This window comes from uncultured Pseudokineococcus sp. (genome assembly GCF_947499845.1).
In the GTDB taxonomy this organism is placed as follows: domain Bacteria; phylum Actinomycetota; class Actinomycetes; order Actinomycetales; family Quadrisphaeraceae; genus Pseudokineococcus.
The window spans coordinates 230,686-323,574 of sequence record NZ_CANMPM010000004.1; the positions used below are offsets into that span (position 1 = coordinate 230,686).

Annotated in this window: 78 protein-coding genes, 4 tRNA genes and 1 pseudogene (1 of these 83 only partly in view); 36 read left to right on the top strand and 47 right to left on the bottom strand. The window is 77.5% G+C overall.

Annotation, left to right across the window (positions count from 1 at the left end; translation table 11 throughout):
• On the bottom strand, window positions 1-713 hold the 5' portion of the coding sequence (locus Q0789_RS06055) for a cation:proton antiporter (protein ID WP_298803142.1). It extends 553 nt beyond the left edge of the window; 713 of the gene's 1,266 nt are visible here — the first part of the coding sequence; it begins with the start codon at window positions 711-713; its stop codon lies off the left edge, out of view.
• 165 nt (window positions 714-878) lie between these two features.
• Here Q0789_RS06055 and Q0789_RS06060 point away from each other — a divergent pair, with 165 nt between their 5' ends.
• Both Q0789_RS06060 and Q0789_RS06065 read left to right on the top strand, forming a co-directional pair.
• Window positions 879-1,253, top strand: a complete 375-nt coding sequence (locus Q0789_RS06060) for a hypothetical protein (RefSeq protein ID WP_298803144.1) — start codon at window positions 879-881, stop codon at window positions 1,251-1,253.
• Window positions 1,254-1,418: 165 nt separating this feature from the next.
• A complete protein-coding gene (locus tag Q0789_RS06065; protein ID WP_298803146.1) occupies window positions 1,419-2,297 on the top strand; it encodes a fructosamine kinase family protein in 879 nt (292 codons plus the stop codon).
• 95 nt (window positions 2,298-2,392) lie between these two features.
• Here Q0789_RS06065 and Q0789_RS06070 read toward each other — a convergent pair whose 3' ends face one another.
• From Q0789_RS06070 to Q0789_RS06080, 3 genes are read right to left on the bottom strand one after another with little or no spacing between them, the layout of a single operon-like run.
• Complete coding sequence (locus Q0789_RS06070; protein ID WP_298803148.1) at window positions 2,393-3,556, bottom strand: putative manganese transporter; 1,164 nt, start codon at window positions 3,554-3,556, stop codon at window positions 2,393-2,395.
• A 6-nt stretch (window positions 3,557-3,562) separates the two neighbouring features.
• Entirely contained in the window at window positions 3,563-4,627 is a 1,065-nt protein-coding gene (locus Q0789_RS06075) for an NAD-dependent epimerase/dehydratase family protein (RefSeq protein ID WP_298803150.1), read from the bottom strand.
• 8 nt (window positions 4,628-4,635) lie between these two features.
• Window positions 4,636-4,833 carry a DUF2795 domain-containing protein gene (locus tag Q0789_RS06080; protein WP_171204368.1) on the bottom strand — a complete coding sequence of 66 codons (198 nt, stop codon included), beginning with the start codon at window positions 4,831-4,833 and terminating at the stop codon, window positions 4,636-4,638.
• A 187-nt stretch (window positions 4,834-5,020) separates the two neighbouring features.
• On the opposite strand from Q0789_RS06080, the gene Q0789_RS06085 reads away from it, so the two are divergent.
• The 5 genes from Q0789_RS06085 (at window position 5,021) to Q0789_RS06105 (ending at window position 11,221) form a co-directional block, all read left to right on the top strand.
• On the top strand, window positions 5,021-5,941 hold the full coding sequence (locus Q0789_RS06085; protein ID WP_298803153.1) for a glycosyltransferase: 921 nt from the start codon (window positions 5,021-5,023) through the stop codon (window positions 5,939-5,941).
• Window positions 5,942-6,005: 64 nt separating this feature from the next.
• Complete coding sequence (locus tag Q0789_RS06090; protein ID WP_298803156.1) at window positions 6,006-6,950, top strand: siderophore-interacting protein; 945 nt, start codon at window positions 6,006-6,008, stop codon at window positions 6,948-6,950.
• Between the two features lie 107 nt (window positions 6,951-7,057).
• Window positions 7,058-7,339, top strand: a complete 282-nt coding sequence (locus tag Q0789_RS06095; RefSeq protein WP_298803158.1) for a YrhK family protein — start codon at window positions 7,058-7,060, stop codon at window positions 7,337-7,339.
• A 248-nt stretch (window positions 7,340-7,587) separates the two neighbouring features.
• Entirely contained in the window at window positions 7,588-9,054 is a 1,467-nt protein-coding gene (locus Q0789_RS06100) for an HNH endonuclease signature motif containing protein (protein WP_298803161.1), read from the top strand.
• 79 nt (window positions 9,055-9,133) lie between these two features.
• Complete coding sequence (locus tag Q0789_RS06105) at window positions 9,134-11,221, top strand: AAA family ATPase (protein ID WP_298803163.1); 2,088 nt, start codon at window positions 9,134-9,136, stop codon at window positions 11,219-11,221.
• A 72-nt stretch (window positions 11,222-11,293) separates the two neighbouring features.
• On the opposite strand, the gene Q0789_RS06110 is transcribed toward Q0789_RS06105, so the two are convergent.
• The 3 genes from Q0789_RS06110 to Q0789_RS06120 are packed head-to-tail and all read right to left on the bottom strand — an operon-like array spanning window position 11,294 to window position 16,729.
• The gene (locus tag Q0789_RS06110) at window positions 11,294-14,374 is read right to left on the bottom strand and encodes a bifunctional [glutamine synthetase] adenylyltransferase/[glutamine synthetase]-adenylyl-L-tyrosine phosphorylase (RefSeq protein ID WP_298803165.1); all 3,081 of its coding nucleotides are present in this window, start codon (window positions 14,372-14,374) and stop codon (window positions 11,294-11,296) included.
• On the bottom strand, window positions 14,371-15,324 hold the full coding sequence (locus Q0789_RS06115) for a type 1 glutamine amidotransferase (RefSeq protein WP_298803167.1): 954 nt from the start codon (window positions 15,322-15,324) through the stop codon (window positions 14,371-14,373). Before Q0789_RS06115 ends, Q0789_RS06110 begins: the two co-directional genes overlap by 4 nt.
• A gap of 34 nt (window positions 15,325-15,358) precedes the next feature.
• Window positions 15,359-16,729 (bottom strand): glutamine synthetase family protein, encoded by a 1,371-nt coding sequence (locus Q0789_RS06120; protein WP_298803169.1) that lies wholly within the window; start codon window positions 16,727-16,729, stop codon window positions 15,359-15,361.
• Between the two features lie 362 nt (window positions 16,730-17,091).
• On the opposite strand from Q0789_RS06120, the gene Q0789_RS06125 reads away from it, so the two are divergent.
• The 3 genes from Q0789_RS06125 (at window position 17,092) to panB (ending at window position 21,497) form a co-directional block, all read left to right on the top strand.
• Window positions 17,092-18,732 carry an MFS transporter gene (locus Q0789_RS06125; RefSeq protein WP_298803171.1) on the top strand — a complete coding sequence of 547 codons (1,641 nt, stop codon included), beginning with the start codon at window positions 17,092-17,094 and terminating at the stop codon, window positions 18,730-18,732.
• An 81-nt stretch (window positions 18,733-18,813) separates the two neighbouring features.
• The gene (locus tag Q0789_RS06130; protein WP_298803173.1) at window positions 18,814-20,625 is read left to right on the top strand and encodes an NAD+ synthase; all 1,812 of its coding nucleotides are present in this window, start codon (window positions 18,814-18,816) and stop codon (window positions 20,623-20,625) included.
• A complete protein-coding gene (gene panB, locus Q0789_RS06135) occupies window positions 20,622-21,497 on the top strand; it encodes a 3-methyl-2-oxobutanoate hydroxymethyltransferase (protein ID WP_298803175.1) in 876 nt (291 codons plus the stop codon). Before Q0789_RS06130 ends, panB begins: the two co-directional genes overlap by 4 nt.
• Before the next feature lie 95 nt (window positions 21,498-21,592).
• Here panB and Q0789_RS06140 read toward each other — a convergent pair whose 3' ends face one another.
• The 12 genes from Q0789_RS06140 to Q0789_RS06195 all read right to left on the bottom strand — a co-directional run bounded on the left by Q0789_RS06140 (window position 21,593) and on the right by Q0789_RS06195 (window position 33,366).
• On the bottom strand, window positions 21,593-22,375 hold the full coding sequence (locus Q0789_RS06140; protein ID WP_298803177.1) for a class F sortase: 783 nt from the start codon (window positions 22,373-22,375) through the stop codon (window positions 21,593-21,595).
• On the bottom strand, window positions 22,362-23,636 hold the full coding sequence (locus Q0789_RS06145) for a hypothetical protein (protein ID WP_298803179.1): 1,275 nt from the start codon (window positions 23,634-23,636) through the stop codon (window positions 22,362-22,364). The genes Q0789_RS06140 and Q0789_RS06145 overlap by 14 nt, the downstream gene beginning before the upstream one ends.
• 191 nt (window positions 23,637-23,827) lie before the next feature.
• A complete protein-coding gene (gene pdxS / locus Q0789_RS06150; protein ID WP_298803182.1) occupies window positions 23,828-24,784 on the bottom strand; it encodes a pyridoxal 5'-phosphate synthase lyase subunit PdxS in 957 nt (318 codons plus the stop codon).
• Window positions 24,785-24,985: 201 nt separating this feature from the next.
• The gene (locus Q0789_RS06155) at window positions 24,986-25,699 is read right to left on the bottom strand and encodes a hypothetical protein (RefSeq protein WP_298803185.1); all 714 of its coding nucleotides are present in this window, start codon (window positions 25,697-25,699) and stop codon (window positions 24,986-24,988) included.
• Window positions 25,700-25,710: 11 nt separating this feature from the next.
• A complete protein-coding gene (locus Q0789_RS06160) occupies window positions 25,711-26,904 on the bottom strand; it encodes a glycosyltransferase family 4 protein (RefSeq protein WP_298803186.1) in 1,194 nt (397 codons plus the stop codon).
• Complete coding sequence (locus tag Q0789_RS06165; RefSeq protein ID WP_298803188.1) at window positions 26,901-27,902, bottom strand: phosphatidylinositol mannoside acyltransferase; 1,002 nt, start codon at window positions 27,900-27,902, stop codon at window positions 26,901-26,903. Before Q0789_RS06165 ends, Q0789_RS06160 begins: the two co-directional genes overlap by 4 nt.
• Window positions 27,899-28,522 carry a phosphatidylinositol phosphate synthase gene (gene pgsA, locus Q0789_RS06170; protein WP_171203490.1) on the bottom strand — a complete coding sequence of 208 codons (624 nt, stop codon included), beginning with the start codon at window positions 28,520-28,522 and terminating at the stop codon, window positions 27,899-27,901. Before pgsA ends, Q0789_RS06165 begins: the two co-directional genes overlap by 4 nt.
• 112 nt (window positions 28,523-28,634) lie before the next feature.
• Window positions 28,635-29,249: an HIT domain-containing protein gene (locus Q0789_RS06175; protein ID WP_298803191.1), complete on the bottom strand. Its 615-nt coding sequence runs from the start codon at window positions 29,247-29,249 to the stop codon at window positions 28,635-28,637.
• Window positions 29,246-31,243 carry a threonine--tRNA ligase gene (gene thrS, locus Q0789_RS06180; RefSeq protein WP_366917662.1) on the bottom strand — a complete coding sequence of 666 codons (1,998 nt, stop codon included), beginning with the start codon at window positions 31,241-31,243 and terminating at the stop codon, window positions 29,246-29,248. Before thrS ends, Q0789_RS06175 begins: the two co-directional genes overlap by 4 nt.
• Before the next feature lie 215 nt (window positions 31,244-31,458).
• Window positions 31,459-32,406 (bottom strand): MOSC N-terminal beta barrel domain-containing protein, encoded by a 948-nt coding sequence (locus tag Q0789_RS06185; protein ID WP_298803195.1) that lies wholly within the window; start codon window positions 32,404-32,406, stop codon window positions 31,459-31,461.
• A gap of 78 nt (window positions 32,407-32,484) precedes the next feature.
• A tRNA-Val gene (locus tag Q0789_RS06190) sits at window positions 32,485-32,559 on the bottom strand.
• A 72-nt stretch (window positions 32,560-32,631) separates the two neighbouring features.
• A complete protein-coding gene (locus tag Q0789_RS06195; RefSeq protein WP_298803197.1) occupies window positions 32,632-33,366 on the bottom strand; it encodes a PGPGW domain-containing protein in 735 nt (244 codons plus the stop codon).
• Window positions 33,367-33,590: 224 nt separating this feature from the next.
• Between Q0789_RS06195 and Q0789_RS06200 the strand changes: the two genes are divergently transcribed.
• A complete protein-coding gene (locus Q0789_RS06200) occupies window positions 33,591-34,037 on the top strand; it encodes an SsgA family sporulation/cell division regulator (protein ID WP_298803198.1) in 447 nt (148 codons plus the stop codon).
• Window positions 34,038-34,199: 162 nt separating this feature from the next.
• Here Q0789_RS06200 and Q0789_RS06205 read toward each other — a convergent pair whose 3' ends face one another.
• Both Q0789_RS06205 and Q0789_RS06210 read right to left on the bottom strand, forming a co-directional pair.
• Window positions 34,200-35,243 (bottom strand): aminotransferase class IV, encoded by a 1,044-nt coding sequence (locus tag Q0789_RS06205; RefSeq protein ID WP_298803200.1) that lies wholly within the window; start codon window positions 35,241-35,243, stop codon window positions 34,200-34,202.
• A gap of 8 nt (window positions 35,244-35,251) precedes the next feature.
• Complete coding sequence (locus tag Q0789_RS06210) at window positions 35,252-36,439, bottom strand: chorismate-binding protein (protein WP_298803202.1); 1,188 nt, start codon at window positions 36,437-36,439, stop codon at window positions 35,252-35,254.
• 59 nt (window positions 36,440-36,498) lie between these two features.
• Between Q0789_RS06210 and Q0789_RS06215 the strand changes: the two genes are divergently transcribed.
• From Q0789_RS06215 to Q0789_RS06225, 3 genes are all read left to right on the top strand, one after another.
• Window positions 36,499-36,571 (top strand) — tRNA-Gly (locus tag Q0789_RS06215).
• A gap of 27 nt (window positions 36,572-36,598) precedes the next feature.
• Window positions 36,599-36,669: transfer RNA gene (locus tag Q0789_RS06220), tRNA-Cys, on the top strand.
• Window positions 36,670-36,714: 45 nt separating this feature from the next.
• Window positions 36,715-36,789: transfer RNA gene (locus tag Q0789_RS06225), tRNA-Val, on the top strand.
• A gap of 130 nt (window positions 36,790-36,919) precedes the next feature.
• Here the strand turns inward: Q0789_RS06225 and Q0789_RS06230 are convergent.
• A complete protein-coding gene (locus Q0789_RS06230; RefSeq protein WP_298803204.1) occupies window positions 36,920-37,879 on the bottom strand; it encodes a YihY/virulence factor BrkB family protein in 960 nt (319 codons plus the stop codon).
• Window positions 37,880-38,126: 247 nt separating this feature from the next.
• Here Q0789_RS06230 and glgX point away from each other — a divergent pair, with 247 nt between their 5' ends.
• The 3 genes from glgX to treZ all read left to right on the top strand — a co-directional run bounded on the left by glgX (window position 38,127) and on the right by treZ (window position 44,968).
• Window positions 38,127-40,442, top strand: a complete 2,316-nt coding sequence (gene glgX, locus Q0789_RS06235; protein ID WP_298803206.1) for a glycogen debranching protein GlgX — start codon at window positions 38,127-38,129, stop codon at window positions 40,440-40,442.
• Between the two features lie 125 nt (window positions 40,443-40,567).
• The gene (gene treY / locus Q0789_RS06240) at window positions 40,568-43,027 is read left to right on the top strand and encodes a malto-oligosyltrehalose synthase (RefSeq protein WP_366917663.1); all 2,460 of its coding nucleotides are present in this window, start codon (window positions 40,568-40,570) and stop codon (window positions 43,025-43,027) included.
• Between the two features lie 141 nt (window positions 43,028-43,168).
• Window positions 43,169-44,968 (top strand): malto-oligosyltrehalose trehalohydrolase, encoded by a 1,800-nt coding sequence (treZ, locus tag Q0789_RS06245; RefSeq protein ID WP_298803210.1) that lies wholly within the window; start codon window positions 43,169-43,171, stop codon window positions 44,966-44,968.
• 95 nt (window positions 44,969-45,063) lie between these two features.
• Here the strand turns inward: treZ and Q0789_RS06250 are convergent, their stop codons facing one another.
• Window positions 45,064-46,488: a hypothetical protein gene (locus tag Q0789_RS06250; protein WP_298803212.1), complete on the bottom strand. Its 1,425-nt coding sequence runs from the start codon at window positions 46,486-46,488 to the stop codon at window positions 45,064-45,066.
• Window positions 46,489-46,612: 124 nt separating this feature from the next.
• Window positions 46,613-47,644: a cell division protein ZapE gene (zapE, locus tag Q0789_RS06255; RefSeq protein ID WP_363325957.1), complete on the bottom strand. Its 1,032-nt coding sequence runs from the start codon at window positions 47,642-47,644 to the stop codon at window positions 46,613-46,615.
• Window positions 47,645-47,922: 278 nt separating this feature from the next.
• Between zapE and Q0789_RS06260 the strand changes: the two genes are divergently transcribed.
• From Q0789_RS06260 to Q0789_RS06270, 3 genes are read left to right on the top strand one after another with little or no spacing between them, the layout of a single operon-like run.
• On the top strand, window positions 47,923-48,831 hold the full coding sequence (locus tag Q0789_RS06260) for a sulfurtransferase (protein ID WP_298803216.1): 909 nt from the start codon (window positions 47,923-47,925) through the stop codon (window positions 48,829-48,831).
• Between the two features lie 29 nt (window positions 48,832-48,860).
• Window positions 48,861-49,313, top strand: a complete 453-nt coding sequence (locus Q0789_RS06265) for a SufE family protein (RefSeq protein ID WP_366917664.1) — start codon at window positions 48,861-48,863, stop codon at window positions 49,311-49,313.
• Window positions 49,314-49,344: 31 nt separating this feature from the next.
• On the top strand, window positions 49,345-50,169 hold the full coding sequence (locus Q0789_RS06270) for a dihydrofolate reductase family protein (protein ID WP_298803220.1): 825 nt from the start codon (window positions 49,345-49,347) through the stop codon (window positions 50,167-50,169).
• Window positions 50,170-50,412: 243 nt separating this feature from the next.
• Here the strand turns inward: Q0789_RS06270 and Q0789_RS06275 are convergent, their stop codons facing one another.
• Together Q0789_RS06275 and Q0789_RS06280 are read right to left on the bottom strand one after the other, a co-directional pair.
• Window positions 50,413-51,729, bottom strand: a complete 1,317-nt coding sequence (locus Q0789_RS06275) for an alpha/beta fold hydrolase (RefSeq protein WP_298803223.1) — start codon at window positions 51,727-51,729, stop codon at window positions 50,413-50,415.
• Between the two features lie 80 nt (window positions 51,730-51,809).
• On the bottom strand, window positions 51,810-52,205 hold the full coding sequence (locus tag Q0789_RS06280) for a hypothetical protein (RefSeq protein ID WP_298803225.1): 396 nt from the start codon (window positions 52,203-52,205) through the stop codon (window positions 51,810-51,812).
• Between the two features lie 330 nt (window positions 52,206-52,535).
• Between Q0789_RS06280 and Q0789_RS06285 the strand changes: the two genes are divergently transcribed.
• The 3 genes from Q0789_RS06285 to Q0789_RS06295 are packed head-to-tail and all read left to right on the top strand — an operon-like array spanning window position 52,536 to window position 54,470.
• The gene (locus tag Q0789_RS06285) at window positions 52,536-53,603 is read left to right on the top strand and encodes an ATP-dependent DNA ligase (protein ID WP_366917665.1); all 1,068 of its coding nucleotides are present in this window, start codon (window positions 52,536-52,538) and stop codon (window positions 53,601-53,603) included.
• 35 nt (window positions 53,604-53,638) lie between these two features.
• Window positions 53,639-54,175: a hypothetical protein gene (locus Q0789_RS06290; protein ID WP_298803230.1), complete on the top strand. Its 537-nt coding sequence runs from the start codon at window positions 53,639-53,641 to the stop codon at window positions 54,173-54,175.
• Between the two features lie 16 nt (window positions 54,176-54,191).
• Window positions 54,192-54,470, top strand: a complete 279-nt coding sequence (locus tag Q0789_RS06295; RefSeq protein ID WP_298803232.1) for a hypothetical protein — start codon at window positions 54,192-54,194, stop codon at window positions 54,468-54,470.
• 28 nt (window positions 54,471-54,498) lie between these two features.
• On the opposite strand, the gene Q0789_RS06300 is transcribed toward Q0789_RS06295, so the two are convergent.
• Window positions 54,499-54,771, bottom strand: a complete 273-nt coding sequence (locus Q0789_RS06300) for a hypothetical protein (RefSeq protein ID WP_298803234.1) — start codon at window positions 54,769-54,771, stop codon at window positions 54,499-54,501.
• Window positions 54,772-54,917: 146 nt separating this feature from the next.
• Here Q0789_RS06300 and msrB point away from each other — a divergent pair, with 146 nt between their 5' ends.
• Window positions 54,918-55,394 (top strand): peptide-methionine (R)-S-oxide reductase MsrB, encoded by a 477-nt coding sequence (gene msrB / locus Q0789_RS06305; protein ID WP_298803236.1) that lies wholly within the window; start codon window positions 54,918-54,920, stop codon window positions 55,392-55,394.
• 113 nt (window positions 55,395-55,507) lie between these two features.
• Complete coding sequence (locus Q0789_RS06310) at window positions 55,508-55,930, top strand: GNAT family N-acetyltransferase (RefSeq protein ID WP_363325955.1); 423 nt, start codon at window positions 55,508-55,510, stop codon at window positions 55,928-55,930.
• A 103-nt stretch (window positions 55,931-56,033) separates the two neighbouring features.
• Here Q0789_RS06310 and hemQ read toward each other — a convergent pair whose 3' ends face one another.
• From hemQ to hemE, 3 genes are all read right to left on the bottom strand, one after another.
• Window positions 56,034-56,696 (bottom strand): hydrogen peroxide-dependent heme synthase, encoded by a 663-nt coding sequence (hemQ, locus tag Q0789_RS06315; protein ID WP_363325954.1) that lies wholly within the window; start codon window positions 56,694-56,696, stop codon window positions 56,034-56,036.
• 80 nt (window positions 56,697-56,776) lie between these two features.
• Window positions 56,777-58,429 carry a protoporphyrinogen oxidase gene (hemG, locus tag Q0789_RS06320; protein ID WP_298803243.1) on the bottom strand — a complete coding sequence of 551 codons (1,653 nt, stop codon included), beginning with the start codon at window positions 58,427-58,429 and terminating at the stop codon, window positions 56,777-56,779.
• 8 nt (window positions 58,430-58,437) lie between these two features.
• Window positions 58,438-59,595, bottom strand: a complete 1,158-nt coding sequence (gene hemE, locus Q0789_RS06325; protein ID WP_298803245.1) for a uroporphyrinogen decarboxylase — start codon at window positions 59,593-59,595, stop codon at window positions 58,438-58,440.
• An 86-nt stretch (window positions 59,596-59,681) separates the two neighbouring features.
• Here hemE and Q0789_RS06330 point away from each other — a divergent pair, with 86 nt between their 5' ends.
• The 3 genes from Q0789_RS06330 to Q0789_RS06340 all read left to right on the top strand — a co-directional run bounded on the left by Q0789_RS06330 (window position 59,682) and on the right by Q0789_RS06340 (window position 62,778).
• On the top strand, window positions 59,682-60,296 hold the full coding sequence (locus tag Q0789_RS06330) for a DUF3000 domain-containing protein (RefSeq protein WP_298803247.1): 615 nt from the start codon (window positions 59,682-59,684) through the stop codon (window positions 60,294-60,296).
• Window positions 60,297-60,507: 211 nt separating this feature from the next.
• Window positions 60,508-61,230: a response regulator transcription factor gene (locus Q0789_RS06335; RefSeq protein ID WP_298803249.1), complete on the top strand. Its 723-nt coding sequence runs from the start codon at window positions 60,508-60,510 to the stop codon at window positions 61,228-61,230.
• Between the two features lie 210 nt (window positions 61,231-61,440).
• Window positions 61,441-62,778, top strand: coding sequence for an HRDC domain-containing protein (locus Q0789_RS06340; RefSeq protein ID WP_298803251.1), 1,338 nt, complete (start codon window positions 61,441-61,443; stop codon window positions 62,776-62,778).
• Here the strand turns inward: Q0789_RS06340 and Q0789_RS06345 are convergent.
• The 5 genes from Q0789_RS06345 to Q0789_RS06365 form a co-directional block, all read right to left on the bottom strand.
• Window positions 62,769-62,978, bottom strand: coding sequence for a hypothetical protein (locus Q0789_RS06345; RefSeq protein WP_298803253.1), 210 nt, complete (start codon window positions 62,976-62,978; stop codon window positions 62,769-62,771). The two genes, Q0789_RS06340 and Q0789_RS06345, sit on opposite strands and share 10 nt — an antisense overlap.
• Window positions 62,975-66,013, bottom strand: coding sequence for a DUF87 domain-containing protein (locus Q0789_RS06350; RefSeq protein ID WP_298803257.1), 3,039 nt, complete (start codon window positions 66,011-66,013; stop codon window positions 62,975-62,977). Before Q0789_RS06350 ends, Q0789_RS06345 begins: the two co-directional genes overlap by 4 nt.
• Window positions 66,014-66,021: 8 nt before the next feature.
• Window positions 66,022-68,415: a hypothetical protein gene (locus tag Q0789_RS06355; protein WP_298803259.1), complete on the bottom strand. Its 2,394-nt coding sequence runs from the start codon at window positions 68,413-68,415 to the stop codon at window positions 66,022-66,024.
• Between the two features lie 116 nt (window positions 68,416-68,531).
• Complete coding sequence (gene dxs, locus Q0789_RS06360) at window positions 68,532-70,568, bottom strand: 1-deoxy-D-xylulose-5-phosphate synthase (protein ID WP_366917666.1); 2,037 nt, start codon at window positions 70,566-70,568, stop codon at window positions 68,532-68,534.
• 212 nt (window positions 70,569-70,780) lie between these two features.
• Entirely contained in the window at window positions 70,781-71,164 is a 384-nt protein-coding gene (locus Q0789_RS06365) for a hypothetical protein (RefSeq protein ID WP_298803264.1), read from the bottom strand.
• 226 nt (window positions 71,165-71,390) lie between these two features.
• On the opposite strand from Q0789_RS06365, the gene Q0789_RS06370 reads away from it, so the two are divergent.
• A complete protein-coding gene (locus Q0789_RS06370) occupies window positions 71,391-72,293 on the top strand; it encodes an alpha/beta hydrolase (RefSeq protein WP_298803266.1) in 903 nt (300 codons plus the stop codon).
• Between the two features lie 118 nt (window positions 72,294-72,411).
• On the opposite strand, the gene Q0789_RS06375 is transcribed toward Q0789_RS06370, so the two are convergent.
• Window positions 72,412-72,762 carry a putative quinol monooxygenase gene (locus tag Q0789_RS06375; protein ID WP_298803269.1) on the bottom strand — a complete coding sequence of 117 codons (351 nt, stop codon included), beginning with the start codon at window positions 72,760-72,762 and terminating at the stop codon, window positions 72,412-72,414.
• A complete protein-coding gene (locus Q0789_RS06380; RefSeq protein WP_298803271.1) occupies window positions 72,755-75,607 on the bottom strand; it encodes an aconitate hydratase in 2,853 nt (950 codons plus the stop codon). The genes Q0789_RS06375 and Q0789_RS06380 overlap by 8 nt, the downstream gene beginning before the upstream one ends.
• A 256-nt stretch (window positions 75,608-75,863) precedes the next feature.
• Between Q0789_RS06380 and Q0789_RS06385 the strand changes: the two genes are divergently transcribed.
• Window positions 75,864-76,085, top strand: coding sequence for a hypothetical protein (locus Q0789_RS06385; protein WP_298803273.1), 222 nt, complete (start codon window positions 75,864-75,866; stop codon window positions 76,083-76,085).
• A gap of 61 nt (window positions 76,086-76,146) precedes the next feature.
• Here Q0789_RS06385 and Q0789_RS06390 read toward each other — a convergent pair whose 3' ends face one another.
• The gene (locus Q0789_RS06390) at window positions 76,147-77,577 is read right to left on the bottom strand and encodes a class I SAM-dependent RNA methyltransferase (RefSeq protein ID WP_298803275.1); all 1,431 of its coding nucleotides are present in this window, start codon (window positions 77,575-77,577) and stop codon (window positions 76,147-76,149) included.
• A complete protein-coding gene (locus Q0789_RS06395) occupies window positions 77,574-79,664 on the bottom strand; it encodes an APC family permease (RefSeq protein WP_298803277.1) in 2,091 nt (696 codons plus the stop codon). The genes Q0789_RS06390 and Q0789_RS06395 overlap by 4 nt, the downstream gene beginning before the upstream one ends.
• A 100-nt stretch (window positions 79,665-79,764) precedes the next feature.
• On the opposite strand from Q0789_RS06395, the gene Q0789_RS06400 reads away from it, so the two are divergent.
• Both Q0789_RS06400 and Q0789_RS06405 read left to right on the top strand, forming a co-directional pair.
• Entirely contained in the window at window positions 79,765-80,427 is a 663-nt protein-coding gene (locus Q0789_RS06400) for a TrkA family potassium uptake protein (RefSeq protein ID WP_171203403.1), read from the top strand.
• Window positions 80,428-80,504: 77 nt separating this feature from the next.
• Window positions 80,505-81,209: a TrkA family potassium uptake protein gene (locus Q0789_RS06405; RefSeq protein WP_171203402.1), complete on the top strand. Its 705-nt coding sequence runs from the start codon at window positions 80,505-80,507 to the stop codon at window positions 81,207-81,209.
• Window positions 81,210-81,213: 4 nt separating this feature from the next.
• On the opposite strand, the gene Q0789_RS06410 is transcribed toward Q0789_RS06405, so the two are convergent.
• The 4 genes and pseudogenes from Q0789_RS06410 to dut all read right to left on the bottom strand — a co-directional run.
• Window positions 81,214-81,987: a DUF3159 domain-containing protein gene (locus tag Q0789_RS06410; protein WP_298803280.1), complete on the bottom strand. Its 774-nt coding sequence runs from the start codon at window positions 81,985-81,987 to the stop codon at window positions 81,214-81,216.
• The gene (locus tag Q0789_RS06415) at window positions 81,984-82,478 is read right to left on the bottom strand and encodes an OB-fold nucleic acid binding domain-containing protein (protein WP_298803282.1); all 495 of its coding nucleotides are present in this window, start codon (window positions 82,476-82,478) and stop codon (window positions 81,984-81,986) included. The genes Q0789_RS06410 and Q0789_RS06415 overlap by 4 nt, the downstream gene beginning before the upstream one ends.
• Window positions 82,479-82,656: 178 nt before the next feature.
• Complete coding sequence (locus Q0789_RS06420) at window positions 82,657-83,535, bottom strand: DUF3710 domain-containing protein (RefSeq protein WP_298803284.1); 879 nt, start codon at window positions 83,533-83,535, stop codon at window positions 82,657-82,659.
• Between the two features lie 239 nt (window positions 83,536-83,774).
• Window positions 83,775-84,290, bottom strand: a pseudogene (dut, locus tag Q0789_RS06425) (dUTP diphosphatase); the annotation flags it as partial.
• A 114-nt stretch (window positions 84,291-84,404) separates the two neighbouring features.
• Between dut and Q0789_RS06430 the strand changes: the two are divergent.
• Window positions 84,405-84,962, top strand: a complete 558-nt coding sequence (locus tag Q0789_RS06430; RefSeq protein ID WP_298803288.1) for a DUF3093 domain-containing protein — start codon at window positions 84,405-84,407, stop codon at window positions 84,960-84,962.
• A gap of 154 nt (window positions 84,963-85,116) precedes the next feature.
• On the opposite strand, the gene Q0789_RS06435 is transcribed toward Q0789_RS06430, so the two are convergent.
• The gene (locus Q0789_RS06435; protein WP_298803317.1) at window positions 85,117-85,419 is read right to left on the bottom strand and encodes a DUF4193 domain-containing protein; all 303 of its coding nucleotides are present in this window, start codon (window positions 85,417-85,419) and stop codon (window positions 85,117-85,119) included.
• 494 nt (window positions 85,420-85,913) lie between these two features.
• Between Q0789_RS06435 and Q0789_RS06440 the strand changes: the two genes are divergently transcribed.
• Complete coding sequence (locus Q0789_RS06440) at window positions 85,914-86,129, top strand: hypothetical protein (RefSeq protein ID WP_298803290.1); 216 nt, start codon at window positions 85,914-85,916, stop codon at window positions 86,127-86,129.
• Window positions 86,130-86,192: 63 nt separating this feature from the next.
• On the opposite strand, the gene Q0789_RS06445 is transcribed toward Q0789_RS06440, so the two are convergent.
• On the bottom strand, window positions 86,193-87,035 hold the full coding sequence (locus Q0789_RS06445) for an inositol monophosphatase family protein (RefSeq protein ID WP_363325952.1): 843 nt from the start codon (window positions 87,033-87,035) through the stop codon (window positions 86,193-86,195).
• Between the two features lie 44 nt (window positions 87,036-87,079).
• On the bottom strand, window positions 87,080-88,288 hold the full coding sequence (locus Q0789_RS06450) for a ferrochelatase (protein ID WP_298803296.1): 1,209 nt from the start codon (window positions 88,286-88,288) through the stop codon (window positions 87,080-87,082).
• Window positions 88,289-88,510: 222 nt separating this feature from the next.
• On the opposite strand from Q0789_RS06450, the gene sepH reads away from it, so the two are divergent.
• Window positions 88,511-89,953 (top strand): septation protein SepH, encoded by a 1,443-nt coding sequence (gene sepH, locus Q0789_RS06455; RefSeq protein WP_298803298.1) that lies wholly within the window; start codon window positions 88,511-88,513, stop codon window positions 89,951-89,953.
• A 30-nt stretch (window positions 89,954-89,983) separates the two neighbouring features.
• Here sepH and Q0789_RS06460 read toward each other — a convergent pair whose 3' ends face one another.
• Window positions 89,984-90,634 carry a thymidine kinase gene (locus tag Q0789_RS06460; protein ID WP_171204093.1) on the bottom strand — a complete coding sequence of 217 codons (651 nt, stop codon included), beginning with the start codon at window positions 90,632-90,634 and terminating at the stop codon, window positions 89,984-89,986.
• A gap of 370 nt (window positions 90,635-91,004) precedes the next feature.
• Between Q0789_RS06460 and Q0789_RS06465 the strand changes: the two genes are divergently transcribed.
• On the top strand, window positions 91,005-92,889 hold a 1,885-nt coding region (locus tag Q0789_RS06465), incomplete at its 3' end, for an HNH endonuclease signature motif containing protein (protein WP_298803303.1).

Genomic DNA, 92,889 nt, shown 5'->3' on the forward strand with positions numbered 1-92,889 from the left:
TTGCCGTGGGTGGCCTGCCCCAGCCCGAGGACCAGCAGGCCGATCGCCACGGCCGTCAGCGGCTGGTAGTCGTGCGAGGCCGCGAAGAAGCGCGTCGCCTCGAGCTTGAGCGCCACGAGCGGGACGACGACGCCGATGGCCAGGCCGACGGCGAGCTCTCCTGCCAGCGTGCCGAGGTCGAGGTCCTCCGCGCCCGAGGCCACGGACAGCAGCACGAGGACGAAGGGCAGGGCGAGGCCGTCGTTGAGGCCGGACTCGACGTTGAGGAGGTGCCGCAGCCGCTGGGGCACCTTCTCGTTGCCGACGAGCGCCGCCGCGAACACCGGGTCCGTCGGGGCGAGGACGGCGCCGAGCAGGAGGGACTCGACCCACGAGAGGTCGGTGAGCAGGTGGGCCAGCACCGCCGTCACGCCGAGGGTGAGCGGCAGCCCGAGGACGAGCGCCCGCCCGGGCAGGCGCCACGCGGACCGCAGGTCCGACCAGCCCGCCCGCATCCCGTCGGAGAAGAGGACGGCGAAGAGCGCCAGCTCGGCGAGGGTCCCGACGACGTCGTCCTCCGGGGCCAGGGGCAGGACGTCGGTCACGCCGCTGCCGAGCAGGAAGCCCGCCGCGAGGAAGAGGACGGCCGTGGACAGCACGGTGCGTCGCGCCAGGTTGGAGAGCAGCACGGCCACGAGCAGGACGGCCGCGAAGGCGACGAGGAGGGCGGTCACGCCCGCCAGGCTGGCGCAGACCCGCCGACCCGGCCCGGTGGCGCCGTCGCGCCGACCCGGGCCGGTGGCGCCGTCGCGGCGGGCCGGCGTGGCGGCGCGGCGGCGCGGCGGCGCGGCGGCGGGTCCGGGTGGCGGCAGGCCCGTGCCCCGGGGCACGGTCGTGCGGTGGGTGGTGACGTGGGCGTGGACGGGGACCGGTCGGCGCGGGCGACGGCGGACGCCGACCGCGACCGCCTGCTCGCGCGCTACCGGGAGCTCGTCCTCGACGTCCTGCCGCGGCGGGGGCGGGCGGAGGGGTGGGCCGTGCAGGTCGACCACTGCGTGGGCCGTGTCGTGCTCGACAACACCCTCGGCGGTGCCTGGCGCACCGTGCTGCCGGCCGGGCGCGGCGCGGCCTACGCGCGCCTGGCGCCCGACGACCTGGCCCGCGCCGTCGTGCTGGCCGAGCGGATGGACGCCGAGGGCGCCGACCTCGTCGCCGAGCTCGACGCCCGCAGCCTCGCCTGGCGCGGCAAGCCCGCCAAGCGGCCCCCGCGCTGAGGGGGGCGAGGACGGCCGCGCCCCGCCGGCGGGTCCGGCACCTGGTCGACGGAGGTGACCGTGCACGGTCCCCCGCGTCGACCAGGTCCGTCGTCAGGAGCCGTGGGGGTCCGTCGCCTCGTCCTCCGGCGCGACGTGCGCCGCCGCCGTCCCCAGGATGGACCGATGGCCTCCCGCGAGACGACGCACGACGACCTCCCCACCGAGCTCGGCGAGGTGGTGGAGCGCCGCCGCCTCGGCGGCGGCGACATCGGCGCCTCGGAGGAGGTGCGGCTGGCCGACGGGCGGCGCCTCTTCGTCAAGCGCTACGCCCGTGAGGACGGCGCGGAGATGGTCGCCTCGGAGGCCGCGGGGCTGCGCTGGCTGGCCGGGGCCGACGGCGGGCCGCCCGTGCCCGAGGTCGTCGCGGCGCAGGGGCAGGTGCTGGCGCTCGAGCTGGTCGACGTCGCCGGGAGCGCGGCGTCCGACGACGAGGGCCTCGAGCGCTTCGGCCGCGAGCTGGCCGCGCTGCACGACGCGGGCGCCGACGCCTTCGGCGCCGTGCCCGGGGGCGCGTCGCCGCACCTGGGGTCGCTGCGGGTGCCCGTGGAGCCGACGTCGTCGTGGCCGGCCTTCTGGGCGCAGCAGCGGGTGCTGCCGCTGGCCCGGCTGGCGACCGACCGCGGGCGGCTCGCGCCGCGCGACCTCGCCGCCGTCGAGGGCGCCGCCGCCCGCGCCGAGGAGGTCATGGGCCCGCCGGAGCCGCCGAGCCGGTGCCACGGGGACCTGTGGTGGGGCAACGTCGTCCGCGCCCGGGACGGCCGCCGGTGGCTGCTCGACCCGTCCGCGCTCGGCGGGCACCGCGAGGCCGACCTCGCGCTCCTCGACCTCTTCGGCGGGCTCCCGCCCCGGCTCGTGGCCGCCTACGAGGAGGCCCACCCCCTCGCCGACGGGTGGGAGGGGCGGGTCGCGCTGCACCAGCTCGTGCCGCTCCTCGTCCACGCCGCGCTCTTCGGCGGCCCGTACGGGCCCGCGGCGGGCGAGGCGGCCCGCACCGGGCTCTGACGGCGACGGCGAGGAGAAGCGGAGGACGGGGAGGACGGGGAGGACGGGGAGGACGGGGAGGACGGGGAGGACGGGGAGGACGGGGAGGCCCGGCGTCAGCCGGTGACGAGGAGGGCGACGCCCCCGACGACGAGGGCCGGCACCACCGTGACGGCGCTCGCGAGGACCGCCGAGCGGCGTCGCAGCGCCAGCAGCGGGATGAGCGCGTCGCCGTCCTGGCTCACGGCGTTGGCCAGCAGCGTCGCGAAGGGCACCGCCCCCGTGAGGTAGAGCGACGTCAGGACGATCTGGACGGCGCAGCCGGGCACGAGCCCGACGAGGGCCCCGACGACGACGCCGGCGACGCCGACGAGCGGCAGCTGCGAGCCGTCGAAGCCGGTGGCGCCCGAGAGCACCTCCCAGCCGACGAAGACGGCGGCCACCCACCCGACGATGACGGACGTCTCGGCGGCGCCGCGGCGCAGCACCTCCGCCGGCGTGCGCACGTCGGCGGCCAGGCGCTCGCGCCCGCCGCGGCGGGCCAGCAGGACGGCGCCGCAGACGAGCGAGCCGAGGACGCCCAGGACGAGCAGCGGGTCGACGCCACCCAGGGCGGCCAGCGGCCCGGTGCGCGCCTGCGCCGCGACGGCGACGGCGGCCGGCACCGACAGCAGGACCACCGCCCAGAAGACCCGGTCCAGCGGCTCCAGCCGCTCGGCGGGTGCCGAAGCTCGGAGCGGGGGCGGCCCGGACGGCGGTGGTGACGCCGTCACGCCGACCGGGCCCGCGCGGAGGGCGAGCCGGCGCCAGGGGCCCCCGCTCGTCGTCGCCGCGGCCCGGCGCACGGCCGGCACGGCCCGCTCGGCGGCGAGGTCCTCCGGCGAGGGACCGAGGCCCACGGCGTCGACGACGTAGCCGGTGACGACGCCGGTCACGAGGAGCACCGCGTGGACGACGAGGGCCGTCACGGGCTCGCCCGCGATGATCACCCACGAGGAGTCGCCCATCGTCGCGACGAGGGCGGCGACGACCGTCCCGAAGGAGACGGACCCGCGCAGGAAGAGGGGGACGACGAGGATCGCCCCGGCGCAGCCGGGCGAGACGCCGAGCAGCGCGCCCACGGCCGGCGCCCAGCGCGCCCGGCGGGCGAGGAGGTCGAGCAGCCGGTCCCCGTGGCGCACCTGCAGCCACCCGAAGGCGGCCACGAGCACGGCCACGGGGACCCCGACCTGGAGGAACGCGTCCGCCAGGGCGGTGGCCAGCCGCTCGAGGAGGGGCACCGCCGGTCAGGCGCCCGCGGGCACCGCTCCGGCGGGCACGCCGCCGGCGCCGTCACGGGACCCCGCCGCGACGGGGCCCGTGCCGCCGTCCGCGAGGGCCTCGCGGAACCACGCGACGGTGCGGGCGAGCCCGTCCTCCCACGCGACCTCCGGCGCCCACCCGAGCGCCTCGGCCGCGAGGCGCGTGTCGGGGCGGCGGACCTGCGGGTCGTCGACCGGGCGCCCGACGAAGGCGAGCTCGGAGGGGGACCCGGTGGCGGCGATGACGTCCTCGGCGATGCGCCGCACGGTCAGCTCGTGCGGGTTGCCGATGTTCAGCGGCCCGGCGTGGCCGGAGGAGGCGAGCAGCAGGATGCCGCGGACGAGGTCGTCGACGTAGCAGACCGAGCGTGTCTGCAGGCCGTCGCCCGCCACCGTGACGGGCTCCCCGGCGAGCGCCTGCCGCACGAAGGTGGGGATGGCCCGACCGTCGTGGGGCCGCATCCGCGGGCCGAAGGTGTTGAAGATCCGCACGATGCCCGTGTCGACGCCGTGAGAGGTGCGGTACGCCGTCGTCAGCGCCTCGGCGTAGCGCTTGGCCTCGTCGTAGACGCCGCGCGGGCCGACGGGGTTGACGTGGCCCCAGTACTCCTCGGGCTGCGGGTGCACCTGCGGGTCGCCGTAGACCTCGGAGGTGGACGCCAGCACGAAGCGGGCGCCCTTGTCCTTCGCGAGCCCGAGGGCGTGCATCGTGCCGATCGAGCCGACCTTGAGCGTCTCGATGGGCAGCTTGAGGTAGTCCACCGGCGAGGCCGGCGACGCGAAGTGCAGGACGAGGTCGACGTCCCCCGGCACGTGCACGTAGTCGGTGATGTCGCACCGCACCAGCCGCAGTCCGGGGTGCTCGACGACGTGCGCGAGGTTGGCCGGCGTCCCGGTGAGGAAGCTGTCGAGGCCCACGACCTCGGTGCCGCGGGAGAGCAGCTCCTCGACGAGGTGGCTGCCGAGGAAGCCGGCCGCCCCGGTGACGACCGCCCGCCGCGGCGGGTCGGGGCGGGTCGTCACCGGGGCGATCGAGGTCAGGTCGCTCACGCGGGCTCTCAGGCCTGGTCGGAGAAGGCGGAGCTGACGCCGCTCGGGCCCTCGTACTCGCGGTCCGGGATGCCGCGCAGCGCCTCGAGCACGTCGTCGGGGGCGCCGCTGTCCTCGGCCTTCTTGACGATGGCGTCCTTGCCGGCCGGGTAGTCCAGGCCCGACAGGTGCTTCTGCAGCTCGATCGGGTTGGGGCGGTTCGCCATGGCTCCTCCAGCGTGGTCGGGCGCCGAGGGGTCGGCGCCGGTGTCTCCGCCTCGCCCGGGCGCGCTGGCCCGGACGTCGCACGGGTCGCGCCGGTGCGCGCCCGCGGCCCCGCGCGGGGGCCGGCGCGGACACTCTGCCGCCTCCTCCCGACGGGCGCGCGGCGGCCCCCCGCTAGCGTCGCGGCCCGTGAGCACGCCTCCCCCTCCCGAGCCCGCCCCTGCCGCTCCGGCGAGCACCCCCGCCGCCGCCCCCGCCGGTCGGGGCGGGGCCCGCCGCGGCGCGCGGACCACCGTCGTCGTGGCGAGCATGAACCGGCGCGAGGAGCTGCTGGCGAGCCTGCGCCGGCACGAGGGCCCCGTCGTGCTCGTCGACAACGGCAGCACCGACGGCACGGTCGAGGCCGTGCGCGAGCAGCTGCCGCACGTCGACGTCGTCGCGCTGCCGGCCAACCGCGGCGCCGCGGCGCGCACCATCGGCGTCGAGCGGGCGCGGACCCCGTACGTGGCCTTCGCCGACGACGACTCCTGGTGGGCGCCGGGGATGCTCGAGCGCGGCGCCGACCTCTTCGACGCCTCCCCGCGGCTGGCCCTCGTGTGCGGGCGGATCCTCGTCGGCCCGGAGGAGCGGCCCGACGGCATCGGCGACCTCATGGCGCGCTCCGCGCTCGGCACGGACGACGACCTGCCCGGCCCGTCGCTGCTCGGCTTCGTCGCGTGCGCCGCGATGGTCCGCCGCGACGCCTTCCTCGAGGCCGGGGGGTTCGACGACGTCGTGTTCTTCCCCGGCGAGGAGGAGCGGCTGTCCTACGACCTGGCGGCCGCCGGTCACGGGCTCGCGTACGTCGAGGACCTCGTCGTCCACCACCACCCCTCGCCGTCGCGGGACGCCCCCCGCGAGCGCCAGGTCCGCATCGCCCGCGCCGCGCTGCTCACCGCCGTCATGCGCCGCCCCTGGCCGGCCGTGGCGCGGAGCCTCGTGACGACGCTGCGCTCGCACCCCGAGGCCGTGCGCCGGGCGCTGCCGTCCCTGCGGGCCGCCCTGCGGGCGCGGCGGCCCAACCCGCCCGCCGTCGAGGCCGGCATCCGGGCGCTGCGGCAGGGGGGCTGAGGCGCACGAGGTCCGAGGTCCTCCTCCGGAGGAGGACGTCGGCGGCGCGGGTAGCGTCGTCGCCGTGTCCGACCGCACCGCCGCGCCCTCCCCCGACGACGAGCCGCCCGCCGGCGCCCAGCCCGCGAGCGCGTCCTCGGCCGGGCCGTCGGCCGGCACGCCGACCGGCTCCTCGACCGGTCCGGGGCCGCGCCACGTGCCCGCGCACGGCCTGCACCTGCTGCACGTCGTCCGGACGGAGACCGTGACGCCGCAGATGCTGCGCGTCGTCCTCGGCGGGGCGGACCCGGCGGTGTTCACGGACGCGGCGCCGGGCGCGAAGGTCAAGATGGCGTTCCCCGCGCCGGGCGCGGGCTCCCCCGGTCTGGACGAGCTCGCCGTCTGCGCGCGGCGGTCGTACACCGTGCGGCGCGCCCGCGCCGGGGAGGGTGCCCGTGCCGGGGACCCCGCGGCGGGCGAGGTCGACGTCGACGTCGTCCTCCACGAGGGCGGGCTCGCCTCGAGCTGGGCGCAGGCCGCGCGGCCGGGCGACACCGTCGGCGCCTCCGGGCCGTCGTCGGGCTACCGGGCGCTGCCGACGACGGACGTCCACCTCCTCCTCGCCGACGCGACGGGCCTGCCCGCCGTCGCCGCCGTCGTCGAGGCGCTGCCCCCGGGCGCGCGAGCGGTCGCCGTCGTCGAGGTCGCGGACGCCGCCGAGGAGCAGGAGGTGGCCACGGCCGCCGACGTGGAGTGGCGCTGGGTGCACCGCGGGCCGGACGTCGCCGTCTCCGGCCAGCCCCTCGAGGCCGCCGTGACCGGGCTGGACTGGCCCGCGGGCGACGGCGAGCAGGTGCAGGTCCTGCTGGCCGCCGAGTCCGGCGCGGTGCGGCGCCTGCAGCGCCACCTCTCGGAGGTGCGGCGCGTCGACCCGCAACGGGTGCACGCCAAGGGCTACTGGAAGGTCGGCGCCTCGAAGAACGCCCCCGGCGTGCGGCGGCTGCGGCCGACGACGCCGCTCCCGGGCTGAGGCCGGGCGGCGCCGTCCGTCGCGCTGGGCCTCCGCTGCGCGACTGGCCCGCCCGCCGTCGCGCCCCCAGCATGGGCCGCTCCCGCCCGCACCACCCTGGAGGACCCGTGTCCCGCTCCGGCGACGACCTGCACCTGCGCATCGGCCGCGACGAGCTCGTGCTCCGGCAGCGCTACGAGCTGCTGAGCATCCTCAACGACGTCCTCATGGCGCTGTGGTTCGTCATCGGCAGCATCCTCTTCTTCTGGGAGTCGACGACGTACGCCGGCACGTGGTTCTTCCTCGTCGGCAGCCTCCAGTTCCTCGCCCGCCCCGCCATCCGCCTCGCGCGCAAGATCCACCTGCAGCGTCGGCACGGCTCGCCGCTCGACAGCGGCGCCGAGTACTGACCCGGGGACGGCGGCGCCGGCGCGGACCGAGCCGCCGCGGGCTCGGCGGGGCGTCACGCCGTCGGACCGACGCGGCCGCGGACCTCGAGGGCCGACGCGCCGTCACGACGCCCCTGATGTCCGCGGTCGACGCGAGCCGACTCGTTCGGATGGTCGTCGTACGCACGTTCGAGTGACAGGGCATCGTCGCAGGTCAGGGGCCTGCAGCGAGGGCTCGGTTGTCGGTGGTCGCCCCTAGCGTCGTCCCCGTGGCGGTCGAGGACGGCGGACGCGACGGGACGGGCGAGCAGCCCGCCCCGCCCGCACCGACGAGCCCTCCCAACGCTCCCGCTCCGACCCCCGACCCGACCACCGAGCCCGACGCTGAGCCTGCCGCCGGGCAGGACGGCGCCACGGTCGCCGACGGTCTCGCGGCCCTGACCGCGACCCTCGACGCCCTGCTCGCCGCCGAGACCTGGCGGTGCACTGACGACGAGGTCCGCGCCGCGGTGGTCGGCCTCGAGCGCCTGGCGTCCCGTCTCGACGCCGTCCGCCTGCGCCTGCTGTCCACCGCCGAGGAGCGCCGCGTCGGACGCGCGTCCGGGGCACCGTCGACCGCCGACTGGCTCGTCGGCGCCACGACCACCCGCGCCGAGCACGCCCGCCGTCGGGTCGACCTCGCCGTCGCGCTCGACACCGACCTCGCCCCGACCCGCACCGCCCTCGCGTGCGGCGACCTGACGGGCGACCACGCCGGCGTCATCCGCACCGCCCTGCTGCGCCTGCACCCCGACGTCGACCCCGCGACCCGAGCAGACGCCCAGGCCTTCCTCGTCGAGCAGGCCCGCCACCTCGACCCGCGGCAGCTCGCCCGCGTGGGCCGCCACCTCACCGCCCGCCTGGACCCGGGTGCCGACGACGACCTCGCCCGCACCGAGGCGCGCCAGGAGGACCAGCGGCAGGTCCGGTGCACCCAGACCGACGACGGCGCCTGGCTCCTGTCCGGCGTCCTCGACCCGGTCGGCGGCGCGACCCTCATGGCCGCTCTCGAGCCGCTCTCCACCCCCCGGCCCGCGTCCGACGGCACCCCGGACACCCGCTCGCACGCCCGACGGCTGGCCGACGCGCTGCTCACCGTCGCCGACGCCCACCTCGCCGGCCGCGCCGGGTCCTCGTCCTCACGGCCGCGACTGCTGGTCACGGTGCCGCTGGCGACCCTTCTCGACCCCGCGGCACCCGGCGCCGCTCCTGGCCACCTGCCCGGCGGCCACCCCGTCTCCGGCGAGACGGCGGGCCTGCTCGCGTGCGACGCGCAGCTCGTGCCCGTCCTCACGACGGCGGAGGGACGACCGCTCGACGTCGGCCGCTCCGTCTACGCGTGGCCCGAGGCCATCCGCACCGCCATCCGGCTGCGGGACCAGACCTGCACCTTCGGCTCCTGCACCCGCCCCGCCGAGTGGTGCCACGTCCACCACGTCACCGAGTACTCCCGCGGCGGGTCGACCAGCGAGCGCAACGGCACCTGCCTCTGCGGCCACCACCACCGCCTCGTCCACCGCCAGGGCTGGCGCGGCGAGCTGCGCGGCACCCAGGTCGTCTGGCACCCGCCGGACAGCAGCGATCCCCACGTCCCGCCCCCGCCCTGGCGAGAACGGGTCGACCGCGTCGTCGACGCGTGGCGCCGGCGCGCTTACACAGATTGCGAAACCGCTACACGGCCCGACGGTCACAGCTAGCCTCTTCGTTGCCTCGAAGAGCGACTCACTTTCCGCCACCCCCCTTCAGTATGCCCGTGACCCACAGGAGAGAGACGACATGGTGCGCTTTAGCGCTCTAAAGGTCAGCAATTTTCGCGCGATCGAGGCCATGGAATTGCTCAACCTTACTGACTTCATCGTCATTGCAGGTCCAAACGGTAGCGGAAAATCATGCGTCTTCGACGCGCTGCGGCTTATTAAATCTGTTTATGGTGGATACCAGGCCAACGAGTACATGCAGTGGTTCGGTGAGTTCCAGATCAATCTGAACGACCGGCGAGAATTAGCCCGACTCTTCCGCGAACCGACACGAGAAGTGAGCATCACCGCAACGGTGCAACTGTCGGACGAGGAGAAGGGGTATCTAACGGGGAACGCTGAGTCTGCTCTTGAACCCCTAGTGTGGGCGGAGGTAACGGGCCAGTCGCTGGAGAACTACGCCTACTCAACGACGGCTATCGCCACTCAATATCGCCAGTATGGCACGCAGGTCGCGCAACGCATCAGCGAACGAGCAGCACAACTGCGCGCGGCTCTTGACGCAGAGAACTACGAACTACGACTGACCATCTCCCCAGACTTCTCACTACAGGCGCTGCCGTGCCCTGTCATGGAAATGGTGTTTCAGATATTCGACCCGGACCACCTAGGCATATTGGACTACCACAGCGCCTCGAGGAGCTACCAGCGGGAGACCGTCGGCGGCGTCAACCTGGATGCTCGTCAGGTAGAAAGTCAGCGACGCAGCCAGTCCTTGTATAACTGGCAGGGCAAGTACGCCAACGTTAAGACGGAACTAGCGGCCACCTACATTCGTGAGTTAATCGCACGGGAATCCGGTACTGGATCAAGCGTCTCCGACCTGAACGAGACACTGAAGGAGCTGTTCGCGACCTTCTTCCCCGACAAAGAGTACCTGGGAGTGCAGGCCCAGGCCAACGGCACGTTGTCCTTTCCCGTGCGGACCAGAGCGGGCCAGTTGCACGACATTAATGACTTAAGTTCAGGAGAGAAGGAGGTCGTCTACGGCTACCTACGCCTGAAGGCCTCTACGCCGCGTAACTCCACGATTCTATTGGACGAACCCGAACTTCATCTCAACCCGGGATTACTACAAGGTTTTCCCGATTTCTACCACCGGCACCTCGGTCGCGCCCAAGGCAACCAACTGTGGCTAGTAACGCATTCGGACGCCCTACTCCGTCAGGCGGTAGGCAACGGTAATTTTAGCGTCTTTCACATGACCACGGCCAGCGAGCCCAGCACGGGAAATCAAGCCATCCCTGTGCTAGCGGACTCTGAAGCCGAACAGGCGATTATCGACCTCGTTGGCGACCTGGCAACGTACCGCCCACAGGGCGCAGTCGTCCTCTTCGAGGGTGGTGGAGACACTGAGATAGACGTGCTGATTACCTCGCGCCTATTCCCGGCATTCGCCGGGCGCGTCAACCTCGTCAGCGGGGGCAGCAAGAAGCGCGTGCGGGACCTTCGAGAAGTCCTGAGCCAGACAGCACAAGACATCGGCCTGGCTGATCGCTTCTACGCCATTACGGACAAGGACTCCGCGGCCTACACTGCCGCGGAGGTTGGGGCGAGGCACTTCTCATGGGATGTCTACCATATCGAGAACTACCTACTCGAGCCGAAGTTTATTCGAGCGGCCGCTGTGGCTCTTTTGGCGCGGGATCCCTTTTCAAACGACGACGACGTCCTAGCTCACCTACGGGTGTGTGCTGAACAACTCGTCTCCGACCAGGTTATGGAGAGGCTACAGGCCTGGGCGAATGACGCACTCGTTGCTTCCATCCAAGTGCGGGGCCCGTCGTCCCCCGACCCCGCCGACGCACTAATGCCCTCAATCACGGCAACTTTCAGTCGCCTCGACAAGGCCCGCGAGCAGCTGACCAATCGAGAGGCACTGCAAAAAATGGCTCGGACCTTCGACAGGGAGGTGCGTGATTGGCTAGCCGATGACTCTTGGATCAAGGAGTTCCCGGGCCGCCGACTACTCAAGGCCTTCGTTGGTCAACATTTGGGCGGGAGCGCCAACTATGAGGCATTTAGGAATCTAGTGTTGGACAAGATGGTCGATGCTGGCCATCAACCTGCAGGCATGCAATCGGTGATTGACAGGATCAGGCCATAAGGAGTGACGCAGTGACATTAGCTGACTGATGCGAGTCCAGCTCTGGCCCTTTTGGTGACCGTCCTGCTTAGGTCAGTCGTCCTCCCACCCGAACAGCAGCCGCTCGACGACCGCCCTCGCCCGGCGGGTGCGGCGGCGGTGCTCGTCGTCCAGCGCGCCGGCGGAACCGGTCGGCATCCCCAGGAGGCGCGCGACGCCCTCGAGGTCGTCGAGGTCGGTGGGGACGACGTCGCCGGGGCGCCCGGTCCACAGGGCGATCGCGGCGCGCACGCGCGAGCCCCAGCGCCAGGCGTCCTCGAGGACGTCGGCGTCCTCGGCCGCGACGAGGTCGGCCGCGGTGGCGGCCGCGAGGGCGCCGAGCGTCGACGTCGTCCGCAGCGCGGGCACGCGGTGGGCGTGCTGCAGCTGCAGGAGCTGGACCGTCCACTCGACGTCCGAGATGCCGCCGGGCCCGAGCTTGACGTGCCGGCGCGGGTCGACGCCGCGGGGCAGCCGCTCGGACTCCACGCGCGCCTTGATGCGGCGCACTTCGCGCACCCGCGCGTCGTCGAGCCCGCCGGCGGGGTAGCGCACGCCCTCGACGAGGGCGGTGAAGGCGGCGCCGAGCTCGGCGTCCCCGGCGACGACCTCGGCGCGCAGCAGCGCCTGGGCCTCCCACACGTCCGACCAGCGCGCGTAGTAGGCGGCGTAGGAGGACAGCGAGCGCGACAGCGGGCCGTTCCGGCCCTCCGGGCGCAGCGCGGCGTCGACCTCGAGCGCCGGCTCGGGGCCGAGGGACTTGAGGAGGCGCTGCACCTCCCCCGCCACGGCGACGGCGACGTCCTGCGCCTGCTGCTCGGAGGCGCCGTCGCGCGGCTCGTGCACGAAGAGCACGTCGGCGTCGCTGGCGTAGGTGAGCTCGCGCCCGCCGAGGCGGCCCATCCCGACGACGGCCATGCGCACCGGGAGGGGCTCCCCCAGCCGCGCCGACACGGCGCGGACGGCGGCCACCAGCCCGCCCTGCAGCACGACGCGCGTCGCGGCCGACAGCGCTTCGCCCACCTCGTCGAGCGTGACGACGCCGGACAGGTCGCCGACGGCCGTGCGGGTCATCTCCCGCCGCCGGACGGCGCGCACCGCGGTGACGGCGTCGACGGGGTCGCGGTGGCGCGCCAGCACGGAGCCGACCTCGGCGCGCAGCTGCTCGTACGGGCGCGGGCGCAGCTCGGACTCGCCCTCGAGCCACCGGGCCGCCTCCGGCGCCTGCAGCAGAAGGTCGGCCGCCATGCGGCTGCCGGTGAGGAGGTTGGCGAGGCGCTCGGCGGCCACGCCGTCGTCGCGGAGCATCTGCAGGTACCAGTGGGTGCCGCCGAGGGACTCCGACAGCCGCCGGAACGACAGGAGCCCGGAGTCGGGGTCGGCCCCGTCGGCGAACCAGCCCAGCAGCACGGGCAGCAGCTGGCGCTGGATGGACGCCCGCCGGGTCACACCCGCGGTCAGCGACTCGAGGTGGCGCAGCGCCCCCGCCGGGTCGCGGTACCCGAGGGCCTGCAGCCGCTCGCGGGCCGCCTCGGGGCCCAGCCGCACGTCCTCGGTCGACAGCCGCGCGGCGGCCCCCAGCAGCGGCCGGTAGAAGAGCCGCTCGTGCAGGCGCCGCACGGTCGTGCGGGTCTGCTGCCAGCGCTCCTCGAGCGCCGCCTCGCCGTCGAGGCCGGCGGCCCGCGCGAGGCGGCGCAGGTCCCCCTCGCCGGTGGGCAGGACGTGCGTGCGCACGAGGCGCGACAGCTGGAGCCGGTGCTCGAGCACCCGCAGCCACCGGTAGGCGCGGTCGAGGGCGCCGGCGTCGCCGCGGCCCACGTACCCGTAGGTCGCCAGCGCCTCGAGGGCGTCCAGCGTCGTCGCGCTCCGCAGCCGCGGCTCGGCGCGCCCGTGCACGAGCTGCAGCATCTGGACGCTGAACTCGACGTCGCGCAGGCCACCGGGGCCGAGCTTGAGCTGGCGGGGGGCCTCCTTGGCCGGGATGTGGTCCTCGACGCGGCGGCGCATCGCCTGGGTGTCCGTGACGAAGCCCGGGCGCTGGGCGGCCTCCCAGACGAAGGGGCGCACCGCCGCGAGGTACGTGGCCGCGACCTCCGCGTCACCGGCGACGTACCGCGCCTTGAGGAGCGCCTGGAACTCCCACGTGCTGGCCCACCGCTCGTAGTAGGCGCGGTGGCTCTCCGGCGTCCGCACGAGCGGGCCGGCGCCGCCCTCGGGCCGCAGGTTCGCGTCGACGGGCCACAGGGCGCCCTCGGCCGTGTACGCCGAGCAGTGCTTGGCCAGCAGCCGCGCGAGCTTCGTGCCGACGGCGACGGCCTGCTCCTCCGAGGCGCCCTCCCCCGGCTCGACGGCGTAGACCACGTCGACGTCGCTGACGTAGTTGAGCTCGCGCCCCCCGCACTTGCCCATCCCGATGACGGCGAGGCGCGCGGCGCGGTGCTCCTCGCCCACGTCGCGGCGGGCGAGCGCGAGCGCCGTCTCCAGGGCGGCGCCCGCGAGGTCGGCGAGCTCGCGGCCGACGTCGCCGACGCGGCGCTCCGGGGTGCGGGCGGCCAGGTCGCGCCCGGCGAGCGAGAGTAGGCGGCGCCGGTAGGCGCGGCGCAGGTCGTCGCCCGTGGCCTCCGGCGCCGCCACGGGAGCCGGGTCCTGCGGGTCGGCGCCCACCCACCGCAGCAGCTCGGCGCGCAGCGCCTCGCCGGGCACGGGGACGTCGTCCTCCTCGAGGACCTCGGCGTCGCCGGGGTGGCGCACGAGCCCGTCGGCCAGCGCCGACGATCCGCCGAGGACGGCGACGAGCCGGTCACGGCCGGGGCCGGGCACCGAGAGCAGCCGCAGCGCCGGCGAGCCCGGGTGCTCGGCCATCCGGGCGACGGCGCGGAGCGCCGCGTCGGGGTCGGGGGAGGCCCCGAGGACCTGCACGAGCTCCTCTGCCGCCTCCTGCGGGGGCAGCGACGCCGACGGCGCGGGAGGACGGCGCGCCCCGCCGCGCGCCGGCGGCCGCGCTGCGCCCTCGACGGCGCCCCAGCGCCGGAGGACCGCCCCTGTCGCCTGCTCCGCCAGGACGCGCTGCGCCGCACCGGGGTCGGTGAAGCCGCGGCGGGCGAGCAGCGCCGTCGAGACGGTCGGGGCGCTCACGCCGGCGCCCCGCTCGTCGCCGCAGCCGCCGCCACCGCCGGCGCGGGAGCCGTCGGCCGCACGGATTCGCCCGCCGGCGCCCCGGGCGAGCGCTCGGCACGGGCGGCCGCCGCCTCCGCCAGCAGGACCCGCGCGTGCCGGCGGGCGCCCTCGGCGAGCTCGGGCTCGGCCTCGGCGACCGCGCCGACGACACCCTCGACGGTCAGCCCGCCGGCGGCCAGCTGGCGGCGGACGTCGTCGTCATCGCACCAGGCGGCGACGACCTCGCCGGTGGCCTCCGGGTGGTACTGCACCCCGCGGGCCCGACCGACGCGGAAGACCTGGACGTCGCACGCCGCCGACGTGGCGAGAACCTCGCCGCCCGCCGGCAGCTCCAGCACCGCGTCGCCATGGGACTGGACGGCGCGCCACGGGCCGTCCCCGCCGACCGCAGACAGCAGGTCGTCCTCGACGCCGTCCACCGGCAGCACCGGCAGGACCCCGTGCTCGGGCCCCCGCGGCGCCGGCCCGGTGCGGCCGCCCGTGGCGCGGGCCAGCAGCTGGGCGCCGAGGCACACCCCGAGCACGGGCGTGCCGTCGGCCACGCAGGCGGCGAGCAGGGCGCGCACGGCGGGCAGCCACGGCCAGCGCGCGTCGTCGTCAGCCGCTGACGTGCCGCCGAGGACGACGAGCGCGTCGTGGCCGCCGTGGCGACGGCCGGGGCCCCGTCGGCCGAGCGAGGACGGCAGCGGCTGCCCGAGGTCGGGGCGGACGACGTCGACGACCGCGCCCTCCCGCACCAGCGCGTCGCCGAGCACCGCCGGCGGGCACACGTCCTCGTGCTGGACGACGAGCACCCGCAGCGGCTCGTCCGCACCCGAGCCCTCGCGACCCGAGCTCTCGCGACTGCCGCCGGCGCGCCCAGTGCCCTCGCGCCCAGTGCCCTCGCGCCCGGTGCCCTCGTGCCCCACGCCGGCCCCCTCGCCGCCCGTCACGTCGTCGGCCTCAGAGCCAGGAGAGGAAGCGGCGCAGCTCGAAGGGCGTCACCTGGGCCCGGTAGTCGACCCACTCGGCACGCTTGTTGCGCAGCACGTGCTCGAACATGCTCTCCCCCAGCGTCTCCGCGACGAGCTCGCTGCCCTCGGTGAGCGAGATGGCGTGGTCGAGGCTGGCGGGCAGCTGCCCGATGCCCATCGCGCGCCGCTCGGCCCCGGACAGCAGGGCCACGTCCTCCTCGACGCCGTCGGCGAGCGGGTACTCCTCCTCGACGCCCTTGAGGCCGGCCGCGAGCAGGACGGCGTAGGCGAGGTAGGGGTTGGCGGCCGCGTCGATGCCGCGGTGCTCCACGCGCGCCGACTGCGCCTTGCCGGGCTTGTACATCGGCACCCGGACGAGCCCCGAGCGGTTGTTGTGCCCCCAGGCGATGTCCGACGGCGCCTCGGACCCGCCCCAGAGCCGCTTGTAGCTGTTGACGAACTGGCTCGTGATGAGCGTCGTCTCGGGCGCGTGGCGCAGGAGGCCGGCGATGAAGTGGCGCGCCGTCGCGCTGAGCTCGTACTTGGCGCCGGGCTCGTGGAAGGCGTTGCGGTCGCCCTCGAAGAGGGACAGGTGCGTGTGCATGCCGCTGCCCGGCTGGTCGGCCAGGGGCTTGGGCATGAAGGAGGCGTAGACGCCCTGCTGCAGCGCGACCTCCTTGACGACCGTGCGGAACGTCATGACGTTGTCGGCCGTCGTCAGCGCGTCGGCGTACCGCAGGTCGATCTCGTTCTGCCCGGGGCCGGCCTCGTGGTGGCTGAACTCCACGGAGATGCCCATGGCCTCGAGCATCGCGATCGCCGCGCGCCGGAAGTCGTGGGTCGCGCCCCCGGCCACGTGGTCGAAGTAGCCCATGGTGTCGACCGGGACCGGCGGGTGCACCGGGTCCGTCCGACCGTCGCCCACGCTGTCCGCGGGCGTGCCGCGGAAGAGGTAGAACTCGATCTCGGGGTGCGTGTAGAAGGTGAAGCCCTTCTCCGCCGCCCGCGACAGGGTGCGCTTGAGCACGTTGCGGGAGTCCGCGAGCGCCGGCTCCCCGTCGGGCGTGAGGACGTCGCAGAACATCCGCGCCGTGCCCGCGCTGCCGCCGTCGCCGCGCCACGGGAGCACCTGGAAGGTCGACGGGTCGGGCCGGGCGATCATGTCGGCCTCCGACCGCCGCGCCAGGCCCTCGATCGAGCTGCCGTCGAAGCCGATGCCCTCCGAGAAGGCGCCCTCGAGCTCCGCGGGCGCGATGGCCACCGACTTCAGGCCGCCCAGCACGTCGCTGAACCACAGCCGGACGAAGCGGATGTCGCGCTCCTCGATCGACCGGAGCACGAACTCCTGCTGGCGGTCCATCCGTCCCCATCCCTTCGCCGGTGCCGGACCGCGCTCGCCCCTCGGGCGCGGCGGCCCGAGCGGGCGGGCCACCGGCCGCCGGGCGTGGTCGTGCGGACCTCGTCCCGGCGACGTGCGCGGTGCGCCCGCGGGCGCGGCGCCCATCCTGCCAGCGGCCCGCCCCGGCGACCCGGTAGCCCGCGACCCCGTCGCCCGAGAGCCCGTCCCCCGAGAGCCCGTCCCCCGAGAGCCCGTCCCCCGAGAGCCCGTCCCCCGAGAGCCCGTCGCCCGCGAGCCCGTCACCGACGACGTCGCCGCCCGCGGCGCCCGCGGTGGCGCGCCCCCGAGGGGTGGAGACGCGTGCCCCGGCATACCGTCCCGGCGTGACGAGCACCCCCCGGCAGTCCTCGCAGGCCCATCCCGAGCCCGGCGACGGCCGCGACGAGAGCCGCCCCCCGCGTCCCCGCAGCGGCGGGGGCGAGAGCCGGGGACAGGAGGAGGGGTCCGAGCGCGGTCACGAGCAGGGCCAGGACCCGCGTCGCTGGAAGGCGCTGGCGGTCTGCCTGGTGTCGGGCTTCATGACGCTGCTCGACGTCTCGATCATCAACGTCGCGCTCCCCTCGATCAGCCAGGACCTCGGCGCCAGCGGCAGCGACCTGCAGTGGGTGCTGTCGGGCTACGCGCTGGCCTTCGGCCTCGTGCTCGTGCCGGCGGGACGCCTGGGCGACGCGCACGGACGGCGACGCGTCTTCGTCGCCGGCCTCGCGACCTTCACCCTCGCGAGCCTCGCGTGCGGCCTGGCGCCCTCCCCCGGCTGGCTGCTCGCCTTCCGCCTGCTGCAGGGCGTCGGCGGCGGCCTCCTGCAGCCCCAGGTGGCCGCCTTCATCCAGTCGCTCTTCTCCGGCCCCGAGCGCGGGCGCGCCTTCGGCCTGCTCGGCACGAGCATCGGGCTGTCGACGGCGGTCGGCCCCCTCCTCGGCGGGACCATCCTCTCGGTCGACCCCGACCCGTCGTCGTGGCGCCTCGTCTTCTTCGTCAACATCCCCATCGGCCTCGCGGGCGTCGTCCTGGCGCTGCGGTGGCTCCCGGCGAGTCGGCCGGCGGACGACGGCGGGCCCCGCCCGAAGGTGGACCTCGTCGGCGTCGCGCTGCTGGCCCTCACCCTCACCGCGCTGCTCCTGCCCCTGCTCGAGCAGCCCCCGGCGCTGGCCTGGGTCGCCCTGTGGGTCGCGTCCGCGGCGCTCGCCGTGGCCTTCGTGCGGTGGGAGCAGCGTCGGGGGCGCACCGGGCGGGACGCCGTCGTCGACCTGTCCCTCTTCCGCGCGAGCCGCTACCGCAACGGCGTGCTCGTGGGGCTCGTCTACTTCACCGGCTTCACGACGATCTTCTTCGTCCTGTCCATCTACCTCCAGGACGGCCTCGGCATGTCGCCCCTGGCGGCGGGCCTCACCCAGACGCCCTTCGCCGTCGGCGGCGCCATCACCCCCGTCATCGCCGGGAGGGCGGTCGAGCGGCTCGGCCGCCGGCTCGTCGTCGGCGGCCTGACGGCGGTGGCCGTCGGGCTCCTCGGGGTGCTCGCTATCGTGGCGACCCTCTCGAGCTCCCTCGAGCCCTGGCAGCTCGGCCTCGTCCTCGTCGTCCCGCTCCTCGTCGGCGGCGCGGGCAGCGGCGTCGTCATCTCCCCCAACACGACCCTGACCCTGTCCGTCGTGGAGCCGGGGAGCTCGGGCTCGGCCAGCGGGGTGCTGCAGACGAGCCAGCGCATCGGCTCGTCCGTCGGCATCGCCCTCGTCGGCGCCGTCTACTTCGGCGTCGTCGCAGCCTCCGGCGGGAGCACCGGCGGCGGGGTCCCCGGCGGTGGGGGCGGCGGCGGGGGCGACGCGAGCGCCTACGGGGCGGGGCTGTCGGCCAGCCTGGCGGTCGCCGTGGTGCTCGTCCTGCTCGCCCTCGTGCCGGCCGTCGCCGACCTGCGCGCCGAGCGGCGCGAGCAGCGGGCCGACGAGGGCGCCGACGCCTCCGCCTAGCCCCCTCCTCCCGAGCCCCCGAGCCGCCGAGCCGCCGAGCGACCGGGCGGGGGCCGGGCGCCGCGTGGCTACGCTCGCGGCATGCCCTCCCTGCGCCTGGCCCTGGCCCAGGTCGACACCACCGTGGGCGACCTCGACGGCAACGCGGCGCTCGTCCGGCGCGCGGCCGCCGAGGCCGCGGCGGCGGGCGCCGACCTCCTCGTCCTGCCCGAGCTGGCGCTCACCGGGTACCCGGTGGAGGACCTGGCGCTGCGCCGATCCTTCGTCGACGCCTCCCGCGCCGCCGTCGGCCGCCTCGCCGAGGACCTCGCCGCGGACGGCCTGGGAGACCTGCCCGTCCTGGTCGGCTACGTCGACCGAGCCTCGGGTCCCGTCGCCGAGGGCGTCAGCGCGGCCGGGCGCGGGCAGCGCGAGGGCGGCGGCGAGGAGTCCGCCGGCAGCGAGAGCGGCGCCACCGGCGTCCCGAAGGGCCTGCCGCAGAACTGCGCCGCGCTGCTCCACGGCGGGCGGCAGGTCGGCCGGTACGCCAAGCACCACCTGCCCAACTACGGGGTCTTCGACGAGTTCCGCATCTTCGTGCCCGGCCGCGACCTGCTCGTCGCCCGCGTGCGCGGCGTCGACGTCGCCGTCGCCGTCTGCGAGGACCTCTGGCAGGAGGGCGGCCCCGTCGCGGCCGCGCGCGAGGCGGACGCCGAGCTCCTCGTCGTCCTCAACGCCTCCCCCTTCGAGCGCGCCAAGGACGACACCCGCCTGGCGCTGTGCCGGCGGCGCGCCCGCGAGGCGGAGGCCGTCCTCGCCTACGTCAACAGCGTCGGCGGCCAGGACGACCTCGTCTTCGACGGCGGCTCCGTCGTCGTGGCCCCGGGCGGCGAGGTGCTCGCCCGCGGCGAGGCCTTCGCCGAGCAGCTCCTCGTCGTCGACCTCGACCTCCCCGAGGGCGACCCGAGCCCGCCCGACGTCGAGCGGGTGCAGCGCGTCGTCGTCTCGCAGGAGCCCGCACCCGCGCGCGAGCCGGTGCCCGCGCCCCTCGCGGAGCCGCTGGAGGACATGGCCGAGCTGTGGGCCGCGCTCGTCCTCGGCCTCGGCGACTACGTCCGCAAGAACGGCTTCCGCCAGGTGCTCCTCGGGCTCTCCGGCGGGATCGACTCGGCGGTCTGCGCCGCCCTCGCCGTCGACGCGCTGGGACCGGACGGGGTCGTCGGCATCTCCATGCCCAGCTCGTACTCGACCGAGCACTCGCGCAGCGACGCCGACGACCTGGCCGAGCGGCTCGGCATCGACTACCGCGTGCACCCCATCGCGCCGATGGTCGAGGCCTTCCTCGCGAACGTGCCGATGAGCGGCGTCGCCGAGGAGAACCTGCAGGCGCGGGTGCGCGGCACGCTGCTCATGGGCGTCTCGAACTCCGAGGGCCAGCTCGTCCTGACGACGTCGAACAAGAGCGAGCTGTCCGTCGGCTACTCGACGATCTACGGCGACTCGGTCGGCGGGTACGCGCCGCTCAAGGACGTCGCGAAGACCGACGTGTGGCGGCTCGCGCGCTGGCGCGACGCCGACGCCCGGGCCCGCGGCGAGCGGGAGCCGATCCCCGAGGCCTCCATCACCAAGGCCCCGTCGGCCGAGCTGCGCCCCGACCAGACCGACCAGGACTCCCTGCCCGAGTACGACGTCCTCGACGCGCTGCTCGAGGACTACGTGGTCCGGGCCATGGGCCGCTCGGAGCTCCTCGAGGCGGGCCACGCCCTCGACGACGTGGAGAAGGTCGTCGGCCTCGTCGACCGCGCCGAGTGGAAGCGGCGCCAGGGCGCCCCCGGCCCGAAGACGACCGCCGTCGCCTTCGGGCGCGACCGCCGCCTGCCCATCACGACGCACTGGCGCGAGGAGGACGAGTGAGCGAGCAACCGGCGCCCTACGGGGGTGCTCCGGCGACGCCCGCCGACCCCGCGGCGGCGCCCGCCCGCACCCCCCGCGTCGTCCGGACGACGACCCTGAGGCGGTGGAAGACCGAGGGCCGTCGCTGGGCGATGCTCACGGCCTACGACGCGCTCACCGCCTCCGCGCTCGACGACGCCGGCGTCCCCGTGCTGCTCGTCGGCGACTCCGCGGGGACGACCGTGCTCGGGCAGACGTCGACGCTCGCCGTCACGGTCGAGGAGATGCTCGTCCTCGTGCGGGCCGTCGTGCGCGGGACGGCGCGGGCGCTCGTCGTCGCGGACCTGCCCTTCGGCAGCTACCAGGCGGGCCCCGCCCAGGCGCTCGCCACCGGTGTGCGCATGCTCAAGGAGGGCGGCGCCGCGGCCGTCAAGCTCGAGGGCGGCGCCGCCGTCGCCCCGTCGGTGCGCGCGCTCGTCGACGCGGGGGTGCCCGTCATGGGCCACGTCGGCTTCACCCCGCAGTCCGAGCACGCCCTGGGCGGCTACCGCGTCCAGGGGCGCGGCGACGACGCCGACCGCCTGCTCGCGGACGCCCGGGCCCTCGAGGCGGCCGGGGCCTTCGCCGTCGTCGTCGAGATGGTGCCGTCCGCGGTCGCCGCGCGGCTGGCCCGCGAGCTGGCCGTGCCCGTGGTCGGCATCGGTGCCGGACCCGGGACGGACGCCCAGGTGCTCGTCGTCACCGACATGGCCGGGCTCGGCGGAGGCCGCACGCCCCGGTTCGTCCAGCGCTACGCCGACCTGCGCGGCGAGCTGGGCCGTGCCGCGGCGGCCTTCGCGGCGGACGTCGAGGACGGCTCCTTCCCCGCGGCGGAGCACGAGTTCACGGACTGAGCCGCACTGCGGCGAGGGCCCCGACGAGCAGGAGCCGTCCACGAGCGTGACCGTGCACGGTCACGCTCGTGGACGGCTCCTGGCCCGGTGGCGCCTCAGCGGGCCGCGTCGCCCGCCAGCTCGGCCGTGACGACGAGGTTCTCGGTGGAGCGGCCGCCGTCCTCGCGCTGGAAGCACGTGATGAGCACCAGGCGGCCGGGGTGGACGGCCCAGACCTCGTCGGCGTCCGGCAGCTCGCCCTTGCCGTAGCGGCGCACGTCGGTGATCGCGTACTCGGCGGTGCCGGAGGGGGTCTCGACCTCGACGCGGTCCCCGGGGCCCACCGCACCGCCCCGGAAGTCGGCGTCGAGCAGCGGGTCGAAGGCGGCCTCGCCGCGGCTCCAGGAGTGGGCGGCGATGTAGACCGTGTTGTCCGGTGCGGAAGCCCCCGCCCCCGGCCGGCCGTACGGGTCGATCCAGTACGCTTCCGTCATGGTCGGCGGGTTGATGGCCCCGCCGTCCGGCTCGAGGGGGTGCACGGGCAGGTCGATGCCGACCGACGGCACGCGCAGGCGGACGTCGGCGTCCGCGGCCTGGGCCGGCGCCGCCGTCGGCTGCGGCTCCACCGCCGTCAGCTGCGGCTCCTCCTCCGGCGCCGTGGCCCCCTCCGTGCGCGGGGCCACGGTGAGGGCGGGCTCCGGCGCGGCGGCGCCCTGCGCCGACGTGCCTGCGGCCCCGAGCTCGGGCTCCTCCCCCGTCAGGCCCGCAGCGAGGAGGCACCCCCCCGTGACGGCCAGCAGCCCCGCCGCGACCAGGGCCGCAGCGCGCCGCGGCGGGCGCCGGCGCTCCCCGCGGGGAGCGCCGGCGCCCACCGGGGAGCCGGTGTCAGGCGCGCCCACGGCGCCCCGTGCGCAGGGCCGCGGCCCCGCCGACGGTGGCGACGGCGAGCAGGCCGGCGCCGACGGCCACGAGGCCGCCGTCCGCGCCGCCGCCCTCGACGCCCGTGTTGGAGCGCAGGCCCGGGTTCTGCCCCGACGGCGCCGCCGGAGCGGGCGCGGGAGCCGTGACCGTGACGGTCGGCGTGGGTGCCGGCGCGGGCGCGGGCGCCGCTGCCAGCTCGAGCTCGCCGAGGGCGACGACGGAGACGGCGTCGTCGGTGGTCGGCGGGAACAGCACCATGAGGTAGGTCCCCGGCTCCAGGTCCTCCGACGCCCGCACGGTGGCGGTCGCGTCCTCGCTCTCGTCACCGTCCTCGACGGCCAGCGCCGTCGCGCCGCCGAGAGAGCCAGCCGAGTGCTCCCCGGCGGCCTCGGCGAGGGCGCGGGCCAGGTCGGCGCCCGACGCGGTCCCGACCTCGTCGGACCCCTCGGCGCCGAGCACGGCGAAGGAGTCGGCGAGCGACTCGAGCTCGAGGTCGACCCCGTCGTCGTCGCCCTCGGTCGTGAGCGGGATGACGAAGCCGTCGAGCCCGTCGAGGTCCGCGACACCGAGCTCCTGCAGGCTCGACGTGCTCGGGAGGACGACCTCGAAGGTCTCACCGACCTGGGCGGCGACCGGCTCCTCGACGGAGGCGACGGCGTCGAGGTAGGTCGCGTCCACCTCGGCCGGCGACCGCACGAGGTCGGCGGCCCGGTCGGTCGGGTCCAGGTCCAGGGGGACGAGCACCTCGAAGGACGGGGCCTCGGGGAACTCGAGCACCTCCAGGCCGTCGACGAGCAGGTAGACGTCGTCGACGTCGACGAGCGCGGGGTCGTCGGCCGGGAGGTCCACGGTCAGCACGGTCCCGTCGACCTGGGGCTCGAGGTCGTCCGCGAGACGGATCGCCTCCCGGCGGGGGTCCGCACCCGACTCGTAGGCGTCCTCGAACGCCTCAGCCGGGACCAGCACCGCCTCGACCTCGCCGTGGTTCACGGCCAGGTCGGGCAGCTGCACCACGACCGTGCCGTCCTGGACCAGGTCGACCGGCGTCGCGTCCAGCTCGTCCGCCTGGTCGACGTCCAGCGGCGTGCCGTAGGCGGAGAACGCCACGTCCTGCCCCGGGTCGAGCACGAAGGAGGACGAGGCCGCCGTCGCGCTGGGCGCGGCGAGGGCGAGGGCGGTGGTGGCGGCCAGGACGCCGAGCCCGGTGGCGGCGGCTCGGCGGGTGGTCGTGCGCGGCATGGAGGCCCCTTCGGGGGTCGAGGCGGGCGCGTGGCGGCCCGCGGCGTCGAGAACCTATCGGCCGCGCACCGTCCGGACCGGAGGATTCCGACATCTCGGTGCGGTGACGGACGACGCCCCGCCCACCCGGGGGTGGACGGGGCGTCGGGGTCGTGGGCGGGGGGTGGCCGGCCCGAGAGCCGGCCGCCGCCTCACCAGCCGCGCGAGGCCAGGCGGTGCGGCTCGGGGATGGCGTCGACGTTGAGGCCGACCATCGCGTCGCCGAGCCCGCGGGAGACCTTGGCCACGACGTCGGGGTCGTCGTGGAAGGTGGTCGCCTTGACGATGGCCGCGGCCCGGTCGGCCGGGTTGCCCGACTTGAAGATGCCGGAGCCGACGAACACGCCCTCGGCGCCCAGCTGCATCATCATCGCGGCGTCGGCCGGCGTGGCGATGCCGCCCGCGGTGAAGAGGACGACGGGCAGCTTCCCGGCCGCCGCGACCTCGGCGACGAGCTCGGACGGCGCCTGCAGCTCCTTGGCGGCGACGTACAGCTCGTCGCTGCTCATCGACGTGAGGCGGGCGATCTCGCCGCGGATGGTGCGGATGTGGCCCGTGGCGTTCGAGACGTCGCCGGTGCCCGCCTCGCCCTTGGAGCGGATCATGGCCGCGCCCTCGGTGATGCGCCGCAGGGCCTCGCCGAGGTTCGTCGCGCCGCACACGAAGGGCACCGTGAAGCGCCACTTGTCGATGTGGTGGACGTAGTCGGCGGGGGTGAGGACCTCGGACTCGTCGACGTAGTCCACGCCGAGGCTCTGCAGCACCTGCGCCTCGACGAAGTGGCCGATGCGCGCCTTCGCCATGACGGGGATCGAGACGGCGTCGACGATGCCCTGGACCAGGTCGGGGTCGCTCATGCGGGCCACCCCGCCCTGGGCGCGGATGTCGGCGGGGACGCGCTCGAGGGCCATGACGGCGACGGCGCCGGCGTCCTCGGCGATCTTCGCCTGCTCGGCCGTGACGACGTCCATGATGACGCCGCCCTTGAGCATCTCGGCCATGCCGCGCTTGACCCGGGCGGTGCCGCGGGCCGCGCTGTCGCGGGCGCTCTCCCCCGGCCCGGTGGGCGGCTGGGCGGCGGCGGGCTGGGTCGTCTCGGGCGTGGGCACCGGTACCTCGCAGGTCTACGGACGGGTGGGGGCGTCGCGTCGGGCGGGGGCCGCTCGACCGCGGGCGGGCGCGGCGGCGGGGGCCGCCTCACCGCGTCCTCATGGTAGGCCCGGGGCCGCCCTCCCCCGTCGCCGGGCGCGCTGCCCCCGACGCGTCCCGGGAGGAGGGCGGAGGGGCGTCGCGCGGGGGCGCCACCGGGCTCAGGGCAGCAGGCCCGGGGGCGGCTCGTCGTCGACCTCGAAGGTGCGCGGCTCCGGCGCGCGCCCGGCGAGGCGGCCCCACCGCACGAGCCGGCTGCGCCGGCGGCGGCGCACCTGCACCTGCGCCTCGTTGGAGAACCTCCGGGCCAGGCGCAGCCGGCGGCACTCCGCGGCCAGGTCCTCGAGCAGCGGCGCCGCCGAGGGGTCCTGCCCCAGGGGCACGAGCACCTCGGGCGGCAGCGCGGCCCGCAGCGCGGCCGACAGGTCGCTCTCGGCCCGCTCGCGCTCGGCCGTCAGCCGTCCCGGCCCTGTCGCCGCGCCCGCGTCCCGCCGGCCGTCGTCCCGGCCCACCTCCCGGCGTCCCTCCCCGACCCTCGCCCCCTCGTGCGCTCCCTCCTCGTCCGGGCGCTCGGTCGCGGTGTCCCCGACCTCCTCGCCCTCCCCGAGGGCGTCGGCGGCGGCGACGGCGAGGAGCACCGACGACGCCGGGTCGAGCAGGCCGCTGCGCGCCAGCCGGTCGGCGGCCGCGGCGCGCCGCACGAGCTGCTCCACGAGGGCCGCCCGGGCCCCGTCGGCGCGCCGGTGGAGGCGGTCCAGGCGCCGGGCCGCCGTGCTGAGCAGCAGCGCCGCCAGAGCCAGCCCCAGGACGACCAGGGGCACCAGCACGAGGAGGCGGACGTCGACGAGCACCGCGGCCGGGCCGGCCGCCGCCACGAGGGCGCCCCTCACCGCGCACCGCCGCGGCGGGTCGGCGGGACGGACGCGCGGGCCTCCGCCCGGCTGCCCCGCAGCACCGTCTCGTAGACGGCGACGAGCTCGTCGGCGACGACCGCCCAGTCGTAGCGGCGCACCGCCGCCGCGGCCGCCGCGCGGCGGGCCGCGGTCGCCGCGGGGTCGTCCAGGGCGCCCGCGACGGCGGCCGCGAGGGCGTCGGGGTCGCCGACGGCGAAGAGGGCCCCGAGCTCCCCCTGCGCGAGCACGCGCCGGAAGGCCGGCAGGGCGCTGGCCACGACCGGCGCGCCGGCCGCCATCGCCTCGACGAGGACGATGCCGAAGCTCTCCCCGCCGGTCTGCGGGGCGACGTAGGCGTCGACCGAGGCCAGCAGCGCCCGCTTGCCCTCCTCGCTCACCGGGCCCAGGAGCTCCAGCGCGGCGGCGTCCTCGGCGGGCAGCCGTCGGAGCGCCTCGCCGTCCCCGGAACCGGCGACGAGCACGCGCAGGCCGGGGTGGGCGGCGCGCAGGCGCGGCAGGGCCGCGGCCAGCACGGCCAGGCCCTTGCGCGGCTCGTCGAGGCGGCCGAGGAAGCCGAGCACGGGGGGCCTCCCTGCCCGCGCCCCCAGCCACCGGGGGTCCGGCGCCGCGCCGGCGAAGTCGTCCACCCGCACGCCGTTGGGGACGACCACGGCGTCGCCGCCGAGGTGCTCGACGACGGTCCGGCGCGCGTCCTCGCTCACCGCGACGCGCGCGGAGATGCGCTCGAAGCCCGGCCGCAGCAGCGGCTGGGCCGCCCGCATGGCCCGGGAGCGCTCGAGCGCGCTGTGGAAGGTGGCGACGACCGGCACCTCGGCGGCCAGGAGGGCGAGCAGGCCCAGGCTCGGCGACGCCGGCTCGTGGACGTGGACGAGGTCCCAGCGGCCGGCGGCCAGCCAGCGGCGCACCCGGGCGGCGGTGACGGGGCCGAAGGACAGGCGCGCGACCGACCCGTTGAAGGGCACGGCGACGACGCGGCCGGCCAGCTCGAGGCCGGGCTCCCCCGGCTCGCCGTCGTCGCGCGACGCGGCGGGTCCCCGCTCCCCGCCCGGGGCGAGCACGCCCACCTCGTGGCCCAGGCGCCGCAGCTCGCGCGCCTGGTCGCGCACGTGCAGCTGGACGCCGCCCGGCACGTCGAGGGCGTACGGGCAGACGACCCCGATCCTCACGACGCGCCCGAGCCCTCGCCCGAGCCCGCCCGCGCCGGCGCCGGCGCCGGCGCCGCGGCGGTCGGCGTCCCGGCGGTCCGCGTCCCGGCGGTCGGCGGGAGGAGCACCGGCTGCAGCACGTGCCAGTCCTGCGGGTGGCGCGCCACGGCGGCGCCCAGCACGTCGGCGACGCGCTGGGTGGTGCGGGCCACACGCTCGGGCCGGGGGCCGTCGGTGACGCGCTCGACCGGGTGCGGCCGGCCGCGCACCACCCAGCCCCCGGGCACGGAGGGGTCGCGGTCGTACCAGGCCTCGAGAGCGAACAGCGGGGCGCCCGCCAGGTCGGCGAGGGCCGCCGCCCCCGAGGCCACGCGCGCGCGCCCGCCGAGCAGGTCGACCTCCACGGCCGCGCCCCCGAGGTCGCGGTCGACGAGCAGGGGCACGAAGCCCCCCGCCCGCACGCGGCGCACGAGGGCGGGCAGCGGCGGCGCGCCGCCGCTGAGCGGCAGGGCCTCCACCCCGAGGGCGGTGCGGACCCGGCGGAAGGCCGCGTGCAGGTCGTCGTCGGCCAGCCGTTCCGCGACCGTCGTCACCGGCGCCAGCTCCAGCGCCGCGTAGGCGCCCATGACGTCCCAGCTCGCGGAGTGCGACAGCGCGACGACGGCGCCGCGGCCGTCCGCCAGCGCGGCCCGCAGGGCGTCGTCCTCCTCCAGCCGCACCGCCCGGCGGCGCCGGTCCTCGGGCCACCGCTCGAGGCGGAAGAGGTCGACCCAGTACCGGGCGTACGAGCGCAGCGCCGCCCGCAGCAGCCGTCGTGCCGCCCGGGGCGGGCGTCCCGGGTCGGTGAGCGCCAGGTTAGACCGCAGCTGCCGGACGCCGGCGAGGGGCCGGGCGCCGCGCACGCCCGGCGTCACGGCGAGCCGCCACACCGCGTCGGCGGCGAGGTCGCCGGCGGTGCGCGCCACGGGCTCCGGCAGGGCCGCGACGGCGCGCCACACGACCAGCAGCGGCGCGCTCACGGGGTGCGGCGGGCGAGCGCGGACGCCTGGCGGCGCACGGTGGCCACGCGCTGGCCGATGGTCACGGCGCTCAGCACCGCGAGGACGGCCAGCACGACGACGAGCAGGAGCGTCGGCGCGCCGAGGCCGACGAAGAAGGTCGCGGCGAGCACGGCGACGAGCCGGTCGGCGCGGGCGGCGATGCCGACGTCGGCGGTCATGCCCAGGCCCTCCGCGCGGGCCTTGGCGTACGAGACGACCGAGCCGAGCACGAGGCAGACGAGCGCCAGGACCCCCGCGGCGGGGCTCGCCCCGTCGCCGAGGAACCACAGCGCCACGCCGAGGAAGATCGCGGCGTCGCCGACGCGGTCGAGGGTGGAGTCGAGGAAGGCGCCCCAGGGGCCCGAGCGACCCGTCATGCGCGCCATGACGCCGTCGAGGGTGTCGGACAGGACGAAGGCCGTGATGACGAGGGGGCCGACGACGAGGTGGCCCGCCGGCAGGAGCAGCAGCGCGGCGAGCACGACGCCGAGGGTCCCCAGCACCGTGACGACGTCCGGGCTGACGCCGCGGCGCACGAGGGCGCGCGCCACCGGGGTGAACACGGCGGACATCACGGCGCGGGCGTAGCGGCTGAGCATGGTCAGCGAACCCTAGCCATGTGCACCACCGGCGTCGGACCGCCGCGCGGGGCGCCCGGGTCGGGGGTGCTCGCAGCCGGGCTCTCGTCCGGCGTGCTCAGGGCCGGCGTCGTCAGGGCCGGGTGCGGTCGGGCGCCGGCCAGGCGGCCGCCAGCTTGGCCCGCGTGTCGCCCAGCAGCTCGGGCACGGCCTTGGTGCGGCCGACGACGGGCAGGAAGTTGGCGTCCCCGCCCCACCGCGGGACGACGTGCTGGTGCAGGTGCCCGGCGATGCCCGCCCCCGCCACGGCGCCCTGGTTGACGCCGAGGTTGAAGCCGTGCGGCGCGCTGACCTCGGCGAGCACGCGCAGGGCGGTGCGCGTCATCCGGGCGACCTCGACGGTCTCGGACTCCGTGAGGTCGACGTAGGCGGCCACGTGCCGGTAGGGGCAGACCATGAGGTGGCCGGGGTTGTAGGGGTAGAGGTTGAGGACGGCGAAGCACTCCTCGCCGCGGGCCACGACGAGCCCGTCGGCGTCCTCCCCCTCCCGCGCCCGGCAGAAGGGGCACTGCGGTCCCTCCTGCTCGTCGGCGGGCTTGTCCACCCCGCCGATGTAGGCCATGCGGTGCGGGGTCCAGAGGCGCTCGAAGCCGTCGGCCTCGCCCGCGTACCACTCGGCGGGGTCGACCTGCGGTCCCCCGCCCTCCGGGCCGCCGTCGGCGGCGCCCGCCCCGGCCGGGGCGCTCACACCTGCGCCCGGGTGCGCACGGCGTCGACGACGCGCGCCACGGCCTCGTCGACGGGGACGCCGTTGTCCTGGCTGCCGTCGCGGAACCGGAAGCTCACGGCGCCCTTCTCGACGTCCTCGGCGCCGGCGATGAGCAGGAAGGGCACCTTCTGCTTCGTGTGCGTGCGGATCTTCTTCTGCATGCGGTCGTCGGAGTCGTCGACCTCGACCCGCACCCCCTGCGCGCGCAGGCGGGCGGCCACGTCGTGCAGGTGCGGCGCGAAGTCCCCGGCGACCGGGATCCCGACCACCTGCACCGGCGCGAGCCAGGGCGGGAAGGCGCCCGCGTAGTGCTCGAGCAGGACGCCGAAGAAGCGCTCGATCGAGCCGAAGAGCGCCCGGTGGATCATCACCGGCCGCTGCCGCGTGCCGTCGGCGGCCTGGTACTCCAGCTCGAAGCGCTGCGGCAGCTGGAAGTCGACCTGGATGGTCGACATCTGCCAGGTGCGGCCGATGGCGTCGCGCGCCTGCACGGAGATCTTCGGGCCGTAGAAGGCGGCGCCCCCCGGGTCGGGCACGAGCTCGAGGCCGGACGTGCCGGCGGCGTGGCGCAGGGCCTCGGTGGCCTCCTCCCAGTCCTCGTCGCTGCCGATCGACTTGTCCGGGTTCCGGGTCGACAGCTCGAGGTAGAAGTCGTCGAGGCCGTAGTCGCGCAGCAGGCCGAGCACGAAGTCGAGGAGGCTGCCGAGCTCGGCGGCCATCTGCTCGCGCGTGCAGTAGATGTGCGCGTCGTCCTGCGTCATGCCGCGCACGCGCGTGAGCCCGTGGACGACGCCCGACTTCTCGTACCGGTAGACCGTGCCGAACTCGAAGAGCCGCAGCGGCAGCTCCCGGTAGGAGCGGCCCCGGCTGCGGTAGACGAGGTTGTGGAACGGGCAGTTCATCGGCTTGAGGTAGTAGTCCTGGCCCTGCCGGCGCAGCGTCCCGTCGGCGTCGCGCACCTCGTCGAGGTGCATGGGCGGGAACATGCCGTCCGCGTACCAGTCGAGGTGCCCGGAGGTCTCGAAGAGGTCCTTCTTCGTGATGTGCGGGGTCGTGACGAAGGAGTAGCCCGACTCCTCGTGGCGGCGCCGCGAGTAGTCCTCCATCTCCCGGCGGACGACCCCGCCCCGGGGGTGGAAGACGGCGAGGCCGGAGCCGATCTCGTCGGGGAAGGAGAAGAGGTCGAGCTCGGTGCCGAGCCGTCGGTGGTCGCGGCGCTCGGCCTCGGCGAGCCGCTCGACGTAGGCGGTGAGCCCCTCCTTCGTGGCCCACGCGGTGCCGTAGACGCGCTGCAGCTGCGCGTTGGCCTGGTCCCCGCGCCAGTAGGCGGCGGCGGAGCGCGTGAGCGCGAAGGCGTTGCCCAGCGCCTTCGTCGACGGCGCGTGCGGGCCCCGGCACAGGTCGCGCCACGCCACGGAGCCGTCGCGCCGGACGTTCTCGTAGATCGTCAGCTCGCCGCCGCCGACCTCGACGGACGCGCCCTCGGCGACCTCCTCGCCGGCACCGGACCCGCCGCCCGGGCCCTTGAGGCCGATGAGCTCCAGCTTGTAGGGCTCGTCGGCCAGCTCGGCGCGCGCCTCCTCCTCGGTGACGACGCGGCGGCGGAAGCGCTGCCCCTCCTTGACGATGCGGCCCATGGCCTTCTGCAGGCCCTGGAGGTCCTCGGGCGTGAAGGGGACCTCGACGTCGAAGTCGTAGTAGAAGCCGTCGGTGACGGGCGGACCGATGCCGAGCCGCGCGTCGGGCCGCGCCGCCTGGACGGCCTGGGCCAGGACGTGGGCGGCCGAGTGCCGCAGCACGGCCAGCCCGTCGGGCGAGCCCGCCGTCACCGCCTCGACGACGTCGCCCTCGGCGACCTCGACGTCGAGGTCGCGCAGCTCGCCGCCGACCCGCGCGACGACGACGGCGTCGTCGCCGCGCCCCCCGCGGTGGTCGCCCTCGAGGACCTGCCAGGCCGTCGCGCCCCGCGGCACCCGGCGCTCCACGCGGCCGGTCCCGGTCTCGACGAGGACGGTGACGAGCGGCTCGTCGGGGGCGGTGGTCTCGGGGCTCTGCGTCACGGCCGCGATGCTATCGACGCCGCCGCCGGCCCCGTCGTCCCCGAGCCAGGCCCCTCCCCGACCCGTCCCCGCCTCCTCCCCGAGCGCCTCAGCCCCGAGCCCGTCCGTCCCCGGGCCGGCCGCCCGGCTCAGGCGGTCGTCGGCGCGCCGCCCTCGAGCCGGCGGACGACGTCACCGACGGCGACCTCCCCCGCGACGAGGACGTCGGCGTAGACGCCCAGGCAGCGCTTCGGGGTGCGGGTGACGACGAGGCGCGCCCCGCCCACGGCGAGGACGGCGCCGACCCAGCCCCGCTCCGCACCGGGACCTGGCCGCCCCTGCCCCTCGCCCGTCCACGTCACGGGCCCCGCACCTGCGTCGGGCCCCGCACCTGCGTCGGGCCCCGCGTCCGGGTCGGGTCCCGGACCGAGGTCGAGCACGACGTTGGCGCGGGGGTCGGGGTCGCACCCCTCGGCGCCGGGGCCCGCCTCCGCGCCGACGCTGACGAGGTGGACGGGGGCCACCGCCGCACCGCCCGGGGCCGCGCCGTGGTCGTCGGCGCGCGCCGTGCCGGCGCCGGGGACCCCCGTGGCGGCGGCCAGGCCCTCCGCCTCGAGGAGGAGGCCGTCCGCGTCGCGGACGACGAGGCGGTCGCCCTCCAGCGCGGCCACCAGGCCGGCCAGCGCGGGAGCGTCTCGCCCCCGCAGGGCCCGGCCGTCGCCGTCGACGAGCACGTGCGCGCGGTCGCCGGCCAGGCCGCCGACGGTCACGTGCGCGCGCTCGAGGTCCTCGCCGCGGGCCGAGCGCAGCGGGTACCGCGCCAGCGCCGCGACGACGCCGACGACGACGCCCGCGCCACCGGGCACAGGGTCGTCGGGCAGCGCGTCGTCGGGCAGCGCGTCAGCGGCGAGCGGGTCGGCCGGGGCACCGTCGTCGGGGGCACCGTCGTCGGGGGCACCGTCGTCGGGGGCACCGTCGTCGGGGGCACCGTCGTCGGGGGCACCGTCGCTGAGGGCGCCGTCGACGGGGGCAGAGCCGTCGGTGGCCTCCACGGCCGCGATCTCGCCGCCGGGCTGTGGACCCGTCGCTGCCGCCACGCGCACCTCCTCGCGGCCGCACCGGGCCGCACCACCGGGACGACGACGGCCGGCCCCCGCAGGGACCGGCCGTCGTGGTGGTGGGCGATACTGGGATCGAACCAGTGACCCCCTCGGTGTGAACGAGGTGCTCTACCGCTGAGCCAATCGCCCGTGACCCCGCTGCTGCGGCGTCGGTCGGCAACAGTACCCGATGCGCCCGTGGGGCTCGACCCGCCGGGCCGCTCAGCCCGTCCGCTCGACGCCGGGGAGGCGGTCGAGGTGGAGCGCCAGGCCCTCGGGCACCCATCCCGGGACGCCGAGGACGACGGCGAGCCCGAGCGCCACGGCGACCACGACGAAGCCCACGGCCGCGACGGACCCCAGCAGCCGGACCCCCAGGGGCAGGGCCGCGGACCACGCGGCGAAGCGGTGCGCGGCGACGCGGGCGCGCACCAGGAGGCGGCGGGCCCAGGAGAACTCGGTGGAGAGCACCGCCAGGGCGAGCAGGAAGAGGGGGATCCCCCCCGGGCCGGGCAGCCAGCTGAGCAGCGCCCACGCGACGAAGAGCAGCCCCCCGACCACCGCCACGCCGACGCGGTAGACGCGGTAGACCCGGGGACGTCGGCGCAGGCGCGACCGCCAGCGCCACCGCGCCAGCGCCGCCTCCTCGGGCGCGCCCGGCTCGTCGGCCGCGCCGGTGGCCGGGGGCGGGGCGGCCTCCTCGGGCGGGCCCGGCTCGTCGGCCGCGTCGGTCATCGGGGGCTGCGCGGCCTGCGCCGTCTCGCCCGGCGGTCCCGTCTCCCCCGGCGGGCCCGTCGCCCCCGGGGCGGCGCGGGGGCGCACCGCGAAGGGCGCGGGGCCGTCGGCGCCGTCAGGACTGCGGGGCCGGACGGCGCCGGGGCCCCCGGGCGCGGCGTCGACCTCGCCGCCGGCGGGCTCGCTCGAGCCCGGCTCGGCGTGGCGCGGACCGCTGGCCATGCCCCGAGGGTAGGCGAGGACGCGGGCCCGGCGGGGCGTCGTCCGGGGGCGGCGCCCTGCTCGGCACGGCCGGTGACGGCCTTGAGCGACCGGGTGGCGCCACTGCTCCGTCCGGGGCATGCGCGCGCCACGGGTTTAGCCGGAGCCCCCTCGGGGCACATGCTCGTCAGACCGGACGGCCGCTCGGGCCGCCCCGCACCGCAGAGCCACCGCAGGAGGCCCGCATGTCCCCCGTCACGCCCCGCAGCTCCGGCCGCCCCGCGGACGTCGAGTCGCCGGTCGACCTCCGCCTCGTCTCGCCCGACGGCGACGCCGTCGCCCTGCCCGTGGTCCTGCGCTACAGCGCCGACGACCCGTTCGCGGTGACGGTCGCCTTCGGCTCGAGCGGCGAGCCCGGCTCCGACGTCCAGTGGGTCTTCGCCCGCGAGCTCCTGCTCGCCGGCCTCGAGGCGCCCAGCGGCGACGGCGACGTGCGCGTGTGGCCCGCCGCCGACGGCCGCCCCGACACGACGTGCGTGGCGCTGAGCTCCCCCGACGGCCGGGCCCTGCTCGAGGCCGCCTCCAGCGACCTGCGGGCCTTCGTGGCCCGCACCCTGGCCGCCGTCCCGCGCGGCGGGGAGTCCCGCTGCATGGACCTCGACGCCGAGATCGGCCACCTGCTCACGGCCTGAGGCCCCGGCGACGGGTCCCCTCCGAGCGGGGGCCCGGCCGCTCTGAAGAGCACGAGACCCCGCCGGTGCGCCGGCGGGGTCTCGTGCGTCCGGGGGGCCCGGGCGTCGAGGCCCGTGCGTCCGGACCCGTCCTCGGGGCGGAGGCCGGGGCGGCGCCGGTGCTCAGGTCGGGTCGACGTCCTCGGCGGCCCGGCGCGCGAAGAGCTCCGCGGCGCGCGCCGGCAGCCCGCCCGTCGCCAGCGGGCGCCCGTCGAGCGCCGTCTGCACCTGCACGTCGCGCAGCGACGAGGTGAGCAGCACGGCGGCCGCGCCCTCGAGCGCCTCCACGGGGATCGGGCGCTCGACGAGGGGCAGCCCCTCCTCGGACGCCCAGCGCAGCAGCAGCGCGCGGGTCACGCCCGCCAGGCACCCCGAGGAGAGCGGAGGCGTCACGAGCTCGGGCGCCGGCGCGCCGCGGTCGTCGCGCAGCTGGACGACGACGTTGCTGCCCGTGCCCTCGCACAGCTCGCCGCGCGTGTTGGCGAGGAGCGCCTCGCCGGCGCCCGCGGCGAGCGCCCGCCGCAGGGCCACGACGTTCTCGGCGTAGGACGTCGTCTTCAGCCCGGCCGTGGCGGCCCCCTCGTTGCGCGTCCACGGGACGAGCACCACGGAGGGCGCCGCCGCGCGCGCCGGGGCGGGGGCGGCGGCCACGACGAGGGTCGAGCCGCCGTGCCGCTCGGACCCCAGCGGCCCGGGCCCGCTCGTCCACGTGACGCGCAGCCGCCCGCGGGCGAGCGGGCGCTCGGCGAGGACGGCGCCCACGGCCTCGCGCACGCGGGCCGGGTCCGGCGCGGGCAGGCCCAGCCCCGCGGCGGAGCGGGCCAGCCGCTCCAGGTGGAGGCCCAGGGCGAAGGGGACGCCGTCCACGACCTTGCACGTCTCGAAGACGCCGTCCCCCGTCGTCATGCCGTGGTCCAGGGCGTCGACGACGGCGCCGCCCCCCGCGTGCAGCCGCCCGTCGACCCAGACGACCGGCGGCTCGACCGCCGCGGCGGCCGGACCCGTGCTGGCGTCGGTCGCGGCGTCGGGCGGGGTGGCGGTCGAGGAGTCCGGGGGCGGGACGCGCATGCCGTCGACGCCCGCCTCCGCCGCCCCGAGGGCGCCGCCCGCCTCGCGCGCTCGCCCTGCGCCGCCCACGTCACCCTCCGCCGGTCCGCCGTCCGCCATGGCGACGATCATGGTGCGCCGGGAGCGCGGGAGGCCAGTCGCAGGAGGCGCGCCGCCTTGAGCTCGGTCTCCTCCCACTCCCCCTGCGGGTCCGAGCCCCACGTGATGCCGGCGCCCGTCCCGAAGCGCAGGACGCCGCCGGAGGCCGCGAACGTCCGGATCCCGACGGCGAGCTCCGCCGCGCCCCGGCGCGCGTCGACCCACCCGACGCCGCCGCAGTAGGGCCCCCGCGGCGCCGCCTCGAGCGCGGCGAGCGCGTCGAGGGCCGCCCGCTTGGGCGCTCCGCTCACCGAGGCGGGCGGGAAGGTCGCCCGCAGCAGGTCGGCCCACGTCGTCCCCGGTCGCAGCCGGCCGCGCACGGTGGACACGAGGTGGTCCAGCCCGGGGTGGGCCTCCCGCGCGAGCAGGGAGACCACCTCGACCGTCCCGGGCCGGCACGCGCGCTGCAGGTCGTTGCGGACGAGGTCGGTGATCATGACGTTCTCGGCGACGTCCTTCGGGCCGAGCGGACCCCCGGGCGCGGCGGTGCCCTTGATGGGTCCGCTCTCGACGACGTCGCCGCGCCGCCGCAGGAAGAGCTCCGGCGAGGCCGGGACGACGAAGCCCTCGTCCCCGAGGTCCAGCACGCCGGAGTAGGGCGCCTCGTTGCCCTCCCGCAGCCGGGCGGCCAGGGCCCAGGGGTCGGCGCCCGGCGGCAGGGGCGCCTCGAGGACCCGGCAGAGGTTGGCCTGGTAGACGACGCCGGCCCGGACCAGCTCGCGGACGAGGCCGACGCCCGCCGTGTACGTGGCGCGGTCCGCCGAGGACGTCCAGCCCTCGACGTCCGGGCCGACCCACGACCCGCCGTCCGGGGGCGCCGCGGGCCGCACCCGGCCGAAGCGCCACGCGCGGGCCCGGCCGCGCGCGTCGGCGCTGACGGCGCTCGGCTCCCCCACCGGCGCCTCGAAGTCGAGGACGACGAACCACCACCCGTCGCGCTCGAGGGCGCCCGGGTCCTCCGCCAGGTCGACGACCTCCTCGACGTCCGTCGCGAGCAGCCCGCCCCACCAGGCGGCGGGCGGCGCCGGCCGGGCCGAGGGGGCGCCCGCCGCGCCACCGGAGCGCTCGGGCGCCGGCTCGGGCGCCCGCCCGTCGGCGCGGCGCCCGGGGGCCGCGACGGGGCCCGGCGGGGCCGAGTTGGACGAGTCGTTCACCACTCGTCTAGAGTCCAGCACGCACGCCGACGGCGGCCCCCCGGGGCTGGCGGAGGCAGCGTGCGGACGTGGCTCAGCTGGTAGAGCATCACCTTGCCAAGGTGAGGGTCGCGGGTTCGAATCCCGTCGTCCGCTCGGAGGCAGTGCCTCGGCACGCCTCACGGTGGAGTGGCCGAGAGGCGAGGCAACGGCCTGCAAAGCCGTGAACGCGGGTTCGAATCCCGTCTCCACCTCGGTGCCCCGCGGAGGAGACGTCTGATCCGCGGACGACGCACCCCGGGCGATTGGCGCAGCGGTAGCGCGCTTCCCTGACACGGAAGAGGTCACTGGTTCGATCCCAGTATCGCCCACCACCCGCGAGAGCCCCGGTCCGACGGACCGGGGCTCTCGTGCGTCCGCGGTCCCGGGCCTCGGTCCTGAGCCATCGGCGACCGGCCCTCGGTCCCGGTCGCCCGCCGGTCGACCTCGCGGGCCCGCCGGCGCTCAGGTGCCCTCGGCCGCCCTCTCGTCGACCGTCATGCCGTCCTCGTCGCGCTGGGGCCTCACGTGCTCCACGGCGGCGTTGACGCCCGCCCCGAGGAGCACGCCGAGCGCCAGCAGGTAGAACCAGAGCAGCAGGACGATGGGCGCCGAGAGCGGGCCGTAGATGGCGACGCCGCGACCGGTGCCGACCGTGAGCTCGAGCAGCGCCCGCAGCCCCCACGAGGTGACGACCCACAGCCCGAGCGCCACCGCCGCGCCCGGCAGCGCCCGCCGCCAGGCCAGCCGGACCGGCGTCGCGGCGTGGTAGAGCAGCGCGAGGAGCAGCGAGCCCGTCAGGAGCACCACGGGCCAGTAGAGCGACAGCAGCCCGTCGAGCGGGTCCGGCAGGAGCCGGGCGATGACCGTGGGGCCGAGCAGCAGCAGGGGCAGCGCGACGGCCCCCGCCCCCAGACCCAGCACGTAGAGCAGGAGCGAGAGGGCGCGGGCCCGCACGGGGCCGCGCCCACCCCCCATGCCGTACATGATCGCGACGGTGTCGAGGAGCACGGCCAGGGCGCGCGAGCCCGACCAGAGCGAGAGCAGGAAGCCGATCGAGATGAGGTCGAAGCGGGGGCCGTCCAGCGCCGCGGTGATGGTCGGGACGATCGTCCCGCCCACGACGTCCTCGGTGAGGAAGGGCGCGAGCTGGGTGCTCAGCACCCGCTCGAGCTGCCCCGTCGTGTCGGTCCCGAGGCGGGAGCCGACGAGCGCGGCCGTGCCCGTGAGCCCCAGGACGAGCGGCGGCAGCGAGAGCAGGGCGAAGAAGGCGGCCTCCGCGGCCAGGCCCGTGACCCGCTGGCGCAGCCCGAGCCGCACGGCCTCGACGACGACCGCCGCGGCCGTGCCCAGCACGGGGACCTCCCGCAGACGACCGCCGACCTGACGGCCCCGGCGGCGCAGGTCCTCCCCCACCCCGGCCACGCCGCGAGGGTAGGGCGCCGCGCCGGGCCCGGCGCAGGAGCGACCCGTGGAGGACCCGTTGGGACGGGCCCGGGGCGCGCCCGGCAGCGGACCCCGCCGGTCCCCCCGGCGGCCGCCGGAGGGCGGACCGGTGAGCAGCACCACGTGCGATGCGGTGGGATGGGGTGCCGCACCGACCGGCACCGCACGGCGCCCGGCGCGACGAGCGCCGACCGACCGCCCCCCAGACCCGAGGGACGACCCGCACATGCAGACCTACCCCGGCAGCCCCTACCCCCTGGGGGCGACCTACGACGGCACGGGCACGAACTTCGCGCTCTTCAGCGAGGTCGCGGAGCGCGTCGAGCTGTGCCTCGTCGACGACGAGGGCGGCGAGACGCGGGTGCCGCTGACGGAGGTGGACGGCTTCGTCTGGCACGCCTTCCTGCCGAACGTCCGCCCGGGGCAGCGCTACGGGTACCGCGTGCACGGACCGTTCGACCCGGCGCAGGGGCACCGGTGCAACCCGGCCAAGCTGCTGCTCGACCCGTACGCCAAGGCCATCGACGGCCAGGACGACGGGGACGAGTCCCTGTTCTCCTACCGCTTCGGCGACAAGGACTCCTTCAACGACGACGACAGCCTCGGCCACACGGCGCTGTCGGTCGTCATCAACCCGTTCTTCGACTGGAGCGCCGACCGCCGCCCGGGGCACGAGTACCACGAGAGCGTCATCTACGAGGCCCACGTCAAGGGCCTGACCATGACGCACCCGGACATCCCCGAGGAGCTGCGCGGCACCTACGCCGCGGTAGGCCACCCGGCGATGGTCAAGCACCTCACCGACCTGGGCGTCACCGCCGTCGAGCTCATGCCCGTCCACCAGTTCGTGCAGGACTCCCACCTCGTCGACCGGGGTCTGCGCAACTACTGGGGCTACAACACGATCGGCTTCTTCGCCCCCCACGGCGAGTACTCCTCGGCCGGCACGCGCGGGGACCAGGTGTCGGAGTTCAAGGCGATGGTGCTGGCGCTGCACCAGGCCGACATCGAGGTCATCCTCGACGTCGTCTACAACCACACCGCCGAGGGCAACGAGATGGGCCCCACCCTCTCCTTCCGGGGCATCGACAACGCCGCGTACTACCGCCTCGTCGACGGGGACGAGCAGCACTACTTCGACACCACGGGCACCGGCAACAGCCTGCTCATGCGCCACCCGCACGTCCTGCAGCTCATCATGGACTCGCTGCGCTACTGGGTGACCGAGATGCACGTCGACGGCTTCCGCTTCGACCTCGCCTCGACCCTCGCGCGCCAGTTCCACGAGGTGGACCGGCTCTCGGCGTTCTTCGACCTCATCCAGCAGGACCCGGTGGTCAGCCAGGTCAAGCTCATCGCCGAGCCGTGGGACGTCGGCGACGGCGGCTACCAGGTGGGCGGCTTCCCGCCGCTGTGGACCGAGTGGAACGGCATGTACCGCGACACGGTCCGCGACTTCTGGCGCGGCGAGGAGTCGACGCTGGCGGAGTTCGCCAGCCGCATCTCCGGCTCCAGCGACCTCTACGAGAGCTCGCGGCGCCGGCCCGTCGCCTCGATCAACTTCGTCACCGCGCACGACGGCTTCACCATGCGGGACCTGGTGTCGTACAACGACAAGCACAACGCGGCCAACGGCGAGGGCGGCGCCGACGGCGAGAGCCACAACCGGTCCTGGAACTGCGGCGTCGAGGGCCCGACCGACGACCCCGAGGTGCTCGTCCTGCGCGCCCGCCAGCAGCGCAACTTCCTCCTCACCCTGCTGCTGAGCCAGGGCGTGCCGATGCTCCTGCACGGCGACGAGCTCGGCCGCACCCAGGGCGGCAACAACAACGGCTACTGCCAGGACAACGAGACGAGCTGGATCGACTGGCGCCTCGACGAGCAGCAGGCCGAGCTCCTCGATTTCACCCGCCGCGCCGTGCGCCTGCGCCGCGAGCACCCGATCTTCCGTCGCCGCCGCTTCTTCAAGGGCGAGGCCTCCAAGGGCGGGCAGTCCGACCTCTCGGACATCGTGTGGATGACGCCCGCCGGCGAGGTGATGAAGGACGGCGACTGGCACAGCCACTTCGCGCGCGCCGTCACCGTCTGGCTCAACGGGCACGAGATCAACGAGCCCGGCCCCCGCGGCGAGAAGGTGGAGGACGACAAGTTCCTCGTCCTCTACAACAGCCACTACGAGGGGCTGGAGTTCGTCATGCCGGACACCGCCTACGGGCCGGCGTGGCAGGTGCTCGTGGACACCGCCTCGCTGCTCGAGGGGCAGGTCGTCCAGGCGGGCGGCTCGCTGCACCTCGGCGCCCGGAGCATGGTCGTCCTCGTCTGCGACCCGGCCCACGCCGAGCCGGAGCCGCTGCGCGCGGCGTCCGCGACGGCGGCCGTCGACGACGGCGCCACCGCCCGCCGCACCCGCGCCGCCCGCAGCCCCGGCGCCGGTGACACGCCCGCCACGCCGGCCGCCCCCGCCGCGGCCCCGGCGTCCGCACCGCCCTCCGCCCCGTCCAGGAGCCGGACGCCCCGCCGCCGCAAGGGGGACGCGAGGTGAGCGCGCCCGACGCCGCCCCCACCCCCTCGACCTCGGCCGCCCCCTCCCCTGCCGCCCCGCGGGAGCGGGAGGACCGGGACGCCGCGACGGCCGCGCGCCAGCACCGCCCCGGCCCGGGCCGGACGGTGCCGACGTCGACCTACCGGCTGCAGGTGCAGCCGGAGTTCACCTACGACGACGCCGCGGGCGTCGCCGGGTACCTCGCGCGCCTCGGCGTCACGCACGCCTACCTCTCCCCCGTGCTGCAGGCGGCCCCGGGCTCGACGCACGGCTACGACGTCGTCGACCACTCGCGCCTGTCGCAGGAGGCCGGCGGCCGGGAGGCCTTCGACCGCATGGTCGCGGCGCTGCGCGAGCACGGGCTGTCGGCCGTCGCCGACGTCGTGCCCAACCACGTCGCCGTGCCCACGCCGGCGAGCGCGAACGCCGTCCTGTGGTCGGTGCTGCGCGACGGGCCCTACTCCCCCTACGTGAGCTGGTTCGACGTCGACTGGTCGACCGAGGACCACGCGCTGCTCATGCCCGTGCTGGGCTCGCGCATCGGCCAGGTGCTGGCCGCCGGGGAGCTCGAGCTCGACACGAGCGGCGACGAGCCGCTCCTGCGCTACTACGACCACGTGTTCCCCGTGCGCCCGGGCACCGAGGCGCTGCCGATGGACCGCCTCGTCGAGGCGCAGTGGTACCGCCTGGCGCACTGGCGGGTGGCCGACGAGGAGCTCAACTACCGGCGCTTCTTCGACGTCGACACCCTCGCCGCCGTCCGGGTCGAGGACGAGGGCGTCTTCGACGCCACGCACGCGCTGCTGCTGGAGATGCTCCGCACGGGCGAGCTCGACGGCCTGCGCATCGACCACCCCGACGGCCTCGCCGACCCGCGGGAGTACCTGCGCCGCCTCGCGGACCGCACCGGCGGGGCGTGGGTCGTCGTGGAGAAGATCCTCGAGGGCTCCGAGCAGCTCCCCGACGACTGGCCGTGCGCGGGGACGACGGGCTACGACGCGCTGCTGCGCGTCGGCGGGCTCTTCGTGGACCCGGCGGGCGAGGCGCCGCTGACGGCGCTCTTCACGCAGGTGACCGGCGACCCGGCGGACTTCGGGCCTGTCGTCGAGCAGGCCAAGCGGGAGGTCGTCGCCGAGAACCTCTACACCGAGGTGCACCGCCTCGTGGACCTCCTCAGCGGCATCTGCCACGCCGACGTCCTCCTGCGCGACCACACCCGCCGCGGGCTCACCGAGGTCGTCACCGAGCTGCTCGTGGCCTTCCCCCGGTACCGGGCCTACGTCGTGCCCGGCGAGGCGGCGCCCGCCGAGGCCGCGCACGTCCTGGACGAGGCGGTCGAGGTCGCCCGGGCGCACCTCGCGCCCGAGCGCCACGAGACCCTCGAGGTGGTCCGCGACCTGCTGCTGGGCCGCGAGGCCGGCTCGGCCGGTCGCACGGCGGAGGCGGAGCGGGCCGAGCTCGTCGTCCGCTTCCAGCAGACGTGCGGGCCGGTCATGGCCAAGGGCGTGGAGGACACGGCCTTCTACCGCTGGTTCCGGCTCTCCAGCCTCAACGAGGTGGGCGGCGCGCCGGAGCGCTTCGGCGTCTCGCCCGAGGAGTTCCACGCCTTCTGCGCGGGGATCGTCGAGCACTGGCCGACGACGATGACGACGCTGTCCACGCACGACACGAAGCGGGCGGAGGACGCCCGCGTGCAGCTGTCGGTCGTCTCGGGCGTGCCCGCGGCCTGGGCGGAGGCCCTCGCGCTGTGGCGGCAGGCCGCGGCCGAGCACCGCTCGGCCCTCCTCGACGGGCCCACCGAGATGCTCGTCTGGCAGACGCTCGTCGCCACGTGGGAGCCGGCCGGCGCGGACGGCCCCGGCGGGCCGATCTCCGCCGAGCGCCTGCTGGCCTACCTCGAGAAGGCCGTCAAGGAGGCGAAGCGCCGCACGACGTGGACGGCTCCCGACGAGGAGTACGAGCAGGCCGTCGCCGACTTCGCCACCGGCGTCCTCGGCGACGAGGACGTGCTCGCCCGGGTGGGCGCCTTCGTCGCCGCCACCGCACCGGCGGCCCGCTCGGCGGTGCTCGGGCAGAAGCTCGTGCAGCTGACGATGCCGGGCGTGCCCGACGTCTACCAGGGCACCGAGGTCGGTGAGCGCTCGCTCGTCGACCCCGACAACCGCCGGCCGGTGGACTACGCGCGGCGCAGCGCGCTGCTCGAGCGCCTCGACGGCGGGGCGCGCCCCCGCGACCTCGACGAGGAGAAGCTCCTCGTCACCTCGCGGGCGCTGCGCGTGCGCCGCGACCTCGCGGCCGCCTTCACGGGGGCGGGGACGGGCTACGCGCCGCTGCCGACGTCGAGCGGCTCGGCCGTGGCCTTCGCGCGGACGCAGGACGGCGCCCCGCGCGCCGTCACCGTCGCCACGCGGCTGCCGGACGCCCTCGCCCGCTACGGCGGGTGGGGCGAGCACTCGCTCACGCTGCCGGGGACGCCCGCGGGCGCCTGGCGCGACGTGCTCACCGGGCGGGAGCACGCCCCGGGCGCCGCCCGGCTGGCGGACGTCCTCGCCGACCTGCCCGTCGCCCTCCTCGTCGAGGCCTGAGCGCCGCCCCGCACCCCCGACCGGGGCGCGTCCCCCGCGGACGGGCCCCACCGCCACGGGCACCACCGCCACCAGCACCACCGCCACGAGCACCACCGCCACCAGCACCACCGCCACCAGCGCTGCCGCAGGAGGAACCCCGTGCACGTCTTCACCGTCTGGGCCCCCGACGCCGCCGGCGTCGAGGTCGCCGTCGGCGCCTCCGGCGCCCCGGCCGAGGGGGGCCGCCTCGTCACGATGGACGCCTCCGGGGGCGGGTGGTGGTCCGCGACCGTCGAGGACGCCGGCCACGGCACCGACTACGCCTTCCGCCTCGACGGCGGCCCCGCGCGCCCCGACCCGCGCAGCGCCTGGCAGCCCGAGGGCCCCGACGGCCCCAGCCGGGTCTTCGACGCCGCGCGCTTCGCCTGGTCCGACGGGGCGTGGGCGGGCGTGGACGGCCGCGGCGCCGTCTTCTACGAGCTCCACGTCGGGACCTTCACGCCCGAGGGCACGCTGGAGGCGGCCGTCGGGCGGCTCGACCACCTCGTCGACCTCGGCGTCCAGGTCGTCGAGCTGCTGCCCGTCGCCGCCTTCCCGGGCCGCTGGGGCTGGGGCTACGACGGGGTCGACCTGTGGGCCGTGCACCACCCCTACGGCGGGCCGGAGGCGCTGCAGCGCTTCGTCGACGCCTGCCACGCCCGCGGGCTCGGGGTCTGCCTCGACGTCGTCTACAACCACCTGGGCCCGGCGGGGAACTACCTGCCCGAGTTCGGCCCCTACTTCACCGACGAGCACGAGACGCCCTGGGGCACGGCGGTGAACCTCGACGCGCCGGGCGCCCGGGAGGTGCGCGCCTTCGTCGTCGAGGGGGCGCTGCGCTGGCTGCGCGACTTCCACGTCGACGCCCTGCGGCTCGACGCCGTCCACGCGCTCGTCGACGACTCGCCCGTCCACGTGCTGGCCGAGCTGTCGCTGCGGGCGGCCGACCTGTCCGACGAGGTCGGGCGGCCGCTGACGCTCGTGGCGGAGTCCGACCTCAACGACCCGCGCATGGTCGAGCCCGCCGTCGAGGGCGGCTACGGCATGCAGGCGCAGTGGGCCGACGACGTCCACCACGCCGTGCACGCCCTCGTCACCGGCGAGCGGCAGGGCTACTACGTCGACTTCGGCTCGCTGGAGTCCGTCCGCGCCGTCATGACGGGGGCCTTCTGGCACGCCGGCACGTACTCGCCCTTCCGCGAGCAGGTCTGGGGACGGCCGGTGGACCCGACCCGCCACCGCGGCGGCTCCTTCGTCGCCTACACGTCCAACCACGACCAGGTGGGCAACCGGGCCACCGGCGACCGCCCCTCGGCGACCCTGCCCGGCGGGGTCCTCGCCGGCAGCGCCGCCCTCGTCCTCCTCGGCCCCTTCTCCCCCATGCTCTTCATGGGCGAGGAGTGGGGCGCGCGCACGCCGTGGCAGTTCTTCACCGACTTCCCCGACCCCGAGCTCGCCGAGGCCGTGCGGACGGGGCGGCGCTCGGAGTTCTCCTCCCACGGGTGGGACGCCGAGGACGTGCCCGACCCGCAGGACCCGGCCACCCGCGACGCCTCGGTGCTCGACTGGGACGAGCCGACGTCGGGGCGCGGCGCGGCGCTGCTCGCGTGGCACCGTCGCCTGCTCGAGCTGCGCGCCGCCGAGGGGGACCTGCGCGACGACGTCCTCGGCCGCTCGCCGAGCCTCGACGTCGTCGGCGACGAGGACGCCGGCTGGCTCGTGCTCGTCCGCGGGGCCTTCCGCGTCGCGGTCAACCTCTCCGACCGGGCGCGGGAGGTGCCGCTCGAGCGGGGCGCCGGCGTCGAGGGCGAGAGCGGCGCCGAGCTCGTCGCGTCCTACGCCGAGGACGGCGAGGTCGCCCTGGAGGGCGAGGTCGTGCGCCTGCCCGCCCACGCGGTCGCGGTGGCCCGGCTCCGCTGACGTGGGCCGCGTCCGGTGGCCCGGGTCCCCGGGCCACCGGACGTCCCCGGTGCCCGGCGTCGGTCGGGGCACCGGGGAGGGCCCCGGTCAGGGCCTCAGCGCAGGCCCCCGCGCACGAAGGGGTTGGCGCCCTCGACGCCCATGAGGAACCACGCCGTGGCACCGATGTGCTGCGACTGGAAGTAGGCGAAGCCGAAGCCGGTGTCGAGCACGCTCGTCGCCGCGACGACGCCGGAGTCCGCCGGCAGCGGCGCGCCGCCCACCGTCTGGTCCTGCCCCACGCGGTCCTGGGCCACCGTGATCTGCCCGAGCAGGCCGCGGGCGCGCCGGGCGTCCGCCTGCCCGCGGCCGCGGTCGGCGTAGGCCGTGGCCAGCTGGCCGGTGCCCTCGAGCCACACCCCCTGCGGGTTCACCGTCAGCCCGTTGTAGACCGCGGTCGAGGTGAGTGACGCCGAGCTGAAGGTCACCCCGGAGACGCGGACGCCGTCGGGCAGCTGGCTCAGCGGCTGCGCGGCGTCGTCGGTCACGGCGAGCGCCTGCCCGGCCCAGTCGAGGGCCCGGGCGTAGCGCCCCTCGCGCAGGGCCAGCCAGCTCCACGCCTGCGGGTCCAGCGGCAGGGGGTCACGGTTGACCGTCGTCCCGTCGTTGCTCCCCGTGTAGAAGTACCCGCCGTCGGGCTCCCAGACGCGCCCGAGGAAGGCGCGGGCCCGATCGGCCTCCTCGAGCCAGGAGCGGTCGCGCGTGGCCGCGGCGAGCTGGCGGAAGAAGCCCACGCAGTCGACGTTGTGCTCGGTCGAGACGTTGGGGATCCGCTCGTCCCCGGCGGTCACGCCGAAGGAGAAGCCGCCGAGGGCGCCGTCGTTGCGGGCCTTCGTCGTGATCCAGCGGGCGACGGCGAGCGCCCCGTCGAGGTAGCGCTGCTCCCCCGTGCGCTCGTGCAGCTGGACGAGCGCCATGCCGGGCCAGGCCATGTCGCCGACGGCGGTGCCGAGGAAGCCGAACTGGAAGCCGATGTTCGCGGTGCCGTCCGGCAGCCGGAGGCCGTACGGCTGCGGGACGCCGTCGTAGAAGACGTACGGGCCGACGTTGTAGGCCTGGCGCAGCCGGCCGTCGTCGTACGCGGGGTCGTTCCCCTGGGCGAACAGCAGGCCGTCGCCGAGACGGCGCGCGAGGGCCTCGCCCCGCGCGGTGCCCGTGGCGAGCGCCGCGCAGATGCTGAGGGCCTCGTCGTAGACGAAGGCCGTGCTGAAGAGCCCGTTCTGGTCGGAGTAGCTCTGCGCCAGCACCGGCCCGTCGCCGTTCGCGGCCGGGTAGGCGTCGGTCATGACCTGGAGGAAGTCCAGGGCGCGCGCGCCGGCGCGGCGCAGCGACGGCGTCGCCACCGAGGGCGGTGCCGCTGCGGCCCCGGTGGCCGGGGCGACCGCCAGCGCCAGGGCTGCGGCGCCGGTGGCGCCGGCGAGGACCGCCCGCCGGCTCGGGGCGCGCCGCGGGTCGTGGGTCGGGGTGCGGTGCTCGTCCACGTCGTCTCCTCCTCGGGGGCGACGCCCTCGTCGCCCGCAGCGGCACTCTCACCCGCCGCGGCGGGAGGGTCAAGGACGCCTGTCCTCGGGCTCCTGGGCTCCGTGCGCGAGCGCGGCGCGGGGTTCAGGCCCCGTCGCGGGCGAGCGACGTGAGGCGCGAGAGGGCGCGGGAGTACTTCTTCCGGTAGCCGCCCGCGAGCATCTCGGGGGTGAAGAGGTCCGCGAGGCTCGCGCCCGACACGGCCAGCGGGATCGAGCGGTCGTACATCCGGTCGGCGAGCACGACGGTGCGCAGCGCCACGTTCTGGTCCGCGAGCGGGCGCAGGCCCCGCCAGAAGACGTGCGTGACGCCGTCGAGCAGCGCGCCGTAGCGGCTCGGGTGCACGCGGGCGAGGTGCTCCGTCAGCGCGTCGACGTCGTCGAGCACGGCGCCGCCGCCGATCGCGCGGGCGCGGGCCTCGAGCTCGTCGTCGGGCACCGGCGCGGGCGGGTCGGGCAGGCCGCGGTGGCGGTAGTCCTCGCCCTCGATCCGCACGACGTCGAAGTTGCTGCCGACGGCCTGGATCTCGCGGAGGAAGTCGTCGGCGGCGAAGCGCCCCTCCCCCAGCGAGCCCGGGAGGGTGTTCGAGGTCGCCGCCAGCCGCACGCCGGCGTCGACGAGCTCGCGGAGCAGGCGGGCCATGAGGACGGTGTCCCCCGGGTCGTCGAGCTCGAACTCGTCGATGGCGACGAGGGTCATGGGCGAGAGCGCCCGGACGGCCTCGGCGAAGCCGAGCGCGCCGACGAGGTTGGTGTACTCGACGAAGGTGCCGAAGGCCTTCGGCCCGGGCACGGCGTGCCAGGTCGCCGCGAGCAGGTGCGTCTTGCCGACGCCGAAGCCCCCGTCGAGGTAGACGCCGGGCGCGCCCTGCGGGGTGGTCGGGCGTCCGCGCAGCAGCCGCCGCAGGCCGCCCTCCTTCTGGCCGCGCGACGCCTGGGCGTCCCGGACGCGCTCCGCGTGGGCCTCCAGCTCGGTGACGGCCGCCGCCTGCGAGGGCTCGTCGGGCGAGGGCTCGTAGGAGGCGAAGGAGACGTCCGCGAAGCGCGGCGAGGGCACGAGCTCGGCGACGAGCCGGTCGCGCCCCAGCTGCGGCTCGCGGCCCACGAGGGAGCCCACCCCCGCCTCGCGCCCGCCCCGCCCCTGGCTCGCCGGGTCTTCGCCCGCCGGGTCCCCGCTCGTCGTCGTCACGGGCCACGACCCTAGGCGGGTCGCCGGCGTCCGCAGCATGGGCGCGGCTGCGGCCGCTGCCCCGGTGCGGGAAGATCCGGCCGCTCCCGAGGTGTTGCCCGGTGAGCAGGACGCGGCCCGCGACCACCCGCGGCGGCGAGAGCCTCGCGCGCGGGCCCGCGACGACCACGACAGCGACCGACTCGTGCGATCCCGAGGAGAGCCCCGTGCCCGTCCCCACCGACCCGAGCCCGGCCCTGGCCGAGTACGCCCACCCCGAGCGCCTCGTCACGACCGCGTGGCTGGCCGACCACCTCGGCGACGAGGGCCTCGTCGTCGTGGAGTCCGACGAGGACGTGCTGCTCTACGAGACCGGCCACATCGCCGGCGCCGTCAAGGTCGACTGGCACACCGACCTCAACGACCCGGTGACCCGGGACTACGTCGACGGCGAGGCCTTCGCCCGGCTCATGTCGGCCAAGGGCATCAGCCGCGACTCCACCGTCGTCGTCTACGGCGACAAGTCGAACTGGTGGGCGGCCTACGCGCTGTGGGTCTTCACCCTCTTCGGCCACGAGGACGTCCGGCTCCTCGACGGCGGCCGCGCCGCCTGGCTGGCCGAGGACCGCCCCATGACGACGGACGCGCCGTCGCCGGCCGCCACCGACTACCCCGTCGTCGAGCGCCGCGACGAGGAGGTCCGCGCCTTCGCGCCCGACGTCCTCGCCCACCTCGGCACCGGCCCGCTCGTCGACGTCCGCTCGCCCGAGGAGTACACCGGCGAGCGCACGCACATGCCCGCCTACCCCGAGGAGGGCGCCCTGCGCGGCGGCCACATCCCCACCGCCCAGTCGGTGCCCTGGGCGCGCGCGGCGGCCGAGGACGGCCGCTTCAAGGGCCGGGCCGAGCTCGAGGCCATCTACACGGGCGAGAAGGGCCTGCAGCCGGGCGACGACGTCATCGCCTACTGCCGCATCGGCGAGCGCTCCTCGCACACGTGGTTCGTGCTCACCCACCTGCTCGGCTTCGACAGGGTGCGCAACTACGACGGCTCGTGGACCGAGTGGGGCAACGCCGTGCGCGTGCCCATCGCCACGGGCTCCGAGCCCGGCGACGCCCCGGCGCGGCGCTCGTGACCGCCGCGACCGCCGGCGACGCGGCGGGCATGGGCGGTCCCGCCGAGGGCCTGCCCCCGGCGCTGGCCGAGATCGTCGAGGACTTCCACGCCGTCAGCGAGCCCGAGCGCCTGCAGCTGCTCCTCGACTTCAGCCGGGGCCTGCCGGCGCTGCCCCCGCGGTACGCCGACCACCCCGAGCTCCTCGAGCCGGTGCCGGAGTGCCAGTCGCCGATCTTCCTGCTCACCGAGGTGGACGACGACGCCGACCGCACCGTGCACCTGTTCTTCTCGGCCCCCGCGGAGGCGCCGACGACGCGCGGCTTCGCCGGCATCCTCGCCGAGGGCCTCGACGGGCTGCCCGCCGCGCAGGTGCTCGACGTCCCGGGCGACGTCTGCTCGCGCCTGGGCCTGGACCGCGCCGTCAGCCCGCTGCGCCTGCGCGGCATGACCGGGATGCTCGCGCGGATCCAGCGCCAGGTCCGCGAGTCGACGGCCGCCTGAGGCCGGGCGCGTCGACCACCGGTCGCCAGGCATGACCCTGCGGCTCCTGCACCCCCCGTCGCTCGGCGCCCCCCGCGAGGTGGCGCCGGCGGCGGGGGGTGCGGCGTCCCCGGACGCCGAGGACGAGCTCGCGGCGCTCTACGCCCACGACCTCCCGGAGCCGGCCCGCGACGCCCGGGTCCGCGCGAACCTCGTCACCACCCTCGACGGCGCCGCCGCCGGCGACGACGGCTCGAGCCGCTCGATCTCCGGGCCCGCCGACCTGCGGGTCCTGGTCCTGCTGCGCTCGCTCGCCGACGTGGTGCTCGTCGGGGCGGGGACGGCCCGCTCGGAGGGCTACGGACCGCTGCGGGTGCGGGCGTCCCTGGCCGCCCGACGGTCCGCCCTCGGGCAGGCGCCGGCCCCGGCGCTCGCCGTCGTCACCCGCTCCGGGCGGCTGCCCGACGCGGCGCTCGCCCGGCGCGACGACGGCGGGGCGGTGCTGGCCGTGACCTGCGAGAGCGCGGGAGAGGACGTGCTGGGCCGGCTGCGCGCGGCGCTGGGCGACGGCGGCGTCGTCGTCGCCGGGGACGACGACGTCGACCTCGCGGCCGCGGTCGCCGCGCTGGCGGAGCGCGGCCTGCGGCGCGTGCTCTGCGAGGGCGGCCCCGCGCTGCTGCGGGACGTCGCGGCCGCCGGCCTGCTCGACGAGCTGTGCCTCACGACGTCGCCGCTGCTCGTCGCCGGGGACGGCCCGCGCGCCCTCGTCGGCCCCGCGCTCACCGCGCACCTCGACCTGGCGTCGCTGCTGCTGGCCGACGACGGCGGCGGCACCCTGCTCGGCCGGTGGGTCGTGCGGCGCCCCGGCAGCGCGTAGACGCGTCGGCCGGGGACGTGGGGGCGGCACGCCGCGACCGCGGACCCCGAGGGCCGGCACGCCGTCGGGTCGTCGGCACCGCGGACTTCGAGGGCCGGCACGCCGTCACGAGGCCCGCGAGGTCCGCGGACGTCCGGCAGGCCCTCGACGCGTCCCCCTGCCGACCTCCCTCGGCACCGCGGGGTGCAGGTGCGTGCGCAGCCGGCACGCCGGGCCGGCTCCGCACGCCCGCCCGGTCCGGCGTCAGAGGTGCTCGAGCAGGAAGCGCGCGACCTCGCGCTCCCAGCGCTCCGGGTCGGTGTTCCACTCCTTGGTGTGCTGCGCCCCCGGGAAGTCCCGGAAGACGACGAGGTCGGGCCGGGCGGCCGCGAGCCGCCGCGAGGGCCCGATGGGGACGACGTCGTCGTCGGCGGCGTGGAGCAGCAGGACGGGCAGCCGCAGCTCGTCGGCGCGGACCACCCAGTCGAGGCGGGCGACGTCGATGGGCGCGCTGACGCCGAGCAGCGCCCGCGCCTCCGGGCGGGCCAGCATGGCGATGCCGAGGCGACCGGCGGCCCAGGGCAGCCGGTTCCGGCGCGCCGCGTGCTCGAGCACGTCGCGCCAGTCGACGACCGGCGAGTCGAGGACCACGGCGCGGACCCGGTCGGCGGTCCACGACCGTGTGGCCAGCTGCAGGACGATCGCCCCGCCCATCGACCAGCCGACGAGGACGACCTCCCGCGCGCCGTGGTCGAGGGCGTGGAGCACGGCCGCCTCGACGTCCAGCCACTCGGTGTCCCCCAGGCCGTAGTGGCCCGCGGACTCGGGCGGGGCGTCGGCGTCGTTGCGGTAGGCCGGCACGAGGCACGGCAGCCCCAGGCGGTGCAGCAGCGGCACCGCGCGCAGGCACTCCTCGCGCGTGGCGCCGCGCCCGTGGACGAGCACGGCCCAGACCGCCCCGCCCTCCCGTCCCGTCGACCCGGCTCCGCCCTCGGGTACGTCGCGGCGCCCGCGGGCGGCGGGCACGAACCACGCCGGGAGGCCGCCGAGCGGCGTCGCGACCCGAACGTCCTCGTGCGCGAGGCAGAGCGCCGACGTCGGGTCGCCGACGTGGACGGTCCCGCTCCAGCGCGCGGAGCCGGGGGCGAGACCGCCCTCGGGCGGCGCGAGCAGCTCGCGCACGACGGCGCCCCGCTCCTCGCGCACCACCCGGCCGACCTGCGCCGCGCGGCGCCCGCCGTCGAGGAGGAGGACGTAGCGGCCGGGGGCGCGGGTCTGCGCGTCGGCCGTCACCGTGACGACGGGCCCGTCCGGCCCGGCGCCCTCGAGGTCCACCGCGAGGACCCGGACGTCGTCCGGCCGCTCGTGCACGGGCCTGACCACCTGCCGGACGAAGAAGGCGGCGAGCCCGGAGACGGCGGCGGCCGCCAGCGACGTCGCCGCGACGGCGCCGGCCCCGCTCCAGGCCGCCACCCGCGCCGCGGTGCGCGCCCGGCGCCGGGCGACGGGACCCACCGGCAGGCACCGGCGCACGGCGCCGAGCCCGCACCCGGCCGCGGCGACCGGCGCCCCCCACGGCACGCCCCGACCCGGGAGCCGACGACCACCGGTCGACCGCCCCCCGCTCGTCGGGCGTCCTCCGCTCATCGGGGCCCCTCCGCTCATCGGGGACACCGGGCGACCGCGAGGGCGCTCACCACCATCGGCACCTGCAGCGGCACCCGGACCACCGTGACCACCCGCCGCGTCCGCGAGGCGCGGGGCGAGCGCAGCGCGCGCTGCGCCATGGAGACGTTGGCCGGCCAGACCGCCAGCAGCAGCGCTGCCGAGAGCGCGCCCCCGGCCCGGCGGGTGGCGGGCGCGGCGAGGGCCGCGGCGCAGACGAGCTCGGCGGCCCCCGACAGCAGGGTCCAGGGGCGGGGCGCGCCCAGCGCGCGGGGCACGGCCGCGTCGAACACGGCCGGGCGCACGAGGTGGAGCAGCCCGGTCGCGGTGAAGGAGGCGGACATCCACCGGGCGGCCGCGTCGGCGCCCGCCCGGCGCCGCCGCCCGTCCACCCCCCGGTCCCGTCCGTGGTCCCGCCCGTGCCGGAGGAGCCGGTCCCCCGGGCCGCCGCGTCCTCGACGTCCAGCCATGCCGCCATCCTGCCCGGCGCCCGCGCCCCGCGCGGCACGGGCGGCAGGGCTGGCACAGGCGGGGGCGGCCGGGGGCGCGGTGGCCCGCCGCCCGCCGCAGACGGGGCCGGGAGCGCCGGTGGACGCCGCGGCTCCGGGCTCGGGGTCAGCACCGGCTTCGGGGTGCAGGATCGGCCCGTGCCCACCTCCTCCCGCCCCGCCGCCGACGCCGGGCACGACGCCGGGTCCGGCGGCGCGCGCCTCACCCTCCCCGTGCTGCCGCCCGTGGACCCGATGCTCGCGCGGGCGGTCGGCGCCGTGCCGGAGCCGGCGTCCGTCGAGGGGGGCCTCTGGTACGAGCCGAAGTGGGACGGCTTCCGCTGCGTCGTCTTCTACGACGGCGCGGCCGAGGGCGGCCCGGCGGTCGAGCTGGGCAGCCGCGGCGGCAAGCCGCTCACCCGCTACTTCCCCGAGGTCGTGGCCGAGCTCGTCGCCCAGCTCGGCGGCGCGCGGTGCGTCGTCGACGGCGAGGTCGTCGTCCGCCGCGGCGAGGCGGGCGCCGAGCGCCTGGACTGGGAGGCCCTGTCCCAGCGCATCCACCCCGCCGCGTCGCGCGTGCGGACCCTCGCGGAGGAGACGCCCGCCTCCTTCGTGGCCTTCGACCTGCTCGCCGAGGGCGACGAGGACCTCACCGGCCGCCCGGCCGAGGAGCGGCGCCGCCGCCTGGAGGCGGCGTGGGCCGGGGTGCGGGGTCCCCTGCACGTGACCCAGCGCACCGACGACCCCGACCTGGCGCGGCGCTGGCTCGCCGACTTCGAGGGCGCGGGCCTCGACGGCGTCGTCGCCAAGCCGCGCGCCGCGCGCTACGAGCCCGGCCGCCGCGTGATGGCGAAGGTCAAGCACGCCCGGACGGCCGACGTCGTCGTCGTCGGCTACCGGGTCCACAAGAGCGGGGAGGGCGTGGGCTCGCTCCTGCTCGGCCTGCGCCCGCCGGACGGCGAGGACTTCCACCAGGTCGGCGGCGCCTCCGCGTTCACGGCGGCCCGGCGCCGGGAGCTGGTGGACGAGCTGGCGCCGCACGTGGAGCGCGACGAGGACGGCGAGCCGGTCCGCGGCGCCGGCGAGCGCAACCGCTTCTCCGCCAGCCGGGACGGGTCCTTCGTCGTCGTGCGCCCCGAGCTCGTCTGCGAGGTCGGCTACGACCAGCTCGAGAACGGCCGCTTCCGGCACGTCGTGCGCTTCCTGCGGTGGCGCCCGGACCGGGAGCCCCTCTCGTGCACCACCGACCAGATCGAGGTGCCGGCGGCCTACGACCTGGCGGCCGTGCTCTCCGGGGGCTGACGGCCCCGGCGCGGGGCCTCGACTAGCCTGCGCCCGTGCCCGAGGAGAGCCTGCCCCCCGAGACCGCCCCCACGGCCGCCGCCTCGGAGGTCGTCCTGCTCCTCACCGAGGAGGCCCTCGACGACGGCGACGCGGAGCGCGTCGCGGCGCTGCACGAGGTCGAGGGCGTCCGGGCCGCCTACCGCGTCCTCGTCCCGGCGGACACCGAGCGCAACCTGCTCGCCGACGTCGTCGACCACCTCAGCCTCTTCGAGATGCGCGCCGCCCTCGACGCCTTCCGCGAGGGGCAGCCCGACGAGCGGGAGGCCCGCGCCGAGGCGACGAGCGCCCTCGAGCAGTCGCTGGCGGCGCTGCGCGGCGCCGGGTGCGCCGCCGAGGGCGAGGTCGTCCAGGACGACCCGCTGCCCGCGCTCGAGGCGGCCGTCGGCGCGGGCGGCGTGCGCGAGGTCGTCGTGGTCACGCGCCCCCACGCCGTCGAGGACACCTTCCACCGCGACTGGGCCTCGCGCGCCCGCGACGCCCTCGGCGTGCCGGTGCTGCACGTCTACGGCGGGACGGCGCGGCTGGGCTGAGGCTACGGTCGCCCCCATGACCGAGAGCGACCCCCAGGGCCTGGACCACATGCAGACCCGCCTGCAGCACGTCCTCGGCGAGCTGCGGCGGCTGCAGGGCACGCCGCCCGCCGAGATCCGCGAGCAGCTCGTCGCGGCCATCGCCGCGGAGGGCCTGCCGGACCAGCCGCCCTCGTGGCTGCGCGACGCCTCCGCCGAGCTGTCCGCCGGGCGCCTCGTCGTCATCGGCCCCCGGCAGATCCCCGAGGAGGCCGAGCACCTCGAGCCCGACCCCGACCAGCACGCCGCGGGCTGACCGCCCCGCCCGAGGACGCCGCGTCGGCTCAGGTCTCGTCGGGCCCCTCGGGGTCGTCCTGGTCGTCCCAGTAGCCCGAGCGCGCCTGGCCGCTGCCGTCGGCGTCGTCCGCGCTGCCGCTGGCGAGGTGGATGCCCTGGCGCCAGGCGTCCTCGGGCTCGGCGTCGCCCGCCGCCGTGGTCGCCGCGGGCTCGTGCGCGGGGGTGCCGGGGCTCGCCTCCGTCGGCACGAGCACCTCGTCCCCCGGGTCGTCCTGCTCGGTCCCGCCACCGGGCTGCTCACGCACCTCGTCCGTCTGCACGGCCCCATCCTGGCGCGCCCTGTGGCGCCGCTCCCGGTGGGGCCCTCGCGGGAGGAGGGAGCGGGAGGACGGCGCGGGGGCGGCGCGCGGGGGTGCGGTGGGACGAGGGAGGGAAGGCGGTGCCGGGCGCCCGTGTTGGGACGGGCATGACCTCCACCTCCCCGAACCCGTCCGCCGGCACTCCGTCCGCCGGCACTGTGCCCGAGCCGGCGGGCGCGCCGGAGCCCGTGCGCCGCAGCGACGCCGAGTGGCGCGAGCGCCTGTCGCCCGAGGAGTACTCGGTGCTGCGCCTCGGCGGCACCGAGCGCCCCTACACCGGTGAGTACACCGACGAGAAGACCGTGGGCGTGTACAGCTGCCGCGCCTGCGGCACGGAGCTCTTCCGCTCCGAGACGAAGTTCGACTCCCACTGCGGCTGGCCGTCCTTCTACGCCCCGCTGGCCGAGGACCGCGTGCGCTACATCAGCGACCGCTCCCTCGGCATGGTCCGCACCGAGGTCCGCTGCGCCGCGTGCGACGGCCACCTGGGCCACGTCTTCGAGGGCGAGGGCTACGGCACCCCGACCGACCAGCGCTACTGCATCAACTCGGTGTCGCTGCGCCTGCAGCCCGAGCGGTCCTGAGCGGCCCGGTGGCCCGGCCCGAGCCGGTCGCCGGCCGGTCCGACGGGGACGCGGTCGCGGGAGCCGTCGGCGAGGTCCGGCGCGCCCGACCCGACGACCTCGACGCCGCCACGCTGCACGCCCTCGTGCGGCTGCGGGTCGACGTCTTCGTCGTCGAGCAGGAGTGCCCCTACCCCGAGCTCGACGGCCGCGACCTCGAGCCGGGCACCGAGCACCTGTGGCACACCGGCGACGGGCGCGTGCGCGCGGGCGAGAGGGTGCCCGTGGCGGCGGCCCTGCGCGTGCTCGAGGACCCGGGCGGCGGGCCACGGCGGGTGGGGCGCGTCGTCACCGCCCCGTCCGCCCGCGGGCGGGGCCTCGCGTCGGTGCTCCTCGCCGACGTCGTGGGCCGGCACGGCCACGAGGACCTCGTCCTCGACGCCCAGGCGCACCTGGCCGGCTGGTACGCCCGCCACGGCTTCGAGGTCGTCGGCGCGGAGTTCCTCGAGGACGGCATCCCCCACGTGCCCATGCGGCGTCCCGGCACCGCGGGCTGACGGCCGCCCGCTGCCGGGTCCGCCGGGGTCCGCGAGACGCCCCGAGAGCCCCGCCCCTCGTCGAGGGCGGGGCTCTCGGGCGTCCGGGGTGCCGGCGCGGGCGTCAGGGCAGGCGCTCGACCACCTCGGCCGGGCTCACCCGCGGCCCCGTGTAGAAGGGCAGCTCCTCGCGGACGTGGCGCCGCGCCTCGGTGGCCCGCAGCTCGCGCATGAGGTCGACGATGCGGTGCAGCTCGTCGGCCTCGAAGGCCAGCAGCCACTCGTAGTCGCCCAGCGCGAAGGCGCTCACGGTGTTGGCCCGCACGTCCGGGTACGGCATGGCGGCCATGCCGTGGTCGCGCAGCATCTTCTTCCGGTCGGCGTCCTCGAGCAGGTACCAGTCGTAGGAGCGCACGAAGGGGTACACGCAGAGGTAGCCGCGCGCCTCCTCCCCCGCCATGAAGGCCGGCACGTGCCCCTTGTTGAACTCCGCCGGCCGGTGCAGCCCGGTCGAGGACCACACGGGCTCGAGCACGCGGCCCACCGCCGAGCGGCGCAGCCGGTGGTAGGCGCCCTGCAGCGCCTCGACCGACGACGCGTGCCACCAGACCATGACGTCGGCGTCGGCGCGCAGGCCGCTGACGTCGTAGAGGCCGCGGACGACGACGTCCTCGTCGGCCGCCAGGAGCTCCTCGAGCTCGCGCGCCGCCGCGGGGCGCTCGTCCTCGGGCATCCGCCCTGCGGCCCGGAACACCGACCACATCGTGTAGCGGATCGTCGCGTTGATCTCCGCCGAGGTGGGGGCCGCCGCGGCGGCCGCCTCCGGGGCGGACGAGGTGCTGGTGGACGCGTCGCTGGTCGTCTGGCTCACGCGTCCATGGTCCCAGGCCGCTCCGGCGCGGGCCCGGCGGGAGGGGCCCCGCGGACCCCGGCGACCGGTGCGGCTGCGAGAGCGGTCTGGGCGAGGAGCCGCGCCGCGGCCCGGCGGCCGGACGCGACGCACGCGGGGACGCCGACGCCCTCGTACGCCGAGCCCGCGACGGCCAGCCCGGGGCGGGCGGCCACGTCGGCGAGCGCGCGGGCGACGAGGTCGAGGTGGCCGGGGCCGTACTGCGGCAGCCCGTCCCGCCAGCGCACGACGCGGCCGCCCAGCACCGGCAACGCCGGGGAGCCGGGCCCGCCGAGCAGCTCGCCCAGCTCGGCGGCCGACGCGCGGAGCAGGTCCGCGTCCTCCCGGTCGAGGACGGCCTCCTCCCCCGCTCGCCCCATGGACGCGCGCAGCACGGCCGGCGGGGCCTCCTCGTCCCGCCCGGACGTCCTCCCCGCGGCCGCGGAGCGGGCGAGCCAGCGCCACTTCACGCTCGAGAACGTCGAGGCCTTGACGAGGCGGCCGTCCACGGGCGGCACGAGGAGCCCGGAGCGTCCCGCCCCCGCGAGCACCCGCCCCGGGACGACGAGCGTGGCGATGGCGCTGCTGGCGGTCTTGACCTGCGCGAGCGCCGCGGCGGCGACGGGCGCCGCCCCCCGCAGCAGCCGGGCGGCCGCGGGCGCGGGCAGCGCGACGACGACGGCGCTCGCCACCACCGGTCCGGCGGGGGTGCCGACGACCCAGCGGCCGCCCGACCCGGACAGGGGCGCGGACGGCCCGGAGGCCGGCCCGGACGACGGCGTGGGCAGCGGCTCGAGCGAGGTGGCGGGCGTCCCGAGGCTCACCTCGACGCCCTCGCGGACGAGCTGGGCGGCGACCTCCTCGGCGAGCCGGGCGACACCGCCCCGCACCCCCGCGAAGACGGGTCCGGCCGCCGGGGCGCCCGCGGTGGTCGGGGCGCCCGCCGGCGCCGTCGCCGCCCCGCCGGCGCTCCCTCCGCTCGCCGCCGCCCCGGGACGCAGGAGCGGCTCGCCGCGGACGGCGACGTCCCACAGCGCCGGGACGGTGGCGCGCAGCGACAGGGCGCTCGCGCTGCCGGCGTAGACGCCGCCGAGCAGCGGCTCGACGAGGCGGTCGACGACGGCGCGCCCCACGCGCCCCGCGACCCACGAGGCCACGTCGACGTCGTCGGCGGGGAGCGGGGCCACGCGCTCCTCGGCGGCCACGCGGGCGACCTCGGCCGGCGTCAGCAGCCCCGCCAGGTGGGCGGTCGAGCGCGGCACGCCCATCGTCGTGCCGGGCGGCAGGTCGTGCAGGCGCCCCCGCGAGGCCACGGCCGCGGGCACGGCCTCCGGGTGCTCGACCTCGCCCGCGAGGCCGAGCTCGTCCAGCAGCGCGACGGCCTCGGGGCGCCGGGCGAGCAGCGACTCGGGCCCGAGGTCGACGACGAGCGGCTCCGCCCGGCCGGGCACCTCCACCGGGCCACGGGACATGACGCCGCCGACGCGCTCCGCGGCCTCGAGCACGAGCACCTGAGCGCCCCCGCGGCGCAGCTCGCGGGCCGCCACGAGACCGCTGATGCCGGCCCCCACCACGACGACCGGGGCGACGTCCGGGCCGTGACCGCCCACCCCGTGACCGCCTGCGGGCACGGCGCCGCTCAGCGGGTCGTCGTCTCGTGCACGAGGTCGACGACCCGCGCGAGCACGTCGGGGTCCGTCGACGGCAAGACCCCGTGGCCGAGGTTGAAGACGTGGCCCGGGGCGGCCCGCCCCGCCTCGAGGACCTCGAGCACGCGCTCGCGCACCACGGGCCACGGGGCGAAGAGGGCGGCGGGGTCGAGGTTGCCCTGGAGGGGCACCGGTCGGCCGACGGCGGCGGCCGTCCGTCGGGCGGCCTCGTCGAGCGGGACGCGGAAGTCGACGCCGACGACCTCGGGCCCCGCCTCGGCCATGGCGCCGAGGAGCTCGCCCGTCCCGGTGCCGAAGTGGATGCGGGGCACGCCGAGGTCGGCCACGCCGTCGAGCACCGCCGTCGAGTGCGGGAGGACGTAGCGCCGGTAGTCGGCGAGCGGCAGGGCGCCGACCCAGGAGTCGAAGAGCTGCACGGCCCGGGCGCCGGCCTCGACCTGCACGCGCAGGAACGTCGTCGTCAGCGCGGCGAGCCGCTCCATGAGCGCGTGCCACAGGCCTGGGTCGCCGTACATCATCGCCTTCGTGGCCTCGTGGTGGCGGCTCGGGCCGCCCTCGACGAGGTAGCTGGCGAGGGTGAAGGGGGCGCCCGCGAAGCCGAGCAGCGGCACGTCGCCGAGCTCGGGCACGAGCATCCGCACCGCCTCGTCGACGAAGCCGACCTGCGCGGGGTCGAGGACGGGCAGGGCGTCGACGTCGGCGGCCGTCCGCACGGAGGCGGCGATGACGGGACCGGTGCCGGGGACGATGTCGAGGTCGACGCCCGCGGCCGCCAGCGGCACGACGATGTCGCTGTAGAGGACGGCTGCGTCGACGCCGTAGCGGCGCACCGGCTGCAGCGTGATCTCGGTGACGAGCTCGGGGGTGCGGCAGGCCTCGAGCATCGCCGTGCCCGCCCGCGCGGCCCGGTACTCGGGCAGGGAGCGGCCCGCCTGGCGCATGAACCACACCGGGGTCCGCGAGCCCCGCCGTCCCGCGGCGGCTGCGGCGAAGGGCCCCTCAGCCGCGGCAGCGGCGGAGGGCCCTCCCGCCGCGACGGCCGCGGTGACGTCGGCACCGGCCCGGCCGGTCCCCCCCGCGTCGGCGGCGGCGTCGGCGGGGGCGGAGGTGCGGGTGGTGTCGGGCACCCGCCGATGGTCCCACGGTGTGCTCACCGGCGTGGCGGGGCCGCGGGTCCGCCCCCGTCCGCCCGCAGCGGCCTACCGTGCGGCGCGTGGACGGGCACGGGAGCAGGCAGGGCGGGCGCGGCACCGCCGGCGCCGGCAGCGGCTCCGTCGTCGAGCGCTGCACGGCCAGCCTGCGCGCCGCCCGCCCCCGCCCGGAGGTGCGGCTGGCCGAGGTGCCCGCCCCCGCCCGGGTGGCGCCCTTCGCCGTCGCGCTGTCGGCCGACGTCGCCCGCGCCGGCGACGACGAGGACCTCGCCACGGGCCGGTTCGTGCTGCTGCACGACCCCGCCGGCCAGGAGGCCTGGGAGGGCGACCTGCGCGTCGTCACCTTCGCCCGGGCCGAGCTCGACCCCGAGACCGGCGCCGACCCGCTGCTCGGGGACGTCGGCTGGTCCTGGTTCGTCGACGCGCTCGCCGAGGGTGGCGTCGAGCACGCCGCCGCCGGGGGCACCGTGACGCGGGTCCTGTCCGACAGCTACGGCAGCCTCGCCGAGCGCGAGCCGACCGTCGAGCTCGAGGTCCGCGCCTCCTGGTCCCCGCTCGGCGGGCCGGACGCGGTCGGCGACCACCTGCGCGCGTGGGCCGACCACCTGCTCTGCACGGTGGCCGGCCTGCCGCCGCTGCCCGCGGGCGTCACCGCCCTCCCCCGCCGCGCCCGCTGACGGACCGCCGCACGGGCACCGCCCCGCACCGACGAGCCCCGCACCGACGAGCCCCGCGCCGACGGGGCCGCCGACGAGGAGGCCCGCGCCGACGGGCCCGTACCGCCAGGACCCGTGCAGCACACCCCCGACGACCGCTCAAGCGGCCGGACGGGTGTGCCGATGGGACTCCTGACAGCGCCCATGGAGGGGCGCTGCGAAGGGAGCCCTCGTGTCCGCCGTCCTGCCGCCCACCGCACGGCCCGCCGCGCCGACCGCCGTCCGCACCGGCGCCCGCCCGGCCGCGCCCGCGGTCGCCCGCATCCCGAGCCAGCAGCCCCGCACGCGCGAGGGCCTCGCCGGCGAGCGGGGCACCGCCCTCGTCGCGCTGTCCTCGTCGTCGCTGCGCCGGGCCGCCGTCCGCGTGCTGCGCGCCCTCGGCGCCCGCGAGGTCCTGGCCGCTCCCGACGCGGCCGCCGCCCGCACCCTCGCCACCCGCCGCACCGGCGCCGTGGCCGTCGTCCAGCCGTCCTTCGGGGGCGGGACCGGTCTCGGCCTCGTCCGCGAGACCGCCGCGGGCGGGTGGGCGACGACCGTCGTCGTCGACCACCGCCGCGAGGGCGCCGACGCCGCCGCCGCCGCGGGCGCCGCCCTGGCCGCGGGCGCCCGCTGCTACCTCGTCGTCGACCCGGTCGACGAGGACGGCGGCCCCCTGCGCCCGGTGCGCCGCCTCGACGCCGTGCCGCCCACGGGCGCGTGGGAGGACCTCTCCGAGCGCGAGGTCCAGGTCATCTCCCTCGTCGCCGAGGGCCGCTCGAACCGCGACGTCGGCGAGGCGCTCGGCCTGTCCGCCCTCACGGTCAAGAGCCACCTCGCCCGGATCGCCCGCAAGCTGCGCACCGGCGACCGCGCCGAGATGGTCGCCATCACCCTGCGGGCGGGCCTCGTCAGCTGACCGCCCGACCCGGCCGCGCGCCCCGACGGCCCCGACGACGCGCCTCCGCCGCCGCGCACCCGCACCGGGTGCGCGGCGGTCGCGCGACCGGGCCGGGAGGGCGACCGCCGCGCCCGCCCGCACCGACCCCGGCGCCGACATCGGCACCGACGTCAGCACCTCCCCCTCCACCGAGCGGGGCACCGCGGCGGACGGGCCTACGGTGGCCCCATGACCGACGGCCAGCCCCGCACGGCGGCGGCGGCGCCGCCCGGCCCCGCCGCCGCCCCCGGGAGCGGTGACGCCTCGACGGCTTCCGAGGACGCCGCGCCGGCGCTGCCGGTGCTCACCGAGCCCGCCGAGGGCGTCCCGGAGGTCGTGGCCGACCCCGCGGCCCTCGCCGACGCCGCGGAGCGCCTCGCCGCGGGCACCGGTCCCCTGGCCGTCGACGCCGAGCGGGCCTCGGGCTACCGCTACGGCCAGCGCGCCTTCCTCGTCCAGCTGCGCCGGGCGGGCACGGGCACGCTGCTCGTCGACCCCGACGCGCTGCCCGACCTGTCCGTCCTCGCCGACGCCGCCGGCGACGCCGAGTGGGTGCTCCACGCCGCCGGGCAGGACCTGCCGTGCCTCGCCGACGTCGGGATGCGCCCGGGCGGCGACCTCGTCGACACCGAGCTCGGCGCCCGTCTCGCCGGCTTCCCCCGCGTGGGCCTCGCGGCGGTCCTCCAGCGCCTCCTCGGCGTCGACCTGGCCAAGGAGCACTCGGCGGTCGACTGGTCCACGCGCCCGCTGCCCGAGCCGTGGCTGCGGTATGCGGCCCTCGACGTCGAGCTGCTCCTGCCGCTGCGGGACGCGCTCCTCGCCGTGCTCGACGAGCAGGGCAAGCTCGACTGGGCCCGGCAGGAGTTCGCCGCGGTCCGCGACGCGCCGCCCGCCCCGCCGCGCACGGACCCCTGGCGCCGCACCTCGGGGCTGCACGCCGTCCGCTCCCGGCGCCAGCTCGCCGTCGTCCGCGAGCTGTGGGAGGAGCGCGAGCGCATCGCCCAGCGCCGCGACGTCTCCCCCGGCCGCGTGCTGCCCGACCGCGCCGTCGTCGCGGCCGCGACGGCGATGCCGACCTCCCCGGCGGCGCTGGCCGCCCTGCCCGTCTTCTCGGGCCCGGCCAACCGGCGGCGCGCGGCCACCTGGCTCGAGGCGGTGCGCCGCGGCCAGGCGCTGCCCGAGCGCGACCTGCCCCCCACCTCCACGCCGTCCATCGGGCCCCCGCCCCCGCGCTCGTGGAAGGACAAGGACCCGGCCGCCGCGGCGCGCCTGGCCGCGGCGCGCGACGTCGTCGCCGCCCGGTCCGAGGAGCTGGACGTCCCCGTCGAGAACCTCCTGCAGCCGGACCTGCTGCGGCGCACCTGCTGGGAGCCGCCCTCCCCGCTCGACGAGGCCGGCCTGCGCCGCGCCCTGGCCGCGGGCGGCGCCCGCCCGTGGCAGGTCGACCTCCTGGCGCCGGACCTGGCCGCGGCGATGCGCCCGGAGACCGGGAGAACAGGCGCCGGGAGCGGGGCGGCTCAGCCGTAGGGGTCCTCCCCCAGGGGCGAGTCGGAGTGGAAGTCCCCCAGCTCGCTCCCGCTCGTCTCGACGCCCTGCCCGGGGCCGTCTCCGTAGAGCCCGTCGCGGTCGTCGGCCGCCTCGAGGGTGCCCTGCTGCGGCCCGTCGCCGTAGAAGCCGGTGTCCGGGACCGCCTCCGGCTCCGTCGTCTCGCCGTGCATCTCGCTCATCGACCCTGTCCCTCCTGCGGTCCTCCTCCGCCGGCAGCGGCTGCTGCGGGGCTCGCCGTCCGTGCCGCCCGGCGCCCGACCGCGGCGCCGGCGTCCGCCGCGGGCCGAGCGGGGCGGCGCGTGGGGTCGGCGGCGGCCCGCTCCACGCCGAGCCGGTCGACGGCGGCGGGGTCCTCCACCCGGCGCGCGAGGTGCGCCAGGGCCTGGACGGGGGTGCGACCGAGCGCGGTCGCCGCGGAGACCAGCGGTCCCCGGTCGGCCGGCACGCCCGCGAGCACCCGCCACGCGCTGTCGGCCGCGTAGGTCGAGGTCGCCGCCAGCCGCTCCCACTCCGCCCGCGCCGGCTCGTCCGGACGCAGCCCGAGCACCTCCTCGAGCCAGGGGCCCCGCGCGGCCGCGGACAGCGCCTCCGCCGTGGTGCCGTCGGCCGGGCGGAGCACCTTGGCCGCGACGCCGTGCGCCCACGCCCGGGAGGCCCACCGCGCCGGCACGGGGGCGGCCGGCTCGCCCCGCAGGCCGGCGAGCACCCCGGCCGCCACGCCGGTGGCCACCTCCTCGGGCGGGGCGGCGCCCAGCACCGAGCGCCGGGCGCGCACGCACGACCACGCCAGCCCGGCGACGGCCGCCTCGCCGGCCGCGCCGCGCCACCCGGCCACCAGGGCCTCGCGCGCCGCGGGCACGAGCCGCGGCGGCACCAGCCCCGTCAGCGCCGCCACGGTCCACGTGTCGACGAGCAGGCCCAGCAGCGGCTCGGCCGCCACCTGCGCCCCCCGCGCGACGTCCCGCTGGCGCAGCGCCCCCGGCGCGCGGACGGGGCCGTACCAGGCGGGCAGAGGCCCCACGAGCGGCGCCGGGTCCGCCGGCGGGGGCCCTCCCTCCTCGGGGGCGAGGGGGACGTCGACGAGCACGGGGGCGTCGCAGGAGGACGTGTGGACGGCGAAGCGCCCGGGGGGCAGGGAGACCACGTGGGCGGACTGCTCCTCGTCCATGCCGGTGGCGCGGCCGACGACCTCGCGGTCGTCGGCCGCCGGCGTGCGGCCGGAGATCTTCACGGCGGTGTTCTTCACCACCTCGGGCGCGAGCGAGGTCGGCACCTGCTCGGCCACGACGAGGCCGACGCCGTAGGCGCGCACCTCGGCGAGCAGGTCGGTGAAGGCCCCGACGGCCCGGGCGGCCGCGGGCGAGAGCCGCGCGGGGTCGCGCAGCAGGCGGTGGGCCTCCTCGACGACCACCACCCCGCGCAGCTCCCCCGGCCGGGGGTCGTCCCGGTGGCGCACGCGCACGGCCTCCGCCAGGCGCGCGAGGAAGAGGCCCATGAAGAGGGCGCGGTCGGCGTCGGCCCCGAGGTCCTGCAGCTCGAGGACGACGTTGCGCCGCAGCACCTGCCGCAGGTCCAGCGGGTAGCCGCTGCTGAAGGCGGCCCGCCGAGTGCCGGTGGTGAGGGCGCCCAGGCGCATGTCGACGAAGCCGTGCACGTTGCTCGCGACCTCGCGGCCGTAGCCCTTCTCGTCGACGACCCGGTGGCAGGCGGCCACCAGCTCCTCCACGCCCGGGTGCGCGTGGACGACGCCGTCGCGCGCCCACGGCCCCGCGGGCTCGGAGAGGCCGGGCTCCCACCCGGCCTCCCGCACGCAGCGGTCGGCCGCTTGGACGAGGACCTCGGGGAAGGGCGACTCGGCGTCGAAGGCGGCGACCATGACGTCGACCGCGACGTCGAGGTGGGCCTGCTGGAGGTGCCCCGGCTCGGGCTCCAGGGGGTTGATCGACACGGGCGTGGCGCCGGCGTCACCGGGGCGCACGACGTGGACGGCCCGCAGCGACTCGTCCGGCAGGTCCCCGGCCGCCGCCAGGCGCGCGGCCATGCCCGTCGCGTACTCGGCCTTGGCCGGCTCCAGCACGGTCCAGGGCACCCCCCGCCGGGTGAGCTCGGTGAGCAGGTGGCGCACCGTCCGGCTCTTCCCGGCGCCCGTCGACCCGTGGACGAAGGTGTGGCGGGCGAGCTCGCCGAAGGGCACCTCGAGGTCGCCCACCGGGGAGCCCGAGGCGTCGACGACGGCCCCCAGCGGCAGGGACGGCCCGCGCACCGCGGCTGGCCACGCGACGTCGAAGGGGTTGGCCGCGCGCACCTCCACCCCGGGCACCTCCACGACCGGGGGGCGGCAGAGGGCGGCGAGCGCGGGCGTGCCGGCGACGAAGGGCGACGCCGGGGCGTGCGCCGAGGCCGCGTCGACCGGGGACGCGAGGACGTCGGGCAGCCGCCCCGTCGGCCCCGTCGGCGCGGCGAGGTAGCGCACCCCCGCCCCGGCGCCGGAGGCCGCCGCCGCCCAGAGCCCGGCGACGCGGCGCAGAGCCGCCTCGTCCTGCGCGCCGACCAGCACGTGGACCCGCCACAGGCCCGACGCGCGCGCCGCCGTCCTCTCCGCCAGCTGGGCGCGGGCCACGGCGCCCAGCAGGTCGGCACCGGCGCGACGCTCCCCGCGGGCACTGGCGTCGAGGGCCTCGGCCGCGGAGGCCACCTCGGCCTCCACCGCGTCGTCGCCGAGGGGCACGCCGACGACGACGACCGTGGCGGCGTGGTCGACGAGGTGCCCGAGGGCCTCCTCCAGGAGCGGCTCCGCGTCCCCGCGGCCGGGGCCGTCCTCGGCGCGGGGGCGCTCGACGTCGACCACCGCGCCCACCCGGACCCAGCACGGCTGGTCGGCCGCCGCGACGACGGCGGCCAGGGGCGCGGCGCCGCACGAGCGCGTCCCCGGGGGCCACTGCACGTGGTGGCCCCGGGCGTCCGCGCGGGCGGCCGGGAAGCCGCGCGTCCCGCCCACCCACACCCGGAAGGGGCCGTGGGCCGCGCGGTGCCACACCGACGTCACCCGGGCGCCCGCCTGCCAGGCGGTCGCGAGCGACCGCGCGACGGCGTCCGCCGCCGCCCGCCCGTCCCGGCGGACGACGCCGACCACCTCGTGCAGCACCGCCTCCTCGCCCGCGGGGGCGAGCACCCGTCGCCAGTCGTCCTCAGCCGCAGCGGGTCCCGCGCTCACGGCGGTGCTCACACGGGCTCCGCCGGGCGTGACGACGCCTCGGGCTCCCCCTCGGCGGGGAGGGACGCTCGCCTCGCCGGGGCGAAGAGCGACGGGGGCACCGGCTGGTCGGCGTAGAGGTCCAGGACGCCGGTGGTGCCGTCGCGCTTCACGAGCATCGTGTACGGAGGCAGGGCGTTGAGGCGCTCCAGCACCGCGAGGCTGTCGTAGGAGCGCGACCGCGTCGTGCCGTCCGACGTCCCGCGCGAGGTCCCCGTCCCCTCGCTCTCCGACCACGACTCGCCGTCGGTCTCCGACCACCCCTGCGACCGCGAGCTGCCGCGCTGACGGGAGCGGGAGTCGGCGAAGAAGAGCCCGAGCCCGTTCTCGACCATCGTCTCGTGCTGCGAGGTCCCGCCGCTCCGGCTGCTGGACCGCGAGCGCCCGCTGGCGGTCGTGCGCTGCTCGGTCTGGGCCTGGGAGATGGTGCTCGTCACCGACGTCTCCCGCTCCGTCCACTCCTTGCCGAAGAGGTCGGCCAGCCGCTCGGCGGCCTGGGCGCCGTGCCCGCCGAAGGCGGCCAGGGTGGCGCGCCCGCGCAGCATCGGCTCGAGCACCTCGTCGAGCTCGGCCGCGCACAGGCGCAGCGGCGCGTCGACGGCGCTCGTGACGTCCGCCAGCCGCCGCAGCTCCTCCAGCGCCAGCCGCTCCGCGCCCACGACGACGAGGCCGCCGGGGGCCAGTCCGCGCCGGACGGCCTCGCCCGCCGCCGCCAGCGCCGCGGCCCTCCGGACGGCGAGCGGCCGGCGCGCGAGGACGGGCGGCACGGTGACGAGCACGGACCCCTCGCGGCGCAGCAGCGCCCCGCGTACCTCCGGGCCCTGCCACCGCCCGGACGGCCCGTGCCCCGCGGCCTCCTCGCCGGCGAGGGACCGCAGCGCCAGGCGCAGCGCGGACCACGTGGGGTGCGCCTGCTCGGTCTCGCGCCGCGTGAAGAGGTCGGCCACCGCCGGGCGGGGGCCCGGGGCGTGGTGGGGGGCGGGGTCGGCGTCGGACAACGGCTGCGGCGCCGCGCCCGCCCCCGGGTCGCCGAAGTCGTCGTGCGAGGTGGTCGGGGCGACCGGCGACGCGGTCGGGCCCCCACCGTCCACGGGCGCCCCGAGGAGCTCCTCGAGCGCGCTCCGGACGCCGTCCACCGTCGGTGCGCCCCCGTGGCGGCGGAGGTGGCCGACGAGCACCCGCAGGGTGTGCTCGGCGGTGCCCGCGTCGCCGGGTCCGAGCGCCGGCGCGGACGCGGCCGTCAGCGCCTCCACCAGCTCCTCGTCCTCGTCCGCCGCCCCCTCGACGAGGGCGACGGCGTCCGCCCCGCCGGCGAGGTCGAGGTCGAGCAGCGGGCGGCCGCGGGCCGCCGCCTCGGCCCGGGTGCGGTCGAGCGCGCCGGCCCCCTCGAGGTCGAGCACCCAGACGTCCTGCCCGCGCAGGCAGGCCGCGGCGACGAGGTGGTGGACGACGTCGCCGCGCTCGCGCGGGGCGCCGCCCAGGACGACGGTGCGGCCCGGCGGGGGCAGGACGGGACGCAGGGGCTCGAAGTCCTCGAGGCGCCGCGCGTGCAGGGCGCAGCGCTCCTCGTGGTCGCGGTCGAGGCGCACGTGCTCCTCCCGCACCTGGGCCGCGAGCGCCGAGGCGCGGCGCCGTGCGTCGGCGCGGCGCTCCCGCTCGTCGAGCCAGGACCGCAGGAGGGGGGCGGGCCACCGCTCGAGGTGCGCCGGCGCACCGCGCGCACCGCCGCGCAGGACGAGGGGGCGCCGCAGCAGGCCGAGCACCCCCGCGGCCAGCGGGACGAGGGGGAAGACCGCCGCGCTGGCCCACTGCAGCCAGGGGTCGTCGCCGGGCACGCCGCCCAGCGCCCTCAGCAGGACGACGACGAGGAGGGCGAGGCCGCCCGCGAGGAGCACGGCCACGACGGCGGTGCCGAGCAGCCGTCCGATCCCGGCGGCACGCCCCGCCGGCCGCCGTCGGGCGTGGACGGCGGGGGCGGCGAGCAGCGGGGACACCAGGCACAGCAGGAGCAGGACGGTCGGCCAGCCCTCCAGCTCCGCCGGGGTCGGGTCGGTCCCGAGGAGGGCGAGGGCCACGACGAGCGCCAGGAGCAGCAGGCCACCCGCCCCCGCCGCCACCAGGGCGGCCAGGGCCGGGCGGCGCACGGCGCGCAGCCGGCCGGCCGCGTCCGCCTCGACCGCCGCCAGGTGCGCGAGGTCGGCGTCGGCCCGCTCCTGCAGCTGCCGGTGGGCGTGGTCCGGCAGCGGCGGGGGCGTCGGCGGCGGGACGACCTCCACGCCCAGCAGCTCGCGGCGCCAGCCCAGCGCGCCGAGGGTCTCGGGGCCGACGGGCGGCAGGAGGGGCGTGTCCGCGCTGGTGACCATCGCGATCTCCGGGGGGTCGTCGACGAGGTGGCGGCACGCTAGCCACCTGTCGGCGCCCTGTGAAGGCCCCGGGACGCCCTCGGCCGGCGCCGGGCGACGCCCTCAGGCGACGGCGCTCACGGCTCCCGGCGGGCCGTCCGCTCCGCCGGGGCCCCGCTGCGGGGACGCCCCGTCGCGCCGCCGTCCTCGGCCTCGGCGTCGCCGTCGCCGTCGCCGTCGCCGTCGAGGGCGGCCACCCGCCCGAGCACGTCGCGGGCGACGTCCTGGGCGGTGATGCCCAGCTCCTCGAGGACCTGCGCCCGCTCGGCGTGGTCGACGAAGGCGACCGGCACGCCGACGCAGCGGACGTCGACCCGCACGCCCGCGTCGGCCAGCTCGTCGCGCAGCCGCGAGCCGACGCCCCCGGTGCGCAGCCCGTCCTCGACGACGACGACGAGGCGGTGCGCCGCGCACGCCTCCAGCAGCGCGGGGTGCACGGGCAGGACCCAGCGCGGGTCGACGACGGTCGAGGACACGCCCTGGGCGTCGAGGCGACGTCCGACGTCCAGGCCGAGCCCCGCGAGGGCGCCGACGGCGACGACGAGGACGTCCGCCCCGCCGTGGCCACGGCGGGCGCCGCTGCGCGCCAGCACTTCCGGGGCGCCCCACGCCCCCGTCGCGCCGAGGCGCTCGAGGGCCGGGACGTCCTCCGGCGCGGAGCCCTTGGGGAAGCGCACGACCGTGGGCGCGTCGTCGACGGCGACGGCCTCGCGCAGCTCCTCGCGCAGCGTCGCCCCGTCGCGCGGCGCCGCCAGGCGCAGGCCCGGGACGTGCTGCAGGAGCGCCATGTCCCACATGCCGTGGTGGCTGGGCCCGTCCGGCCCGGTGATCCCGGCGCGGTCGAGGACGAAGGTCACCCCGGCCCGGTGCAGGGCGACGTCGAGGAGCACCTGGTCGAAGGCCCGGTTGAGGAAGGTCGCGTACACCGCGACGACCGGGTGCAGGCCGGTGAAGGCCATGCCGGCCGCCGAGGTCGTCGCGTGCTGCTCGGCGATGCCGACGTCGACGACCCGGTCGGGCATCGCCTCGGCCATCTTGTGGAGGCCCACGGGGATGAGCATCGCGGCGGTGACGCCCACGACGTCGTCCCGCTCCCGCGCCACCTCGAGCACCTCGTCGGCGAACACCGACGTCCAGGAGGCCCGCTTCGGCGCACCGCCGGCGGGCACCGGCGCCCCCGTCACCGGGTCGATGACCCCGACCGCGTGGAACTGGTCGGCCGCGTCGGCGAGCGCGGGGGCGTACCCCTGGCCCTTGTTCGTCAGCGCGTGGACGATGACCGGCCCGCCGAAGTCCTTGGCGGCCGCGAGCGCCCGCTCGAGCGCCTCGAGGTCGTGGCCGTCGACCGGGCCGAGGTACTTCAGGCCAAGGTCCTCGAACATCCCCTGGGGGGCGACGATGTCCTTGAGGCCCTTCTTGACCCCGTGGAGGGTGTCGTAGGCGAGGCGGCCCGGGGTCCCTCCCCGGCGCAGCGCCTGCTTGCCCCACCCGAGGAAGCGCTCGTAGCCGCGCGTCGCCCGCAGCGTCGAGAGGTGGTGCGCCAGACCGCCGATGGTCGGCGCGTAGCTGCGCTCGTTGTCGTTGACGACGATGACGAGGGGGCGGTCCTGCGCCGCGGCGATGTTGTTGAGGGCCTCCCAGGCCATGCCCCCCGTGAGCGCCCCGTCGCCCACGACGGCGACCGTGAGCCGTCCGGGCTCGCCGGTGAGCGCCCGCCCGCGGGCGATGCCGTCGGCCCACGACAGCGACGTGCTGGCGTGGGAGTTCTCGACGACGTCGTGGGCCGACTCGGCGCGGCTGGGGTAGCCGGCCACGCCGCCGCGCGTCCGCAGCGTCGACAGGTCCTGGCGGCCCGTCAGCAGCTTGTGCACGTAGGACTGGTGCCCGGTGTCGAAGACGACCGTGTCGGAGGGCGAGTCGAAGACCCGGTGGACCGCGATGGTCAGCTCGACGACGCCGAGGTTCGGCCCGAGGTGGCCGCCGGTGCGGGCCACCGACTCGACGAGGTGGACGCGCACCTCCTCGGCCAGGCGGCGCAGCTCGTCGGGGCCGAGGGCGCGCAGGTCCTGCGGGCCGCGGACGCGCGGGAGCACCGGCGCGGGCCCCGTCGGCACCACCGCGGACCCGGTCCGCCGCCCCGGCGCCCCCTCGGCCGGGTCGTCCGACGTCCCGCCGACCGGTCCGGCCGCCTCCGCGCTCGACACCGCGCACCACCTCGTCTCCGCGCCCCGGGCGCCCGCCCGGGGGCTGCCACTGTAGGTCGCCGACCGGGGCCGACCCCAGCGCACCCGTCCGCCGCCGGGCGCGTCCGGCCCGGTGCACGGGTCTAGAGCACCGGCACGACGGACGCCCCGCCCAGCGCCTGCTCGACGAGGACCGCGCCGCGCTCGACGTCCAGGAGCCGCAGCCGCTCCGCCTCGAGCGCCTCCAGGGCCTCGTCGACGACGCGCGGGCCGACGGCGCCGGACAGGTCGGCCCGCAGCGTCGCGACGGCCCGGCGGAGCCCGTCGAGCTGCGCCGCGGCGTGCAGGACGGCCAGGCGCGCGAGGACCCGGGGCTGGCGGGCGAGGACGGGGTGCCCCCGGTAGTCCGGCGGGCAGGCGTCGAGCAGCCAGGCCGCGGCCCGCCGCTCCCAGCCGGGGGCGCCCGGCGGCGGCACCTCCGCCGGCCACCCCGCCGGGGCGCCGCCCCCGCCGGCCCGCAGGCGCACCGGCGGCCTCGGGGGGCGGCCCCGGCCGGGACGCTCCGCGCCGCCGGCCCCACCGCCGCGCGACGCCCCTCCGGGGGGCGGCCGCACCCCTCGCTCCCGCTCGTCCTCGCCCGCGTCCACGCCCCCATCGTGCGCGCGACCCCCGACAGCCGCCCCCGCCCCGTCCCGAGCAGCTCGCGGCGCGCCGCTGGTGGCGCCGGGTCGCGCCGCGGACCAGGCTGCCGGGGTGCCCCCTCCCCCGCCCGACGGCCCCGGCGCGACGACCTCCACCACCTGGTGGGCGACGCTCGGGGCGGGCCTCGCCCTGCCCGTGCACGAGGTGCGCCCCGGCGCGGGCGCGGCGCCGCCCGACGGCGCCGCGCCGTCGCCCGTGCTGCTCCTGCACGGCTTTCCCGCCTCGTGGCGGTCGTGGGACGCCGTCGCGGCGCCCCTCGCCGCGGCCGGCCACCGCTGCCTCGCGCCGCAGCAGCGCGGCTACACCGCCTCCGCGCGGCCGGCGGAGACCGGCGCCTACCGGCTCGAGCGGCTGGCCGCCGACGCCGCGGCCGTCCTCGACGCGGCCGACGTGGAGAGGGCCGTCGTCGTGGGCCACGACTGGGGGGCCGTCGTCGCCTGGGCGCTCGCGGCGGCGCACCCCGAGCGCGTCGAGCACCTCGTCGCCCTGTCCGTGCCCCACCCGCGCGCCTTCGCCGCGGGCCTCCGCGAGGACCGCGAGCAGCGGCGGCGGTCCGCCTACATCGGCCTCCTGCGGCGGCGGGGCGTCGCCGAGCGGGTCCTGCTGGCGGGCGGCGCCCGCGGCCTGCGGGCCGCCTACGCCGGCTCCGCGGTGCCCCGGCCGCTCGTGGACGCCCACCTCGCGCCGCTGGCCTCGCCGGGCGCGCTGGCCGGCGCCCTCGCCTGGTACCGCGGGCTGCGGGGCCGCGACCTGGCCTCGGTCGGCCCCGTCGACGTGCCGACGACGTACCTGTGGAGCGACCGCGACGTGGCCGTCGCGCGCGGCACGGCCGCCCGCTGCGCCGAGCACGTCACCGGTCCCTTCCGCGCGCGCACCCTGGAGGGCGTCTCGCACTGGGTGCCCGAGGAGCGACCCGACGACGTCGTGGACGCCGTCCGGCAGCCCCCCGCCTGAGGGCTCCCGCCGCGCCCTCCGCCGACCGCCCCGCCCCACGCCCCCGTCCTCGGTCCGGGACGACGACGGCCGCGCACCCCCGGCGGGGTGCGCGGCCGTCGTCGACCTCGTCGGGTCGTCAGGGCAGCGCGACGACCTCCGCGAAGCGGACGTCGCTGCTCTCGACGACGCGCTGCGCCGCGGCGTCCCACCGGGCGAAGTGCTCCGAGCCCTGGTGGTCGACCTCGAAGGCCTCCCGCGAGGCGTACACCTCGTGGAAGTGGAAGCGCAGCGGGTCCTCGACGTCGCGGTGCACCGTGAAGGAGAGGCACCCCGGCTCGTCGCGCAGCGAGCACCGCGCGTCGTCGGCGATGGCGGCGAGGAACTCCTCGACGCACCCCTCGCGGACCTGCTGCACCGCCCACAGGACGAAGGTCCCGGGCGGGTACGAGCCCGGCTGGTCGCCGCTCGTCAGGAGGTCCTCAGCCACGCGGCGCCCCCAGGAGGGAGCGGAGCACGTACTGGAGGATCCCGCCGTGGCGGTAGTAGTCCGCCTCGCCCGGCGTGTCGATGCGCAGCCGCGCGTCGATCTCGACGGTCTCGCCGGAGCCCTTCGTCGCCGTGACGCGCAGCGTGCGCGGCGTCGTGCCCTCGTCGAGCTGGGTGACGCCGGCGACGGAGAACGTCTCCGTGCCGTCGAGCCCGAGGCTCTCGGCCGTCTGGCCCTCGGGGTACTGCAGCGGCAGCACGCCCATCCCGATGAGGTTCGAGCGGTGGATCCGCTCGTAGCTCTCGGCCAGCACGGCGCGGACGCCGAGCAGGCGCGTGCCCTTGGCCGCCCAGTCGCGGCTGGAGCCCGAGCCGTACTCCTTGCCCGCGAGGACGACGAGCGGCGTGCCGGCGGCGGCGTAGGACTGCGCGGCGTCGTAGATCGTCGTCTGCTCCCCGCCCTGCGTGAAGTCGCGGGTGAAGCCGCCCTCGACGCCGTCGAGGAGCTGGTTGCGCAGCCGGATGTTGGCGAAGGTGCCGCGGATCATCACCTCGTGGTTGCCGCGGCGGGAGCCGTAGGAGTTGAAGTCGCCGCGCTCGACCCCGTGCTCGGCGAGGTAGCGGCCCGCCGGGCTGTCGGCCTTGATGGACCCGGCCGGGCTGATGTGGTCGGTCGTCACCGAGTCGCCGAGCTTCGCGAGCACCCGCGCGCCCTCGATGTCGGACAGGGGCGCCGGCTCCGCGCCCATGCCCTCGAAGTACGGGGGCTTGCGCACGTAGGTCGAGCTCTCGTCCCAGGCGAAGGTCTCGCCCTCGGGCGTGGGCAGCGAGCGCCACCGGTCGTCGCCCGCGAAGACGTCGGCGTAGTCCTTCGTGAACATGTCGGTCGTGATCGAGCCGGTGACGACCTCGTCGACCTCGGCCGCGCTCGGCCACACGTCGCTCAGGAAGACGTCGGCGCCGCCGGCGTCCTGGCCCAGCGGCTCGGTCTCCGGGTCCCAGTCCATGGTCCCGGCGAGCGCGTAGGCGATGACGAGCGGCGGGCTCGCCAGGTAGTTCATCTTGATGTCGGGGTTGATCCGACCCTCGAAGTTGCGGTTGCCGGACAGGACCGACACCACGGCGAGGTCCTCGTCGTTGACGACCTTCGACACCTCGGGCGCCAGCGGGCCCGAGTTGCCGATGCAGGTCGTGCAGCCGTACCCGACGAGGTGGAAGCCGAGCTTCTCGAGGTACGGCGTGAGGCCGGCCCGGGCGTAGTAGTCCATGACGACCTTGGAGCCGGGCGCCAGCGACGTCTTCACCCACGGCTTGGCGACGAGGCCCCGCTCGACGGCGGCCTTGGCGAGCAGCGCCGCCGCGACCATCACGGTCGGGTTCGAGGTGTTGGTGCAGGAGGTGATGGACGCGATGGCGACGTGCCCGTGGTCGAGCTCGGTGCGCGTGCCGTCGGCCAGCGTGACGGGGCTGCGTCGGGACGCTCGGCGGGTGGCGGTGTCGACCTCGACGGGCGCGCCGGACCCGTCCTGGCCGCTGCCCGTGGGCGCGTCGCTGGCCGGGAAGGTCTCGGCGAGCGCCTCGTCCTGCCCGTCGCCCGTCGTGGCGGGGGCGTCGTCCGGGTCGGACTGCTCGTCGAGGGGCGCGTAGTCGGCCAGGGCGCCGCGGAAGGCCTCCTTGGCCTCCGACAGGGCCACGCGGTCCTGCGGGCGCTTCGGGCCGGCGATGCTCGGCACGACCGTGGACAGGTCGAGCTCGAGGTACTCCGAGTAGCGCGCCTCCTGCGCGGGGTCGTGCCAGAGGCCCTGCTCCTTGGTGTAGGCCTCGACGAGGGCGACCTGCTCCTCGCTGCGCCCGGTGAGGCGCAGGTAGCGCAGCGTCTCCTCGTCGACGGGGAAGATCGCGGCGGTCGAGCCGAACTCCGGGCTCATGTTGCCGATGGTGGCGCGGTTGGCGAGCGGCACCTGCGCGACGCCCTCGCCGTAGAACTCGACGAACTTGCCCACGACGCCGTGCTTCCGCAGCTGCTGGGTGATGGTCAGCACGACGTCGGTGGCGGTGACGCCCGCGGGGATCTCCCCGGACAGCTTGAAGCCGACCACGCGCGGGATGAGCATGCTCACCGGCTGGCCCAGCATCGCGGCCTCGGCCTCGATGCCGCCCACGCCCCAACCGAGGACGCCGAGGCCGTTGACCATCGTCGTGTGCGAGTCCGTGCCGACGAGCGTGTCGGGGTAGGCGACGCCGTCGCGGTCGAAGACGACGCGCGCGAGGTGCTCGATGTTGACCTGGTGGACGATGCCGGTGCCCGGGGGGACGACCTTGAAGTCGTCGAAGGCGCCCTGGCCCCAGCGCAGGAACTGGTAGCGCTCGCCGTTGCGCTCGTACTCGATCTCGACGTTGCGCTCGAAGGCGTCGGGACGGCCCGCCACGTCGATGACGACCGAGTGGTCGATGACGAGCTCGGCCGGCGCGAGCGGGTTGATGCGGGACGGGTCGCCGCCCAGCTCCGCGACCGCCTCGCGCATCGTGGCGAGGTCGACGACGCACGGGACACCGGTGAAGTCCTGCATGACGACGCGCGCGGGCGTGAACTGGATCTCGGTGTCGGGCTCGGCCGACGGGTCCCACCCGGCGAGGGCGCGGACGTGGTCGGCCGTGACGTTGGCGCCGTCCTCGGTGCGCAGGAGGTTCTCCAGCAGCACCTTGAGGCTGTAGGGCAGGCGCTCGGCGCCCTCCACCGCGGACAGGCGGTAGATGCCGTGCTCGCCGCCGCCGACCTCGAGGACCCCCCGGGCCCCGAAGGAGTCGGGGCCGGTGCGGCCGGCCTCGTCGCTGCTCGTGCTCATGTCGTCTCCCGTCGACGCTGACTGACCTGGCTCATGGTCGCGCCGCCGGCGCCCCGCCGCGGCCCGAAGTATCTTGACGTCAAGATACTAGGCGGCGGGCACGCCCCTGTCACGGGAGGCGCGCCGCCGCCGCCGGCGAGGGCGGGGACGAGGTGGGCGCGCGCCCGGGCGACGGCGCGCCTAGCGTCGCAGGGCGGGTCCGGCGGTCCGCCCCGCACGGGGGCGGCGCGCGGCCGGGCCCCCGCGAGGAGGACCCATGACGAGCGACGCGAGCACCGCCGACGACCGCGAGCCGACGACCGATCAGCCCCGGAGCGGTGAGCCGCAGGACAGCGACCCGCAGGACAGCGACGGCGACCCGGGGCAGATGCCGCACCGCGCCCACGTGCGCGACGCCGTGGACGGCGTCGCGCAGGACGACACCGAGCCGGGCTCGGACCCGGACGGCGACCCGGAGGAGCTCCGCTCCGGCTCCTGACGCGGCTCCGCCGGCCGCCCCGCGACGCCGCCCCGACGGCGGGGTCGGGGCGGCCGGCGCGTCAGCGCAGGTCGGCCCGGGGCCCGGGGCCGGGGACGAGCCGCGCCACCGCCTCGAGGTGGTGGGTGCTGGGGAAGAGGTCGAACCCCCGCAGGCCGGCCAGGACGTAGCCCTGCTCGGCGAAGACGGCCACGTCGCGCGCCAGCGCGGCGGGGTCGCAGGCCACGTAGGCCACGGCGCGGGGGCGCCGGGCGACCACCGCGCGCACGACGCCAGCGCGGGCGCCGGTGCGGGGCGGGTCCAGGACGACGACGTCGACGGGCCGCGGGTCGTCCTCCTCCTCGAGGAGCCGCTGCACCGGGCCGTGCAGGAGGCGCACCTGCGGGTCGTCGTGGAGGTTGCGGCGGGCGTCGGCCACGGCGCGGGCGTCGCCCTCGACGGCCGTGACGGCGCCGCCCGGCCCGACCGCCGCGGCGAGGGCGGCCGTGAGCAGGCCGGCGCCGCTGTAGAGGTCGAGGGCGCTCTCCCCCTGACGCGGCTCCAGCGCCTGGAGCACCGCGCCCGTCAGCGCGGCCCCGGCCCCGGGGTGCACCTGCCAGAAGCCGGCGCCGGTGACGCGGAACGCCCGCCCGTCGACCTCCTCGCGCACCCACGTGCGCCCGCTGACCCGCTGCGGCGCACCGGGCGGACGTCGCGGGCCCCGCGGGGGCGCCGTCGCGACCGAGACCCCGGCGGGCAGCGCCGGCAGGGCCGGGCTCCCGCTGCGCGCACCCGGGCGCGCCGGGCCCCGTCCGCGGTCGGCGCCGGACCGGTGCCCGGAGCCGGTCGGCGCGGACCGCCCCGTCGTCTCGCGGGGCTCCGCGACGACGAGCGCGCCGCTGCCGCCGCCGCCGGGCACCACGGCCTCGACGGACCGCCAGCCGGTCCAGCGCCGCTGCGGCAGGCCGAGCTCGACGACGCCGGGCGTGGCGATGGGGCAGCGCTCGACGGGGACCACGCGGTGCTCGCGGTGGGCGCGGAAGCCGAGCCGCCCGGCGCCGTCCGCCGCGTACGTGACCCGCGTGCGCCAGCCCAGCCCGCGGGCCGCGTCCTCCGGCGAGGTGCCGGTGCCGGCCGGGACCGGCACCTCCTCGACCTCGACGTCCACCTCGAGGCCGGCGAGGCGCTGCAGCTGCTCGCGCAGCACCGCGGTCTTGAGGCGGCGCTGGGCCGCCGGGGCGGCGTGCTGCCAGTCGCAGCCCCCGCAGCCGCCGGGGCCGGCGACGGGGCAGGCGGGCTCCACGCGGTCGGCGGAGGCCCGCAGCACCTCGACGGCGTCGGCCCGCCAGTACGCCGCGCCGTCCCCGGCCTCGGTGAGCCGGGCGCGCACCCGCTCCCCCGGCAGGGCGTGCCGCACGAAGACGACGCGGCCCTCGTGCCGGGCCACGCAGTGGCCGCCGTGGGCGACGTCCCCGACCTCCAGCTCGAGCAGGCCCTCCTCGCCCCCGCTCACCGCGGCGCCCCCGGCCGCGAGCCCGCCCCGGGGTCCCGGTGGGCGGGGTCCGGGGCGGCGGGGCCCTCGGGCGACCGCGTGACGGCGCCGCGACGCACGTCCCCGGGCGCCGGGGCGCGGTCGTCGACGTCGGCGCCCTCGCTGGAGGCCAGCTGCCACGGCACGCTCGCGACGACGACGCCGCGGATGAAGTGCAGGCGCGACTTGAGCCGCAGCGCGCTCTGGTTGTGCAGCAGCTGCTCCCACCAGTGGCCGACGACGTACTCGGGCACGTACACGACGACGAGGTCGCGGGGGCTCTCCCGCTTGAGCGCCCGCACGTAGTCGACGACAGGCCGCGTGATCTCGCGGTAGGGGGACTCGAGCGCCTTGAGCCGCACCGGCAGGCCGCGGCTGTCCCACGCCCGCTGCAGGGACCGGGTCTCCGCCGGGTCGACGACGACGGTGACCGCCTCGAGCACCGACGGCCGGGACGCCCGGGCGTAGGCGAGGGCCCGCAGCGTGGGCAGGTGCAGCTTGGAGACGAGGACGATGGCGTGCACCCGGCTCGGGAGGACGCGGGGGACGTCGGAGCCCTCGGCCAGCTCGAGCTCGGCGGCGACCCGCGCGTAGTGCGTGCGCACCCCGCGCATGAGGACGAAGAGCACCGCCATGGCGAGGATCGCGATCCAGGCGCCGCGGGTGAACTTGGTCGCGAGGACGATGACGAGCACGACGCCGGTGAGGCCGAGGCCCACGGTGTTGATGGCGCGCGAGCGCAGCATGCGGCCGCGCGCCGCCGGGTCCGTCTCGGTGCGCAGGTGCCGGTTCCAGTGCTTGACCATGCCGAGCTGGCTCAGGGTGAAGGAGACGAACACCCCGACGATGTAGAGCTGGATGAGCCGGGTGACCTGGGCGTCGAAGGCGACGACGAGGACGATCGCCGCCCCCGCCAGCAGGATGATCCCGTTGCTGAACGCGAGCCGGTCCCCGCGCGTGTGGAGCTGGCGGGGCAGCAGGCCGTCCCGGGCGAGGATCGACCCGAGCACCGGGAAGCCGTTGAAGGCCGTGTTCGCGGCGAGGACGAGGATGAGGCCCGTGGCCGCCGTCACGACGAAGAAGGCGAACGGCGCGGAGTCGAAGACGGCGCGGGCGAGCTGCCCGATCACCGGGTCCTGCTGGTAGTCCTCGCCGACGGGCACCCCGTCGCGCAGGAGCTGGGTCGCCGGCAGCTCGGCGAAGCGCAGCCCGGTGAGGTTCGCGAGCGCGATGACGCTGAGCAGCATGGTGACGGCGAGCGCGCCGAGCAGCGCCAGCGTCGTCGCGGCGTTGCGGCTCTTGGGCTTGCGGAACGCGGGCACGCCGTTGCTGATCGCCTCGACGCCCGTCAGGGCCGCGCACCCGGAGGAGAAGGCGCGCAGGACGAGGAAGGCGCCGACGACGCCGGTGAGGCCCTCCTCGTACCCGGGCTCCGCCACGAGCTCCAGCTCCGCGCTGTCGACCACGGGGAGGTCGCCCGAGGCGGCGCGGACGAAGCCCCACGCGCACATGCCGAGGACGGAGACGACGAAGACGTAGGTCGGGACGGCGAAGGCCCGGCCCGACTCGCGCACGCCGCGCAGGTTGATCCCCATGAGGAGCAGGACGAGGACGACGGCGAGGCTCGTCTCGTGGCCCGCGAGGAAGGGCAGCGCGGACGCCGCGTACTGGGCGCCCGAGGAGATGGAGACGGCGACGGTGAGGACGTAGTCGACGAGCAGCGCGCTCGCGACGACGAGGCCGGCGCCCCGGCCGAGGTTCGTCGTCGCCACCTCGTAGTCGCCGCCGCCCGAGGGGTAGGCGTGCACGTTCTGCCGGTAGGAGGCGATGACGACGACCATGACGACGACGACCGCCACGCCGATCCACGGCGACAGCACGTAGGAGCTGATGCCCGCGATGGCGAGGGTCAGGAAGATCTCGTCCGGCGCGTAGGCCACGGAGGACAGGGCGTCCGAGGCGAAGACCGGCAGCGCGACCCGCTTGGGCAGCAGCGTGTGGCTGAGGCGGTCGCTGCGGAACGGACGGCCCAGGACGAGGCGCTTGGCGCCGTCCGCGATGCTCTGCACGGCGCCGATGGTAGGAGCCGCCGGACCCCGGCCCGCGCCGCCGCGGCACGGCCCGGGTGGCGGCGGGGGCGCCGGCGCCGGACGGAGTAGCGTCCGGCGGGTGCACTTCGTCGTCATGGGCTGCGGTCGCGTCGGCTCGACCCTGGCCGTGGCCCTCGAGCGCCACGGCCACTCGGTGGCCGTCGTCGACAAGGACGAGCTGGCCTTCCGGCGCCTCGGCGCGGGCTTCGAGGGGCGCACCGTGACGGGCGTCGGCTTCGACCGCGACGTCCTGCTCGAGGCGGGCGTCCAGGAGGCGTACGCCTTCGCCGCCGTGAGCAGCGGCGACAACTCGAACATCCTCGCCGCCCGGGTGGCGCGGGAGGTCTTCGGCGTGCAGAACGTCGCCGCCCGGATCTACGACTCCGCCCGCGCCGAGGTCTACGAGCGCCTCGGGATCCCCACCGTCGCCACCGTCAAGTGGACGGCCGACCAGCTGGTGCGGCGCCTGCTGCCGCGCGGGGTCGTGCCGGACTACACGGACGCGAGCGGGTCGGTGCACCTCGCGGAGGTCTCCGTGCCGGCGTCCTGGGTCGGCACCCGGCTCACCGAGCTCGAGCGGGCGACGTCGACGCGGGTGGCCTTCCTCACGCGGCTCGGCAGCGCGCGCCTCCCCCGCCCCGACACCGTCCACCAGGAGGGCGACGTGCTGCACCTGCTCGTGCCCGACGCGGCCGTGACCGAGGTCGAGAAGGTGCTCGACGCGGGCCCCGAGCCCGACTGACGCCCGGCGTCCCGCACCACCACCGATCCGACCGGCTCCCGGGGCAGCCCCCGGGGGCGGACCCCTGAGGAGGCGCCGTGCGCGTGCTCATCGCCGGCGCCGGCAGCGTCGGCCGCTCCATCGCCCGCGAGCTCCTGGCGGGCGGCCACGACGTGCTGCTGGTCGACCGCAACCCCGAGAACGTCGGCCGCGCCTCCGTCCCGGGGGCGCGGTGGCTCCTCGCCGACGCCTGCGAGATCACGTCGCTGTCCGGCGCCGGCCTGGAGGCCACCGACGTCGTCGTCGCCGCCACGGGCGACGACAAGGCCAACCTCGTCGTCAGCCTGCTCGCCAAGACGGAGTTCGGGGTGCCGCGCACGGTCGCCCGGGTCAACAACCCCAAGAACGAGTGGATGTTCGACGAGGCCTGGGGCGTCGACGTCATGGTGTCGACCCCGCGCCTCATGACGGCGCTCGTCGAGGAGGCCGTCGCCGTCGGCGACGTCGTCGAGGTCTTCTCCTTCCGCGGCGGCGCCCGGATGCTCAGCTACACCATCCCCGACGGGTCCCCGCTGGCCGGGACCGCCGTCGGCAGCACCGACTGGCCGCCGGACACCGTGCTCGTCGGCGTCGTGCGCGAGGGCCGCCCCCTCGCGCCGACCGACGACGACGCCCTCGAGGCGCGCGACGAGCTGCTCCTGCTCGCGGGCGACGAGGACGAGCAGGAGCTGCGCGACCTGCTCTCCCCCGGCCGCTGGCAGCGGGACGCCTCGCCGCGGGCGGCGGGCGCCGAGGTCGTCTAGCCCCTCAGCCCTCCGCGGGACCGCGGGCGGGCGCCTCGGCGGGGCGGGTCGCCAGCGGCACCCGGCGCACGAGGAGCCACGTGAGGTAGGCCGCCACGCCGAAGAGCGGGAAGCCCATGACGACGCGGGCCGTGCCCAGGGCGGCGACCTCGTCGGCCAGGTAGAGGGGCCCCTGGACGAGCAGGCGCAGGACGAAGAGCGCGACCCAGATCCACGTCACCTGCACGTAGACGCGCAGCCGGCGGGGGTCGTCCTTCCAGGCCAGGCGCTCGTCGGTGAGCAGGCCCAGGGCGAGGCCGAGCACCGGCCACGGCCCGCGCGGCACCCGGACCCGGCGGCCGCGGCCGAGCCGGAGGGAGAAGGCCGGCGTCCGCACGGTCGACAGGGCGTACACGGCCGCGTAAACGACGTTGACGAGCAGGCCCCACACGAAGAAGTCGCGCGCCTCCCCCGTCCGCGAGGCGATGAGCGCGCACACGGCGACCCCGAGCAGCCCCGAGACGGCCTGCCCCGGGGAGCTGCGCCCCACGAGGCGCACGAGCACGAAGAGCGCGGAGGTGCCGAGCGCCGCCCAGATCGCCGTCCGCAGGTCCTGGACGACGCTGATGACGACGACGAAGACGACGCTGGGGAGCGCGACCTCGACGACGCCCCGCGGGCCGCCGAGCGCCTGGGACACCGAGAAGTCGGGGCCGAGGGCGGCGGCGAGGCCCGAGCGGCCGGCCGCGGGCGCCGGGTCCGCCCCGGGCGCGCTCCCCTCCTCGGCGCCCCGGCTCACGAGCGCGGCGCGGGGGCCGACGGAAGGAGCTCGTACCGCGGGTTGTACATCACGGCGTGACCGTCGACGACGCTCACCAGACCCTCGACCTTGATGCGCCGTCCGGCCTCGACGCCCGCGATCTCGCGGCGCCCGAGCCAGACCACCGAGAGCGAGCCGGAGCCGTCGAAGACCTCGGCCTCCAGGGCCGGGGTACCGGCGCGGGGCCGCAGCGTGACGCTGCGCAGCGCGCCCGCGACGAGGACGCGGTGCCGGTCGCCGAGGGAGGCGCACGGGCGTCCGCCCTCGCGCGCCGACTCGGCCTGCTCGGCGGCGCAGTGCATCTCCTCGCGGCTGCTGAAGCGGCTGACCGCCTCGCGCAGACCGCCCAGCCCCGACCGGGGGGCGACGACGGCGGGGGCGCCGCCCTCGCCCCGGCCCGTCGCGGGGCCCGTCGTCGGGTCTGTCGTGGGGTCCGTCGTGCGGCCCAGGAGCCCGCGGGTGCGTGCCACGACCTCGTCCTCCTCGTCGGGGCGCGCCCTGCGCGCCCCGTCGGCGGTGTCCGCCGGTGCGGGAGCCGCAGCGGCGCGCGTCCAGCGTAGGCGCTCCGCCGAGCGGTCCCGCGCCGGTGCGGGAGGACCACCCGGACGAGCGCGGACCTCGGGCGGGCCCCGTCGCGGCCGGCCCGGGTCAGCGCGTCTCGGTGGTCTCCGGGCCGCGGTGGAAGGGGTCCAGGGGGCCGAGCCCGTCGTCGCCGCCGTCGGGGGACGCCGGGCTCCCGGTGCCGCCGCCCGGGGCCTGCTGCTGCTCGACCTGGCCGGGCTGGGCCTCACCGGGCTGGCCGGTGGCGGGGCGAGCCTGGTCCTGGGGCGGCAGCCGCAGCGGCAGCATGTCGCGGGGGGCCATGGCCTCGTCGCCGCGGTCGACGACGACCGCGCGCAGCATCGCCTCCAGCGGGGCGGCGGCCTCGCGCTCCACCGCGGCCCGGCCGCCGAAGACGGCGCGGACGAACCAGCGGGGGCCGTCGACGCCGGCGAAGCGGACGGCGCGGTGCCCGGTGCGGCCGTCGTCGGTGCGCACGGGGACGCGCGCGAGCACCTCGGGCCCGAAGACGCCCTCGGCGTCCTCGCCGGCGCCGCCCTGGCGGCTCACCTGGGCGCGTATCTCGGCGCGGACCTCCTCCCAGATCCCGTCCGTGCGCGGGGCCGCGAAGGCCTGCAGCTGCAGCGTGGAGGGCCCGAGGACGACGACGGCCCCGATGACGCGCTGGGTCTTCTCCTCGAGCTCGAGCCGCAGCTCCATGCCCTGGACGGCGGGCAGGCGCAGCGCCCCGAGGTCCACGCGCGGGCGGGCCGCGTCCTCCTCGCTGATCTCGGTGAGGTCGAAGGGGCCCTGGGTCCGGCGCCGCGCCTCGCGCGCCAGCGCCGCGGTGCGCACGCGCTCGGCCTCGGCCTCGGCGGCGACCCGGGCGGCGCGGTCGGCGACCGCCTGGGGGTCCTCCTCCTCGGGGACGGCGACGTCCTCCGCCTGCTCGGCCTCGACGGGCTCGTTCCTGCGGCGCCACTTCACGGCTGCTCCTCCCCGGCGGCGCGCGGGCCCCCGGCGGTCGTCTCGGTCGGGTCGGCTCCGCTGCTGGCGCCGGGCCCGCTCGTCCTGGTGGTCGTCCTCGTGGTGCCCTGCGCGGCCGGGCGGGCCACGCCGGCGGTCGGCGGGTCCGCCGCGCCCGCGGCGGCACCGGTCCCCCCGTCCCGGCCCCCCAGCGTGGCAGACGCGCCCCCGCGGGCACCGTCGGCCGCTGCGCCCCCCTCCGGGCCGGTCCCCCCACCGCTCCCCCAGCCGCCCGTGGAGCCGTGCCCGCCGGCGCCCCGCCCCGAGGGGGGCAGCTCGTCGACGACGCGGAGCTCGGCCCGCGCCACGCGCTGCACGACGAGCTGGGCGATCCGGTCGCCCCGGCGCACGTCGAAGGCCTCGGCGGGGTCGGTGTTGACGAGGGTCACGAGCACCTCGCCGCGGTACCCGGCGTCGACGGTGCCGGGGCCGTTGAGGGTCGTCACGCCGTGGCGGGCGGCGAGCCCCGAGCGCGGGTGGACGAAGGCGGCGCAGCCCTGCGGCAGCGCCAGCGCCACGCCCGTGGCCACGGTGGCCCGGCCCCCGCCGGGCGGCAGGTGGGCGTCGTGGCGGGCGACGAGGTCGGCGCCCGCGTCGCCGGGGTGCGCGTACGTCGGCAGCGGCAGCTCCGGGTCGAGCCGGCGCAGCGCCACGGGCACGACCTCGGCGGCGCCCCACGGCGCGTCGCCGGCGGCGCTCGGCGGGGTGACCTCCACGGGCGTCGAGCCTAGTCCCGGGTCGCGGGCGCCCACCCGCGCGCGGCCGGTCCGCGGGTCGGCCGCGGTCGGGGGCGGCGGCGCCGCGGCGGCGGCTCGTGCCAGGCTTCCCGCGTGGCCCCCCGAGACGACGCAGGCGCTCCGGACGCGGCGGGCGCGCACGACGACCGCGCCGCGGGCGCCCCGCAGGACGGGGCCCGCGAGGACCTCGGCGGTGGCGTGCTGTTCCGCGAGCGCGTGTGGCCCTCGCTCGGCACGTGGGTGGCGGCCCCGGCCCTGGCCTCCCTGTCCGGCCTCGCCGCGGCGCCCCTGGGCGTCGGCGTGGTCGTCGTGGTCGTCGTCGCCGTGGCGGCCGTCGTCGTCCTGGGGCTCGTCCGCAACAGCCCGGTCGTCGTCGTGACGGACGGCGAGCTATACGCCGGCGGCGCCCGCATCCCCCGCTCCGAGCTCGGCGCGGCCACCGGGTACGACGGCGAGGACGCGCGCCGCCAGCGCGGCCCGGTGCTCGACGCTCGGGCGCACCTCGTCATGCGCGGGTGGGCCGACGGCGTCGTCCGCGTCGAGGTCCTCGACCCGGAGGACCCGACGCCCTACTGGCTGGTGTCCACCCACCGCCCGGCCGACCTCGCCCGGGCCCTGCAGCCGGGCACCGGCCGACCGCCCCGGGGCTGAGGCTCGGGCCCTGGACGACAGGACCCCGGACGAGGGGTCCACGCACGACGACGGGTCCACGCACGACGACGGGTCCACGCACGACGACGGGGGCCGGCACCCGCGGTGCGGGCGCCGGCCCCCGTCGTGGCCGACCTGCGTGGGGTGAGCGGCCTCAGGCCGCGCACTCGGTGCAGACCAGCCGGCTGGGCGTGGACTCGCCCGAGAGCTGGCTGCGGTGGTGCACGAGGAAGCAGGACGAGCACGTGAACTCGTCCGCCTGGCGCGGGAGGACCCGCACCGAGAGCTCCTCGTTGGACAGGTCCGCGCCGGGCAGCTCGAAGCCCTCGGCCGCCTCGGTCTCGTCCTCGTCGACCTTGCCGGAGCTCTGGTCGGCACGACGGGCCTTCAGCTCCTCGATGGAGTCCTCGTTGAGCTCGTCGTCGGTCTTGCGCGGTGCGTCGTAGTCGGTGGCCATGTCGTGCGTCACGCTCCAGGTCGGTGGTCGTCGGTGCTGGCGCGGCGGGAGCGGGCGCCCCCGCTGCCCGTCGGCCGTCGTGGCGGGTCCGCGCCGCTGCTCGGCGCACGGCCGCGCCGTGGTCGCGCGCGTCGCCGCCCGTCGAGGTCCCCAACGCCCGGAGGTCGTCGAAGATGCCCGCCGCCGGCCACCCGCGCGACGGCGCATTGTGCACCACGGGTGGCCGTCCGGTACTCCGGGTCACGACGCTCGGACGCCGCGCCACGGCGCGCGACGCCCGCGGGTGACCCCCTGGTGACGGGCGGGTGTCGCACCGGTGGCGGCCGCCTGTCGATCTGGCGCCACGCCCTCCGACGCCTCCGGAGCGGGGGACGACGGGCGCGGGCCGTCCCCCGCGGCGTCTACCCTCGGGCCAGCAGCCGGCGGCCGCCGCGCTGCGGGGCGCCAGCCCCCGACCCAGCGCGGGTGCCCCGCGCCGCCCCTCCGGAGGTGTGATGAGCGAGTTCGCGACCAACGTCAACGAGCGCGTGCGAGAGGCGCGCAGCGCGCTCGACAGCGCGCGCGCCGAGGGCGACGAGTACCTCGTCGGCGTGCACACGGGCGAGCTGGAGTCGCTCGCCCGCCTCGCCCAGGAGAACGACGTCGCGCTGCCCGAGGGCGGCCCGGGGAGCGCCGAGGCCGACGGCGCCGAGAGCACGACCGGCTCCTGACGCCCGCCCCGGCGCCGCGCCGGGCGGCGGCGCCCCCCGCGGCGGCGGGGACGCCGCGCCGCCTCAGGCCCCCGGCGCGGCCGGGGCCTCCTCCTCGCGCAGCGGGTCCAGCCCTCCCACGAGGTCCCCGAGCCGGGCGGCCAGGGCCGGGGCGGCGGCCAGGCAGAAGCGCTCGGAGGCGGGCTCGTCCGGCGCCAGGCCGCGGACGACGGCGCCCGCCTCCTGGGCCACCAGGGCGCCCGCCGCGTGGTCCCAGGGCTGCAGGCCCCGTTCGTAGTAGGCGTCCAGCCAGCCGGACCCGACCGAGCAGAGGTCCAGCGAGGCGACGCCGCTGCGCCGCACGTCGCGCACGTGCGGCAGCACCCCGGACAGCACGCGGGCCTGCGCCGCCCGCCGCTGGGGGGTGTAGCCGAAGCCGGTGCCCACCAGCGCCTCCCCCAGCGGCACGTCGGCGGGCCCGGCCAGCGGGGCGCCGTCGAGCCGCGCCCCGCCGCCGCGGGTCGCCGTCCACGTGCGGCCGCTCACGGGGTCGTGCACGCACCCCGCGACCGCCGTCCACGTGCGGGGGTCGGGGCGCTCGTCCGGGGCCCCGGCCCCGACCACGGCCGCGACGCTGACGGCGTACCCGGGCAGCCCGTAGAGGTAGTTGACGGTGCCGTCGATGGGGTCGACGACCCACGTGATCCCGCTCGTGCCGCCCGTCGCGCCGCCCTCCTCGCCCAGCACGCCGTCGTCCGGGCGCTCGTCCCGCAGCAGGCGGACCAGGAGCTCCTCGCTGGCCGTGTCCATCGCCGTCACCACGTCGGTGGCGCTGGACTTCGTGGCCATGACCTCGAGGCGCTCGGGGCGGCCGCGGTGCACCAGCTCGCCCGCCGCCCGCGCCGCGCGCTCCGCGAGGCCGACGATCCGGGCGAGCTCCTCGGCGCCGGGGAGGACGGCGTCGGGGGCGCTCACGCGCCGGCGCCCGGCGCCGCGCCGGCCTCGAGCAGGGCCCGGGCCCCCGGCCAGTCCCGGCCGCACGCGGCGGGCCGCCCGCGGTCGCGCAGGTTGGGGCAGCACCCGACCGGGCAGACGTCGTGGGAGGGGCCCACCGAGCCGCTCGAGGGCCGCGGCGGCGCCTCCTGCTCGCCGGCGGCGGCCCGCTCGACCGCGGCGCGCTCGACGACGAGGTCGACGAGGCCCGCGACGAAGGCGGGGTCGACGCCCGCGGTGGCCGCGCGCTCCATCGGCAGGCCCAGGCGGTCCGCCGTCTCCCGCGCCTCGGTGTCGAGGTCGTAGACGACCTCCATGTGGTCGCTGACGAAGCCGATGGGCGCGACGACGACGCCCGGGACGCCGCGGGCGGCGAGCTCCTCGAGGTGGTCGTTGACGTCGGGCTCGGTCCACGGCTGGCTCGGCGGGCCGCTGCGCGAGCAGTAGACGAGGGTCGACGGCAGCGCCGCGCCGCCGGCGCGCGACCGGACGACGTCGGCCACCACGGCGGCCACGTCCTCGTGCTGGCGCACGTACGCGCCCCCCTCCGGCCCGGCGGTGTCCGCCATGGCCGTGGGGATCGAGTGCGTCACGAAGACGAGCTCGGCGCCGTCGCGCGCGCCCTCGGGGAGCCGCTGCCAGGCGGCGGTGATGGCGTCGGCGTTGGCCGCGACGAAGCCGGGGGCGTCGAAGTAGTGCCGGATCTTGTCGACCTGCAGGTCGCGCCCCTCGGCCGCGAGGTCCACGAGCGCGCCCGCGAGGTCCTCGCGGTACTGGCGGCAGCCCGAGTACGACGCGTAGGCGCTGGTGGCGACGACGAGGACCCGGCGCGCGCCGCCCTCGTGGAGCTCGCGCAGCGCGTCGGTCACGAAGGGCGCCCAGTTGCGGTTGCCCCACGCCACGGGGACGTCGAGCCGGCGGGCGGCGAGCTCCGCCCGCAGCGCCGCGAGGAGCTCGCGGTTCTGGTCGTTGATGGGGCTGCGCCCGCCGAAGTGGTGGTAGTGCTCGGCGACGGCCTCGAGGCGCTCGTCGGGGATGCCGCGCCCGGCCGTGACGTTGCGCAGGAACGGCATGACGTCCTCGTGCTGCTCGGGACCGCCGAAGGACAGCAGCAGCACCCCGTCGTAGGGGGCGAGCGAGGAGGACGGCGCGGCGGGACCGGTGGGGAGGCTCTCGGCAGACGGCACGGGCCCATCGTGCCCGGTGGGGCCCGACCTCCGCGCGCGGGCCGTCGTCCGCCCGGCTCGCGCCTCGGGGCCCGGGACGGCGCGCCGCCGCCCCGCCGCCCGGCCGGCGGCAAGACCCGCCGGTCGACCCGCCGCTGGGCCTCGCCCACGCGCGGGCGCCGGGGTGGCAGGCTGCCCGGCGACGTCGGCGAGGAGCGCCGACCGGCGGAGGGGCGGACGACGATGCAGGACCTGACGCTCGTCGGGGTGGACGACGACGGGGAGCACCTCGTCCTCGCCGCCCCCGGCGGCACCCGGTTCCGCCTCCGCGCGGACGACGCGCTGCGCCTCGCCGCCCGGCGGGGGCCGGCGGCCCCCGCGGCGCCCGCCGGCCAGCCCGCGGCGCTCACGCCGCGCGAGATCCAGGCCCGGCTGCGCGCCGGGGAGGACGCCGCCGAGATCGCCGCCGCCACGGGCGTCGCCGAGGAGCGGGTGCGCCGCTACGAGGGCCCCGTCCTGGCCGAGCGGGCGCACGTCGCCGAGCGGGCGCGGGCGCTGCCCGTGCGCTGGCGCGACGGCTCCGGCCGCAGCCCGGCGCTCGAGACCCTCGTGGCCGACCGCCTCCTCGAGCGCGGGGCCGAGGGCGGCGCCGCCTGGGACGCGTGGCGCCGCGAGGACGGCGCGTGGCTCGTGCGCGCGGCCTTCCGCGCGGGCGGGCGGGAGCGCCGCGCCACCTGGTCGCTCGACCTCCAGCGCGCCCACCTCGAGGCCCTCGACGACGAGGCCCGCTGGCTGTCCTCGGTCGACGTCGACGAGGCGCCCCCGGCCTCGGCCCCCCGTCTCGCCGCCGTGCGCGAGCAGGTCTACGACGTCGACGGGGGCGGCACCGCCCGCCCCGCCGCCCGCGACGACGCGCCCGTCGACCTCGCCAGCCGGCGAGGGCGCCCCTCCCCCGCCGGCACCGGGCGCGACGAGCGGACGGGCGCCGAGGGCCCCGCGACGAGCGGCGCCCAGACCGGCGCCCAGACCGGCGACGAGGCGGAGGGCGAGGACGACGCCGCGCGCGCCGAGGCGGACCGGCGCGAGCGGGCGGGCCGCACCCTCGACCTGCTCGAGCACCTGCGCGGCCGCCGCGGCCGCCGCCAGCCGCTCGCCGACCCCGACGACGAGGAGCTGGAGGCCCTGACCTGGGCCGAGCTCGAGGCGCTCACCGGGCCCCGGGCCGACCAGGAGGCCGACGAGGAGGCCGGGGGCGGGTCCGAGGGCGCCGGCGAGGACCCGTGGGACGCGGCGGGCGAGCCGCCGGCGGCCCACCCGCCGGCCTCGCGCCCCGAGGAGGCGGTCGACGACGGCGTCCTGGCGCTCGAGCCCCTGCCGGAGGCGGTGGACGCGGAGCCCGCGACGGCTGCCGCGGACGCCGCGCCGGCGGACGCCGACGACGACGCCTCCCCGGCCCCCCGCCGTCGTCGGCGCCGTGGCGGCGCCCGCCCCGCGGAGGACGAGGGCGTCCCCGGCCAGGAGGAGCTGCTCCCCGAGCCGCCGCGCCCCCCTGCCGCGGGCGCCGACGAGGAGGGCGGCGCACCCGCGGACGAGGCCGAGAGGCCCCGGCCGCGCCCGTCCAGGCGCGGCGCGCGCCCGAGCGTGCCGAGCTGGGACGACATCGTCTTCGGGCAGCGCAAGGACTGACAGCCCCCGTTCCGGGGCCGTGCGCCCGGCTCAGCCGAAGGGCAGCACGTCCGGGGACAGGGCGGCGGCGCGGGCGGCCGCGGCCGTGCGGCCCTGCCGGTGGTGGCGCCGGCACAGCACCTCGTAGCCGACGTCGCCGCCCTGCGCGTCGGCGCCGACGTCCCCGACGACGACCTGCTCGCCCTCGACGACCATCGCGCCCCCGACGGTGCGGGCGTTGTGGGTGGCGCGGGCGCCGCACCAGCACAGCGCCTCGACCTGGAGCACCTGCACCCGGTCGGCCAGCTCGAGCAGCCGCTGCGAGCCGGGGAACAGACGCGTGCGGAAGTCGGTGGTGATGCCGAAGGCGAAGACGTCCACGTCCAGCTCGTCGACGACGCGCGCCAGCTGCTCGACCTGCGCCGCGGAGTAGAACTGCGCCTCGTCGCACACGAGGTAGTCGACGCGCTCCCCCGCCGTCCGGCGACGGCCCACCTCCGCCCACAGGTCGGTCCCGTCGGCGACCTCGACGGCGCGGCGGCGCAGTCCGAGGCGGCTCGAGACCACGGCCTCACCGGCGCGGTCGTCGCGGGTGAAGACGAGGCCACCACGGCCCCGGGCGGCGTGGTTGTGGTCCATCTGCAGCGCCAGCGTCGACTTGCCGCAGTCCATGGTCCCGGAGAAGAAGACGAGCTCGGCCACGGGCGTCCATCCTGCCCGAGGCGGTCGCGGCGCGACGACGCCGACGTCCTCGCCCACCGGCCGACGCGCGTCTGCGTGTCCGTGGCCGACGTCGTCCCGCTGGTCCGAGCGAGGCCTCGACTCGGCGGCTCGCGGCCGCCCGATCAGCGCTGCCGCCCCGAGGCGCTCGCTGCGGCGCCCTCCCCGCGCGACACCCGGTGGGGCGGCGGGTCGGCGCTGCGCCGCCCGTCCGGGGCCGTCGCGTCGCCGGGGACGACCACCCGCCCCGGGAGGGGGGCGAGGACCACCCGGACGAGCGGTGGCCGAGCACTCGCCCTGCCACTCCACCCCACGTAGACTTCGAACACGTGTTCGGGTGACGGTTGAGGGGGTGGTCGCGGTGGGCGTGCCGACCGGTGACCTGCCCCTGGCCCGCCACCGCGCCCGGGCCCTCCTCGAGGAGATCCGCGCCGAGGAGACCGAGCGTTCCCGCGCCCACGCCCGCACCCTGCGCCGCATCGCCGACCTCGTGGACGAGATGGCCCGCCCCGGCGGACCCGCCGGCTCTGGCGGAGCGGGCGGAGCGGGCGTCGTGGGCGTGGACCCGGTGGGCGACCCCGCCGCGGCCGCCGCCGCCGAGATCGCCCTGGCCCTGCGCCTGACCCGCACCGCCGCGACCCGCCTGGTCGAGCAGGCTCAGGTCCTGAACACCCTCGCGCCCACCACCATGACCGCCCTGGCCGACGGGCGCATCGACCCGCCCCGCGCCCGCCTCGTCACCGACGCCCTCACCCCCCTGCCCCCCGAGCACGCCAGGCAGCTGGACGCCCAGCTCGCCCCCGCCCTCGGCCCCCTGACCACCGGCCAGCTCGCCGCCCGCCTCCGCTACCTGCTCGCCCGACTGGCACCCACCGCGACCCGCGAACGCGCCCGCACCGGCACCCGCGACCGGTCCGTGCGCCTGCACCCCCTGCCCGACGGGCTCGCCCAGCTGACCGCCACCGGCCCCGCCCTCGACCTCGCCGCCGTCCACGACCACCTCACCACCACCGCGACCACCCGCACCGGCCCCCACGGACGCACCGACCCCCACGCCGCCACCACCGCCGGCCTCGCCGACCCCCACCTGCTCACCACCGCCCGCGACACCCCCCACGCCACCGGCATGCCCGACCGCCGCGGCCTCGACGCCCGCCGCTTCGACGCCCTCGTCGACCTCGCCCTCACCAGCACCAGCACCAGCACCAGCACCAGCACCAGCACCAGCACCAGCACCAGCACCGACGGGAGTCTCGACGCCTCCGAGGGCGAGGGAACCGCCATCACGAGCCCTCCGCCCCGGCCCGGCCGCGGCGTCCAGGTCGTCGTCGCCCTCACCAGCCTCCTCGGCCTCGACGACGAACCCGCCCACACCCCCGCCACCGGCCCGGTGCCCGTCGAGCACGTCCGCGAGCTCCTGGCCACCGGCGCCCCCTTCCGCCGCGCCCTCACCCACCCCCTCACCGGCCAGCTCATCGCCCTCGACGGCCACCTCCTGACCACCGACCCACCCCGCCACGGCCACCCCGGCGGGAGCGACGACCCCGGCGGCAGGGACGGCTGGCCCGGCGATGACCGCCCCAGCTGCGACGACGGCAGCGGCGGCGGCTCCCGTGGCCCCAGCGATCCCGGCAGCGGTGACGACACCGGCGACCCCGGAGGCCCCGGCGGCGGTGACGACACCGAAGGCCCCGGCGTCCCCGGCAGCGGTGGTGCGCCCTCAGCGCCGCCCGGCACCGCGCCACGCGCGCCGGCCCTGCCCCGGCGACCCCGCAGCGCCTGCCCCGTCGCCGCCGTCGGCGGCGGCCCCTACCGACCCTCAGCCCCCACCGACCGCTACGTGCGCACCCGCACCCCCACCTGCACCTACCCCGGCTGCCGCATCCCCGCCACCCGCTGCGACCTCGACCACGCCACCCCCCACGCCACCGGCGGCCCCACCTGCCCCTGCAACCTCAGCCCCCGCTGCCGCACCCACCACCTCGCCAAGCACCACCACGGATGGACCGACACCCCCACCACCCACGACCCCACCGACACCACCGTCACCTGGACCTCACCCCTGGGACAGACCACCACCGTCCCCGGCCCACCCCTGCTCCCCCGACCCCCCGCACCCACCCAGCCGAGGACCGACCAGCACGCCCTCGACCAGCCCGCCCCCGTCGACCCGGTCCCCGTCGACCCGGTCCCCGCCGCCACGGACGACACACCAGGACACGAAGGCACCGACGCGA

Excerpts from the sequence above, each read along its gene's own strand:
- Q0789_RS06065 (WP_298803146.1), top strand. The coding sequence starts at position 1,419 with ATGGCCTCCCGCGAGACGACGCACGACGACCTCCCCACCGAGCTCGGC.
- Q0789_RS06080 (WP_171204368.1), bottom strand. The coding sequence starts at position 4,833 with ATGGCGAACCGCCCCAACCCGATCGAGCTGCAGAAGCACCTGTCGGGC.
- Q0789_RS06105 (WP_298803163.1), top strand. The coding sequence starts at position 9,134 with ATGGTGCGCTTTAGCGCTCTAAAGGTCAGCAATTTTCGCGCGATCGAG.
- Q0789_RS06120 (WP_298803169.1), bottom strand. The coding sequence starts at position 16,729 with ATGGACCGCCAGCAGGAGTTCGTGCTCCGGTCGATCGAGGAGCGCGAC.
- Q0789_RS06130 (WP_298803173.1), top strand. The coding sequence starts at position 18,814 with ATGCCCTCCCTGCGCCTGGCCCTGGCCCAGGTCGACACCACCGTGGGC.
- Q0789_RS06145 (WP_298803179.1), bottom strand. The coding sequence starts at position 23,636 with ATGCCGCGCACGACCACCCGCCGAGCCGCCGCCACCGGGCTCGGCGTC.
- pgsA (WP_171203490.1), bottom strand. The coding sequence starts at position 28,522 with ATGCTCAGCCGCTACGCCCGCGCCGTGATGTCCGCCGTGTTCACCCCG.
- Q0789_RS06195 (WP_298803197.1), bottom strand. The coding sequence starts at position 33,366 with ATGGCCAGCGGTCCGCGCCACGCCGAGCCGGGCTCGAGCGAGCCCGCC.
- Q0789_RS06200 (WP_298803198.1), top strand. The coding sequence starts at position 33,591 with ATGTCCCCCGTCACGCCCCGCAGCTCCGGCCGCCCCGCGGACGTCGAG.
- Q0789_RS06205 (WP_298803200.1), bottom strand. The coding sequence starts at position 35,243 with ATGGCGGACGGCGGACCGGCGGAGGGTGACGTGGGCGGCGCAGGGCGA.
- glgX (WP_298803206.1), top strand. The coding sequence starts at position 38,127 with ATGCAGACCTACCCCGGCAGCCCCTACCCCCTGGGGGCGACCTACGAC.
- Q0789_RS06265 (WP_366917664.1), top strand. The coding sequence starts at position 48,861 with ATGGGCGGTCCCGCCGAGGGCCTGCCCCCGGCGCTGGCCGAGATCGTC.
- Q0789_RS06270 (WP_298803220.1), top strand. The coding sequence starts at position 49,345 with ATGACCCTGCGGCTCCTGCACCCCCCGTCGCTCGGCGCCCCCCGCGAG.
- Q0789_RS06295 (WP_298803232.1), top strand. The coding sequence starts at position 54,192 with ATGACCGAGAGCGACCCCCAGGGCCTGGACCACATGCAGACCCGCCTG.
- msrB (WP_298803236.1), top strand. The coding sequence starts at position 54,918 with ATGACCTCCACCTCCCCGAACCCGTCCGCCGGCACTCCGTCCGCCGGC.
- Q0789_RS06340 (WP_298803251.1), top strand. The coding sequence starts at position 61,441 with ATGACCGACGGCCAGCCCCGCACGGCGGCGGCGGCGCCGCCCGGCCCC.
- Q0789_RS06345 (WP_298803253.1), bottom strand. The coding sequence starts at position 62,978 with ATGAGCGAGATGCACGGCGAGACGACGGAGCCGGAGGCGGTCCCGGAC.
- Q0789_RS06355 (WP_298803259.1), bottom strand. The coding sequence starts at position 68,415 with ATGGTCACCAGCGCGGACACGCCCCTCCTGCCGCCCGTCGGCCCCGAG.
- Q0789_RS06380 (WP_298803271.1), bottom strand. The coding sequence starts at position 75,607 with ATGAGCACGAGCAGCGACGAGGCCGGCCGCACCGGCCCCGACTCCTTC.
- Q0789_RS06385 (WP_298803273.1), top strand. The coding sequence starts at position 75,864 with ATGACGAGCGACGCGAGCACCGCCGACGACCGCGAGCCGACGACCGAT.
- Q0789_RS06435 (WP_298803317.1), bottom strand. The coding sequence starts at position 85,419 with ATGGCCACCGACTACGACGCACCGCGCAAGACCGACGACGAGCTCAAC.
- Q0789_RS06440 (WP_298803290.1), top strand. The coding sequence starts at position 85,914 with ATGAGCGAGTTCGCGACCAACGTCAACGAGCGCGTGCGAGAGGCGCGC.
- sepH (WP_298803298.1), top strand. The coding sequence starts at position 88,511 with ATGCAGGACCTGACGCTCGTCGGGGTGGACGACGACGGGGAGCACCTC.